Origin of the sequence: Leifsonia sp. LS1, assembly GCF_020521355.1 — a bacterium.
Lineage (GTDB): Bacteria > Actinomycetota > Actinomycetes > Actinomycetales > Microbacteriaceae > Leifsonia.
In genome coordinates, this window is record NZ_BPER01000013.1 from 1 (window position 1) to 90128 (window position 90128).

A 90128-nucleotide genomic window follows, 5' to 3' on the forward strand; every position below is an offset into this window, starting at 1 on the left:
GTCGCATTCTGCCGGAATGCCGCGCGCATTCCGGCAGAATGCGACCCCTGTGCGCGGAAGGGCGCGGGACGGGTCAGCGCGCGACCGCGAGGCCGAGCCAGGCGGCGAGCTCGGCGACGGCGGCGTCGACGGCGTCGCGTGCGCTTGGGGAGAGCGGCTCGTCCTCGTGCACGGCGGCGACACGGAACACGCCCGCCTTACGGTCGGCCGTCGCATCCAGCTTGCCGACCAGGCGGTCCTCGTACAGGAGCGGCAGCGCGAAGTACCCCCAGCGGCGCTGCGCCGCGGGCTTGTACATCTCGAGCAGGTACTCGAACCCGAAGACCTCCTGGCTGCGCACGCGATCGTGCACCAGGCGGTCGAACGGGGAGAGCAGGGCCACACGCCCGCCGAAGTCGGCGGCGGCGGCAGCATCCCGCATCTCCGGATCCACGCGCCAGGCGAGCGCGCTGCCCTCCACCTCGGCGGCCTCACCCGCCTCGCCCACGAGTGCCGCCCGGGCGATGCCGAGGGCGCCGAGGCGGCGTGCGTCGCGCAGCGGCGCGGCCTCCGCCTCGGGGACGACCTCGATGCCGGCGGGGTAGACCCGGTCGGCGACATCCCAGGTGCGCTGCCGGCCCACGCGCCCGGCCACCGCGACCTCCCCGCGGCCCTGCAGCAGTTCGAGCATCCGCGTGACGTTCTGATTGTGCGTCCATCCGCTCGACTGCCACGGGACCGCCGCGGTATCGGGGATGTCCTTCGACAGCGTCGGACCCCGATCGCGCAGGCGCGCGAGCACGTCGCGGCGGAAGGCATCGTTGGCAGCGAGCCACGCCGCCCAGGCCGGCACCGCGTCCGGCCAGCGCGACATGCGGTCGAGGTGGAGGCCGAGGTCGGAGACAGGGCGGATCATCGCGAACGGCGGCTGCTTCGGATCGTCCATCGCCTTGACCTCGTAAAGCAGCCGGTCACGCTCGAGCGCCTCCGACACCTCGCCCGGCGCGAACGCCGGTCCCAGCCGGGTGAACGCGATCAGCTCCGCGCTCGGGGCGACGGCCGCGGTCGGGTCGAGCTGCAGGAACGTCAGGTGCTCGACGAGCGGCACGAGCCCCGTCGGCCGTGTCGCGTCGAGGCGCTGCGCCCGCACGGCGATGCGACGCGCCTCCTCGCGGGTCAGGATCATGGCGCCACGCCTCCCACGATCTGCTCGGCGAGGAGGTCGCCGACGAGCGGCCCCATCGTGAGGCCGCCCGCGCCGAAGCCCGCGTTCACGAACACACCGGGGTGCCCGTCGAGCGCGCCGACCGACGGCAGGTCGCCCTCGGGCAGCGGGCGCAGACCGACCCGGGTCTCGATCACCGTGGCGTCGGCGAGGCCGGGGGCGACGGCAAGGGCGTCCGCGAGCACCTGCTGTTGCCCGGCAGCGGTGATGCGGGCGTCGAACCCCGACCCCGTCTCGCGGGTGGCGCCGACCACGACGCGCGAGTCGTCGAAGGCGACCAGGTAGTGCGGTGCGACGGGATGCACGGAGGGCCAGTCGCGGGTCTCCACGCCGTCGACCCGCAGGTGTGTGATCTGGCCACGCTGGGGCTCCACCGGGACCCGGGCGCCGAGGCGATCGAGCACCCGGTTCGTCCACGCGCCCGCGGCGACCACCACGGCGTCGGCGTGGAGCTCGTTCTGCTCGATACGGGGAACGCCGTCCGCCCCCAGGTGGACCGTTCCGTCGAGGTGCGTGGCGCCGTGCGCGCGGGCGCCGGCGAGCAGCCCCGTTCGCAGCGACCGGCCGTCCACCCGCGCAGCACCGGAGATGTGGAGGGCGTGGAAACCGTCGCCGAGCGGCGGGAAGAGCGCTCGGGCGGCCGTCTCGTCGATGCGCCGGACCTGCCCGATGGTGCGGGCCTCCCCGGCGCGGGCCGCCACGCGCGCCTCCGCCGCGTCCACGACCTCCGGGTCACGGTTGACGATGAGCGCGCCCGACCGACGGAAGCCGATGTCGTCGACTCCGGTCTCGGCCAGACGCTCGATCAGCTCGGGATAGTAGTCGGCGCCCGCGGCGTAGAGCTCGTAGAAGTCGCCGGACGCGGTCGACGTCCAGGGCTGGATGATCCCCGCCCCGGCATCGGTGGCGCGCCCCGCGAGGCCGGCGTCGGCGATCGTGACCGCGACGCCGCGCCGGGCGAGCGCGAAGGCGGTCGCCGCACCGGCGACGCCGCTGCCGATCACGACGACGGTGGAGCGCGCGGCCGGGCTCATCGGGCGGCGGCCTCCGCGATCGCCGACCCGAGATCCGCCGGCCGGGTGAACATCGGCCAGTGCCCGGTCGGCAGCTCGACCACGTCGTAGCGGTCGAGGGCGCCGAGCTCGCGGCAGAAGTCCTCGCCGGAGGCGACCCAGCGGCGCAGGTCGGCCTCCGGGAACTCGCAGGCGATGACCGTCGCCGGCACCGCGCGACGCCGGGCGTCGTCGCGCAGCTCGATCGCACCGGTGACGACATCGCCGGGCTCGGGCACCGCGTCGCGGCGGAAGGCGGCGCGAAGCTCGTCGTCGAGCCCGACCAGGTCCTCGTCCTCGAAGTCGTCCCACGCGGGCAGGGCCACCTCGCCGTCCACCGGCTCCAGGCCGCTCGGGATGACGCCTCCCGGCGGCAGCGGAGCGGAGTCGACGAAGACGATCCGCGCCACCCGGTCGGGCCGGGCGTCGAGCGCGGCGTTCGCCAGCGGCCCGCCGCCGGAGTGCCCGACCAGCACGACATCGCGCGCGCCGGGGTCGCCCGCGGCGTCGACGGCCGCCGTGATCGCGGCGACGTGCTCGACCACGCCGATACCCGCCCGGGGAGCGCTCACGGCCTCCAGCCCGGGCAGGGTCAGGGGATGCGTGTGGTGACCCGCCGCTTCGATGGTGGGCGTCACCTGCTCCCACGCGCGCGCGTTCAGCCAGAAACCGGGGACGAGGACGATCTCCATGCCCCGACGGTACCCCGCCCCGGCGACATGCGCGCCGGTCGATCCGACCAGTGGAGGCGGCGGGTCAGCCCGACGGCAGCGCCTGGGTGATGAACTGCAGCAGGGGCCGGGCGACCTCGGGGTTCGTGAAACCCGACGATTGCACGCTGATCCAGACACCGGTGGCGGTGAAGAGGTCCTCCTGGCCGGTCATCTCGTCGAAGGTCGCCGTGACGTCCGGCCCGAAGCCGGTGACCGGAGACCCGGTCGCCGTGCGCGCCTTCTGCAGCGCGGCCGAGCTCGCCGCGTCGGGCTTCGACAGCCCGACCGAGATCGGGCCCGTGGGCGACGTGAGCCCGCACGCGACCCCGTCGATTCGTGCGGCGAGGGCGGCCGACGAGCCCTCCGGAGCGGTGAAGGAGGCCTTGAGCGCGTAGCCCGGGAGCGCCGCGGCGACGTCGCCGCCGGCGAAGACGTCCGTGCACGTCACCCCGACCGCCGTGCCCGCGTACGTGGGCGTCGGAGTGGGGGAGGCCACGGGCGGAGTCGAGCCCGCGGGGGTCGAGCCGCCGGCGCTTCCGGCCGAGCAGCCCGCGAGGGCGAACACGGTCGCGAGAGCGGCCGAGAGGAGCAGAGGTGCGGTGCGGCGGGCCGGATGCGGCATGAGTCTCCCGTCGGTGAGCGTCAGTGGATGGGGGCGGCGCGCGGCCGCCTCCAGTCTAAAATCGCCCATCCACGCTCCCGCAACCCCGCCCCGACCGCCGCCTACGCCTCGGACGATTCGGAGATCCCCCGGCAAGGAGGCGGAACCTCCGGAGCTCCGGCGAACTGAGCGGCGAGTCGGTCCGGATCTCCGGAGAGCCGGCGTCGGCCCGAATCGCGCGCGTCAGCGGCGGTCGTTGGTGCCGTAGAGCGCAGCGGCGATGAGCACGGGCTGGAACCACAGGCGGATCAGGCGCTTGCGGTCGGTGTCGAGCCCGAACGCGCTGCGACGGTGCTGCCACTGCGAAACGTTGCCGGGGAACACCGCCGCGAAGAAGGCGGCCGCCGCCCAGCCGACGGTGCTGCGGCTGGCGAGCCCCTTCCGCTGCGGGGTGAGGGCCAGCGCGGTCCCGAGGGCGATCTCGACGACACCCGATGCGAGCACCGTCGTGTCCTCGTCGAGAGGCACGAAGTCGGGCACCTGCGCCCGGAAGTCCTCGCGGGCGAACGTGAGATGGCTCACGCCGGCGAAGACGAGTCCTGCGCCGAGGAGGAGGCGGACGGCGGTGCGAGCGGGGCTGCGTCGTGTCATGGCTCCGATGCAACGCCTTCGCGGCGTTCTCTGCAAGCGGACACGATCGCCTCCCGCGGCCCGGGAATATCCCTCCGCCCGTATCGTTGAACTTGAGTGCACACCACTCAACTTTAGAAACTGGAGATCACGTGCCCGAGAACTTCACTCCCGAGAGCGGCGGAGCCGGCTCGTTCGACGAGTTCCTGGCCCGCTACCTCGCGGGCGAGCGTGCGCGCGCCGCGCGCTCGATCGACATCAGCCGGTTCCTGAGCCGGCGGACGCAGGAGATCCTCGCCGAGGCGGGCCGCTTCGCCCTGGAGCACGGCCACCGCGAGCTGGACGCCCTGCACATCCTGCGCGTCATGGCGGGCGAGGAGCCCGCTGCCGACGCGATGCGCGGCATCGGGGTCGACCCGGCGCGCGTCGTGCTCGCGGCCGAGCAGCGCCTCCCCGCCTCGGGCGAGACGGTGGATGCGGACGCCGCCTCCATCACGCCGTCCGCGCAGCGCGCCCTCTTCCACGCCTACCAGGTCGCCCGCGCCTCCGGCTCGACCTACATCGACCCGGAGCACCTCTTCTTCGCGCTGGTCATCGGTCAGGACGCCCCTGCGGGGCAGGTCCTGCAGGCCGCAGGCGTGACCGCGGACGCTCTCACCAACGCCATGCGCCAGACCGCGACGGTCGGCGCGGGCGCCATGGGCGAGCCCGAGACGGCGGACGACGAGTCCGACACCCCGATGCTCGACCGCTTCGGCACCGACCTGACCGAGCTCGCCCGCGAGGGACGGCTCGATCCGGTCGTCGGCCGCCTGGACGAGATCGAGCAGACCGTCGAGATCCTCTCCCGCCGTACCAAGAACAACCCCGTGCTGGTCGGCGAGGCCGGCGTGGGAAAGACGGCGATCGTGGAGGGTCTGGCCCGTGCGATCGTCGCCGGTGACGTTCCGGAGCAGTTGCGCGACAAGAAGGTCGTCACGCTCGACCTGGCCGGGATGGTCGCGGGTACCCGGTACCGCGGCGACTTCGAGGAGCGGCTCACCGCGCTCATGGACGAGATCAGCGCCGGATCGGACGAGCTGATCGTGTTCATCGACGAGCTGCACACCGTGGTCGGCGCCGGAGGGTCCGGCGAGTCCGGCGGGATGGACGCGGGCAACATCCTGAAGCCCCGCCTCGCCCGCGGCGACCTGCACCTGGTCGGTGCGACGACGCTCAAGGAGTACCGCCGGATCGAGAAGGACCCGGCGCTCGAGCGCCGCTTCCAGCCCGTGACGGTCGGCGAGCCGAGCGTCGGGGACGCCGTGCTCATCCTGCAGGGCCTCCGCGGCGCCTACGAGGAGCACCACGGCGTGAGCTACACGGACGACGCCCTGCGCGCCGCCGTCGAGCTCTCCGACCGGTACGTCACCGACCGCTTTCTGCCCGACAAGGCCATCGACCTGATCGACCAGGCCGGGGCGCGGCTGCGCCTGTCGCTCGGCAAGCGGGTGGACACCTCCGAGCTGATGCAGCGGCTGGCGACCCTGGAGTCCGAGAAGAACTCGGCGGTCGCGGCCGAGCACTACGAGGAGGCGTCGCGCCTGCGTGACGAGATCGAGGCGGTGCAGCGCTCGCTCGACGAGCTGGCCAGCGCGCCGCGGCCCGACGCGGTCGTGGACGAGCCCGAGATCGCGGCCATCGTCTCCCGCGCGACCGGCATCCCGGTCTCCCGCATCGGCGAGGCCGACCGCGAGCGCCTGGCCCGGCTGGAGGCGGAGCTGCACGAGCGCGTCATCGGCCAGGACGACGCGGTCACCGCGGTCGCCAAGGCCGTGCGGCGCAACCGCACCGGGCTCGGAGACGAGCGCCGCCCCGTCGGCAGCTTCCTCTTCCTCGGTCCGACCGGTGTCGGCAAGACCGAGCTGGCGAAGTCGCTCGCGGCGTCCCTGTTCGGGGACGAGAAGGCGATGCTGCGATTCGACATGAGCGAGTTCGGCGAGCGCCACACGGTCGCCCGACTGGTCGGCGCCCCTCCCGGATACGTCGGCTACGACGAGGCCGGTCAGCTCACCGAGCGCGTGCGCCGCAACCCGTACTCGGTGGTGCTGTTCGACGAGATCGAGAAGGCCCACCCCGACGTCTTCAACCTGCTGCTGCAGGTGCTGGACGACGGTCGCCTCACCGACGGGCAGGGCCGAACGGTCGACTTCCGCAACACGGTCGTCATCATGACCTCCAACCTCGGCTCGGAGTTCCTCGCCTCCCGCAGCGGAGCCCTCGGCTTCGTCGCGCCGGGCGCGGACGGCTTCTCGTCCGAGAAGGACCTGCGCGATCGCGTCATGGGCAAGCTGCGCGAGGCCATGCGTCCCGAGTTCCTCAACCGCATCGACGAGATCGTGCTGTTCCGCAAGCTCGACACCGAGCAGCTGACCAGCATCGTGCGCCTGCTCCTGACGGCCACGGCCTCCCGCCTGGCCGCCCGGGGCATCGGGTTCGAGGCGACGGAGGCCGCGGTCGCGTGGATCGCCGACGCCGGCTACGAGCCCGAGTACGGCGCCCGCCCGCTGCGCCGGGTCATCCAGCGCGAGGTGGACGATCGCGTCGCCGACCTGATGGTGACCGGCGAGGTCGCCGAGGGTGGCACGGTCGTGGTGGACGCGGGGGACGGCGAGCTGCGCGTCAGCGCGCAGGCCGTCTTCGCCACCGCCGCCTGATCCCGCCTCCAGCGGTCTCGACACGCCGCGTCCGCATCCGCGGGCGCGGCGTGTTCCGTCTCTCGCACGACCCGTGGGGTCGTTTCCTGTACATCCCCGAATCTGCGCTCACCTCCCGCTGACCGATTCCCCAGTCCGGTTTGGAAGCGTGGACGGGTGTCCACTCACGATTCGAACCGTCCGCCGCTGATCGACCGCATCCTGGCGCCGGTCCGGCGGCTGGAGCCGCGCATGCCGCAGACGCGGGGGCGCGCGATCTGGCAGTTCATCGGCCTGACGCTGGTCGCCGCGGTGCTCAGCTCGCTGTTCGTTCTTCCGGGTTTCCTGGGAACGGGCGTCGCGGCCGCCGCCGGCATCTCCGACTTCAACGCGCTGCCCGCGAACCTGCAGATCCAGCAGTTCGCGCAGAACTCGACCGTCTACGCGAAGCAGGGCGGTCAGGATGTGCCGATCGCCACGTTCTACGCACAGAACCGGCAGGACGTGACCTGGGACGCGGTGTCGCAGAACGTCAAGGACGCCGTCGTCGCGGCCGAGGATCCGCGGTTCTACTCCGAGGGCGCGGTGGATGTGCTCGGCACGGTCCGCGGTGCGCTCGCGACCGTCGTCGGCGGGGACGTGCAGGGCGGGTCGTCGATCACCCAGCAGTACGTGAAGAACGTCGAGGTCGAGAAGTGCGAGGCGCTGACGGACGCGAAGAAGGTGCAGGCCTGCTACGACGACGCGGCGGGCCAGACCCTCCAGCGCAAGGTGCAGGAGATGCGCTACGCGGTGGGGCTGGAGAAGAAGTACAGCAAGAAGGACATCCTGATGGGATACCTGAACGTCGTCGGCTTCGGCGGCCAGGTGTACGGCATCGAGGCGGCAGCGCACTACTACTTCAACGTGGACGCGAACGCCCTGTCACTCGCGCAGGCCGCGACCCTGGTCGCGATCGTGAACAACCCGGCCAACCTCCGCATCGACGAGCCGGACAGCAAGACGAATGGTGCGGCGAACGGGTACGCGCTCACCAAGGCGCGCCGCGACTACGTGCTCGACCGCATGTACGTGAACCACAAGATCACCGCGGCCGACCGCGACGCGGCCAAGAAGACGCCGGTGCAGCCGACCGTCACTCCGACGACCTCGGGATGCGCCGCGGCCCAGCAGTACAACGCCGCGTTCTTCTGCGACTACGTGCGCGACGTCATCCTCAACGACCCCGCTTACGGCAAGACCGCCGACGACCGCTGGGCGACCCTCAACCGCGGTGGCCTCAAGATCTATACGACGCTCAACCTCGACCTGCAGGCGGTCGCTCAGCAGTCGCTGAGTACCTACATCCCAGCGACCAAGGCGGGTATCGACCTGGGCGCGTCGAACGTGTCCGTGGAGCTCGGCACGGGACGCATCGTCACCATGGTGCAGAATCGCGCCTTCAACAACACGGATCAACCGGTGGACGGCACGACCGCGGTGAACTACAACACCGACGAGGCGTACGGCGGGTCGTCCGGGTTCCAGACCGGATCGACGTTCAAAGCGTTCGACCTGGCTGCCTGGCTGGAGGCCGGGCACAGCCTGTACGAGTACATCAACGCGTCGCAGCACACCTTCCCGATGTCGGACTTCACGAGCACGTGCGGCGACATCTCCGGTCCGTCGTGGCAGGTGTCGAACGACGAGGGGTCGGCGAGCCGGCTGTCCGTGATGGCGGCGACGGCGGAGTCCGTGAACACCGCCTTCGCTCAGATGGCGACGAAGACCGATCTCTGCTCCATCCTGAACGCGGCGAAATCACTCGGCATCCATACGGCCGCCACGGGGGGCACGCTGAATTCGTACCCGTCGATGATCCTCGGCACGAACGAGGTCGCGCCGCTCACGATGGCGACCGCGTATGCGGGCATCGCCGATGGTGGGACCGTGTGCACCCCGGTCGCGATCGACAAGGTGATCAACGCCGACGGGAGCGCCCACGCCGTTAGTCCCACCACCTGCACGCAGGGACTCGACAAGGACATCGCGGCCGGCGTCACCTACGCGCTCGAAGGCGTGATGACCGACGGCACCGCGACGAGCGCCAACCCGTGGGACGGCACCCCGATCATGGGCAAGACCGGCACCACCGACGACTCGCTGCAGAACTGGCTGATCACCTCCACGACCAAGGTCGCGCAGGCCACGTGGGTCGGCAACGTGTCGGGCTCCACGCCGCTGCGCAGCCTCAGCTTCGACGGCATCGGCGGCGGCAACGTCAAGTTCTCCATCGTGAAGCCCATCCAGAAGGCGCTGGACCAGCTCTACGGCGGCGACGATTTCACGAAGCCGACGAACAGCTCCCTCTACGGCAGCAAGGTCACGGTGCCGGACGTCACGGGCAAGACCCCCGACCAGGCGCAGAAGCTGCTGGAGGCGCTCGGTCTCGACGTCACTGTCGACCAGACCCCCGTCGACAGCACTCAGACCGCCGGCACCGTCGCGAGCACCGACCCGCCGGCCGGCTCGGCGATCGAGGGCGGCGGGAGCGTGACGATCCAGCTGAGCAGTGGGCAGGCGGCGCCGAGCGCGACACCGACCCCGGGAGGCGGCTCGACCGGCAAGCCGACCTCGACACCGGGGACGGGCGCTGGGAACGCCGGCGGGAACGGGATCGGCGGCGGGAACGGGAACGGCGGCCTGACCGGAGGGGGCGGCGCCGGCGGCTGACGCCGGCCGCGGGCGGTGTGCTGCGCGCGAGCTCGGGCACCGGTCACGCGTCGCCGAACGCGGCCGCCAGCAGGGCTCCGCGCAGGGCGTTCGACCGCTCGGCGAATCCCCGCTGGCGACGCACGTACTCCGCCTTGCCCTCGGGGGTCTCGATCGCGACCGGGTCCGCGCCCCACGGCCGCATGTCGTAGGGGGAGGCCTGCATGTCGAGCAGGCGGATGTCCCGCGCCAGCTCGAACGCGTCGAGCAGCAGCTCGCCGGGCACGAGCGGACCGAGCTTCATCGCCCATTTGTAGACGTCCATCCCGGCGTGCAGGCAGCCCGGCTGCTCCAGCTCGGATTGCGTCTCGCGTGTCGGGGCGAAGCGGTTGCGCGGCACGGCGTCCGGGGTGAAGAACCGGAATGCGTCGATGTGCGTGCAGCGCAGCTCGTGCGACTCGACGACCGCGTCGGTGCCGTCACGGCCGAGCCGCAGGGGCACCGCGTGGCGGCGCTCGTCCTGCCGGTAGACCATCGCCCACTCGTGCAGCCCGAAGCAGCCGAACTGCCCGGGACGCGCGGCCGTGGTACGGAGGATGCGCTCCACGGAGCGCATCAGCGTGCCCTTGTCTGCGGCGAACGCTGCGTGGTCGACCGTGACCGCGCCCGCCGCCGTGCCCGCCGTGTACCAGCGCCAGGCTGCCCGCGGATCGTCCGCCGCGCCCGCCAGTTCCACCCCGGCGCCGGGATGCCAGCGGCGCAGCACGCGCGGCGCGTAGGAGTAGTAGGTGAAGAGGAAGTCCTCGACCGGATGCTTCTCGCCCCGGGCCGCCCGCTCGCGGTGTCCGGCCGTGAGCGCGTCGGCGCGTGCGGCGTGGGCCGTCTCGCGGGCGCGCCAGTCGGCGGGATCGAGCAGGGTGGTCACCTCTCGAGGATAGGTCAGCCCAGAGACTCGAGCGGATTCGCGGCGAGCTTCGCGCGCACGCCGCCCTCCACCAGCCGATGCGCCTGCGTGTCCGGCTTTCGCGCGGCCTGGTCGGTCACGCCCGCGCCGAACTCCGCGGCCAGCTCGAGTCGCGGGTACGCGGTGAGCACGGTGCGCAGGACGTCGCGCGGCAGCACATCCGCTCGGGCCCCGGAGATGTCGAGCCCGGTGGCGACCTCCAGCAGGTAGCCCTCCTGGTCGAACGCCGGGTCGACTGCGGGCCAGTTGTGCCGCACGATCACCTCGTGCGCGCGAACCCGACGCGACGGCTCCCATCCCGCACCCGCCGTGAGCGCCACCGCGACGTGACCCCCGGCATCCTCGTAGGAGAGGGCCACGTTGTCGAACGCCGGGACGATCCCGATGTCGTGCAGCAGCGCCGAGACGTACAGCAGCTCGTGGTCGATCCCGTCACGGCCCTCGTGCTGAGCGAACGCCTCGGCCCACAGCCACGACCGGATGACGTGGTTGAGCAGCGACGGCGAGTGGTACGCCGTGGCCAGTTCGAGCGCCGCCCGCGCGGCCGGGGTGTCCGGCGCGGAGGGCAGGACGGTGCGGGTGGCGGTGGTGGTGCGGGTGTTGGTGGTGGCGGAGGGTGCTGTGGCGTCGGTGCGGTCGGGTCGGTCGGTGCGCGGCATACTCCCATCCTCAGCCACCGCCGCGCCTCGCCGCCGCCCACATCCCGCCGCGCACCCACCAATTCCCGCCAACCCCCGCGCCCATGTGCCTCCTCGCTGGCGCCGAGGCGCCGAAAAGTACGCCGTGTGCCCGGTCACACGGAGATTTTTCGCCGTCTCGGCAGCTGGGCGTGCATGAGCGGGCGCGGGCGCGTGGTCGACCGAGCTCGCGAGGCGGCGCAAAGTACGGTCTGTGCCCGGTCACACGCGTATTTTTGGCCGCCTCGGCGGGCGGGGTGTGGATGAGTCGCCGCGCGGGTCAGTCGCGGGTGGGGTCGAGGACGGTGATGCCGACGGGCGGGGCGGTGGCCGCCTCGGGGAGGAGGCGGGCGGCCTCGGCGAGGCCGACGCGGGCGCCGACGAGGGCGCGCGGGGAGACGGCGCCGGAGGCGACGAGGTCGAGCATGCCCGCGTAGTCCGCGGCGGCCATGCCGTGGCTGCCGAGCACGTCCAGCTCCCAGCCGATCACGCGGTCGAGCGGGAGCACCGGTCCGCCGCCGGCCAGCAGGCCGATCTGCACGTGGCGGCCGCGTCTCCGCAGTGAGCGCACGGCGGCGCCGGCCGTGGCGGGGGAGCCGACGGCGTCCACGGAGACGTGCGCGCCGCCTCCCGTCAGCGCGGCGATGGCGTCGGGAGTCCCGTCCCCGGCTTCCAGCGTGTGCTCGGCGCCGAACGCCCGTGCCAGCTCGAGAGCGGCCGGCGCACGGTCGACGGCGATGGGTCGCGCACCGAGCGCGGCGGCGATCATCACGGCGCTGAGGCCGACGCCGCCCGCGCCGTACACCGCGACCCACTCGCCCGGCCGGATGCGGGCCCGCGCGGTGATCGCGCGGTACGCGGTCGCGAACCGGCAACCCAGGCTCGCGGCGGCCGCATCGTCGATGTCGTCAGGCACGGCGACGAGGTTGAGGTCGGCGGCCCGCACCGCGACCAGCTCGGCGTGCGAGCCCCAGTGCGTGAACCCGGGCTGGGTCTGGTCCGGGCAGACCTGCGCCTGTCCGCTCCGGCACCACTCGCAGCGCCCGCAGCCGTTGACGAACGGCGCCGTGACCCGGTCGCCCGCCCGCCACCGCTCCACGCCGTCGCCCACGGCCTCCACCACACCGACGAACTCGTGCCCGGGCACGTGCGGAAGGCGGACGGTGTCGTCGTGCCCCGCCCAGGCGTGCCAGTCGCTGCGGCAGAGCCCGGAGGCGGCGACGCGGACGATCGCACCGCCGTCGGGGGCGACGGGGTCCGGGAGGTCGGCGACGGCGATCGGCGCGGCGAACGACTCGTACAGCAGGGCTCTCATGGTGCTCCCGGGGTCAGCGCCGCACGGCGCGGCAGGCGAGGTGGACGGCGAGGCGGGTCTCCGGGTCGCCGAGGTCGAGCCCCAGCAGCTCCTGGGCGCGCGCGACGCGGGTGGAGACGGTGTTGCGGTGCAGGCCGAGGGCGTCAGCGGTCGCCGCGATGCCGGACTCGTGATCGAGGTAGGCGGTGAGCGTCTCCACGAGCTCCGGGCCGCGAGCGATCAGCGGTGCCAGGAGGGACTCGGCGGCGGGGACGAAGGTGTCGCTCTCCGTCCACGACAGCAGCAGCTGCTCGAGTCCGAGGGCGTCGATGCGGACGAAGTGGCCGGTCGCGGAGCGGTCGGCCGCGATGCGGGCGGCGTCGGCGGCCCCGTCGATGGTCGCCACCAGCCCGGCGGAGCCGCTCTCGAGCGTGCCGACACCGGTCGCGACGTTGAAGGCGCGGCGCGCGGCCGTGTGCAGCGTGTGCAGGGCGCGCACGTTCTCCTCGACGCGGCTCGGCGACGGGGGCGCGGTGAAGCTGAGCCAGCCGGTCACGCCGCGCCCGCTGGTCGCGGCGTGGGAGTCGACCGGCAGGGCGGTCAGCTCGCGCGAGACGAAGCGCAGCAGCTGGAGGGTGTCGACCCGGGTGCGCCCGATCAGCCGGAAGCCCAGGTGGTAGCCGGTGGTGCGCCACCCGCGCTCCAGCATGCGCTGCTCCAGCTCCGCGTCCCGGTTGTCGCGCGTCTCCAGGAAGTCGCGCAGGAGGCCGGAGGCGACGGCGGCGTCGTTGACGTCCGCCACCTCGTCGATGAGGATGCGGGCGGCGACGGCGGGCATGGCCACTTCGGCGGCGACAGCGAGCGCGATGAGCTGCTGCTGCCCGAGTCCACGACCGAAGACTGCGAGCCGCAGCCCGGCGCGGCTCGGGCTGTCGACCCGCACGGACGCCGCCGACCCCTCGGGCAGCGCGACCGTGTCGATCCACGGCCCGAAGTCGATCGCGGCGTGCACGGCGGACGGGAGGCTCTCCCCGGCCTCCAGGAGCACACCTTCGGTGTCGATCAGGGCCACGCCGTGGCCGACGCTGGCGGAGAGGTGCCGCAGCAGATCGGCGAGGTTGACGGCGTGGTACTCGATGGACTGCGCCACGCGGCGCACATAGCCGAGGGTGAGGGCGTCGCGCCCCTCCAGCAGCTCCCAGCCCGCGCGCGCGAGCGTCATCGGCTCTGCGGTGTCGAGCAGCGCGAGGCCGAGGCGCTCGGAGAGCGCCCGCGTTCCGGAGCCGAACGCCTCCGCTCCCGGGAGCGCCAGCCCGTTGTAGCCGCGGTCGCGCACCCGGCGCACGAGGGCGTCCTGCTGCCACGGGGTGGCCGGCGGCGGGACGGTCAGCACGGCCAGCGCGCCGCGCCCTTCCGCGGGCAGGTCGGCTTCGGTGGACGCCATCTCCAGCTCCCGCCAGACGACGGCCGGGTCGGCGCCCGCGATCGGGCGCAGGCCGCCGTTCGCGGGGTGGGCGAGGAGCGCGGCGAGGTCGAGCTGCTCGGTCATGCGGCGCCCTCCAAGCCGGCGAGGCCGAATGCGGCGGGGGTCACCCGGCTTCGCCGCTCGGGTGAGCGCGTCCACCACTCGGGCGCGGGGAGGGCGATCACCGTCACGTGCCGTGCGAGGGTCACACCGTCCACCTGCAGGACGTCGCGGGAGAGGGAGTCGAGCGCCACGATGATCTCGGGGCTGGCCGCGGTGGTCTCGCCGTCCCGCACCACCGCGAGCAGTTCGGAGCGTGCCACGAGGCGCAGGAGGGAGCCGTCGTCCGCGTCGAGCTGGATGGCGCTGACGTAGGGGTCGTCGGGCAGCGGGACGATCGCGCTGACGCGGCCGGAGCCGAGCAGCCGGCCCTCGATGTCCGCCGCGAGCCGGGCGGGGGAGGCGGCGCGGTCGCCGCTGTTCTCTCCCAGCGCGAGCGCCCGGCCGAACGTGCCGAGGACGGCGTGCTCGGCGAGGTCGCCGACGGTGAAGCCCGCGACGAGCACGGCGCCGCCGCCTCCCGCCTGCACGATCGCGGAGCGCACCTGGCTCTCGACGTCCGCCGGCCGCTGCGTGTCGATCACGACGACGCCGCCTCCGGTGTCGCAGACGACGACCACGCCGGGCAGCGCGTCGACGAGCAGCGAGACCTGGTCGAGACGCGGGAGGGCGCGGCCCATCAGGTCGGCGTCGACGAGAGGGAGGCGGTCGGCCAGCAGCAGCGGCGTCAGGCCGTTCATGCCCGCGCCTTCGAGCGCGCAGACCGCGGCGGCGCGCACCCCGGTCCAGCGTTCGGCGGCCGTGACGAGCGGTCCGAAGACGTCGGATCCGGGGAGGCGCTCGGCGAGCAGGTAGGTGGAGCCGGCGAACGCGACCGCGACGCACGGGGTCGCCGGGTCGAGCTCATCGGTGGCGTGCGCGGTCGCGGGCCAGACCGGCGCACTCTGCACCATGAGCTCCAGCATCGTCGTGGCGCCGCCCCCTCCCGAGCCGAGCAACGAGAACCCTCTGGCCAGCGCGGGCAGGCGCTCCGGACCGAAGGTTCTCATGCCCTCCAGGGTAGGCGGTGCGGGCGCCCGTCTGCGCGGGCGCCCGCGGGTGACCGTGCGGCCGGATGCAGCGCTCAGACCAGCGCCGACGTCTCGACCGGGACGAACTCCTCGGTCAGCCCGAACGCCCGCGGCCCGAACGCCGCCAGGGCCTCCGGGGTGCGCATCATCTCGGGCGTCGAGATGCCGAGGACGCGCACGCGCTGCCCGTATCGCAGCCCCTCCGTCGTGATCGGCTCGCCCGACTCGATGTCGGTCACGCAGATCAGGTCGGGCACGATCGCGACGAGCTCGCCGTCGCGCAGCGCGATGAGGTTCTCGTTCTGGAAGCGGATCTCGAGCGTCTCCGTCGCACCCGCGTCGAGCGACGAGATGGTCGCGCGCCCCTTTGCGAACCCTTCGGTCGTGCGCCGCTCGACGTCCGTCACCTTGCCGGTGAACAGCTCCCGGACCTCCGAGTAGAGGGTCGCGGAGAGGGTGTGCGCGATCGCCTCGAACGGCGAGCGGTGCTGCTCCCGCGCCTCCCGGATCGCCCGGCCGAGGGCGAGCGCCATGGAGAGGGTGCGCGGCACGGCCGTCCGCTTCACGTCGGCGCCCGTCATCGCGTACTCGGCGATGTGCCCGACCCCGCCGAGGCGGATGGTCACCCCGCGGGCGAGCCACTCCATCTGCCGGTCGTCGTCTCCGGTGTCGATCACGACGGTCTCGCCGCGCTCGCCCGCGAGGGCCAGCGGGGAGCCGTGCACCCCGTAGACGGCGAACGTCTCCATCGAGAGCTCGGGGAATGCGCGGCCCATGCCGTCCGCGTCCACGACCGGCAGCCCGGTCTCGGCCGCGACGATCAGCGGGATCATCGAGTTGATGCCGCCGCACTCGATCGGCATGGTGGCGTCGGCCGTGCGCCCGAGGTGCTCCTCCAGGGTGCGCAGCGCGAGCGTCGGCTCGGTGCCCGCGGGGATCTTCTCGATCATCACGGTCGGTGCGCCCATCTGAGCGGTCGGGATGACGAAGAGGTCGTCTGCGAGCTCGTCCGGATCGAGGATGGTGATGCCGCGTTCGCCTTCCGGCTTCGCGCTCAGCACCCGCGCGACGAGCATCTGCCCGATGTAGGGGTCACCTCCGCCTCCCGTGCCCAGCAGCGTGGCGCCGCGGGCGAGGTCCGGGAGGTCCGCGGCGGTCAGCGTCCAGCTCATGCGGCCGCCCCTTCGAGGGCGCGTTCGGCGGTGCCGTCGAAGCGGTGCGACGGGAGGTCGTAGCCGAAGTAGCCGGGGCCGACCATGGCGAGCGCCTCGGCGCCGTGCCAGCGCGGGTCGCTGGGCGCGGCGACCACCCGCACCCGCTGCCCGTAGCGCAGACCCTCGGTCGTGATCGGCTCGCCGCTCTCGGCGTCGAGCACGATGATGAGGTCCGGCGTGGTCACGAAGACCTCGTTCGCGGACTGGGCGATCAGGTGCTCGTTCTGGAACGACAGGGTCAGGACGGCGTCGGAGGCCGTGCCGGTCGCGGCACCGTCGATGCGGGCGCGGCCGCGGGCGAACCCGGCGGTGGTGCCGCGCTCGACGTCGACCACCTTGCCGCCGAAGAACTCGCGGCCGCCGAGGAGGCCGACCGTCGCTGCGACCGGATCGGTCTTGGCGGCGCGGGCCTCCGCGATCCCCGTGCCGATCGCGATGCAGTGGTGCAGCGAGCCGGGGACCAGCGCCTCCCTGGCCACCGTGCCGGACATCGGGAAGCCCGAGATCATGATCGAGCAGCCCATCTCGACGCACGCGACGCGGGCGATGCGCTCGGTCCAGTGGTTGTCGACGGTCTGCAGGACCCCGACGTTCCCCTTCTCGTCGGCGAACGCGAGCGGCGAGGCGGTGACGCCGTACAGCGTGGGGAGGACCATCTGCAGCTCCGGGAACGCCCGGCCCATGCCGTCCGCGTCGATGAGCGGCAGCCCGAGCGCGGCGGCCGCGGCGACGGGGATGGTGGAGTTCACGCCGCCGACCTCGGCGCACGCGACGTGCGTGACCGGGCGGCCGAGGTACGTGCCGAGTGCAGCGACGGGCGCGATGACTTCGTCGAGACTGGGGAGCTTCTCGACCATGACGGTCGGGGCGCCCATCATCGCGACGGTGAGCACGAGCGCGTCGTCCGGCACCTCGTCGAGGCCGACGACCGTCACCGGCCCGTGCTCGGCGAGCGCCTGCTTCGCCAGCAGGGCGCCGATGTACGGGTCGCCGCCGCCTCCTGTTCCCAGCACCGCCGCACCGCGCGCCAGGTCGCCGATCGCATCGGCGGTCAGCGTCCAGCTCATACCCGCACCTCCATCGCCAGGTCGCCGACGGCCTTCACGCGGATGCGTGTGGCGTTCCCCGGCAGGTAGGGGATGGGGACCTCGTCGAAGTCCACGATCGCGACCGACGAGGGGGAGGCGCCGGCCGCGATCGCCTTGTCCACCGCCTCCGCCCGAACGGCGGCGATGGCCTCGTCGCGGCGGCCGGGCTCGACGGCGTACACCTTGTCGATCTCGCCCCCGACCTGTGCGATGGAGGCGCCGATCGCGTTCGCGACGGCGTAGTTCTCCGGTCGGTGCACGGCGCCGAAGATCGGCAGCTCGTCCGGCAGGAGGATGGAGCCGCCGCCGACGGCGACGACCGGGATGGGGTCGGGCGAGGTGCGCATACGGTCGACGGCCTCGGAGACGCGCTCGGCGATGCGGTCGAGCACGCGCTGCACGAAGGCGGGGTCGAGGTGGGCGACCTTCGACGGGTCGCCGACCTGAGCGCGGCCGGCGGCCACGGCGATGTCGGTGGCGGTGAGGGTCGAGCCGCCGAACACGAGCGCCTCCGTCGTCAGGCGATACCCGACCGACTCCGGCCCGACCTCGCCGGTCTCGGTGTCGACGAGGGAGCCGCCGCCGATGCCGATCGAGAGCACGTCCGGCATCCGGAAGTTCGTGCGCACGCCGGCGACCTTGACCTCGTTGGCCGTCTCGCGCGGGAACCCGTTGACGAGCAGGCCGATGTCGGCGGTGGTGCCGCCGATGTCGACGACCGCGCACGTCTCGAGTCCGCTGGTGAGGGCGGCTCCGCGCATGGAGTTCGTCGGGCCGGAGGCGAACGTGGCAACCGGGTAGAGGCGCACGTAGTCCTCGTCCATCAGCGTGCCGTCGTTCTGGCTGAGGAAGATGGGCGCGTCGATGCCCTGCGCCCGCACCGCGGAGGTCAGACCGTCGACGATCTCGCCCGCCAGCTCGCGTAGGGCCGCGTTGATGATCGTGGCGTTCTCGCGCTCGAGGAGGCCGATGCGGCCGATCTCGTGCGAGAGCGAGATGGCGACGTCGTCTCCCAGCTCGTCCGCCAGGATGGCGGCGGCCCGGGTCTCGACGTCGTGGTTGACCGGCGAGAACACGGACGAGATCGCGACCGACCGCACGCCGTGCGCGGCCATGTCGGCGGCGATCCCCTTCAGTTCGGCCACGTCGAGCGGCGAGATCGGGCGGCCGTCGAACTCGTAGCCGCCGTGCGCCAGGTAGCTGCGGGCGTCGATCGCCTCGAGCAGCGCCTCGGGCCAGTCGACCAGTGGCGGGAGCGCCCTGGTCGCCGGCAGTCCCAGCCGCAGTGCGGCGGTCGGAGCGAGCCGCTTGGCCTGCACGAGCGCGTTGATGAAGTGCGTCGTCCCGATCATCACCGCGTGGATCTGGGAGCCGTCGAACGGACGGGCCTCGCGCAGAGCCTCGATCGCATCGACGATGCCGGCGGTCACGTCCGGGCTGGTCGAGTTCTTGACGCCGGCGAGGGTGGTCCTGCCGTCCATGAGCACTGCGTCGGTGTTCGTTCCTCCGACGTCGATGCCGATATGCATGGTGTTTCGCTTTCTGCCGCGGTGACGGCGGGTGGGGCTGGTGGGACGGGACGTGCTGATCAGTTGGACGCGACGGCCTCCGAGCCCGGCGTGCTGCCGGTCGTGTCGCTGCTCGTGCCGTCCACCGCATCCGGGGCGTCCTGGATGGTGGTCGACCGGCCGACGCCGCGCACCCAGCCGAGCTTGCCGGCGACCGTGTAGAGGATGATCGAGAGGAAGAGCGACCAGAGCGCCGGGATGCCCCAGGTGACGTAGTAGCCGACGAGCGACGACACCAGCCAGACAACGAGGGTGGCGGGGACGATGCGCGGCGCGAACTCGGGCAGCCGGCCGGAGGAGCGGGTCGCGTCGAGGTCGCCGCGCCAGCGCCGCACGAAGAAGTACTCGGCGACCATGATGCCGGCGATCGGGGGGAACGCGACACCGAGGATCGTGAGGAAGCCGGTGAACTGCGACAGGATGCCGGCCGCCGCGAGCACCGAGCCGACGACACCGAGCACGATGGTCGTCGTGACGCGGTGGAGGTTCTTGGCGAACGCGGTGGAGATGAAGTTCACCAGGCCGAGGGTGGACGAGTAGAGGTTCCAGTCGTTGATCTTGAGCGTGCCCGTGATGACGATGATCAGGCCGATGAAGCCGATCGACGACGTGACGATCGCGACGATGTCACCGGTGGCGGCGGCGTGCGCGAGCAGCACGCCCGCCAGGCCGATCACGAACTCGCCGAGCGAGACGCCCACGACGGTCTGCTTGATCACGTCGGCCTTGCTGCGGTTGAACCGCGTCATGTCCGCCGTGATGATCGCGCCGACGATCAGGCCGCCGGCGACGATGCCTGTTCCCGCCCAGACCGACATCGTCGGGCCGGGCGCCGGGGAGGTGAGGAGGTCGCCGATCGAGTGCTTGCTGAGCTCGCTGATGACGGACCAGCCGACCAGGATGAGGAAGAGCGGCACGGTGATGTTCGCCAGCCACTGCATCCCGACGAAGCCGTAGGCCACGATCGCCGTCACGGCCAGGCCGAACAGCAGGCTCCAGACCCAGATCGGCATGACGCCGGGCATGAGCGCGTCGAGCGACTGCGCCGAGATCGCCGACTGGATGCCGAACCAGCCGATCAGGCTGATGCCGATCGCCAGGCCGACGAGGGCCGCGCCGATCTCGCCGAAGCCGGTCCACCGCGCGAGGAGCGCCGTGTTGAGGCCCTCCTTCTGACCGATGATGCCGACGATGCACATGATCACCTCGAGGATGATCGAGCCGAGGAGCAGCGCGAGCGCGGCCTCCCCGAACGTCATGCTGTAGCCCAGGGTGGCCCCGAGCAGGAACTGCGAAAGAGCCGAGACCTGACCGAATCGCTGGACCGCGATCCCGAACCACGGTTTGCGCGCGTCGGGGGTCACACGGGAGAGGGCGAAGTCGTCGGCAGGGGCGGTGCGTGCCATGAGGGGAGTCCTTCTGACGGGGACGGGTGTGGGGGTTGCGAAAACGGTAAACCCGTCACCGGCGCGGGGGAATGTGCGATGTGCACGAAGTTGCGTGAGTTCTGTGCGACATGCACATCTCAGCTGCTCGGCGAGTGATCCCGCCTGCCCAGTACCCGCACGACCGGCCGATCCGCGTCCGCCCAGCCCAGCGCGTCCAGTGCGTCGCGGGCGACCCAGCGCAGGAGGTCGTGGTCGGTGCTGGTCGTCGGCGCCGGCCCGCGCAGTGCGGCCTCGTAGCAGGCGAGGTCGATCGCGCGGGAGCCGACGACGGTGACGGTGCGGTCGAGCAGCGCGCCAACGCGGATGGGCACGCCCAGCTCCTCGCGGATCTCGCGCTCCAGCGCCGCCTCGGGCGTCTCGCCGGCCTCCACCTTGCCGCCTGGGAACTCCCAGCGGCCCGCGGCGTCCCTGCCGGGGGCGCGCCGGCAGGCGAGCACGAGCGGGCCGTCGGCGATCACGGCGGCGACGACGCGGAGCGGAGCGGGGGAGGTCATGTGCCCATCCTGCCCGCCCGGCGGCGTCAGCATCCAGAGCGGCGCCAGCATCCAGAGCGGCGCCCGCATCCAGAGCGGCGCTAGCATCCAGAACGGCGCTAGCATCCAGAACGGCGCTAGCATCCAGGTATGGCGGCTCCCGTCGGCGCTCGGCGTGCGCCCATCGTGTTCGGCTTCGTGCTGAGCCTGCTCGTCCAGCTCGCGATGATCGTCGTGGGCGTGTGGCTGGTGGTTCTGTCGGAGGACGACGACAGCACGCTGCTGCTGCTCGCCCTGTGGTGCGGCATCGGGACACTGTACGAGCTGGTCGTCCTGATCGTGCTGGGGCGGGCGGCGCGCCGGCCCGCGGTCGACGGCGACCGGCCTACCCGGATCGAGGTCGGCCCGGTCGCGCGGGTCGTGTCGATGACGGCCACGATCCTCGCCAGCCTGATCGGCTTCACCGCCGCGATCCAGGTGCTTGGCCTCCACAACGATCCGGAGGTCGGCTCGATCACCGACATCGTCGGCGTCTGGTCCATGCTGCTCGCCTGGGGGTTCCTGCACTGGGGCTTCTCGCAGATCTACTATCAGCGGTACTACTCCAGCGATGTGCCGATCCTGCGCTTCCCGGGGACCGACCATCCCCGGTTCGTCGAGTTCGTGTACTTCGCCTACACGCTCGGCACCTCTTTCGCCGCCTCCGACGTGGAGGTGCTGAGTACCCGCCTGCGCTGGACCGTGCTCTGGCATTCCGTGCTCAGCTTCTTCTTCAACGCCCTCATCATCGTGCTGGCGGTCAACACGATCATGTCGTTCAACACGTGACCCCGCGCGGGCGGTGACGGCTGGCAGGATGGTCGGGTGAGCGCATCCATCCCGTCCGTCCTGCTCGTGATCGACCTGCAGAAGGGGGTGCTGCCCGGCTGCTGGGATGCGGACGGCGTCGTCTCCCGCACCGCGGATCTGGTCGGCCGCGCCCGCGCCGCAGGCACGCCGGTCGTCTGGGTGCAGCACGAGGCGGACGACCTGCCCGCCGGCAGCGATGAGTGGGCCTTCGCCGACGGGCTCGACCCGGCCGACGGGGAGCCGGTCGTGCACAAGCGCTACCGAGACGCCTTCGCCGACACCGACCTCGACGAGGTGCTCGACGGACTCGACGCCGCGCGGCTGGTGGTCGCAGGCGCTCAGAGCGACTACTGCATCCGCACCACCACGCAGAGTGCGGCCGTGCGCGGCTACGACGTCACGCTCGTCGAGGACGCCCACACCACGACCGCCGCGGAGTGGGACGGCGTCGAGATCACCGGCGAGCAGATCATCGCCCACACGAACCGCTACTTCTCCGGACTCCGCTACCCCGACCAACTGTTCGCCGTGGAGCGCGCGGCCGAGGTTGAGTTCGGGTAGGGCCGCGGGCAGGGGGACGTTTCGAGGCGGAGCAGCACGTGTCCGAGTTCGGGGGGCGCGGCTTGCCTCGTCGGTTCGCGATCTTCAGCATGACCGGCTGTGAGTGAATCCGGAGATCTCTCCCGACACGCCGGTGGAACGGCGCAACTCCGGAGATCGGGCCCGCCCGGGGCAGGATCTCCGGAGTTGCGAAGCAGCGGGCTGGCGGAGCGGCTAGACCTGCGCGCCCAGCTTGAAGCCCTTCTCCTCGTCGCCCTGGCGGGTGTACGAGAAGCCGTCGGCGCCGATGGTGACCGCCATCTCGGAGTCGTCGGTGCGGGCGGTGAGGGGCTGCGGGTTGCCGTCCAGGTCGAGCACGAGGGAGGCCTCGGTGTACCAGGACGGGACCACGGGGTTGCCCCACCAGTCGCGACGCTGGTTGTCGTGGACGTCCCAGGTGACGACGGGGTTGTCGGGGTCACCGGTGTAGTAGTCCTGCGTGTAGATCTCGACCCGGTGGCCGTCCGGGTCGCGCAGGTAGAGGTAGAACGCATTGGAGACGCCGTGTCGGCCGGGACCGCGCTCGATCCGGTCCGAGAGGCGCAGCGCGCCGAGCTTGTCGCAGATGGCGATGATGTTGTGCTTCTCGTGCGTGGCGAACGCGACGTGGTGCATGCGGGGGCCGTCGCCGCCCGTCATCGCGGTGTCGTGCACGGTCGGCTTGCGGCGCATCCACGCGGCGTAGGTGGTGCCCTCGTCGTCCTGGATGTCCTCGGTCACGCGGAAGCCGAGGTCCTCCATGTAGGCGACCGCGCGAGGGACGTCCGGGGTGACCTGGTTGAAGTGGTCGAGCCGGACGAGCGCGCCGGGCGTGTAGAGGTCGTAGCGCCAGGCGAGGCGCTCGACGTGCTGCACGTCGTAGAAGAACTCGTAGGGGAAGCCGAGCGGGTCCTCCACGCGCACGCTGTCGCCGATGCCCTTCGTGAAGCCCTCCGCCCGACGCTCGATGCGGCAGCCGAGCTCGGTGTAGAAGGCGACCGCACGATCGAGGTCCTCGGGGGTGCGCACGCGGTACGAGAAGGCGGCGACCGCTGCGACGGGGCCCTTGCGCAGCACGAGGTTGTGATGGATGAACTCCTCGAAGCTGCGCAGGTAGACGGCGTTCTCGTCCTCCTCGGTCACGACCAGGTCGAGCACGTCGACGTAGAAGTCGCGGCTGGCCTGCAGGTCGGTGACGACCAGCTCCATGTAGGCGCAGCGCAGGATGTCCGGCGGGGCGGCCTGCGGGGTGGGGATGCGGTTCGCGGGAGCGGGGATGGGGCTGCTCATGGTGGTTCTTCCTCTTCGTCGAGTCGGGTGGCTGCTGCCGGCGGTGTCAGTGGGCGCCGAAACGCGGCGTGTGGACCTCGCCGAGCGTGATGTGCACGGCCTGCTGGTCGGTGTAGAAGTCGATCGAGCGGTAGCCGCCCTCGTGGCCGAGACCGGAGGCCTTCACGCCGCCGAACGGGGTGCGCAGGTCGCGGACGTTGTGCGAGTTGAGCCACACCATCCCCGCCTCGACGTTCTGCGAGAAGGTGTGCGCGCGCTCGAGGTCGTTGGTCCAGATGTAGGCGGCGAGGCCGTAGCGCACACCGTTCGCGAGCTCCAGCGCCTCCGCGTCGGAGTCGAAGGGCGTGATGGCGACGACCGGGCCGAAGATCTCCTCCTGGAAGATGCGGGCGTCGGGCGACACGTCGGCGAACACGGTCGGGGCGACATAGTTGCCGTGGTCGAGACCGTCGGGGCGGCCGCCGCCGGCGAGGAGCCGGCCCTCCTGCTTGCCGAGCTCGACATAGCTCATGACCTTGTCGTAGTGCTCGGGATGCACCAGCGCGCCGACCTCGGTCTTCGGGTCGTGCGGGTCGCCGACGACGATGTTCTTCGCGCGGGCGGCGTAGCGCTCGCAGAATTCGTCGTACACGGCGCGCTCGACCAGGATGCGCGAGCCGGCGGTGCAGCGCTCGCCGTTGAGCGAGAAGACGCCGAACAGGGTGGAATCGATCGCGGCGTCCAGATCGGCGTCCGCGAACACGACGGCGGGGGACTTGCCGCCGAGCTCCATCGACAGGCCCTTCAGGAACGGTGCCGCGTTGCCGAAGATCAGCTGGCCGGTGCGGCTCTCGCCCGTGAAGGAGATCAACGGGACGTCGGGGTGCTTGACGAGGGCGTCCCCGGCCTCTTCGCCGAGGCCGTTGACGAGGTTGAATACGCCGTCGGGGAGGCCGGCCTCGCGGAAGATCTGCGCCCACAGGCTCGCCGACAGCGGGGTGAACTCGGCCGGCTTCAGCACGACGGTGTTGCCGGTCGCGAGCGCGGGAGCCAGCTTCCAGCTCTCGAGCATGAAGGGCGTGTTCCAGGGCGTGATGAGCCCGGCGACGCCGATCGGCTTGCGGTTGACGTAATTGAGCTGGCTGCCGGGCACCTTGTACGCGTCGTCGCGCTGAGCCACGATCAGGTCGGCGAAGAAGCGGAAGTTCTCGGCCGCGCGCCGGGCCTGCCCGAGCGCCTGGGTGATCGGGAGGCCGGTGTCGAAGGTCTCCAGCTCGGCGAGCCGGGCGTCCTGCGCCTCCACGGCGTCCGCGATCCGGTTCAGCACCCGGGCGCGCTCGCGCGGTTTCATCCGCGGCCAGGGTCCGTCGACGAACGCGCGGCGCGCGGCGGCCACGGCGAGGTCGATATCCTCCTTCTGCCCGGCGGCGGCGGTGACGTAGGTCTCGTTCGAGACGGGGTCGAGCACGTCGAAGGTCGCCCCCGAGACGCTGTCGACGAACCGGCCGTCGATGAAGTGCTGGATCGTGTCGGGAAGGTTCTCGGGGACGTAGTGCTGCGCCATGCGCGTGCTCTCCTTCAAGTGGTGTGGTCAGTGGGTGTGCGTGTGCTCGCTCTGGTACGCCTGGAAGGCCTCCAGCGTCGCCAGCCGGTGGCGGCGCGCGGCGAGCTCGATCTCCAGCGGCTCGGCGCCGCTCTCGATCAGGGTCAGGATGTGCTCGTGCTCGTCCACCGACTCGCGGGCGCGGCCGGGCACGAAGCTGAACGTGGAGTCGCGCAGCACCGTCAACCGGTTCCAGCCGCGGTGCACGAGGTCGAGGATGTGCGGGTTGGGGCACTGCTCGAACAGCACGGAGTGGAACTGCTGGTTCAGCTGGGTGAAGCGGTGCGGGACGAAGCGGTCGAGGCTCGCGATCATCTCGGCGTTGACCTCCCGGGCCCGCCGGACGTGGTCGGCCGTCAGGAGGGGGGCGGAGAGCTGGGTGGCGGCGCCTTCGATGAGCGCGAGCGTCTGCATGGTGAAGGCGTACTCGGTGTCCTGCAGCAGCGCGACCTGGGCGCCGACGTTCTTCTCGAACGTGACGAGCCCCTCGGCCTCCAGCCGGCGGATCGCCTCGCGCACCGGCACGACGCTGATGGCGAGCTCGCTCGCGATCTGCCCGAGCACGAGCCGGTAGCCCGAGACGTACCGGCCGTCGTCGATCCGCTCGCGCAGGAACTCGTACGCGAGCTGCGACTTGCTGGGGGTCGCCGACGCGGTCGGCTTCAGCGCTGCGCCCGCCATGCGCGGTACCTCTCCGTCCACTCCGCGTTCATCGGGAAGAGGCCGTCCACCGGGTGCCCGGCCGCGACCTGCTCGGCGATGTACTCCTCTTCGCGCTCCTGCTCGACCGCGTCGGCCACGACCTCGGCGACGAGCGCGGGAGGGATGACGATGAGGCCGTCCGCGTCTCCGACGATCACGTCGCCGGGCTGCACGGACGCGCCGCCGCACGCGACGGTGACGTCGGCCTCCCACGGCACGTGCTTCCTGCCCAGCACGGCCGGGTGCGGACCGGCGTGATACGTCGGGATGTCGAGGGCGGCGACGACCGCGAGGTCGCGCACGCCGCCGTCGGTCACGATGCCGGCAGCGCCGTTGACCTGGGCGCGCAGGGCGAGCGCGTCGCCGACGGTTCCGCTGCCGCGCTCGCCACGGGCCTCGATCACGAGCACCTCCCCGGCGCCGACCGTGTCGAACGCGCGCTTCTGGGCGTTGTAGCCGCCGCCGTGGGAGGCGAAGAGGTCCTCGCGGTTCGGGATGTAACGGAGCGTCTTCGCCGTGCCGATCAGGCGCGCGTCCGGCCGGGTGGAGGCGAGCCCGTCGATCGAGACGTTGTTCAGGCCGCGCTTGCGCAGCTGGGAGCTGAGCGTCGCCGTGGCGACGCTCGCGAGGGCGGCGCGCAGCTCGTCGGTCAGCGCGAACGCGGGTGCAGGCGGTGTGCCCCACGCCTCCGCCCGCTGGTGGTCGTCGACGCGGGGCTTCGTGCCGAAGTCGCCGAACGGGATGCGGCCCTCGGTGATCCGGGTCACGAGGCGGCCGCTGCTGGGGGCTCCCGCGGACGTCGGCGCGTCCACCTCCACCTCCACGGTGTCGCCGGGCTCCGTCACCGACGACCCGGCCGGGGTGCCGGTGAGGATGACATCTCCCGGCTCGAGGGTCATGAGCTGCGACAGGTCGGCCACGAGCCGGCCGAACGGGAACAGCAGGTCGTCGGTCGCACCCTCCTGCACCAGTTCGCCGTTGAGCCAGGTGCGCACGCGCAGGGCGGCGGGGTCGACGGCGGAGGCGGGGATGACCTCCGGGCCGAGCGGGGTGAAGCCGTCGCCGCCCTTGGAGCGCACGTTCGACCCCTTGTCGGCCGCACGGAGGTCGTAGAGGCCGAAGTCGTTCGCGGCGGTGACGCCGGAGACCGCGGCCCAGCCGTCCTCGGGGGAGACCCGGCGGGCGGTCGTGCCGATGATCAGCGCGATCTCGCCCTCGAAGGCGAGCAGCTCGGTGCCGGCCGGGCGCTCGAGCTCACCGCCGGTCGCGGCGACGGACGAGGCCGGCTTGAAGAAGTACGACGGCTGGGCCGGGGTGCGCCCGCGCTGGGCGGCGCGCGACCGGTAGTTCAGGTGCACCGCGATGATCTTGCCGGGGCGGGCGAGCTGGCTCACGGGTGGTTCTCCTCGTCGTCGGGGATGGTGATGCGGTGGAGCGGGGAGCCGTCGAGACGACTGAGACCGTATTCGATATTGTATACGATCCGTGAACAGTGGACAAGGATCGTCCGTGCTCAGTACGAGGCGGGCGGGGCGGACCCGTCCGCATCGCCGACGAAGCGGGAGGCGAGGCCCTCGGACGCACGGGCGAGCAGGGTCACGTCGGAACCGACGAGCAGGTACGCGGCGCCGGCGGCGGCGTAGCGGTCGGCGGTGGCCGGGTCGAAGGCGTTGACGCCGACGGGAGTGCCGGCGGCGCGGCCGGCCTCGATGACGTGTTCGACGGCGTCGATGACGCGCGGGTGGTTCTGCTGGCCGAGCAGGCCCATCGAGGCGGCGAGGTCCGCCGGGCCGACGAGGAGGGCGTCCACGCCGTCCACCCCCGCGATCGCTCCCGCAGCCTCCAGAGCGTCGACGGTCTCGATCTGCACGGTCAGCGACACGAGGTCGTTCGCGCGGGCGAGGTAGTCCGGGATGCGGCTCCAGCGCGAGGAGCGCGCGAGTGCGCTGCCGACGCCGCGCACGCCGTGCGGGGGATACCGCACGGCGCGGACCATCGCCGTCGCCTCCTCCACGCTGTCGACCATGGGGACCAGGATGTTCTGCGCGCCCAGATCGAGCAGCTGCTTGAGCACGACGGGGTCTCCGATCGGCGCGCGGACCACCGGGACGGCGGGGTACGCGGCGATCGCCTGCAGCTGGGCGAGGATCGACTCCAGCCCGACGGGGGAGTGCTCGCCGTCGATCAGGACGATGTCGAGACCGCTGCCGGCGCAGATCTCGGCGACGAGCGGACTGCCGGCGCACGACCACATCCCGTAGAGGGTGCGGTCGGCTGCGCGGAGGCGGTCGCCGAAGGTCGGGGTCGGGTCTAGACGAATCGGCATGTCACGGCTCCCAGGGTTCCGTAGTCGGCGTGGACGGTGTCGCCGCGCTCGACCCACATCGGGCGGGTGAACGATCCGGCCAGGACGATGTCGCCGGCCTCCAGGCGCGAGCCGTGCTGGGCGAGCTTGTTCGCGAGCCACGCGACGCCGTTGGCCGGGTGGTCGAGCACGGCGGCGGCGATGCCGGACTCCTCGATGGTCTCGTTGCGGTAGAGCAGGGCGCCGACCCAGCGCAGGTCGACGGCGTCGACGGCGACGGGGCGGCCGCCGACGACCATGCCGCCCATCGCGGCGTTGTCCGAGATGGTGTCGACGATGGTGCGGCCCTGCATCTCGATACGAGACGAGAGGATCTCCAGTGCGGGGACCACGTACTTCGTCGCGTCGAGCACCTCGTAGAGGCTGACGTGCGGGCCTTCCAGTGGCTCGGCGAGCACGAACGCCAGCTCGACCTCGATGCGCACGTTCGAGTACTGGTCGAACGGGATGACCGATCCGGTCTCGTAGACCATGTCGGCGAAGATCGCGCCGTAGTCGGGCTCGGTGATGCCCGTGGCCTGCTGCATCACCTTCGAGGTGAGGCCGATCTTGCGGCCGACCAGGCGGCGGCCGGCGGCGAGGCCGCGCTCCACCCGCACCTTCTGCACGGCGTAGGAGTCCTCCACCGTCATCGCCGGATGCCGGGCGGTCAGGAGCGGGATGGTCGCCCGGTCCCGTTCGGCCGCCGCAAGCTCGTCGGCGATGGCCTGGATGGTCGTGGTGTCGAGCACCGCGGGGCTCCCTTCGACGTCGGAGGAGGGCCGTTCCGGCCCTGTGTGGATCGTATATCATCCCGTACACCTCGGCCACGGGTCGTGCGCGATCCGGCAACGCGGATGCGTGGATTTCCTGTTCCCGGCCGCGTCATGTCAGGCTTCTCCCATTGTTTTTCTCCACTAGTTGCCTTTCTTGTCAACAACTGTAGAATTACCGCCACGACACAGCGGAGTGTCAGCCGTACCCCGGTCGACGACCGTCTCCACTGTGCTGTTTCGAGTTCCACACCCGCCCTGCGAACCGAGAGAAGACAAGATGAAGAAGGCACTGATCGCGGTGGCCCTGGCCGCCGCGACCGCGTTGGCGCTGAGCGCCTGCGGCTCCGGGGGAAACGACACCAAATCCACCACCGGCGCCGCCGGCGGACCGCTCAACATCGGCAACTTCGCCGACGTCACCAGCTGGGACCCTGCGCTGGCCGACATCGGCTTCGACGGACCGTACCTCTCGGCCGTCTACGACCCGCTGATCGCCGTCGACGGCGACGGCAAGCCCGTCCCGGCCCTCGCCACAGCATGGAAGGTCTCGGACGACTACAAGAAGGTCACCCTCACGCTCCGCACGGGCGTGAAGTTCTCCGACGGCGAGGCGTTCGACGCCGCCGCCGCGGTGAAGAGCCTCGACTACCTCAAGCAGGGCGCACGCAGCGGCGAGGCCTACGAGAACGTCGACAAGTTCGTCGCCGTCGACGACAAGACGGTCGAGATCGACCTCACCCAGCGCGACGACATGCTGCTGTACTTCATGGGCATCGGCCGCAGCTACATGATGGCGCCCAAGGCGATCGCCGCCGGCACCCTCGCCAAGGAGCCCGTCGGCTCCGGGCCGTACACGCTCGCGTCGTCGAGCGTCGCCGGTTCCGAATACCACTTCACGAAGGTGAAGGACCACTGGGACGCCAAGCAGTTCCCGTTCGACCCGCTGGCGATCTACCCGATCCAGGATGCGACCGCACGCGACAACGCGATGCTCTCCGGCCAGATCAACGTCAACTACGCCGACGACACCGCACTGAAGCAGGCAGGCGAGAACGGCTGGAACGTCGCCGCCAAGGTGTCGGGCTGGGTGGGCCTGCAGTTCACCGACCGTGCCGGGGAGAAGTTCAAGCCGCTCGGTGACGTGAAGGTGCGCCAGGCGCTCAATTACGCGTTCGACGGCGCGAGCATCCTCAAGTCGGTCGGCAGCGGAGCGGGCAAGGTCTCGAACCAGGTGTTCCCGGTGGGGCTGCCCGGCAATGTGACCGACGTCGACGACATGTACAAGACGAGCATCAGCAAGGCGAAGTCCTTGCTTGCCGAGGCCGGGTACGCGAACGGCTTCGCGCTCCACATGCCCATGTCGCAGGTCTTCCAGGTCTGGCAACCGGTCGCCGACCAGGTCTTCAAGGAGCTCGGCATCACGGTCACCTGGGACGACATGCAGTACATGGACTACCAGAAGAACGCCCCGACCTACCCGATGTTCGTCGCCTTCCTGTCGATGGACTCCAACCCGGTCGCGACCGTCCAGCGCCAGATCAACCTGCCGCAGTGGTACAACCCGACCCCGCAGGTGGACAAGTTCCCCGACGTGGAGGCCGCGGTGCACAAGGTCCTCACCGCCGACCCGAGCGACCAGGAGACCCAGATCGAGGCGCTCAACAAGCTCGTCACCGAGAAGGCGTGGTTCTCCGTCTGGTACCAGGCGAACAACAGCTACGTCAGCACCTCGGGCATCGAGGTCACCCCGGTCGTCGGGATGATGTTCCCCACCCTGCGGCAGATCGCCGTCAAGGGATAGCGGGAGGGGCGGGCCGCGCCGACCGGGGGGCCGCCCCCCCCCCCGGGGCCCGCCCCTGACCGTCCCCCACCCTCCACCACCGGCATCGACAGGAACCCCCTCCCATGATCAGATTCACGGTCAAGAGGCTCGTCTCGGGCGTGATCCTCCTGGTCGCCGTCTCCGTCGGCACCTTCTTCCTCGCGCATCTCGCGATCGGCGACCCCACCGCCGGGCTGCTCGGCAGCGCCGCGACGCCGGCCCAGCAAGCCGCACTCGCCGCGAAGATCGGCACGGACCGCCCGCTGCTCGTGCAGTTCTGGGACTGGGCGAGCCACGCCGCCGTCGGCGACTTCGGCACATCGTGGCGCAACTTCCAGCCGGTGGGGGCGCAGATCGCTCTCAAGCTGCCCGTCACCCTCTCCGTGGTCACGGCGGCCACCCTCCTCTCCGCCCTCTTCGGGGCGCTCTTCGGCATCCTCGCCGGATTGCGGCCCGGGAGCGTGCTCGACAAGGTCGTGAAGGCCGCCTCGGTGGTGCTGTTCGCGCTGCCGGGCTTCTGGGTGAGCCTCGTGCTCGTGATCTGGTTCGCGGTCAATCTCAAGTGGTTCCCCGCCGTCGGCTACGTGCAGCCCGCCGTGAGCGTCGAGGGCTGGCTGCGCTCGATCACGCTGCCGGCCATCGCGCTCTCGCTCGGGGCGATCGTCATGATCGCCGAGCAGCTGCGCAACGGCATCATCTCGGCCAACAGCCAGGACTACGTGCGTACCCTCCGTAGCCGCGGGCTCTCGCAGCCGCGCGTGGTCGTGCACCTCGTGCGCAACGCGGCGCCGGCGTCCCTCACCGTGCTCGCCCTGATGTTCGTCGGCCTGCTCGGCGGCGCCATCGTGGTGGAGCAGATCTTCTCCCTGCCGGGGATCGGCGCCCTCACCTCGGGCTCCTCCCAGAACGGCGACATCCCCATCCTGCTCGGCATCACCGTCGTCACGGTCGTCTTCGTGGTGATCGTCAACTTCCTCCTCGACGTGGTGCTCGGCTGGATCAACCCGAAGGCGCGAGTGCAATGACGGCCACCGACGTGATCATCGACCCGCGGGACTCCGCGAAGGCCGTGGCCACCCCGCGGCGGGGCTCCACCTTCATCCGGTTCCTCAGGCGTCCGGCCGGTGCCGTCTCGTTCGGCGTGCTGGCACTCATCGTGCTCGCGGCGGCGTTCGCGCCGCTGCTGGCGCCGCACGACCCGAACTTCGTCGACCTCGCCCTCACCAAGGCGCCGCCGAGCGCCGCGCACCCGCTCGGCGGCGACAGCGCGGGCCGCGATGTGCTCAGCCGCCTGATCTGGGGAACGCAGTCCACCCTCTGGGGCGCCTCCGTCACCATCGTCGTCGCCACACTCGTCGGTGTGCCCGCCGGTCTCGCCGCCGGCTACTACGGCCGTTTCTTCGACCGCGCGGCGACGTGGGTGAGCGACGCCCTCCAGGCCGTGCCGGGCATGATCATCCTGCTGATCGTTGCAGCGGGCACCCGCAACGACTTCACCGTGCTGATGGCGACCCTCGGCGTCTTCATGGCGCCGGGCTACTTCCGGCTCACCCGGTCCACGGTGCTGGCCGTGCGCAACGAGCCCTACGTGGATGCGGCCCGGGTCTCGGGACTCGGGAACGTGCGCATCATGGGCCGGCACATCGTCAAGGCGGTGTACGCCCCGGTCATCATCCAGACGGCGCTCACCGCCGGGCTCGCGATGGGCATGCAGGCCGGCCTGCAGTTCCTCGGCATCGGCGGGGCGAAGACGCCCGGCTGGGGCGCGATGATGAACGAAGGCTTCCGCACGATGCTGACCAGCCCGCTGCTGCTGCTCTGGCCGTCGCTGGCCCTCGGCATCTCGATCGCGGCGCTCGCCGTGCTCGGCTCCACGCTCGCGGACGTCGTCAGCGTCAAGACGCCCGTCGCGCGCCGCCGCCGCGCGCGCCGCCGAACGGCCTCCGAGCCCGCAGCGGTGACCACCTCGACCGGGGCGGTCGCGCACAAATCGGTCGACTCCGCCGTGCAGCTCACCAACCTCCATGTGTCGTACGCCGCGCCCGGCGGGGGCGAGGTGGAGGTGGTGCACGGCATCACCCTCGACGTCGCCCCCGGCGAAGTGCTCGGCATCGTCGGGGAGTCCGGCTCGGGCAAGTCGCAGACGGTGTTCAGCATCCTGGACCTGCTGCCCGCCGGCGGCGACTGCACGGCCGACGCCATCTGGATCGGCGGTCGCGATGTGACGCGGCTCGATCACCGCGAACGACAGCGGCTGCTCGGCCACGAGGTCGGGTACATCCCGCAGGAGCCGATGTCGAACCTCGACCCCTCGTTCACCATCGGCCACCAGCTCACCGAGCCGCTGCGCGCGGTGCACGGGCTCTCCCGCGCCGCGGCGAAAGCGCGCGCCCTCGAGATGCTGGAGAAGGTCGGCATCGTCGACCCGCCGCGGGTCATGAAGTCGTACCCGCACCAGCTCTCCGGGGGAATGGCCCAGCGGGTGCTGATCGCCGGGGCGATCGCGGGGAAGCCGTCGGTGCTGGTGGCCGACGAGCCGACGACGGCCCTCGACGTGACCGTGCAGGCGGAGGTGCTCGAGCTGCTGCGGGAGCTGCAGAGCGAGTACCGCATGGCCCTCGTGATCGTCACCCACAACTTCGGCGTCGTCGCCGACCTCTGCGACCGTGTCGTCGTCATGCGCGACGGCTCCATCGTCGAGATCGGGGACGTGGACCGCATCTTCGCCCACCCGACCAGCGACTACACCCGCGAGCTGATCGCGGCCTCCCTCGACGGGGCGGAGAGCCGTGCGCAGCTGGACGCCGCACACGCCTCCGCGACCGCGGACGACACCAGGAAGGCGGTGCCGGCATGACCGCCGCGACCACCGAGCGAGAGACCACCACGGGCCGCCCTCTGCTGCGCGTCGACGACCTCGTCGTCGACTACGGGCAGCGGCGCGGGAGCTTCCGCGCACTCACGGAGGTGTCGATCGAGGTCGGTGCGGGCGAGTGCGTCGGACTGGTGGGGGAGTCGGGCTCCGGCAAGTCGACGCTGGGCAAGGCCATCCTCGGACTCGTGCCGGTCACGAGCGGGACGATCGCTTTCGACGGCCAGGACATCACCCGGCTGTCGGGGGCGAAGCGGCGCGCATTGGCGTCGAGCATCCAGGTCGTCTTCCAGGATCCCTACGGATCGCTGAACCCCGCGATGACGATCGGCGACATCCTCGCCGAGCCGCTCGCGACCTCCGGAGCGGGCCGTCGGGAGGCGCGCGCGACGGTCGCCGAGATGCTTGACCGGGTGAAGCTGCCGTCCGGGGTCGTCGACCGGTACCCGAAGGAGTTCTCCGGCGGCCAGCGGCAGCGCATCGCGATCGCCCGCGCGCTCGTGCGCAAGCCGCGGCTCATCGTGTGCGACGAGCCGGTGAGCGCGCTCGACCTCACCACCCAGGCGACGATCATCGATCTGTTCATCGAGCTGCAGCGCGATACCGGGGTCTCGTACCTGTTCGTCTCGCACGACCTCGGCGTCGTGCGGCGCATCTGCCACCGCGTCGCCGTGATGTACCACGGCGAGATCGTGGAGACCGGCGACGGCGAGCAGATCACGCGGGACCCGCAGCACCCGTACTCGCGCCGCCTGCTCACGGCGTCGCCGATCGCGGACCCGGTGCGGCAGGCCGAGCGGCGCGCAGCGTGGCTGAAGCTGCGCGAGCGGGCGGCCTGACCGTCTCCCGGAGCGGGGCCTGCGCGCCACTCGACTCGAAGGACCCCCGCGCGCTGCCCCGGCCGGCAGCGCTCCGCTGATCGTGGTGCGCGTGCGGCGGGGTCGGCCGGCGGATGACGCTGCAACGCAGGACGAGGCGCGCACGCCCGACTGAGCCTCGCGGATCCCGCCCGTCACGCCCGCGCGAGCAGTGGACGTGCCGCCGCGAGCGCGACGGTGGCGGCCACGGCGGCGGCGATCCCGATGGTCAGCGCCATCGTGAGCGCCGTCGTGCCGCCGAGGGCGGCGAGCGGCCCGACGATCGGGCCGACCGTGAATGTCACCGTGCCGAGCACCGCGGCCGCCGTGCCCGCGCGCATCCCGTGGCCGCCGAGAGCCAGAGCGGTGCCGTTGGGGCCTCCGACGCCCGAGGCGAAGAGGAAGCACGCCAGCGAGGCCAGCACTCCGGCGACACCCCAGTCGAGGAAGACGGCGAGCAGGAGCACCGCGGCGGCGGTGACGGTCGCGAGCTCCCCGATCAGGTACAGGCGTGCGGGGCCGAGGCGGCGCACGAGCACGCGGCTGAGCTGGGCGCCGATCAGGTTCGCGAGCGCGTTCGCCGCGAAGAAGAGGCTGAACTTCTGCGGGGAGAGGCCGAATCCGTCCTGCAGCACGAAGCTCGACATCGACAGGTAGCCGAAGAACGCGGCGCCCCCGGCGGCCGCCGCGACGACGATGACGAGGAAGAGCCCGTCGCGGCTGAGCGCGCGGAAGTCCGCGGCGGTCCGTCGGAGGCCGCCGCCGTGCCGCAGCGCGGGCGGGAGGGTCTCGCGCAGGCCCGTGAGCGCCAGCACGAGCAGCGCGGCGCCCACACCCGCGAGCACGCCGAAGATTCCGCGCCAGTCGAGCACGAGGGCGAGCGCGCCACCGGCCACCGGCGCCACGATGGGAGCGGACGCACTGACGAGCGCGAGCAGGGAGAGCATCCTGGACAGCTCGGCACCGCTGTACATGTCGCGTGCCACGGCCATCGTGATGACCAGACCGGCCGACCCGGCGAGCCCCTGCAGCAGACGGGCGGCCAGAAGCACCTCGATGGTCGGCGCGAGCGCACAGGCCAGCGACAGCACCGCGAAGAGCGCGACCCCGACGAGCAGTGGGCGACGCCTCCCGTAGCGGTCGGAGAGCGGGCCGGCGACGAGCTGCCCGACGCCCAGCCCGACCATGCAGACCGCCATCGTCGCCTGGGCGAGAGCGGCGCTCGTTCCCAGCGTCCCGGCTAGCTGCGGCAGCTGCGGGAGGTACAGGTCCATCGAGAGCGGGCCGAACGCCTCGAGCACGCCGAGCAGCAGGATGCTGCGGCGCACGCTCATCACCGGGACGGGCGCACCGGCGAGGGGAACCGCCGCGCCCGTCGGCCCCGCCGGCCCGGTCACCGCAGCCGCAGCACGCGACGCACCCAGCTGTCGCGCGCCTCGACGGCCGCCCGGGACACGATCGCGTCCGGCGAGAACCCCGAGAACCCGTGGTACGCGCCCGACCAGACGTGCAGCTCAGCCGCGCCCCCCGTCGCCCAGATGCGTGTGGCGTAGTCGACCGCCTCGTCGCGGAACACCTCCGCCGCCCCGACCTCGATGTACGCGGGCGGCAGGTCGGAGAGGTCGGTCGCGCGCGCCGGAGCGGCGTACGGCGACACGCGGTCGGTGAACCGGTCCTCGCCGAGGATGGCGTCCCACGCCGTGTCGTTGTTGTTCCGGTCCCACGCGCCGATGCCGTCGTACTGGCGGCTGGACGGGGTGCTGTTGCGGTCGTCCAGCATCGGGCAGTTGAGCAGCTGGCCGGCCAGGCGCGGGCCGCCGCGGTCGCGGGCCAGCAGCGCGACCGCCGCCGAGAGGCCGCCGCCCGCGCTGGCGCCCGAGACGAGCAGCCGCTCCGGGTCCACGCCCAGTTCGGCGGCGCGCTGGGCCATCCAGACCAGCGCCGCGTAGCAGTCCTCGCCCGCGGCGGTGCCGGGGTGCTCGGGCGACAGGCGGTACTCCACCGCCACGCCGACGACGCCGTGCCGCACGGCGAGGTCGATCAGCTCGCCGGTGCCGAAGAACCGGGTGCCGAGCACCTGCCCGCCCCCGTGGATGCCGAGCACGCCGGGAGCCCCGGGCACGGCATCCACTGGCCGGACGATGGTGATGGCGACATCCGGGGCGCCGGGCGGACCGGGGATCAGGCGGTCCTCCCACTCCACCGGAACACCCGCGACCTGCTGCTCGATCGGCGGGATGATCGTGGCGAAGTGCGCCCGGTTGGCCAGGATGGTCTCCGGGCGCAGCGGGATGCGCTCCACCAGGTCGAGGAAGGCCACCAGGCCCGGCTCGAGCTCTGGGTCGTAGGGGACGGGGCGGGAGGCGGGAACGATCGTCGACGCATCCGCCGTCCCGACGGCCGATGGGTCGCTCATCGGATGCCAAGCACCCGGCGCAGCCACGAGTGGCGTGCGTCGAGGGCCGCCCGGGTCAGCTCGCTCTGCGGGGCGTACATGTCGAAGCCGTGGAAGCCTCCTGACCACACGTGCAGCTCCGCCGCGCCGCCGGTCGCCCAGATGCGGGAGGCGTACGCGACGTCCTCGTCCCGGAACGGCTCGGCGGCGCCCACCTCGATGTAGGCGTGGGGGAGGCCGGCGAGGTCGGTCGCGCGGGAGGGGGCCGCGTAGGCGGGGGCCTCGGTACTGAAGGCGAGCTGCTCGCCGAGCACACACTCCCACGCCAGCAGGTTCGTCTCGCGGGTCCACGTTCCGATGCCGGCGTACTGCAGACTCGACACCGTCGTGTTGGTGTTGTCGATCATCGGGCACAGCAGCAGCTGCCCGGCGAGGGCGGGGCCGCCGCGGTCGCGCGCGAGCAGCGAGACGGCGGCGGCGAACCCGCCCCCGGCGCTGCCGCCCATCACGACGATGCGGTCCGGGTCTCCTCCGAGCTCGCGCGCGTGCTCGGCCAGCCACACGAGCCCGGCGTAGCAGTCTTCGACGCCGGCCGGGTACGGGTCCTCCGGCGCCAGCCGGTACTCGACGTTGACGGCGATCACGCCGAGCTCGTCGACGAGCTGGACGAGCCTCCCCGTCTCCCAGCTGCGGTGGCCGACGATCATGCCGCCGCCGTGGATGCTGTAGAGCACGGGGAGCGCCGGCTTCGCGGCGTCGTGGCCGCGCGGGGTCAGGACGGTGATCTCGAGGTCGGGCGCACCGGCCGGACCGGGGATGATGCGGTCGTGCGCGTCGATCGGGAGGGCGCCGATGACCGCCTCGGCGCTGGGGAACGCGGTCGCCGCACCGGCGCGCGTGCCGGGGATGGACTCCCGGGTGAGCGCGGGCTGCGGGTCGGCGGCCATCGCGTCGAGCACGGGGGCGATGTCGGGGTCGAACGGGACGGGGATCATCGGTGGCTCCTCGAAGGGGTCGGAGGGACGGGTGGCGGTGCGGGGAGGTGAAGGCGGAGGGGCGGCGCGGCCCGGCGCTCAGGGGCCTTCCGGGTCGACCGCGTCGCGATCGGCCCAGAACGGCGCGACGCGGGCACGGATGGTCTCCGCGCTCAGCCGGTCGACGAGCGCGACCGCCTCGAGGTTCGAGCGCACCTGCTCCAGCCGGCTGGCGCCGAAGAGCGTGGTGGCGGTGGCGGGATGCGTGAGCGTGAACGCGACGGCGAGCCGGGCGGGAGTGGTCCCGAGCTCCTCCGCGAGCGCAATGAACGCCGGGAGGTCGGCGACGATCCGCTCGCGGACGGCGCCGGGATCGCGCCCGACCTCGCGCCCGGGAGAGGCGTTGCCCGCGAGGATGCCGCCCTCCATCACATCGGAGGCCTGCATCGAGAGCCCCTGCTCCCAGAGCCGGGCGAAGGGCGCGCCGTCGGGGATCGAACGCCGCGCGACACTGTACTTCAGCTGCGCGAGGGCAGGGCCGGGCACGCCCTCCTCCGCGGCGATGTCGAGAAGCGCCTGGATGTTCGACGCCGACCAGTTGTTGACGCCCCAGGCGCGGATCAGCCCCGCCTCCGCCAGCCCGGCGAGGTCGAGGACGAGGTCGCGCAGCTCCAGGTCGTCCCGACGCAGGTCGCCCAGCACCACGAGGTCGGCGTAGTCGCTGCCGACGCGGAACAGCGCGTGCTCCAGCTGCGGGCGGAAGCCTCCCTCGCCGTAGCCCTCGAGCCAGAGCTTCTCCGAGAGCAGGTAGCTCTCCCGCGGGATGCCCGCGGCGCGGACGATCGCCGAGAACAGCACGTCGGTGAAGACCGGAGGCTGCATGCCGCGGAAGCCGTACACGCCGACGTCGAAGAGGTTCACGCCGTGCTCGACGGCGAAGGCGACCATCTCGACTGCGTCGGCGAAGTCCATCCGGTCGTAGGTGTGCCACGAGCCGAGCGAGAGCACGCTCGCCTCGAGTCCGGAGCGGCCGATGGGGCGGGAGGGGATGCGAGTGGTCATGCTGCTGCTCCTTCTGCGCTCAGCCGAGTCGCGGGTCGATGACGGCCTTGATCTCGCCGAGGGCGGCCATGGCCTCGATGCGCGCGGAGGCCTCGGCGAGGCCGACCGGGGCGCTGAACAGCTCGTCCCACGGCAGGCGGTCGGCGAACGCACGGAAGAAGTCGATCGCGCGGGCGTAGTCGGCGATGTCGCCGTTGAGGGAGCCGACGACGGTGAGCTCCTTGCCCATGATCGCGCTGAGGGCGACCGGATCGCCGACCGGCCCGGTCGAGCCCACGACCACGAACGTGCCGCGCGCGGCCGCCATCGCGACGGCCTCCGGGCCGACGCTGCGGGCGCCCGCGAAGTCGAGCACGAGGTCGGCCCCGACGCCGTCGGTGAGGGCGAGGACGCGGTCGATGGTGGCGTGCGACCCGCCCGCGATGTCGACGACCTCGTCCGCGCCGAACCGGCGGGCGGCGGCCAGCCGGTCGGCCGGGGCGCCGACGGTGATGACCTGGCCGGCGCCGGACAGGTGGGCGACGGCCGTGGCGAAGATGCCCAGCGCCCCCGAGCCCTGCACGACGACGCGGGAGCCGGGCCGCACCCCGCCGGCGCGGGCGAACGCGCGCAGCACGGTCTTCGCCGCGCATCCCGCCATGGACGCCCAGGTGTCCTTCACCTCGGCGGGCAGGAGGAGTTTGGCCGCCCCCGGGACGACGTACGCGTGGTCGGCCAGGCCGGCGGTCGCGAACGGCGGCACGTCGGAGCGCTGCAGGAAGCCGTAGCCGCGGCGCGAGCAGTGCACGGGCTCGCGCAGCACGGTGCAGCCGAAGCACTCGCCGCACGTGGACTCCGACCAGCCGATGCGGTCGCCCACGGCGATCGGGCGGCCGAGCGCGTCCTGGGTGCCGTCGCCGACCGCGACGACCTCGCCGACCATCTCGTGGCCGAGGACGAGCGGGAGCATCCCGGGGAAGGTCATCGCTCCCGACCAGATCTCGATGTCGGTGCCGCAGAGGGTCGCGCAGGAGATGCGGACGAGGGCGGCGCCCGGCTCGATCGCCTCGGGAAGCGGGAGCTCCTGCAGCTCCAGGGGCGCGCCGTGGGCGGCGAGAACGGCCGCCCGGGTGGCGCGGGGGACGGCCGGTGCCGCTGTGGGGGTGACCGTTGGTGGGATCGTCATCGATTGCTCCGGATCTCGACGCGCGGATGTCGTCGGCGTGGGTTATTCTACATACGTTGACCAAAATGGGAAGAGGGCTCCCGCCCCTCCCGCCGTCTCGAGGAGGAGCCGTGCAGCCAGCAGCCACCCCCGACCGCAGCGCGGACCTCGTCCTGCGCGGCGGCGTCGTCCACACGCTCGACGACGCGGGCAGCACGGCGCAGGCCGTCGCCGTCCGCCGCGGCCGCGTGCTCCGCGTGGGCACCGACGCCGAGATCGAGGAGACGATCGTGCGCGGCACCCGCGTCGTCGACCTGGACGGGCGCGCGGTCCTCCCCGGCATCAACGACTCGCACCTGCACGCGACGTGGTTGGGGGCGCTCTGGCCGCGGACGGTCTTCGGGGCACCGGACGGCGGAGAGGCCGTGGCCGGCGCGGACGGCGCTCACGGCGCTGACGGCGCGGGCGACCCGCACGACACGACCGGCGCCGCACCGCTCCTCACGACGCGCGCCGAGCGCCGCGCGGCCATCCTCCGCGCGGGCGAGCTGATCGCCTCCCTCGGCATCACGAGCTACACCGAGCCGGGCCTCGGTCCGGGGGAGGACGACGGCGCGACCGGCTGCTTCGGCCAGGACGTCTTCGAGGCGTACGCCGAGCTGGAGGCCGAGCGCGCCCTCACCGCCCGCGTCACCGTCCTCGGCCTGTTCGGGGTGCTGGACGGCCCCAGCTCCTTGCTCGACGTGCTCGGCGGCCTCCCGTCGCTGCGCCGAGAGACCGCCCGCCCGAGCCGGTTGCGTGTCGCGGGGGTGAAGATCTTCGCCGACGGCATCCCGCCGATGCATCAGGCGTGGACGCACCGGCGCTACCCGGACAGCACGCAGGGGCGCCTGCTCGTCGAGGGCGCTGATCCCGACGAGCGCGCGGCCGCGCTGCGCCGCATGATCCGGGAGGCCAACCGGCTCGGCCTGCAGGTCGGTGTCCACGCGACCGGCGACCGCGCCATCGACACCGTCGTCGAGGCCGTGGAGGAGGCACTCGCCCAGACCCGCACGGACCTCGGCCACTACATCATCCACGGCGACCTCGTCACCCCCGACGCCCTCGCACGCATGGCCCGGCTCGGGATGGGGCTCAACGTGCAGGCGGGCATCGCCGCGCACACGGCGTCCTGGGTCGCCGACGTGCTCGGCGACGAGGTCGCAGCATCGGCGTGGCCGATCGGGGCGGCGTGGGAGGCCGGCGTCCCCGTCTCGCTCAGCTCGGACGCGCCCATCCTCGCCCCCGACTGGCGGCAGGGGATCGCCGACGCGGACGCGTGGATCGGGGCCCCCGCCGCCGGTGGGGAGCGGGACCGGATGCTGGCGCTGCTGCGCGCGTACACGACCGTGCCCGCGCAACAGGACGGCGCCTCCGCGTGGAAGGGCACGCTGGAGCCGCGCAAGGCCGCCGACATGTGCGTGCTGGAGGCCGACCCGCTCGACGTGGCCCCGGCCGAGCTGCCGCGCGTCGCCGTCGACCTGACGGTCGTCGACGGCGAGGTCGTCTTCGAGCGGGTGGCCGCTCCGGCGAGTTAGGCGGGGGCGCGGCCGCCGGTCGGACGGGTCCGGCGGAGGACGCGGCCGTCGCCCTTCCGGGCCGCGCCGCCTCCGCCTCAGACCAGAAGCTGACCGCCGTCGACCGCGAGGCTCACCCCCGTGATGTGCGCGGCGTCCGCACCGGCAAGGAAGACCACGGCAGGCGCGATGTCGTCGACCTCCGCGAGGCGGGCGAGCGGGATGCGGGAGGCCCAGGCGGCGCGCTCCGGCGATCCCTCGGGCATCCCGGCCCGCAGCATCGGCGTGAGCACCGGTCCCGGCGCGACGGCGTTGACGCGGATCCCGTCGCCGGCCAGCTCGATCGCGGCCCAGCGGGTCAGCGAGTCCACCGCTGCTTTGCTCGACTCGTACGCGCCCATCCCGGGCGTGGGCTGGCGGCCGCCGATGGAGGAGATGTTGACGATCGCGCCGCGCGTGCCCGCCGCCGCCATGTGCCGCGCGACGGCCTGGGTGACCGTGAAGGTGCCCAGGATGTTCACCCGCACGATCAGTTCGTAGTCCGCGACGGCGAGCTCGGTGAGCCGGCCGTGCACCGAGAGCACGCCGGCGTTGTTGACGAGCACGTCGATGCGGCCGTGGTCGGCTGCGATCTGCTCGACCATCGCGGCGACCGCTGCGGCGTCGGTGATGTCGACGGCGACCGCCTCCACGCCCAGCTCGTCGGCGGCGGCCGCGACCGTGTCCGCGTCCACGTCGGCCAGCACGACGCGGTCGCCGAGTGCGGTGAAGGCGTGGGCGATGCCGCGGCCGATGCCTCCCGCGCCGCCGGTGACGACGACCGTGCGGGAGGCGGCGTCGGGGCGGGCGGCGTCGGAGGGGGATGCGGACGGGGATGCGGTCATGGGCGGGCCTCTCTGCTCGGCGGGCCGCTCCGGTGCGACCCGTGGTTATATTATACGAACGTAGAAAAACCCGTCCGCTCCGCGACGATCCCATCCGCCCGACGCAAGGAGGCCTCGTGCCCGAGACCGGAACCATCCCGACCCGCCCGCTCGGCCCGGCCGGCCCCGACGTGCCCGTCTTCGCGCTCGGGTCCTGGAACACCTGGGACCGCATGGAGCCCGACGACGCCGTCGCGCTGATCCGTCGCGCGCACGAGGTCGGCGCCGCTTTTTTCGACGTCGCGCACTACGACATGGGACCCCACGCCGAGAACGCCCGCACCGACCTCCTCTTCGGCGAGGCCGTGCGTGCGGCGGGACTCGCCCGCGAGGACTACCTGCTCTGCGGCAAGCTCTGGCTGTGGGAGTACCCGCGCACCTCCTTCGCCGACCAGCTGGTGACCTCTCTCGACCGCGTCGGCGTCGACCGCGCCGACCTCGTGGTCGTCGGCGACTACCTCGGCGAGGTGGATGTGCGGCGCATCGTGCGCGACGTCGCCGCCGAGATCGCGAAGGGACGCTTCGACTCCTGGGGCGTCAACAACTGGGCGTACCGCGACGTGCGGCTCGCGCTCGAGTTCGCCGAGGCCGAGAGCCTCACCCCGCCCACCTTCGCGCAGCTCAAGTACGGGCTCGTACGGCGGTCGATGGCGGAGGGCGACTTTTACGGTGCGCTGTTCCGGGAGGGGCGTCTCGCGCTGCAGGCCTCCGACGTCTTCGAGGGCGGCATCCTCGCCGGGAAGCTCGCCCCCGCGCGCAAGATAGGCGCCGACGTGGGCGGCATCCGCGAGCGCATCGTCGCCGCCTACCCCGAGATCCGGCGCATCGCCGCCTCCCTCGACGCGACGCCCACCCAACTCGGGCTCGCGTTCGCCCTCGCGCACCCCGCGACCGCGAACGTGCTCTTCGGCGTCAGCAGCCGGGAGCAGTTCGAGGACAACCTCGGCGCCCTCGCCCTCCTCGACCGCGTCGGCGCCGACGCCCTGCGCGCCGCCACCGCCCACCTCTGGCTCGACCAGGCCGTCAACCCCGACGGCACCTGGGCCCCCTGACGCCCTCCCGCCCGCGCCCCCTCCTGCCCTTTCCCGCGATTCGTCACGAATGTCGCGTTCGGCGCGGCGTTTCGCGCGATTCGTCACGAACGTCGCGCCGAGGGTGGGTGACGATTTGGTCCAAAAGCCGCGTTGGGGGCGCGCTTTCCCGCGATTTGGCCCAAAACGCGGCACGGTGGTGAGGCGGTGGGAGCGGTGGCGGCCTCAGGCGAGGTGGGCGAGGGCGGCGGCGCGGAAGGCGGGCGAGTGCAGGGCGGCGAGGTGGTCGCCGGGGACGGTCGCGTAGCGGGCGCCGGGCACGGTGGCGGCGAGGCCCTCGAGGCCGGTCGTCAGCTGGTCGGCGTCGCCGGCGACGAACAGGGTCGGGACGTCGGGGCGGGAGGCGCCCAGAGCGCCCGGGGCGAACGGCTGGGATCCCAGGCCGGCGATGAGGGCGAGGAGCGCGTCGACGTCGCAGCCGGGAGCGGACACCATGCCGGCCATCATCCCGACGAACGGGTCTGCGGGCGACTCCCCGTGGACGGCGCGGGCCACCGCCACGACGTCGACTGCGGCGAAGGGCTCGAAGGGACTCAGGCCGCCGAGCACCAGCCGGCGCACGCGTCCGGTGGCGGCGGGCAGCTCCCACGCCAGGCGTGCGCCGAGCGAGTAGCCGACCACATCCACCTCGTCGGCTCCGAGGGCGGCGGAGAGCGCCCGGACGACCGCGTCGGTCGATGCGTCGGCGCCGGCGACCGCGGGGGAGTCGCCGTGGCCCGGGAGGTCGACGAGCACGCCCGTGCGGCCCGCGGCGGCAAGGGTGTCGCCCCAATCGCCGAAGTCCTCGGCGGCGGAGGACGCGAAGCCGTGCAACAGCACGACCGGCGGCAGCGAGGAGTGGGGCGTGCCGATGCGACGAACGGCGAGCGTGGGAACGGACTGGGGAGCGGGCATCGTCGACCTCCGGAGGAATTGTTTTTCTATGATAGTAGAAAATAAACGTCTCCATCGGTAGAGTCATGCCGACCCGGCGCATCAGCGCCACAGACGCGGCCGCAGCGACGCGCGCCGCACCGACAGAGAGAGCGTGAAAGTGACAACGACCCGTCCCGTGACGCCCGAGGCCATCGTCGACATCGCGATCGGCTTCATGGGCGCGAAGCAACTCTTCGCCGCCAGTCGGGTGGGCCTCTTCGCCGCCCTCGCCGACGGTCCGCTCGACGCCGAGGCCCTCGCCGCGGCGACGGGAGTCCCCACCCGCCAGGCGCGCATCCTCGCCGACAGCATGGCCGCGCAGGGCCTCCTGACCCGGGAGGACGGCCGGTACGGTCTCGAGCCGGACGCCGCCGCGTTCCTGACCGGAGACCGCGCGGAGCTGGACCTGGCGCCGTTCCTGGCGTTCCTCGGCACCACCAGCTACACGCAGTGGCTCGGCTACGACGCGACCGTCGACACCGACGCTCCCGGCGTGCTCGAGCTCGATGACTCCGGCTGGGGCGACTTCCTGGCCGGGGTGATGCGCTACAACGAGCTGCACGCGGCGATGCTGGGGCAGAGCTTCGACTTCACCCCCTACCGGTCGGTGCTCGACCTGGGTGGCCTCAGCCCGGCGTTCGCGATCGCGGGCCTTGCGGCCAACCCCGACCTCCGGGTGCGGTTCGTCTTCGACCCGGCGTCGGTCGACGGCGTGCGCCAGGCGGTCGAGGAGGCCGGGTACGGAGACCGCACGACGGTGGAGGGCGCCGACACCGCGACCGCCCAGCCCGGCGGCGAGCACGACCTCGTGCTGGTCAACCATGTGATCCACCGCTTCGACGACGCGCAGAACCGCGCGATCTTCGCCAACGCCCGCGCGGCGGCGGCCGACGGGGCGACGCTGGTGGTGCTGGACTTCTTCCTCGACGACGACCCGCAGCAGCGCAAGATCGACGCGCTGCACGCGGGCGAGTACTACAACATCGACGGCACCGTCGTATACCCCGAGGCGACCGTGCGCGCCTGGCTGAGCGCGGCCGGCTGGCGCGCCGAGCGCACCGTCGCGCTGCCCGGCAGCCCGCGCATCCTCATCGCGACCGCCGTCTGAGAGCGGCGGCGGGAGGCCCGGCGCGACCTCCCGCCGCCCGGCCGGCGCCGACGCGGGTGGAGCCGACCCGGGGCGGCCCCGCTCGGCTACCGTGGGGGCATGCCCGCTCCCGCGAACGTCGCCACCGGTGTGCACCTGGTCCGCGTGCCCATGCCGGCCGGCGGCCTGCCGTATTCGCTGGCGTACCTGCTCGAGGACGCGGAGGGCGGCGTCCACGTGATCGACCCCGGATCGCCGTCTCCGGAGACCCTGCCGCTGCTGGCGAATGCGCTCGGCGCGCTCGGCCATGCGCTGGCCGACGTCCGCACCATCCTCGTCACGCACCTGCACGCCGATCACGCCGGAGCAGCCGGCGCCCTCCGAGCGGCCACGGGTGCGCGCATCCTGATGCACGAGCGGGAACGGGACGCGCTGGCCGCCGACGTCGCGGCGAGCGTGGGCGGCGCCGGTGTCCGCCGCCGCGACGCGGAGACCGTCGACGGCTGGGGCGTGCCGCCCGAGCGCCGTCCCGAACTCCTCGCCCTGCCCTCGCTACCTATCGCCGGCGTGGCCGCTCCGGACGCGACGCTCGCGGACGGCGAACTGCTCGCGCTCCCCGGTCTCCGCCTCCGCGCCTTCTGGACCCCGGGACACACCGGCGGCCACCTGTGCTTCGACGACGAGGAGCGCGGCCTCCTCTTCACCGGCGACCACGTGCTCCCGACCGTCAACTCCGGTCTTGGCCTGGGCGGTGCGGAGTTCGACCCGATCGGCGACTATCTCCGCTCGCTGCTCCGGGTCGCCGCGCTCGACCGTCGGGCGCTCCCGGGTCACGAGGAACCGTTCGACCGGCTGGCGGAGCGCTGCGCCGAGCTCGCCGAGCACCATCTGCGGCGGGCGCGGGAGGCCCGGGATGCGCTCCGGTCGCGACCGGACGCGACGGTCTGGCAGGTCGCCGAGGGGATGACGTGGACCGGCGGCTGGGCCGCCCTCGCCGGGTTCGCCCTGAGGTCCGCGCTCGCCCAGACCGCGATGCACCGCGCGTTCGTGCGGTCGGGTGCGCCTATCGCGTGGTGAGCCGCGCGAAGAACGCCTCGATCTGCGCCTCCAGCAGTTCCGGCGTCGACAGGTCGGGCGCGATCAGGCTCATGATGTTGGCGCCCGCGTTGATGAGGACGATCTCGTCCACCAGCTGGTCGTCGGGCGTCGCGGTGACGATGTCGCCGTCGGCGCGCCCCTGCGCGATGTAGGAGGCGAGCCCGGCGCGCCAGGAGACGAGGTGGTCGCGGTAAGCCTGGTGCAGCTCCTCGTTCGACAGGGCGCGCTCCCAGAAGCTGAGCAGCACCCGACCCGCCGTGATCGACTCCGGCGTGGTCGGCGCCGACGCGGAGACGATCGCGCGCAGCGCCTCCAGTCCAGTCTTGTCGCCGACCGCCTGGTCGACCCCGCCGCTCATCATGCCGAGGGCGCGCTCGTAGGTGCCCTGGATGATCTCGTCCTTGCCCGGGAAGTAGTGCTTGAGCGCCCCGTTCGCGAAGCCCGCCTCGCTGGCGATCTCGCGCATCGTGGCCGCCTCGAGGCCGCCCTTGACGATCAGCCCCCAGGTGACGTCGATGATGTCGGAACGTCGCTGATCGTGGTCGATCACCTTGGGCATGGTCCTCCACTCGTCCGACGGCACGGCGCTGTTAGTCCACAAGTGTAGGGGAAAGCGGTCACTCCCGACGGTGCACGGCGCGCCCGGCGAAGTACGTGGCCCGCGGGCGCAGGTGCACGAGCTTCTCCACCGGCAGCGCGAACGGGTTGTCGTCGAACACCGCGAAGTCGGCCGAGAGGCCCGGAGCGAGCGAGCCCGTCGTGTCGTCGAGCCCCATCGCGCGGGCGCCGTTGACGGTGAACACCTCGATCGCCTCCGCGAGCGTGATCGCCTGCTCGGGGCCGAGCGTCCCCGGTCGACGCCCGGAGGGATCGGCCCGCGTCACCAGGCCCTGGATGCCCTCCCACGGGTTCGGCGTCTCGCTCACCGGCCAGTCCGACCCGCCCGCCACCAGCGCGCCGGCGTCGATCAGCGAGCGATTCGGCTGGAGGCCCGCGACCTCCTCCGCCGGGCGGACGGTGCCCAGGGCGTCGGCGATCACCCCGGGGAACCACAGGAAAGGCGAGATGTCGGCGACGACGCCGAGCTGCGCGAACCGCGGCAGGTCCTCCGCCGCGATGAACTGCCCGTGCGCGATCTGGTAGATCGGCCGGGTGTGCCCCTCGGCGCGGATCGTCTCCACCGCGTCCAGCACCATCCGCACCGAGGCGTCGCCGGTGCAGTGAATCTTGGCGGAGACGCCCTGGGCGGCCGTGCGCCGCAGCCAGTCGAGCAGTTCCTCCGCGGGCATGGTGGTGCCGCCGTGGAAGTCGTCGCCGTACTCGGCCGACGGCAGATAGGGGTCCAGGAAGGCGCCGGAGTGCGCGGGAGGCGTGCCGTCGAGGAAGATCTTCACGAAGTCCGGCCGGTGGTGCGTGGTCGTCAGCTCGTCGCGGTGCGCCAGCAGGGCGTCACCGAGTTCGGCGTAGCCGAAGATCTGATCGTTGACCGTCATCGACGAGACGACCCAGGCGTCGAGTCCGCCGTCCGCATCCAGGGCGGCCAGGGCCCGCATCTGCGGCAAAGAGATGGCCGCGTCCTGGAACGCCGTGATGCCGTAGCTGTGCAGGATCTCGATCCCGCGGGCGGACGCGGCGCGGTCCTGCTCGGCCGTGAGGGCGACCGCGGGGGCGGCGACGGCCTCCACCAGCAGGCCGGCCGCCTCCAGCAGCACGCCCGTCGGCTCGCCCGTCGCAGGATCGCGCAGGATGTGCCCCGCCTCGGGATCGGGCGTCCGCGCGTCGATCCCAGCCAGCGTCAGTGCACGAGAGCTGGCCCAGCGGTTGTGGTGGCTGTCGTCCGTCAGGAGCACCGGTCGGCCGCCCGCGGCGTCGTCGAGCGCGCGTCGTGCGGCGGGGCGGCTCAGCTCGTCGAGGAGCCCCGTGCCCCAGTTGCTGCCGACGATCCATTCGTCGGGACCGCGGGTCGCCGCGTACCGGCGCACCGCGTCCACGATGTCGTCGAGGGAGGCCGTGTTGGGGAACGCGAGCTCGTACAGCTCCGCCCGCCCGGCGTGCGCGTGGTGGTTGTGCACGTCGATCAAGCCCGGCATCGCGAAGCCGCCCGCGAGGTCCATCGTCCGCGTCTCCGGACCGCGCCAGCGCTCGAGGTCGGCCGCGGAGCCGACGGCGAGGATGCGGCCGTCGCGCACCGCGAACGCCTCCGCACGCGAACGCTCCGGGTCGACGGGGTAGACGGTCCCGCCGGTGACGAGGAGGTCGGCGGCGAACGGCTCCACGGCGTTCACGCGGCGGCCGGGTCGTACGCGTCCGGGTGCACGGTGTTGCTCAGGAGCCGGCCGTACGCACCGAAGGTGAAGTGCGTCGGGACCGTGCCCGACTCGTCCAGACCGAAGAGCACCCCGTGCGACCGCAGGGCGCGCTGATCCCGATGGTCGGCGATCGTGACGGACGCGCACGGGATGACCTTCTCGCGCCAGGCGAAGATCAGGATGCCGGGCCGCACCTCCCAGACGGAGCACTCGTCCGTGTCGGCGAGTCCGCGCTCGGGACCGGCGAGGCACTGCCAGGTGTACCACTGCGGGCTCAGGTAGACGTGCTCGTAGGCGTGGTCGGCGCTGTAGACCCACAGCGTGCGGCGGCCGATCAGGGAGGAGGTGGGAGCCGGGGCCGTACCGCTGGTCGCGAGCTCCTCGATGACGGAGGGCACGAACAGCTGCTTGACGGCCGTGCCGCCCGCCAGGTCGCCGCCGATGGCCTGCACGACCGACAGCGCGCGCCCGGCCGTCAGGTCGACGACGAGCGTGACCGCCTCGTCGGGCTCGTACTCGTGGTGGAACTGCACGAAGTACAGCCCGTCATCGACGAGGAAGGCCTCGTAGTCGTCGGCGCTGGAGCTCTCCGGGATGGGGTCGCCGGCTCCCGGGCGGTAGTCCCACTCGACGCGGTCCTCGCCGAACCGGTGCGCGATGCGCGTGCCGCGCTCGTCGACCAGGGTCAGGGTGCGGCCCGCGAGGTCGGTCGTGTGGGGCGCCTTGTTCGCGTCGAAGCCGGGGGCGAGGCCGTCGAGCGGCAGCCAGGCGGCGGTGTCGGTGGGGTCGTCGATGGGCATGGCGTGTCCTTCCGTGTCCCGCCCAGTATCGGCAGCGGCGCGCGACGCGGGATAGGGAGTGCGGGAGGTTGTGCGGCTGCGGCCAACGGACGTTCCGGCGTCGTCAAGCCCGTGTGGTCGGAGCGGCCCGTGTGGTCGGAGCGGCCCGTGTGGTCGGGGCGGCCCGGTCGTCAGCGCAGCTCGGCGGCGATGGTGCGCGCCGACTCCTGCAGGCGGGCGCCGATCGCGGCGGCGTCCCGCCCGTTCGCGAGGAACACCACCGCCACGGCCGCGGGCGGCCGGTCGGGCAGCGGGAGCGGCACCGCCACCGACGCCAGCCCGGGGATCACCTCGTCGTGGCTGGTCGCGTAGCCGCGCTCGCGCGCCTGGGCGGCCTCCTCGCGCGGATGCTCGTCGGGCAGCGCCCGCCACTGCGCGCCCGTGAGGACCGACTGGATGGCGATGCCCGGCGCTCCGGAGGCGAGCGGGTGCCGGGTTCCGGGCCGCTGCACCACGGTCGCGTGCGCGTGCGACGGCTCGACGCTCACCAGCGTGACGACCTCGTGCCGGTCGAGCAGGGCGACGAAGGCCGTCATCGACAGCTCGTTGGCGATGGCGCTGAGCTGGGGGAGGGCCGCCGACTGGAGGTCGCGCGACACGGCCCGGGCGAGGGTCGCCATCCGCGGCCCCAGCTGCACCGCCCCGGCGGCATCCCGGACGACCAGCCCGTGATCCTCGAGCGTGCGCAGGATGCGGTACGCGATCGACCGGTGCACCCCGAGCGCGGCGGACAGCTGCGCGATCGTCAACGGCTCCTCCGCCTCGGAGAGGATCTCGAGGACCCGGATGCCGCGCGACAGGGTCTGCGAGTGCGGTGCGCCGCCGCTGCCGTCCGATCCGACCATGCTGCCCATTCTGGCTCATGGCGCGCGTCGGCCGGCGCCGCTACAGGAGCGTCTCGACCCCGAGCCGCACCGTGTCGCCGACCGAGACTCCCTCCGCCTGCCGCACCGCGCCCTTGATCGCGACGATGTATGCGCCGTCCGCGCTCTCCGGGAACACGGAGGTCGACCAGCGCGATCCGCCGAGGGTCACCATCACCTTGACCGAACCGAACCCGGCCGGCGGATGCGGCTGGAGGCGGATCTCTTCCGAGACGTCGTCGGGAAGCCGCGCGAACACCCACAGGTCGCGTCGCGCCTCCCACCGGAACAGCTCGGTCTCGAACTCGTAGCGCACGCCTGCCATGCCGCCCAGCCTGCCACGGACCACCGACGGCGTCGCCCGGCCCAGAACACCCCTCCCGCGGCGCACACGCCGACCGATAGGGTGACCGTCATCGAGACCGCTCTCCGTGCTCAGAGGAGTCCCCATGGCCGCCACACGCCCCGGTTCGGTGACCTTCGTCGCCGTCCTGACCTACATCAACGGCATCCTGAACATCATCGGCGGCGTGATCCTCCTCTTCACGCGGGAGTCCGCGCCCGGCGCGGACACCGAGGGCGGGCTCGCGGGCATCACGACGTCGGCGATCGTCTCCATCGTTCTCGGGATCGTCATCCTCATCGTCGCGCGCGGCCTCCTGGGCGGGAGCAAGGTCTCGCGCGCGCTCGTCACCCTCGTCATGATCCTCAACCTGGTCAACGGCGTCCTGCTGCTCTTCACCCTGCAGTTCTTCAGCGGGGTCCTGGAGATCCTCTGGGTGGTCATCGTCCTGTCGCTGCTCTTCACGCGCCGCGCCAATGCGTTCTTCAACGCCGGCTCCTCCGCCTGACTCCCCGACGCGGCGCCTTTTCGACGGCGCCGGCCCCGCGGCCTCCTCCCGGATCGGCGAGAATGGACGCGGGCGCCGCCGCCGCGTCGTCCGCGGGCGCTCACGCACGATCGAGAGAGGACGGCTGGAGAGACGATGCGCTGGTCGAACTGGTTCCGCCGGAGCGCGCCGAAGACGGTGCGCACCCGGCCGTTCGACGAGGACGCCCTCGCAGCCCCGCCTGCGCCGACGCTGGAGCAGTCGGTGGAAGAAGGCATGCTCCTCGCGGAATACGCGACGCGTATGGCCGTGAAGAACCACATCGTGGTGGACACGATCCAATACGGCAACGACTTCGATCCCGCGCGCCACACGGAGGAGGCGGCGGGCATCCTGCGCGAGCTGGCGTCCGAGCAGAACGAGGCGGCGGGACGCATCGACGAGGAGCTCCAGGCCGCCACCGGACTCCGCGGCGACGCCACGCACCCGCACGACTACCGCGCGGTCGACATCGACAACCTCACGCTCCGGAAATCGGCCGCGTTGACCCTCGCGCAGCAGCTGCGCGACAAGGCCGACTCGGAGGAGCAGCTGCTGGCTCTCGTCGAACGGGGACGTCAGGACGCGTGGGACGACGTCGGCACTGCGATCGAGGCCGGTCTCGACGCCCTCTCCGGCAAGGAGGCGCTGCGCGACGACTACGAGCGGGAGAAGCCGGCGCGGCTCAAACTGCTCATCTGGCGCGATCTCGCGAAGCTCCAGGAGGAACGCACCGGGTACTGAGGGGCTGACCCGCCCGCGGCGAGGCTCAGCTCCGCAGCGACACCGGAGGGACCAGCGTCCCGGCCTCGGTGCGCACCCAGCGGTCGCCGGTCGCGCGTTTCTCGGCCCGCGTCGTGTACCGGTAGCGGTGCAGCGTCGCGCGCACCGCTCGAGGAGGCCGGCCCTCGAACGGGTCGCGGCGCAGCAGGCGCAGCGTCGGTGCGTCCGCCTCCAGCAGCCGCAGCAGGAACACGTCGAACCAGGGGGAATCCCGCGAGCCCAGCGCCAGGAACCACATCAGCCAGTCCAGCCGCAGGTGGTAGGGCGCGAACTGGCGAGGCAGGCGTCGCACATCACCGGGTTTGCCCCGGAAGGCGTACTCGCGCCAGCCGGCGGCGGGATCGTACGGGTCGTCCGCTGTCCCCTCCACGGTCACTTCGTATCGCTCACGCGTCACGCTGCCGAACGCCCCGTACGCGTTCACGAGGTGCCAGCGGTTGAAGCTGGCGTTCATGAGCTGGCGCCGGCGGAACAGATTCCGCAGGGGAGGCCAGCTCAGATACACCAGGCCGGCCGTCACGAGCAGCGCGACGATCGCGTAGCCGAGCGGGAGGGAGTCCGCCCCGATCCCGCCGAGCCGGGCGCCCCCGTCCGCCCAGCCGAGAGCCCACGACCACACCGGATCGCTGACGGCCGCGAACGCGAGCACGATCGTGATGACATTGAGCCACGCGAAGTTGCCGGTCGCGACGAGCCACAGTTGCGTGAGGATCACGACGCCGGCCGCCGCGCTCGCCACGGGCTGAGGGAGGAAGAGCAGCCACGGGATGATCAGCTGGGCGACATGGTTGCCGAGCACCTCGGCCCGGTGGAACCACCTCGGCAGCAGGTGCGCCGTCCGGCTCAGCGGATTCGGCATCGGCTGCGTCTCGTGGTGGTAGTACAGCGCGGTCAGGTCGCGCCACACCCGATCGCCGCGCATCTTGATCATGCCGGCGCCGAACTCCAGCCGGAAGACGGTCCAGCGCACCAGGATCACGAGCGTGATCGGCGGGGCCGTGTCCCACGCCCCGAGGAACGCGACCGTGAACCCGGCCTCGCAGAGGAGGCTCTCCCACCCGAACCCGTAGAAGGTCTGACCGATGTTGACGATCGAGAGGTACAGGAACCAGATGACCAGGAAGAGCGGGACGAAGACCCAGGAGGATGCGAGCTGCGGCACGCCGACCACGACGAGAGCGGAGAGTGCGGCCCCTGTCCACCCCATGGCGCGGAGCAGCCGGTCGCTGTAGATCGGCCGGTCGTGGCGTCGCAGCCGGAAGAGCGTCGGCTGGGCCCGCCCGGGGGCGGAACGGAGGAACCGTGCGGCGGGCAAGAGACCGTGATCGCCCAGCAGCGCCGGGAACTGGTTCACCGCCGAGACGAACGCGACGACGTAGATGAGTGCGACGCCGCGCTGCAGGATCTCACGGGCGATGGTGTATTCGTCGCCGGCGAGCCAGCCCAGGATGTCCACTCAGCACCTCCCTGCGTGCGCGCTCTGGCCGCTCTTCCGTCTCCTTCGTACCCTCGAAACAGGGCGCGCAGCAGACGGTGCGCATATCGAATCACGAACAATCGGGGGGGGGGGGCTCATGCTGCAGGTATCCATGGTCGGACGCGCTTTCGCGGAGATCGACGCGACGCTGATCACCATCGACGAAGGGGCGATCCTGTGCTGGGCGGAGACGCCGGGCCCGGCAGGCGCGGAGCGTGCGGGCGCGCCTGTGGCCCGCTATCCGGTGGAGCAGGTGCTGAGCATCCGCGTGTCGGCGTCGACTCGCGCCGCCGGGCCCCGGGGGCGCGATGGCGCGCGGGCGTCGTCCCGCTCCGATCCGGAGCATCCCAACGCGTTCCGCCGCTGGACCGCGGAGCAGGAGGACGAGGCGGTGGCGGCCTTCCACCGTGGCGACAGCTTCGACGAGATCGCACGCGCGGTGGGGCGCCGGGTCGGCGGCGTGCGGGCGCGGCTGATCGCGCTCGGCGTCATCGAGGCCGGGCCGACCGACCGGCTGCGGTTCCCCGGTGCGCCCGCGGTCGCCGCAGCGGGCGCGTCGTCCCCGCGGGCGCTGCTGCGGGTGATCGACCTTCCGCGCTCGGAGGGTCGTTCGGGCTAGCCGCCGCTCACGCCGCGCGCTCGGCCTCCAGGCTGATCGCGCGGTGGTCGGACGCGCCCGCGGGGAGCACGTCGACGCGCTCGATGTCGAATCCGGTGGAGGTCACGAAGTCGAAGTAGCCGGTGAAGAACTTGTAGCGCAGATAGGTCGGCTCGGTGCTGCGCTTCAGCGTGTAGCCGCTCGTGGTCAGACTGCGCTCGAGCCCGTTGATGAACCAGGGGTAGTTGAAGTCGCCCACCATGATCGCCGGGGTGCCGGGAGCGATGGAGCGCATGCCCTCGTGGGCCGCGGCGATCTGCTTGCGGCGCAGCGAGTTCGACGCGGTCAGCGGGGCCGCGTGGAAGGAGCCGACCAGCACGCTGTCGCCGCTGTCGCGGTCGCGCAGATGCACGGCGAGGAGCCGCTCGTGCGCGGGGGCGAGCACGCGATCGTGCAGTGACTTGTTCACCGCGAAGACCTGGGTGTGCAGCACCTCGTAGCGGTCGTCGCGAACGTACATCGCGAGGCCGAGGCGGTTGGCGCGGGTCGCGTCGGCGAGACCCAGATGGTGCAGGCGCTCCGGCAGCACATCGGTGTCGGCCTCCTGCAGACACAGGGCGTCGACGTCGTGGGTCAGCGCGATGTCGGCGAGCTCGTGCCCGGCCGCGTGCTTGCGAAGGTTGTAACTGACGATCCTCAGGGGGATGCACCTCATCTCGTGCTCGGGCCGCGCGGGGGCGCGGTCGGACGCGCTTGTCATTCTGGCCCAGTTCGGGACGGACGCCGGGGGACGGGCCGCATCCCACATGGAATTCACACCCTGGTCATCGGGAGTTCGGGCGGTACGGTGGAGCCATGGCAGGCGACGCGGTTGTCCTCACCGTCCCGGGTCCGAGCGGCGACCGGGAGGTCCGCATCTCGAGTCCTGGCCGGGTGCTCTGGCCCGAGCCGGGCATCACCAAGCTCGATCTCGCGAACTACCTGATCACCGTAGGAGAGGCGTTCGTGCGCGCCAATGGCGATCGGCCGGTCTCGCTCCAGCGGTTCCCCGAGGGTATCGACGGCGAGCAGTTCTTCTCCAAGAACCCGCCCCGCGGGGCACCGGACTACGTGCGCTCGGTGATGGTCGTCTACCCGAGCGCGCGGACGCACCCGCAGCTGGTGATCGACGAGCCTGCCGCCGCTGTGTGGGCGGCCCAGATGAACACGGTCGTCTTCCACCCGTGGCCCTCGCGGGCGGAGGACTCCGACAACCCCGACCAGCTCCGCATCGACCTGGACCCGCAGCCGGGCACGGAGTTCGGCGACGCCGTTCCCGCGGCGATCGAGCTGCGCGCGGTGCTGAGGGAGGCCGGCCTCGACGCCTTCGTGAAGACCTCCGGCAACCGCGGCCTCCACGTGTTCGCGCCGATCCGGCCCGAACATGAGTTCCTGGACGTCCGCCACGCGGTGATCGCCGCTGCCCGCGAGCTCGAGCGCCGCATGCCCGATGCTGTGACGACGGCGTGGTGGAAGGAGGAGCGCGGGGAGAAGGTCTTCGTGGACTTCAACCAGGCGAACCGCGACCGCACCATGGCCGGGGCGTACAGCCCGCGCGCCCTCGCGCACGCCCCGGTCTCCACACCCGTGACCTGGGAGGAGCTGCCCGGCGTCGATCCGAGCGACTTCACCGTCCTGACCATCCCCGACCGCCTCGCGACGATCGGCGACCCCTGGGAGCACTTCGGCGACGAGCCCGGCGGCATCGTCACGCTGCTGGAGTGGTGGCAGCGCGACCTCGACGCGGGGCTCGGCGAACTGCCATTCCCGCCGGACTACCCGAAGATGCCCGGGGAGCCGCCGCGTGTGCAGCCCAGCCGGGCGAAGAAGGGCTAGCGGCCGCGGCGCGTTCGCGGTCGCGGAGCCGTAGCGCGCGTGACCCGGCCTGTCAGCGCAGGACGCCGCCGAGGTCGTACGCGACGGGGCGGTCGAGCTGTTCGAACGTGCAGGATCGTGCCTCGCGGTCCGGCCGCCACCGCTCGAACTGGGCGGTGTGGCGGAACCGCATGCCCTCCATCTGGTCGTAGCGGACCTCCAGCACCCGCTCGGGGCGCAGGCGGACGAACGAGACGTCTTTGCCGGAGGAGAACCGGCTGCGGTCCGTCTCCCCGGTGATGGCGGCGCCGGTGTCGTCGCGCTCGACCAGAGGCTCCAGCTCGTCGATGAGCGCCAGGCGTTTGGCGTCGCTGAACGCCGAGACGCCGCCGATGTTGCGGAGGGCGCCGTCCGCGTCGTAGAGGCCGAGCAGGATCGACCCGACGCCGCGTCCACTCGCGTGGATGCGGTAGCCGAGCGCGACGACGTCCGCCGTGCGATGGTGCTTGATCTTGAGCATGGTCCGCTTGTTGGGGGTGTAGGAGCCGGTGAGCGGCTTCGCGACCACGCCGTCGAGGCCTGCGCCCTCGAACTCGACCAGCCAGCGCCGGGCGAGGTCGACGTCGGTCGTCGTGCGGGTCGTTGCGATCGGTGACGGGACGCCGGAGGTGAACGCGTCCAGCGCCGCGCGCCGCTCGGCGAAGGGGCGGTCGAGGTACGACTCGTCCCCGAGGGCGAGGAGGTCGAAGGCGACGAAGGTCGCGGGAGTCTCCTCCGCGAGCAGGGCCACCCTGCTCGCGGCCGGGTGGATGCGCTGCGAGAGCGCCTCCCAGTCCAGCCGCTGCTTCCCCGGCTCGCCCGTGGGCACGACGATCTCACCGTCGAGGACGCACGGCCCGGGGAGGAGCCGGCGGAACGCCTCCACCAGCTCGGGGAAGTAGCGCGTGAGCATCTTGGAGCCGCGACTTCCGATCGCGACCGCGCCGACGCCGCCGTCCTCCCCGGGTTCGGCGTAGACGATCGCGCGGAACCCGTCCCATTTGGGTTCGTAGGTGAGCCCGCCGTCGACCGCGTCGGGCTCAGGGATCGTCGGCACGGCCTTGGCGAGCATCGGTGCGACGGGGGACTCCGGCGTGGGGCGCATGCGTCGATCATCCCGCGGGTGGGAGCGCAGGGGAAGGCCGTTCGCGGCGCACTCAGCGCGGACGCTCGCTGTGCGTCGGCTCAGAGCTTCCGGCTGGGTCTGCGGGTTAGGTAAGCCTGCCCTATACTCGAATCGAGATGCACCGACCCGACCATTCCTCCCACACCGCCGAGACGGCGCACCACGACGACCGCGTCCAGTTCGTCGTCGTGGGCGACGAGACCTCGCTGACCGAGGTGGAGGCCGAGCTCTCGCTCCTGCCGCTCTGCGCGCGCGGGCGGGTCTTCGTGGAGGTCGAGGATGCGGATCAGATCGTGCCGCTCGCGGCTCCCATCCGCATGACGGTCACCTGGTTGACGCGGGCCACCCGCTCGGGTCGACCGGGGACCGGGGAGCGGTGCGCTCGCGGCGAGGCCGCGACCCGCGCCGTCCGTGCGTGGGCGACGGAGATGCTCTGCGACGGCCCGGGTGAGACGCGTGCGGTCGTCACCGGCGGCTTCTCCCTCGTGACGGATGTGCGCGAGCTGCTGGTGGACGAGGTCGGGATGGACGGCGCCTCCGTCGTCACGCCGGCACGTCAACACCGACGAGCTGCTGCGTGACCGCCCAGAGGTCCCGACCGAGCTGCGCGTCCTTCGCCTGCGCCCGCACCGTGCCGTTGGCGGTGAACCGGTCGAAGTAGGTCCCGCTCGGGGCGAGCACGGGGGCCTCCGCGGCGAGCCGCACCAGTGGCGCGGCCCCGTCGGCGACCGGGATGCCGTACGTGCCGCGCGTGACGAGCGCACCGAAGCGGATGAGCGGTGAGGTCCGGCCGAAGTTGGTCGCGATCGTCCCCGGATGGAACGAGTACGCCGTGACGCCCGTTCCGGTCAGCTGCTCGGCGAGCTCCACCGTGAACAGAATGGTCGCGAGCTTGGCGGTGCCGTAGGCGGCCCAGCCTCCACGCCAGGGGCGCTCCTCCCAGTCCAGGTCGTCGAGGCGCAGCCGCCCGAACCGGTTGGCCAGACTCGCGGTGTTGATCACGCGCACGTCTCGCCCGGTCGCGGCGGTGGCCTCCAGCCGCGGACGGAGCAGGTGGGTGAGCAGGAAGGGCGCCAGAAGGTTGTTCTGGATCGTGCGCTCGTGCCCGTCGACCGTCAGCTCGCGGGTGTGGTTGAGGCCGCCCGCGTTGTTCGCGAGCACGTCGATCGTCTCGTAGCGGTCGAGCAGCGCCGCGGCGAGGCCGCGCACATCGTCGAGCCGCTCGAAGTCGGCGAGGAACGGCGTCGCTCCGATCCGCTCCGCGACCGCCCGGGTGCGCTCGGGGTTGCGTCCGACGACAGCGACCTCGTTGCCGAGGGCCGTGAGCTGCTCGGCGGCGACGGCGCCGATCCCCGAACTCGCCCCGGTCAGCACGATCGTCCGCGGACGCCCGTTCCGGGGGGTGCGATCCGCTGTGCTCTGCGCCGCGCCCTCCGTTGTGCCGTCCGCTGCGCCCTCCGCTGCGTCGGCTGTCTCGTCCGTGCCGCTCACCGGTACCCGCCCTTCTCGAGGCCCGCCTCGATCTCGAATCTGTTGCGCAGGGGGTCGCGCCCCGACAGCAGGTAGAGCAGCGGGAACGCCATCCCATAGCGCTGCCACTGCCGCTTGTGCACGGCCTCGTGCTCCAGGATGTCATCGCTCACGTTCTGATCCGTGAGGTAGCACTGGCCGACGCAGGAGCCGCCCCGGCCGAAGGTCTGCGTCGGCATGCCGCGGAACACGAACAGGCCCGCGCGTCGTTCGATGCGCCCCGTGCTCCAGAGGAAGCCCCAGGTGAGCCCGACCGCCGTCGCGTAGAGGTAGCCGAGCCGGCTGACGGGGGAGTCGAACAGCAGCCGGCCGAGCAGGCTCCGGTCGATCGCGTCGGCGAGCCGGTCGCGTGCCCTCACGAGGCGGGCCGGCCGTAGGTCTCGAGCAGTCGCAGCCAGACCTCGCTGATGGTCGGGTAGGACGGGACGGCGTGCCAGAGGCGGGCCAGCGGCACCTCGCCCACGATCGCCACGGTCGCCGAGTGGAGGAGCTCGCCGACGTCTCGTCCGACGAACGTCACGCCCAGCACGACCTGGCGGTCCTCGTCGACGATCATGCGCGCCTGGCCCTCATAGTTGTCGGCGACGACGGAGGCGCCGGCGACGGAGCCGATCGCGTAGTCGACGACCCGGACACGGTATCCGGCCTTCTCGGCCGCCGCCGCCGTCAGGCCGACGGACGCCACCTCCGGGTCGGTGAAGGTCACCTGCGGCACAGCCTGGTGGTCCGCGGTCGCCACGAAGGCGCCCCACGGCTCGAGCGGGACGGGCTTGCCATGCGCCCGCGCCGCGATCGCGTCGCCGGCCGCGCGGGCCTGGTACTTGCCCTGGTGCGTCAGCAGCGCCCGATGGTTGACGTCGCCGACGCCGTAGAGCCAACCGCCTTCGACGGCCGGTTCGCCGCTCTCGTCGACGACGCGCATGCTGTCGTCCACGCGAAGCCAGTCGCCGTCCTTCAGCCCGAACTGCTCGAGCCCGATGCCCGATGTGCGCGGGAGCCGCCCCGTCGCCACGAGGAACTCGTCGGTCTCGATCGTGCTGCCGTCGTCCAGTTCGATCCGGAAGCGGTCGCCCGCGATGCGCTCGACCGCGGTGGGGGAGACGTCGAGGTGCACCGTCGCCCCGAGGTCGCGCAACGACCTCGCGACGGCCTCGCCGGCGAACGGCTCGTCATTGGCGAGCAGCGCCCCGCGCGAGATCAGGTGCACCTCGGTCCCGAAGCCCGCGTAGGCGGTCGCCATCTCGACGCCGACCACGCCGCCGCCGAGGATCGCGAGGGACACCGGAACGCGCTGCACGCTGGTGGCGTCCCGGCTGGTCCACGGCTCGCTCGCGCGCAGCCCCGGGACATCAGGCAGGAGCGCGGCCGAGCCGGTGCTGACCGCGACCGCGTGCGTCGCCGTGAGGACGGTGACCGTGCCGTCTTCGGCCGTGACCGTGACCTCCTTGGGCCCGGTGATCACGCCCCACCCGCGAACGAGGTCGATGCCGGCGCCCTCCAGCCACGAGACCTGGCTGTCGTCCTTCCAGTCGTGGGTCATGTCGTCGCGCCGCTTGAGCACGGCGGCCACGTCGAGCGGGCCGGTGATCGCCTCGCGTGCGCCGCCGACCGCGGCCGCCTCGCGCAGGAGCGCCCCGCTGCGCAGCAGCGTTTTCGACGGCATGCACGCCCAGTATGAGCACTCGCCGCCGACGAGCTCGGACTCGACGATCACGGTGCGCAACCCGCCCTGCGCGGCCCGATCGGCGACGTTCTCGCCGATCGCGCCGGCTCCGATCACGATGACGTCGTACTCGGTGGTGGTCATGGTGTCTCCTTGTCGAGCGGTTCGTGTCGTGCGTGTCGGTGTCTTGTGTGTCGGTGTCGTGCGGGTCGGTCGTCGTGGCGGCGAGGGACGCCTCAGCGCCCCACGAAACGCGCTTCGGAGCGCGTCAGGAAAGCCTCCATGCCGATGCGGGCGTCCTCACTGCCGACGAGGCGAACGAGCGTCGGCTGCAGCTCCGCCTCGGCGGCGGCGTCCCCGGCGCGCACGGCGCGCTTGGCGTTGGCGAGCGCGGCCTGCACGGCGAGCGGCGCCTGCGCGGCGATCCGCTCCGCGATGGCGAGCGCGCGATCGAACTGCTCACCGTCGTCGACGACCTCCTGCACGAGCCCCAACCGATGGGCCTCCGCCGCGTCGAAGGTGTCGCCCGTGAGGATGTACCGCATGGCGTTGCCCCACCCGACGGCGCGCGGGAAGCGCAGGGTCGCGCCGCCGAACGGCAGTATCCCGCGCGTGACCTCGATCTGCCCGAAGGTCGTCGACCGAGCGGCCACCGCGACATCGGAGGCCAGCATGAGCTCGATGCCGAGGGTGAGGCAGGTGCCCTGCACCGCGATCACGACCGGCTTGGTGAGAGAGACCCCCGAGACCTGCCACGGATCGATCCCGCCCTCGCGGACGAACGACAGTCCGTCGCCGCCGATGCGCGGCCCGAGGTCCGCCAGGTCGAGCCCGGCGGTGAAGTGATCGCCGACGGCGTGGACCAGGCCCACACGCAGTTCCGGGTCGCGCTCCAGCTCCCCGTACGCGTCGGCCAGGGCGGAGAGCAGCTCGAAGTCGGCGGCGTTGCGCTTCTCGGGACGGTTGAAGCCGATGAGGAGCACGTGCCCGCGCCTCTCGGTCACGATCTTGGGTTCGGTCATGTCTCCCAAGCTACCCGTCCCCTCACGGGCCGTCGGGGGACGACGCGGGATCGGTGGAGAGGTGACGCGGACGGGCTCCTGTGGAGGACGGAGCGCCGGTGCCGAGCGGTCCCGTCAACGCGCCGAGGACCCGCAGGATCACCGGGAGATCGCGGCCCGCCGCGTCCGGCGACTCCGGCGCGAACTCGGTCAGCCCCGCGCCCACGAGCTCGAACGTGCCGCGCAGCGCACGGATGGCGTCGCACAGCGCGGTCGGCGTCACCCCGAACGGCTCGGGATAGCCGATTCCGTCGATGTCGGCCGGGTCGAGCACGTCCAGATCGACGTGGATGTAGACGGCGCTCGCACCGGTGGCCTCCACGGCCCGCACGACGGAGTCCGGATCCTCCAGCTCGCCCGGCGCGACCACGCGGATCCCCGCGGCGTCGACGAACGCGGACTCGCCGTCGTCGAGCGAGCGAGTGCCCGCCAGCACGAGGTGGGAGGAGGCGAGCCGGGCGTCCCCCGTCGAGGCCAGTCCGGCCGGCCCGTCGCCGAGGAGCGCCCGGACCACCATCCCGTGGAAGGCGCCGGACGGCGAGGAGGTCACATTGTTCAGGTCGCCGTGGGCGTCGAACCACACGAGCGCCACCTCACCGGCGGGCCGTGACGCGACAGCGTGCTGCACGCTCGCCAGGTCGGCGGCGCAGTCGCCGCCGACCGTCACGACCGGACCCTCGAGCAGCGCGAGCTCGGCCGCCGCCAGCTCGCGCACGAGCGTCAGCGAGGAGAAGCGGTGCACGCCGGTGCCGAGGGCGTCGCCCGCGGCGGAGGGCACGGGGACGACGTGCGTCGCCCCGGCGGGCAGATCGCCGCGGATGGCGTCCGCCCCGTCGATCAGCCGCATCGCGCGCGACGACCCCGAGCCCTGCCACTGCGGCACGACCAGGAAGGATGCTGCGCTCACCGGGCGGTCACTGCCCCGGGGTGTAGGGGGCGGAGGAGGCCGGGTCGGCCGTCACCGCGGGCTGCGCCGCGCCGGAGCCGCCGGACTTCAGGGCAGCGAGCCGGGCCTCCACCTCGGTGAGCTCGCCGAGGTCGTCGAGCTGGTTGAACTGGGCGTCGAGGCTGGAGGCGGCGAGCTCCTGGGCTCCGCGCACCTTCGCCTCCTCGCGCCGGATCTTCTCCTCGAACCGCGAGACCTCGCTGGTGGGGTCGAGGATGTCGACGCTCTTCACCGCGTCGAGCACCTGCGACTGCGCCTGCGCGCTCTTCGCCCGTGCGATCAGCTCGGCACGCTTGCTCTTCAGCTGCTCCAGCTTCTGCTTCATGCCGTTGAGGCCCGACTTGAGCTTGTCCACGATCTCGGTCTGCGACGCGATCTGCGGCTCGGCGGCCTTCGCCTCGTTCTCGGACGAGATCTGGCGCTGCAGGGCCACCTTGGCCAGGTTGTCGAACTTGTCGGCGTTCACCGTGTCTCCGGACGAACGGTAGGAGTCGGCCTGCTTGCTCGCCGCCAGGGCCTTCGTGCCCCACTCCTGGGCGGCCTCCACGTCTTCGCGGTGGTCGTCCTCGAGCAGACGCAGGTTGCCGATCGTCTCGGCGATCGCGCTCTCGGCGTCGGCGATGCTGTTGGTGAAGTCGCGGACCATCTGGTCCAGCATCTTCTCCGGGTCCTCCGCCTGGTCGAGGAGGGAGTTGATGTTCGCCTTCAGGAGTTGGGAGATGCGCCCGAAGATGGACTGCTTTGCCATGTGCTGTTCCTTTCCTCTGCCTCTGCTGAGGCGGTCGGTCTGTGTGCCTGTCCGAGTGGTCGTGGATGCGAGGGGGCCTAGAAGCGGCCGCCTCCGCGCCGGGTGCGCGTACCCCCGCCGCCGAAACTGCCGGGGCTGAAACCGCCGCCTCCGCTGCGCCCGCCACCGCTGCGCCCTCCGCCGGAGCCGCCGCCCCAGCCGCCCAGCCCTCCGTTCAGCACCGAGTTGATGAGGATGCCGCCGAGGATGGCGCCCATCGCGCCGTTGCCGCCACCGCCTGATCCGGAGCCGCCGCCGAAGAGATCTCCGAGGCCGCCCTGCTGAGGCTGGAACCCGCCGACGTCGCGCTGCGCGAGCTGCGTGGCCTCGTCGGCGAGCTGCGCCGCGCGCTGGGCCTCCCCGAGTGCGGTGACGGGGTCGGTCGGCGCGGTCTGCTCCGCCTGCACGACGAGGCGGCCGGCTTCGGCGAGTCGCGTCCGCGCCTCGGGGCCGACCGCTCCGCGGCGCGCGGTGATGAAGTCCTCGCAGGCCGAGACCCGCGCCTTGGCCGTCAGCAGCGTCTGCTGCAACGACGACTGGGCGCGCTGGGTCTGTGCGCGCGCGTCGCGGACTCCCTGCAGCACGCCGTCGATCGAGCGGTTCGCCGCTTCCAGTCGCTGCGCGATCTCGAGCGGGTTGATGGGACCGGCGGCGAGTTTCGCGCGCACATCGGCGACGGTCTGCTCCGTGCCGGCGATCACCCCCGCGATCGTGCCGCCCGGGTCCCCCGCGGCTGCGAGGGCACGCGCCTCGGCGAGGTCGCTGTCGAGTTCCGGGAGCACGGTGTCGATCGACTGCTGTGTCGCCTTCAGGTCGGCTGCGACCCGGTCCACCGCGTCGAGGAGGAGCTTCGCCTGGTCGACCGACTCCTCCGCCGCGCGCACCCCGATGGCCGCGGCACTGGTGTCGCCGGCATCCGCCTTCTGCGTCGCGGCGGCGAGGGCGGTCGTCACGAACGCGAGCCGCTGCGTCGCCTGGTCGACGTTGTCCTGCACTGTCGCGAGGGATGCGTCCGTATAGCGCTGTGCGAGCGCCGCCGCCGTGGTGCGCGTCTGCTCGACGCGGGCGGAGACCTGCTGGGCGGCGGCGGACACCTCCGCCGACGCCTCCGGAATGCGCTTCTCGAGCGACCGCAGCTCGTCGAACGCGTCCGCCTGGGCATCGAGTGCCTGGTTCGCGGCGGCGCAGAGCTCGACGATGCGGATGTTCCACTGCCGGCGCTGCTCGTCGGTGTCCGGCTCCGCGTCGTCCAGCTTCTGCTTGAGCGTGAACGCCTCGCGCAGCTGTCCCTTCGCCTGGTCGAGCGCGGCCTGGAACGGAACGACCGGGTCGGCGCCGTACTGCGCCGTCGCGAAGCCGAGCTCCTCCTCGCTGGTGCGGATGGCGTCGTCCGTCTGCACGAGGGCGGACCCCGCACGCCGCTGCAGCTCCTCGATCGGGATGGTCTCCAGCTCGCTCTGCGGCCGTCCGGGGGCTCCGCCGACGGCGGACCCCGCCTTCTTCGTACGCCGAGACCGCACGACCAGGAAGATGACGAGACCGACCACCACGACGGCGATCAGGAAGAACCAGAAGAAGCCGGAGCCGCCGCCGCCGACCGCGTCGGCCAGTCCGTTCGCAGCGGCGATGCCCGCCCCCGACCAGTCGCCCGCCCGGAGCCGGGGCTCCACGTCGTTCTGCTCGATGCTGTCGAGCTGGTCGGCACTGACCGGACCCTCGTCATCGCCGGACAGATAGTAGGCGCGCCCGTCCGTCGCCACCGCGAGCAGGTAGTCGTTCGGGCCGAGGTTGTTCTGCGCCGCCGTCTCGTTGGCCCAGTCGGCGGCGTCCGTCGGGTTGGTGAAGCGCGGGACGTAGACGACGAAGAGGTCGATCTTGTGGTCGTCCGCGAGCTTCGCCGCCGCGGCGGAGACGGCGTCCGCCTCGCTGTCGGAGAGCACCCCCGCGACATCGTCGACGTGGCTGGAGCCGAGGTCGACCGGATCCTCCGCGGAGGCCGGGGCCGCGATCGCGAGCGGCCCGGCGATCAGCGCGCCGGCCAGCAGAACCCCGGTCAGAACACGTCGCAAGAGCATCCACCCACTCTCCAGTAACACTTGGGCCGAGTCTATTGGGGTGGTGCGACGGTGTCACTGTTTCGGCCTGTTACGCGGGCGGATGCGCGCGGCCTCCGGCCCGGCCCAGAATAGTCGGACGCATCCGGCGAGGCGAGAGGAGGGGCCCGTGTCCGCATCCGGCGCTCGCACGCTCGCCGTCGTCGAGGCCACCCGCTTCCGCGGCCACGACCCGGAGTACCACGCGTACGTGCAGCTCCTCGTCGGCAACGTCATCGCCGAGGCACGGGACCAGGGCTGGGCCGTCACGCGTCTCGCCGCGGACGAGGGCGAGGAGGCGCTCCTGCAGCGCACGGACGGGTCGGACGCGCTCGTCGTGGTCGGGGGAGAGGACATCGATCCCGCCTACTACGGGGCTGCCGGCGGATACGCGCACGAGAGTCGTCACCTCGCCGTCGCCGACGCCGCGCAGCTCGCACTCGCGCGCCGCGCCGTCGAGCGCCGCACGCCGCTGCTCGGCATCTGCCGCGGCCTCCAGATCGTCAATGTCGCCCTCGGCGGCACGCTCGTGCAGGACCTGGGCGAGCACTCCCCGCATGTCAACCGCGGGGTCCCCATCCCCGAGGTGCTGACCACCCACCCGGTGCTCCTGGAGCCGGGCTCGCGCGTCTCCGAGCTGCTCGGTTCGGGAATCGTGGACGTGCGCAGCGCACACCACCAGGCCGTCGCCGCGCTCGGCGCGGGCCTCGTCGTCACCGGCCGCGCGCCGGACGGACACGTGGAGGCGGTCGAGCACGTCGACGCCCCGGTGCTCGCCGTGCAATGGCATCCGGAGGACGTCGCCGCGCCCGCCGGTCAGCTCACCGCCCTGCTCGGCGCGCTGCGCAGCGGGGTCGCCGTCGCCGCCTGAGGCGCACCGGGCAGGCCGTTCACCGTCAGTCCTCCGCGCCCCTAGCGGACCAGCGCGGCCCGCCGCTCGGCCAGTCCCGAACGCGCGTGCGCGAGGGCGTCCGGACCGGCGCCGGCCGCCTCCAAGGCCAGGAGTGCGGCGCCGAGGATCGGGGCGGCGGTGACGAGCTCGATGCGGGCGAGCGGTGCCCGCTCGGCCAGTCCGCTCGCGATGCCGTCGAGGAGGCGGGCGTCCCGCGAGCCGACGATGCCGCCGCCGAGCACGACCGGGACGGGTCGGCCGAGCAGCTCCAGCCGCCGCAGGGTGGTCGCGGCCAACGCCACGATCTCCTCCGCCTGGCGATCGACCAGCCCCACGGCCACGGCGTCCCCGTCCTCCGCGCACGCGAACACGGACGGCGCGATGCGGGCCAGATCGGCGTTCGGGATGCGCGCGAAGTGCAGCGCCTCGATCACGGCCTGCACATCGTCGAGCCCGTACACCGCGGGGATCGCGGCCGACAGCGCGGTCGCCGAGCCGCGGCCGTCGACGGCACGTGCGGCGTGCCAGAGCGCCTGCTCGCCGAGATGCCAGCCTCCGCCCCAATCGCCGGAGATCATCCCGAGCGAGGGGTAGCGCACCACCGCGCCGTCGGCGCGCACGCCCACGCAGTTGATTCCGGTGCCGCAGACGACGGCGACGGCGTCGGGTTCGCTGGTGCCGGCGCGCAGGAGGGCGAAGAGGTCGTTGTCGACGACGGCGTCGGCCCAGGCGTAGCCGGCGATCCCGGATCGGAACGCCTCCACTTCCGCGGGCAGGTCGAGGCCGGAGAGGTAGATGCCGGCGGCGGCGATCGGCCGGGGGCCGGTCTCGGCCAGCAGACGCTCGATCAGGTCGTCGACGATCCGTGCGGAGGCGTCCATCCCGATCAGGTGCGGGCTGGAGGTGCCGGCACGCGCGGCGGCCGCGACCGTCCCGTCCAGCTCAACGGCGATGGCGTCGGTCTTGGAGCCGCCGCCGTCGACCGCGATGGCGATCGGCGCGACTCCCTCTGCCCGGCCCCCGGTCAGCGTGCCCACGCGAGGTGCTCCCGGTTGCCGGCGATCAGCAGATCGGTGAGCTTCTCGGCGCGGTCGTACTGCCCGACGAGGGGATGCGCGAGCATCGCGCGAACGACCCGGTCGCGTCCGCCGTGCACCGCCGCCTCCAGGGCGAGGCGCTCGTATCCCGCGACGTGCGCGATCAGCCCGCGCACGTCGTCCGGTAGCGGCTCGATCGGGAGGGCCTGGAGCCCGGCCGCCTCGACCGTGGCCGGGACCTCGATCACGTGGTCGTCGGGCAGGAACGGCAGCGAGCCGTCGTTGCGCAGGTTCACGACCTGCACGTCGCCGCGGTCGCTCGTGAGCGACGCGATGAGGTCGACCGCCGCCTCCGAGTAGAACGCGCCGCCGCGCTGCGCCAGCTGCTCCGGCTTGGAGTCCTGCGCCGGGTCCGCGTACAGCTCGAGGAGTTCGCGCTCGACCCGCTGCACGGCCTCCGCACGGGTGGGGGCGTCGAGCTGCTCGCGGAGCACCTCGTCGTGCGCGTAGTAGTAGCGCAGGTAGTAGCTGGGGACGCTGCCCAGCAGCGAGATCAGCGACGACGGTAGCTCGATCTCCTCCGCCAGCTCGGCGAGATGCGCCCCGAGCAGGGCGGGAAGCGCGTCGCGCGTCCCACCGGCGTCGGCGATGGTGACCGAACGCTCCCACGTGAGGTGGTTGAGGCCCACGTGACCGAGCTGCACCTGCGTGTGGTCGACGCCGAGCAGGTTCGCGAAGCGTCGCTGGAAACCGATCGCCACGTTGCAGAGCCCCACTGCGCGATGACCCTCCTGGAGCAGGGCGCGGGTCACGATGCCGACCGGATTGGTGAAGTCGACGATCCACGCGTCGGGCTTGGCGTGACGACGCACGACCTCCGCGACGCTCAGCACGACCGGCACCGTGCGCAGGGCCTTCGCGAACCCGCCCGGGCCGGTGGTCTCCTGCCCGATGCACCCGCACTCGTGCGGGAACGTCTCGTCGCCGTGCCGTGCGGCCTGCCCGCCGACCCGCAACTGGATGAGCACCGCGTCCGCGTCCGCGACACCGGCGACGAGGTCGGAGGTCGGGACGATGCGCCCGGTGTGCCCGGCCGCGCGGAACATCCGCTCGCTCATGCCCCCGACGAGGCGCAGGCGTTCGGGGTCGGTGTCGACCAGCCACAGCTCCTCGATCGGGAGCACGTCGCGCATCCGTGCGAACCCGTCGATCAGTTCGGGTGTGTAGGTGGATCCGCCGCCCACGACTGCCAGTTTCAACGCGTTATCCCTTCACGCCGGTCAGAGTGATGCCCTCCACGAACACGCGTTGGGCGAAGAAGAAGACGATCACGACGGGGATCGTGACGAGCATGGTCATCGCCATCGTCAGCCCCCAGTCGGTGCCGTGGACCCCGCGGAACGACGCCAGTCCGTAGGCGACGGGCCAGGAGGCGGGGTTCTCGGAGGTGTAGAGCAGCGGCCCGTAGTAGTCGTTCCAGGAGTGGAAGAACATGAAGATCGCGGTCGCCGCGATCCCGGGCTTCGCCATCGGCAGCACGACCCGCCACAGCACGCCGAACTCCCCGTTGCCGTCGATGCGTGCCGCATCCGCATACTCGCTGGGGATGGTCAGGAAGAACTGCCGCAGCAGGAAGATCGAGAACGCGTCGCCGAGCAGGTTGGGCAGGATGAGCGGCCAGAGCGTGCCAGTGAGGCCGAGCTGCGACCACATCACGTAGACGGGGATGGCCGTCACCTGCGGCGGGAGCAGCATCGCGACGATGATCGCGGTGAAGAGCACGCTCGACCCGCGGAACTTGATCTTCGCGAGGGCGTAGGCGGCCGGGACGCTGGAGACGAGCATGAACACGGTGGCGAGGATCGAGTACAGCGCCGAGTTGCCGAACCACTGCGCCAGCGGCACGGTCGTGAACACCTTCGCGTAGTTCTCCCACGCGAAGGGTTGCGGCCAGAGCGACGCGGTCAGGGTCTGCTGGCTCGACATGAGCGAGGTGAGCAGCACGAACACCACCGGCGCGATGAAGAGCACGGCCAGCACGACGAGCACGGCGTGCTCGGCGATCCAGCCCAGGACGCGGCGGGTGCGTAGCGAGCGCGGAGTGGGGATGCGGCCCCGCGCCGGGGAGGGGCGGCGAGCGGCCGGCGGCGCCAGCGGCGGGGTGGAGGAGGTGGCGGTGGTCATTGCGCGCCTTCCGGTGTGAACGCCTTGAATCGGCGCAGGATCAGGATGAGCAGCACGGCGGCCACGACGAACAGCAGCACGGCCAGGGCCGAGGCGTAGCCGAGCTGATACGTGCCGAACCCGCGCACGTAGAGCCACTGTGTATAGGTGAGCAGGGAGCCGTCGGGGTAGCCGAGGTTGTTGCTGATGCCCTCGCCGACCACCGCCTTCCCCGAGGCGACCGAGGAGGCGACGGCCGCCTCCGTGAAGTACTGGATGGCCGCGATCACCCCGGTCACCGCTGCGAACATGAGCACGGGGGAGATGCTCGGCATGGTGATGTACCGCACCTTCTGCATCCCGTTCGCGCCGTCGAGCGACGCCGCCTCGTACTGGTCTTTCGGAACGTCGAGCAGGGCCGCGAGGAAGATGATCATGACGTCGCCCATCACCCAGATCCCGAGCAGCACCAGGGAGGGCTTTGACCAGGCGGGGTCGTTGAACCAGAGCGGCCCCTTGATCCCGAACCAGGCGAGCACCTGGTTGACGGGACCGGTGCCCGGGTTGAAGAGGAAGACGAACGCCACCACGCTCGCCACCGGCGGCACCAGCGCGGGCAGGTAGAACACCGTGCGCCAGAACCCGGAGGCGCGCTTGGCGCGGGCGAGCAGACCGGCGATCAGCAGGGCGAACACCGTCTTCACCGGCACCCAGATGACCACGAACCACAGCGTGTTCAGGGTGGCCTTCCACACATTCGGATCCTGGGTGAACAGGTACTCGTAGTTGCGCAGGCCGATCCACTGCGGTGCCGACACCAGGTCGTACCGGGTGAAGGAGTAGTAGACGGACGCGATCAGCGGGTAGACGAAGAAGATCGCGAGACCCAGGAGGGTCGGCGCCAGGAACGCGAGCACGACCAGGTTGCGGCGCCGGCGTGAGCGGGAGGGCCGTGCGGGGCGGGCGGCGACCCGCCCCGCACGTTCGATGGCTGACGTCATCTCACGGACCGGTGGTCAGCGCGAGCGCGTCGTCGATCTGCTTGTCGACATCCTTCAGGCCCGCCTGGAGGTCGCCGCCCTGGCTCTGGTACTTGTTCCAGAAGTCTTGGAACGAGTTCTGGTAGCCGGCGCCGAGCGGGCTGGCGGGCGTGGTCTGCACATTCTTGTCGGAGGAGATGTCGAGGAACGTCTTGAACTGGTCGGAGACCTCGAGCTTCGGCGACGCGAGCGCGTCCTTGGTGGTGGGGACGTTCTTCAGCCCGTTCGCGAGCTTGACGACGGCGTCGGTGTCGGTCGTGAGGTATTTCAGGAGCGCCCACGCCAGCTCCGGCTGCTTCGAGCCCTTCGAGATGCCGATGATGTTGCCCGTGATGTAGCCGCCGCCGTACAGGTCGGTGTGGTCGTCGGCGGTCGGGAACGGTGCGGTGCCGTAGTTCAGGCCCTTCGCCTGGTCGGCGATGAACGCGGTGCGGTACTCGCCGTCCATGTTCATGGCCACCTGGCCCGTCTGGAACGCGTTGTCGGCGGAGAACTCCTGGCCGAGCCCCGAGGTGAACGCGTTGAGCTTGTCCCACCCGATCTTCGCGACGAAGGCCTTCTGCCATTCGATCAGCTCGGCCCAGCCCGGGCTGGAGGAGATGGCGCTGGTGCCGTCGTCCTTGAGCCACTTCGCGCCCGCGGCGGGACCGTAGTGCGCGGCGGAGTTCTCGTACCATCCCATCGTCGGATTGAAGCCGAGGGTCTTGATGGACCCGTCGGCGTTGAACGTGGTGAGCTTCTCGGCCATGCTCTCGAGCTCGGAGAGGGTCTTCGGCGGTTCGGTGTAGCCGGCGGCCTGCAGCAGATCCTTGTTGTAGTAGAGCCCGTAGACGTCGGCGAGCATCGGCATCGCGCAGCGCGTCCCCTTGAACTCGGTGTACGACTTCACGGTGTCGGAGAACTGGCTCATGTCGACGCCGTCGCGCTCGATCACCTTGTTGAGGCTGCGGAACGCGCCGTTGGAGCAGAAGTTGCCGACGATGTCGGTGGAGTAGGAGAGCCCGACGTCGACCTTGCTGCCCGTGGCGATGGCCTTCTGCAGCTTCTCGTCGTCCTGGCCCGAGTGGACCTCGACCTTGATCGTGGGGTTCTTCTTCTCGAAGTCGTCGACGACCGACTGAATCACGTCGGCCTCCCGGTCGGAGAAGAAGTGCCAGAACGACACGGTGCCCGACAGGTCCTTCGGGGTGGTGTCGGAGAAGGCGGTGCCGCTGGAGCCGCCGGAGCAGCCGGCGAGGGTGAGCGCTGCGGCCGCGGCGATGCCGACGGCGGCGACGAGATGACGGTGTTTCACGGGAGGTTTCCTCACTGATTCCGGTCGTGATGCAGGTGGACGGATGTCGTGCGTGTGGTGTGTGCGGTGTGTGCGGTGTGACTGTCGTACGGGAGGAGCGGTGCCCTAGACCGTGATCCGGGACACTTCGGCGAAGAGCGCGTCGCGCAATTCGCCGAGCAGGTGCTCCCGCGCCCCGCGGAGAACGGGGTGGGCAGGGACGTCGGTGGCGACGATGGTGGGGGAGCCCCACTGCTCGCGCAGCAGGGCGGCGACGCGCTCGGCGAGGCGGGCGCCGCCGGCACGGCCGGTCGAGCCGCCGAGCACCACGCGCTCGGGGTCGAGCAGGGCGAGCACGGGCACGACCCCGACCGCGACGCGCGTGGCCAGCTGGTCGAGGAGCGCGTCCACGGCGTCGGAGTCGCCGACGGAGGAGTCCTCGGTCTGTCCGGCGTCGGAGGAGCCGAAGCCGGGGAGCCCGTGCGCGGCGGCGAGCCGCGCGACGGCCGGGCCGCCGACGAGGTCCTGGAGGTCGTGCGCGTCCGGGTCGAGCTCTGCGGCCTCTCGCGTGATCGGCAGGTATCCGATCTCGCCCGCTCCGCCCGACGCTCCCCGGTGCACGACGCCGCCCTGGTCGACGGCGAGGCCGAGGCCGTCGCCCATCCAGAGCAGCGCGAAGCCGCCCGCGTCGCGTCCCGCACCATCGGCTCGCTCGGCGATCGCGGCGAGGTTGGCGTCGTTGTCGATGTGCACCGTGTAGCCGAGGGCGTCTTCGAGGCGGCGCCGGATGCCCTGCTTCGGCCAGCCGGGGAGCGTCTCGATGTAGGTGAGCTCGTCGGTGCGCGGGTCGAGCGCGCCTTGCACGCCGATGCATACGGCACGCACGCGGTCCGGCGCGACACCGGCGGCGGCGCACGCGGTGTCGACGGCGATCCGCACGTCCTCCTCCGGAGAGCGGCGGGCCAGCGGTGTGACGGCGATCGGGTGCTCGGTGCCGGAGGCGTCCGTTACGGACGAGCGGAGCGCCACCGCATCGATGTCGATCGCCACTCCGAGCATCCGATCGGTGCGCACCGCGTAGCTGGCCGCGTTCGGCCCGCGCCCGCCCGACACCTCGCCGACGACGTGGATGATCCCGGCCGTCTCCAGCCGCGACACCATCTGTGCCGCGGTCGGCTTCGACAGCCCCGAGAGCTCGCCGATGCGGCTGCGGGTGAGGACGCCGTGCTCGAGCAGCAGCGAGAGCGCCGTGCGGTCGTTCGTCTCGCGCAACCATGCAGGCGTGCCGCGGACCGGTCGTTCGGCCATCCTCATCCCTTCGTCGGAACGATCATCTGCCGTGAATGTATCAGGAAAGTTTCTTAATAGTAAACCCTCTGTTTCGTTGCCCGGCACTGCCCGCATGTGGACCAAAAGTCGTCCAGCAGCCAGCGATTCACCACATTCGGTCCAGATGTCGCGGGCGTGAGAAGTGGTGAACCGCCGGAGGGGTGGGCCTCGTGGCATCGGAGGAAGGGAACACCACCATGAGAATGAGAATCGTCGCATCCCTCGCCGCCGCCGCGGTGGTCATGATCGCGCTCGCCGGATGTTCGGCCGGGAGCGGCAGCAGCGGCAGCAGCAGTCCTTCGACGAGCACGGGAGGCTCGTCAGCGTCGTCCGGCTCGGCCTCCGCGACCGTGCTCACGACGGGCGACACATCACTGGGCACGGTCGTCGTCGATGGCGCCGGCCTCACCGTCTATGTCTTCGACAAAGACACGCAGAACTCCGGGAAGAGCTCGTGCTCCGGCGCCTGCGCCGCGCAGTGGCCTGCCGTGGAGGCGGGCGCAGCGACGCCCGCGGTGACCGGCGTGAGCGGAACGGTCGGCACGATCACCGGCGTCGACGGCAAGCGCCAGGTCACCCTCGACGGCTGGCCGCTCTACACCTTCGCTGGCGATTCGTCCGCCGGCGACGTGACCGGCCAAGGGGTCGGGGGCATCTGGTGGGCCGTCACGCCCGGCGGGTCGAAGATCGGCGCGGCCGCGAGCTCAGGAGGCGCGTCGTCGGGAGGCACGGGCTCCGGCTACTCGAAATAAGGGTCTCGCGGGCGCGGGTCACCCGAATGCGCGCGCGTGGTCGACCAGGCGGTCGAAGGCGGCGTCCAGATCCGGGTCGACCCGCTGGCGAGCGGCGTCGGCGAGATACCACTCGACGATCTCGCCCGCCCCGCGCGCGAACGGCGTGCGCTGCTGGAACGCCGGGACGAGCGCGCGCACCTTGCTGTTGTCGAACTGCATGGAGTGGGCCTTGTCGCCCAGCAGCCCCGGGCCGAGCTCGGGCACCGCGGCGGCGATGGACTCGCTCGCGACGTGCACGAGCTCGGCCTCGACGCCGAGGGCCTCCGCGAGGTCGCCGTAGATGCGGTCCCAAGTCGGGGCCTCGTCGCCCGTGATGTGGAACGTGTCGCCCACCGCCTCCGGCAGTCCGAGGAGGCCGGTGAACGCCACGGCGAAGTCGGTGTTGTGCGTGATGGTCCAGCGGCTCGTCCCGTCGCCGTGCACGACGACAGGCGCTCCCCGGCGCATCCGCTCCAGATCGGTCCAGTGGCCGAGCGTGGGGATCATCGTGCGGTCGTAGGTGTGCGACGGACGCACGATGGTCACAGGGAACGCGCGCTCCCGGTAGGCCTCGACCAGGAGGTCCTCGCACGCGATCTTGTCCCGCGAGTACTGCCAGAACGGGTTGCGCAGCGGCGTCGACTCGGTGACGGGGAGACGTGACGGCGGGGTCTGGTAGGCCGACGCCGAACTGATGAAGACGAACTGGCCGACGCGTCCCTCGAACAGGTCGAAGTCGGTGCGGATGTGCTCCGGCGTGAACGCGAGGAACTCGGCGGCGACGTCGAAGCTGCGCTCGCCGAGCACGGCATGGACGCTTTCCGGGTCCCGGATGTCGGCGTGCAGCACCTCGACTCCGTCCGGCATCGGGCGCGATCCGCTCGATCCGCGGTTCACGACGGTGACCTCGTGCCCCGCCTCCAGAGCCTCCGCCACACACGCGGAGCTGATGACCCCCGTGCCGCCGATGAAGAGCGTCCGTGTCGCTGCCATGCTTGTCTCCCGCTTCCTCGCCGCTGTGTCCGTGAGGACACCGTGTCCCTGAGGGCGCAGTGTCCCGGGGGCCACCGTGTCCCCGAGGCCGCCGTGCCGTGGACGCGCCGCATCCCGACGACTCGGACCCCCGGAGGTCTCAGCGTAGCGCGGCCCGGGCGTACACTCCACGGCACCCCGTCCCCGACCCGAAGGAGGCTCCGCCGCCGTGTCCGCCCTCCGAACCTGGCCCGGACTCGCGGTCGCGTGCGTCGTGGCCGTCGTGCTCGCCGTCGTCGTCACCGCGATCGTCGGCGCCGTGCTGCGCGTCGTCGGCCGCCGTCGCGCGTGGCCCGATCTGCTCGTCCGCAACGCCCGCGTACCCTTCCGGCTCTTCCTGCTCGTGGTGGTGCTGTGGATCGCGGTGGCGATCGCCCTCCCGCCGGAGGTCCCGGCCGGCGTGCAGCAAGGCCTGCACCACATCTTGCTGATCCTCGCGATCGTGACCGGCGTCTGGTTCGCGGCGGCGCTGGTGGTGTTCGTGGAGGATCTCGGCCTCGCCCGCTACCGGCTCGACATCCCGGACAACCGGTACGCCCGCAAGGTGCGGACACAGGTGCTCATCCTGCGGAGGCTGACCGTCGTCGCCGCCGTCGTCGTCGGCATCGGCGCCGTGCTGCTCACGTTCCCGGCGCTGCAGGCCGCGGGCGCCAGCATCCTCGCCTCCGCCGGCGTGATCGGCATCATCGCCGGTGTCGCCGCCCAGTCGAGCCTCGCCAACTTGTTCGCCGGGATCCAGCTCGCGTTCAGCGACGCGATCCGGCTCGACGACGTGGTCGTCGTCGAGCAGCAGTGGGGCACGATCGAGGAGATCACGCTCACCTACGTCGTGGTCCACGTGTGGGACGACCGGCGGCTCGTGCTGCCCTCGACCTATTTCACGACGAAGCCGTTCGAGAACTGGACGCGGCAGCACAGCGAGCTGCTCGGATCCGTGGAGTTCGACCTCGACTGGCGGGTCTCTCCGGGCGGGATGCGCGGTGAGCTCAACCGCATCCTGGCGACGACCGATCTCTGGGACGGTCGCACCGGCGTGCTGCAGGTCACCGACGCGGTCGCCGGTTGGGTGCGTGTGCGGATCCTCGTGACGGCGAAGGACGCACCCACTCTCTTCGACCTGCGCTGTCTGGTGCGCGAGCGGCTGGTCGACTGGATGCAGCGGTACTCGCCCGCCGCGCTGCCGCGGTCGCGCGTCGAGTTGGTGCAGCCTCCCGAGCCGACGACACCGCCGGCCCGGGCGCAGGCGCAGACCCAGGACGACGCGCGCCTGTTCGGCGGCTCGCCCGAGAAAGACCAGCGCGGCGCCCAGTTCACCGAGTCCATCCCGATCCAGGGGGACGACGAGGGAGCAGGCCCGGCCGCGGGGTGAGCTGGGGGGAGCAGCCCCGCGGCCGGCGTCGCTCAGCCGACGGATTCCGCGGCGGCGACGATCACCCCGGCGACGACATCCGGCGCTGCGAGCATGGAGACGTGTCCGGCAGGGGTCTCCACGATCGTGGAGCCGGCGCGTCGGGCCATGCGGCGCTGGGCCGTGGGAGGGGTGATGCGGTCTTCGGTGCCGACGACAGCGGGGAGTACGGGCACAGCGGTTCCTTCCGAGGAGCCGTTCCGGGACGAGACGGATGCGATCGTGCGGGAGAGGGCGGGTGGAACAGCCACAGAGTAGGGGAGCGCCCGCGTCGCGGCTAGCCCCCGTGCTCACAGGGAAGTCTCAGCATCCGCGGGACCAACCCGGGTCGCTGCGCTGTTCTCCTCAGTGCGGGTCGCAGCCGGCGGTACCGCATCGAGGAGGAATCGTGACACAGGAGACAGGCGCACAGCGCTACGGCAGGAGTCAGGACGCGATCCGCCGCCTGACCAAGCGCCAGTACGCGGTGACGCAGGAGTCGGCCACCGAGCCGGCGTTCCGCAACGAGTTCTGGGACAACCACGAGGAGGGCATCTACGTCGACGTCGTGTCGGGCGAGCCGCTCTTCTCATCCACCGACAAGTACGACAGCGGCTCCGGCTGGCCGAGCTTCACGCGGCCGATCGAGTCCGCCGAGATCGTCGAGAACACCGACCGCACCTACGGGATGCTGCGCACCGAGGTGCGCTCCGGCCGGGCTGACAGCCACCTGGGCCATCTGTTCGACGACGGTCCCGTCGCCGATGGCGGGATGCGGTACTGCATCAACTCCGCCGCGCTCCGTTTCGTCCCGCTCGCCGAGCTGGAGGAGCAGGGCTACGGGGTCTACCGCCGCCTGTTCGAGAAGTAAGAGACGCAGAGAGACGTAAGGAGTACGAACGAATGACTGAGAAGGCCATCCTTGCCGGAGGCTGCTTCTGGGGCATGCAGGATCTCATCCGCAAGCGCCCCGGGGTCGTGGACACACGCGTCGGCTACACCGGCGGCGACGTCGCGAACGCCACCTACCGCAACCACGGGACCCATGCCGAGGCGATCGAGATCGAGTACGACCCCGAGAAGACCTCCTACCGGGAGCTGCTGGAGTTCTTCTTCCAGATCCACGATCCGTCGACCAAGAACCGCCAGGGCAACGACGTCGGCACCAGCTATCGCTCGGCGATCTACTACACCGACGATGAGCAGCGCCGCGTCGCGGAGGACACCATCGCGGATGTCGACGCCTCCGGTCTCTGGCCCGGGAAGGTCGTGACCGAGGTGGAGGCCGCCGGCCCGTTCTGGGAGGCGGAGCCCGAGCACCAGGACTACCTGGAGCGCATCCCGTGGGGCTACACCTGCCACTTCGCGCGCCCGGGCTGGGTGCTGCCGAAGCGATCGGAGTCGCTGGCCGGCTGACCCGCCGCATCCACAGCCCCGCCGTCGAGAAGGCGATAAGTACGCCCGTGACCGGGCACAACCCGTACTTTTCGCCCACTCGGTGGCGGGGCGGTCAGACCCGCTCCAGCAGGACGGCGACCTCCAGGTGCCCGGTCTGGGGGAACATGTCGAGAACGCGGCCGGTCCGGATGCGGTACGACGGCATCCGGGCCAGGTCGGTCGCGAGGCTCTTCGGGTTGCAGCTCGAGTAGACGACGTGCGGGATCCCCGACCCCTCCAGCCAGCCGGAGAGCTCGGAGCCGATCCCACGGCGCGGCGGGTTCACGATCACCAGCTCCGGCGTGGTCTTCGCCCGGATCGCGAACGCCGTCGCGTCCTGCGCGTGGAACGCCAGCTGGGGGAGGCCCGCCGCCGCGGCGGTTGCACGGGCGCTCTTGACCGCTTCTGCGCTGGTCTCGACGCCGACCACCCGGCGCCGGGGCGCTGCGCAGTGGAGGGCGAAGCCGCCGACCCCGCAGTAGAGGTCCCACACGCTCGCGGGCGACACTTCGTCGACCCACGCGCTCACCTGTCCGTAGAGCTGTTCGGCCACGGCCGTGTTGGTCTGGAAGAAGCTCTGCGGCCGCAGCCGCAGGCCGACTCCGCCGACCCGCATCACCAGCGACGACTCCGGCGTCAGCACGATCTCCCGGTCGCCCTCGACGACCGCCTTGTGCTCCGGCTGGATGTTCGCCGACACCACGCGGGCGTTCGGCAGCGTGCCGAGCAGCCACCCGAGCTCGCGCCGGATCCGCGCCACGGCGGACTCGTCCCGCAGCACGAACCGGATCATCAGCTCGTCGTCGGGCGAGAGCGTCACGAGGACGAACTTCAGCTCTCCGCGCCGCGCGGGCACGTCGTAGGGCGCGAGCCGTGCCCGCGTCACGAATTCCGCGAGCACGGGCAGCGCCGCCCGTATGCCGGGCGCGCAGATCCCGCACTCGCTCAGGTCGACCCCGCGCCCCCGCTCGTCGAGGATTCCGATGGTCGGCCGCTTGAGCGTGCCACCCACCACCATCTTCGCCTTGTTGCGGTAGCCGGCCTCCGCGCTCGCGACCGGAGGCAGCCACATCGCATCCCCGAAGGGCGCCAGCAGCTCGCGCGCCGAACGGTCCTTCCCCGCCAGCTGCTCGCCGTACGGCACACCCATCAGCGTGCACGACCGGCACACGCCGGCATCGAAGTAGGAGCAGTCCATGACCGGTCAATGGTACGCGGTCGTGCACACGACGAAGGCCTCACTCCCGTGGGAGAGAGGCCTTCGTGTGCTGTTCGGTGCCCCCAGTAGGATTTGAACCTACGGCCTTCTGCTCCGGAGGCAGACGCTCTATCCCCTGAGCTATGGGGGCCAGGAGTGCCCGTCCAGGCTAGCATCACTTTTCCGTGCTGCTCGCACGGCGCGGGCCTCGCCGGGGTCAGGCGGCGGGGAGGTTGGCGAGCACGTTCTCCATGAGCGGTGCGGCGTCGCCCGGCTCGAAGAAGGCAGTGGACTCGGCGACGATCCACTGAGTGCCGCGGAAGATCTGCACCTGGCCCGCGTCGCCCGTCTTGAAGTAGCCCTCGATGGGCGGCGCGCCGTAGGTGGGGACGGGCTGGGCGTCGGTGATCGCGGCGTTCTTGAGGGCATCGAGCTGGCTCGCGGGAGGCTGGGCGACGGCGATCTGGATGACGTCGCCACTGGTCTGGTTGAGCCAGGAGCAGGCGACACCCTGCCAGTCGGCGATCTTCTTCTCGAGGCTGCCGTCCTTCGGGGAGTAGCCGGGGTTCGCTCCGAAGTTGGGGTTGTACGCGTACAGCTGATCCGGGGTGACGAGCTGGTCGCAGGTGAGGGTGACCGGCGTGGGGGGCTCGGTCGGCGTCGAGGTGGGGGTGGTCTCCGTCGGCTTCGTCGTGGACGCGCCTCCCGCGGTGGCCGTGGGCGACGACGACGGCGACGCCGAGGGCGTGCAGCCGGCGAGGGCGAGCGCTCCGGCCAGGACGCCGGCGACGAGGAGGGAGCGGGCGGGGCGGGGGGAGAACGGCATGGTGGCGATCGTCTTCCGAGTCGGCGGGCGAGTGCTGTCGACCCTATCAAGGAGTGCACGGGCGCTCCGGCCCGGAGGCGTGCGCGCGCGGCTTTCGTTAGGCAATCGATGCCGTCGCCATCCCGGTAGAATCGATGCTCATGACTCCCGCTGACCTCTCCGCCGCCCTGCTCGACATCGTGACCGCGGTCGTCGACCGGCGCCGAGCGGAGGGCGCGGAGCTCGGCGAGCTATCCCTGACGCTCGCCGACGTGCCCCTGGAGCGGCCGAAGAACCGCGAGCACGGGGACTGGTCGTCGAACGTCGCCATGCGGCTCGCCAAGAAGGTGGGCGCCAACCCGCGCGAGCTCGCGACCGAGATCGCCGCGGCCGCCGCGGCCATCGACGGCGTCGCGTCGGCCGAGGTCGCCGGCCCGGGCTTCATCAACTTCCGCCTCGACGCCGCCGCCGCCGGGCAGCTCGCCCAGACCATCCTGGACGCGGGGGCCGACTACGGGCGCACCGACGTCTACCACGGCCTGAAGGTCAACCTCGAGTTCGTCTCGGCCAACCCGACCGGCCCCATACACATGGGCGGCGCGCGATGGGCGGCCGTGGGCGACAGCCTCGCCCGCATCCTGCAGGCCGCGGGCGCCGACGTCACGCGGGAGTACTACTTCAACGACCACGGTTCGCAGATCGACCGGTTCGCGCGCAGCCTGCTCGCTGCCTATCTGGGCGAGGCGACCCCGGAGGACGGCTACGGCGGCGCCTACATCGGCGAGATCGCCGCGCGGGTCGTCGCGGACTACGACGGCGACCTGTCCGCCCTGCCGCGCGAGGAGCAGCAGGAGGTGTTCCGCTCGCGGGGCACGCAGCTGATGTTCCAGGAGATCAAGGACCGGCTGCACGCGTTCGGGGTCGACTTCGACGTGTTCTTCCACGAGGACTCGCTGCACGAGTCCGGCGCCGTCGAGCGCGCCATCCAGCGCCTCTCCGACCTGGGCCACATCTTCGAGGCCGACGGCGCCGTCTGGCTGCGCACCACGACGTTCGGCGACGACCGCGACCGCGTGATCATCCGCTCGAACGGCGAACCCGCCTACATCTCGGGCGACCTCGGCTACTACCTGAACAAGCGCGAGCGCGGGTTCGAGCAGAACATCATCATGTTGGGCGCGGACCACCACGGCTACATCGGCCGCTTGATGGCGATGACCGAGGCCTTCGGCGACGTCCCGAACGTCAACCACCAGATCCTCATCGGCCAGATGGTGAACCTGGTGAAGGACGGCGAGCCGATGAAGATGTCGAAGCGCGCCGGCACCATCGTCACGCTCGACGACCTCGTCGACGCGGTCGGGGTGGACGCCGCCCGCTACTCCCTGGTGCGCTCGTCGACGGACTCCCCGCTCGACATCGACCTCGACCTGCTCAGCAAGCGCAGCAATGAGAACCCCGTCTACTACGTGCAGTACGCCCACGCCCGCACACGATCGGTCGCGGCGAACGCCGAGAAGGCGGGAGTCGACCGCAGCGCTTTCAAGCCGGAGCTGCTGACCCACGAGACCGAGAGCGCGCTGCTCGGCGCGCTGCAGGAGTTCCCGCGCGTGGTCGCCCAGGCCGCCGAGCTGCGCGAGCCGCATCGCGTCGCCCGCTACATCGAGGAGGTCGCGGGCCTGTACCACGCGTGGTACGCGGTGCGCGACGGTTCGACGCGCGTGCTGCCGTTCGGCGAGGAGCCCGTGACCGACGCGCACCGCACCCGGCTGTGGCTCAACGACGCGGCCGGGCAGGTCATCCGCAACGGACTCGGCCTCGTGGGGGTGTCCGCTCCGGAGCGGATGTGAGCCCGATGAGCGAGCAGCCCACCGAGACCCTTCCCGACCCGGCGGCGACCCCCGCCGGGACATCACCGCGTGCCCGGCGGCCGCGCTGGACGCGCGTGCTGCTGTGGACGCTGATCCCGCTCGCCCTGCTGGCGGTGCTCCTCGTCGTCGCCGACGTCGCAGTGCGCGCCTACGCGGAGCAGCGGGTGTCGTCGGAGATCGAGGAGAAGCTGCCGTCGAACATCGCGGGCGACGTGCAGGTGCACATCGGCGGCGTCTCGGTGATCCAGCAGTACCTCTCCGGCTCGTTCGAGCGAGTGGAGCTCGACGCCCCGAAGCTGACCGTCGACGGCACCCCGATCAGCGCCTCGGTGGTCGCGACCGGGGTGCCCGCCGACTTCAGCAGGCCGATCGCGGACGCGACCGGCACCCTCAGCATCTCGCAGGCGTCGCTGAACAAGCTCGTGACCATCCCGGGCGCGACCGGCGACATCACGCTCGGCGACGGCGTCATCGGCTACCGGGGCAGCATCGACCTGCTCGGCCTCCCCGTCGGCTACTCCGTCACGGCCACGCCCACGGCGCACGGCGACACCGTGCTCCTGCAACCGGGCACGGCCTCGCTGGACACGGGATCCGGTTCGAACGTCAACCTGACGCGCCTCCTCCAAGCCCTCACGGACCGCGGCCCCTTCCCGGTGTGCGCGGCGCAATACCTCCCGAAGGGCGTGAACGTCTCCGACATTGCGGTGACCACGGGCCACGCCACGGTCACCCTCACGGCCAGTGGTTTCGTGCTCGACGAGGCCTTCCTGCGGAGCAAGGGCAGCTGCTCGTAACACGTCCTGCGCCGCCGCACGGCATCGGTAGACTCTTTCGTACTTCTCCACCGGCTTCAGGGGCCAATCCGGGTCCGCTCGCCTGAGAGACCCCCCCACTCGTCGTTCCCGTGAGGTTGTCCCTATGGCCCCGAATCCCCTTGCACCCCCGTGGCTCCGCGTCCCGCACGACGCCAACGCCCTCGTCCCCGGCCTCTGGTCGCGCACCGTCGAACGCGACGGCGGTGAGCTGAGCGTCGGCGGGGTCGCCGTCACCGACCTCGCCGCCCGCTTCGGCACGCCCCTCTACGTGGTGGATGAGCGGGAGGCGCGTGAGCGCGCCGCGGAGGTGCGCGACGCGCTGCAGACCGCGTTCGCGGGGATCGGCTCGGCGGCGAAGGTCTATTACGCGGGCAAGGCCTTCCTCTCGATCGAGGTCGCGCGCTGGATGTCCGACGCCGGCCTCAACATCGACGTGTGCTCCGGCGGAGAGCTCGCGGTCGCCCTCGCTGCCGGCGTCGACCCGGCGCGGCTCGGCTTCCACGGCAACAACAAGTCGGCGACCGAGATCGACCGTGCCGTCGCGGCCGGCCTCGGCGCGATCATCATCGACAGCCTCCAGGAGATCGACCGCGTCGCCGAGGCCGCCGCCCGCCACGGCCGCGTCCAGAGCGTGCGGCTCCGCGTCAACAGCGGCGTGCACGCCCACACGCACGCCTTCCTCGCCACCGCGCACGAGGACCAGAAGTTCGGGATCGCCCTCGGCGATGCCGCGCAGGCGGTCGCCCGCATCCGCGCCCATGAAGGACTCCGCTTCCTGGGCCTGCACTGCCACATCGGCTCGCAGATCTTCGGCGCGGACGGCTTCGCGGAGTCGGCCGCACGCCTGCTCGCCGTCCACCGGGAGCTCCTGGCCGACGGCGACGTCCCCGAGCTGAACCTCGGCGGCGGATTCGGCATCGCCTACACCGCGGCGGACGACCCGGCGCCCATCGCGGAGCTGGCCAGGCGCATCGCCGAGACCGTCGCCGCCGGATGCGCCGAGCTCGAGATCCCGACCCCCGTCGTGGCGTTCGAGCCGGGGCGCTCGATCATCGGCACGGCCGGGCTGACCCTCTACACGGTCGGGACCACCAAGGATGTGCTGGTCGCGGCCGAGGATGACGGCGAGACCGCGGTCCGCCGCTACGTGAGCGTCGACGGCGGGATGAGCGACAACGCCCGGCCCGCCCTCTACGGTGCCGACTACTCGGCCCGTATCGCGAGCCGCGTGTCGCCGGCCGCACCGGAGCTCGTGCGCGTCGCCGGCAAGCACTGCGAGAGCGGCGACATCGTCGTGGACGCGGAGTACCTCCCCGGCGACGTGCGACCGGGCGATCTGCTCGCCGTGCCCGCGACCGGCGCCTACTGCTGGTCCTTGGCGAGCAACTACAACTATCTGGGCCGTCCGCCCGTGATCGCGGTGCGCGACGGCGAGGCCCGCGTGATCGTGCGCGGCGAGACCGAGGCGGACCTGCTGGCGCGCGACGCCGCATACGAGGGTTCCGTCGGCGAAGGAGTGAACCGATGATCGAGTACCGCAACCTCCGTGTGGCCCTGCTCGGGGCCGGCTCCGTCGGCTCGCAGGTGGCGCGTCTGCTGCTGGAGCAGGGGGACGAGTTCGCCTCCCGGGTCGGCGCCAAGCTGGAGCTCGTGGGCATCGCCGTCCGAAACCTCGACGCCCCGCGCGACGTCGACCTGCCGCCTGAGCTCTTCACGACGGACGCGAGCTCGCTCATCCTGGGCGCCGACATCGTCGTGGAGCTGATGGGCGGCATCGAGCCGGCCCGCGGATACGTCCTGGAGGCGCTGAACTCCGGGGCCGACGTCATCACGGCGAACAAGGCTCTCCTGGCCACCCACGGCCCCGAACTGTTCGAGGCGGCCGAGCAGGTCGGCGCGCAGCTCTACTACGAGGCGGCCGTCGCCGGTGCGATCCCGATCATCCGACCGCTGCGCGACAGCCTCGCCGGCGACCGGGTCAACCGCATCCTCGGCATCGTCAACGGCACCACGAACTTCATCCTCGATCGGATGGACGTCAACGGCGAGAGCCTGCAGGACGCCCTCGCGACCGCCACCGAACGCGGGTACGCCGAAGCCGACCCGACCGCCGACATCGGCGGCTACGACGCCGCGCAGAAGGCGGCCATCCTCGCGAGCCTCGCCTTCCACACCACCGTGCCGCTCGACCGCGTCTACCGAGAGGGCATCACCGGTGTCACCACCGCGCAGGTCGATGCCGCGCGCGAGGCGGGTGCCGTCATCAAGCTCCTCGCGATCTGCGAGCGCCTGACCGATCCTGAGACGGGGGAGGAGGGCGTCTCCGCCCGCGTCTACCCGGCTCTGATCGACCGGCACCACCCGCTCGCGGCCGTGCACGGCGCGCACAACGCGGTCTTCGTGCAGGCGGGCGCGGCGGGCGACCTCATGTTCTACGGCGCGGGCGCAGGTGGAGTCGAGACGGCCTCCGCCGTGCTGGGCGACGTGGTCTCCGCCGCGCGTCGGCACGTGGTGGGCGGCCCGGGCGTCGCGGAGTCGACGCACGCCGACCTCCCGGTCCTCGACATCGGCCGTGTCGTCACGCGCTATCAGATCACCCTCGACGTCACCGATCAGCCGGGAGTGCTCGCCGCGGTCGCGCGCATCCTGAGCGACGGAGGCGTGAGCGTCGAGACGATGCAGCAGTCGGTGCCGAGCGCGACCGGCGCGATCGTCATCGCGGGTCGTCTTCCGTCCGCTGAGGGGGCGCCGATTCACGGCGCGGGCGCACCCACCGCTACCCTGGTCATCGGCACGCACGAAGCCGAGGAGGCCGCGCTCGCGGCCACCGTGGAGGCGCTCGCGGCGAGCGACGTCGTGACCGCCATCTCTTCCGTTCTCCGAGTCGAAGGATCGTAATGCCCGAGAAGTCGTACAGCCGTCAGTGGCGTGGTGTCCTCCGCGAGTACGCGGACCGCCTGAACATCTCCGAGGCCACGCCGATCGTGACCCTCGGCGAGGGCGGCACCCCGCTCATCCCGGCCGCGGCACTCTCGGCCCGCACCGGCGCGGACGTCTACGTCAAGTTCGAGGGCATGAACCCGACCGGCTCCTTCAAGGACCGCGGCATGACGATGGCGATCTCGAAGGCCGTCGAGCATGGCGCGAAGGCCGTCATCTGCGCCTCGACCGGCAACACCTCCGCCTCGGCCGCCGCCTATGCGACGCACGCCGGCATCCAGGCGGTCGTCCTGGTTCCCGAGGGCAAGATCGCGATGGGCAAGCTCGGCCAGGCCATCGCCCACAACGCGCAGCTGCTGCAGGTGCAGGGCAACTTCGACGACTGCCTCGACATCGCCCGCGATCTGGCGACCAACTATCCGGTCCACCTCGTCAACTCGGTGAACCCCGACCGCATCGAAGGCCAGAAGACGGCCGCGTTCGAGGTCGTCGAGGTGCTGGGCGACGCCCCCGACTTCCACATCGTCCCGGTCGGCAACGCCGGCAACTACACCGCATACCACCGCGGATACACCGAGGAGCTGCAGCGCGGCGAGGCCACGAAGCTCCCGCGCATGTTCGGCTTCCAGGCCGCAGGGAGCGCCCCGATCGTGCTCGGCCACCCGGTCAAGGAGCCCGACACGATCGCCACGGCGATCCGCATCGGCAACCCGGCCTCCTGGGAGCTCGCGCTCAACGCCCGCGACGACAGCGACGGCTACTTCGGCGCCATCGACGACGCGAAGATCCTGGAGGCTCACCGCATCCTCTCCTCGGAGGTCGGCATCTTCGTCGAGCCGGCGTCCGCCATCAGCGTCGCAGGCCTGCTCGAGCGCGCGGAGGCGGGGGCCATCCCAGCCGGCGCCACGGTCGTCCTGACCGTCACCGGCCACGGCCTGAAGGATCCGCAGTGGGCCCTGCGCACGGCCGACGGCTCGGACGTGCAGCCCACGGTCGTGCCGGTCGACACCGCCGCCATCGCGGACGTGCTCGGACTCGTCGCCAGCGGAGCGACCGCGTGACCTTCACCGCCGACGCCCTGCGCGGCCGGTCCGTCACCGTCAAGGTGCCCGCCACCAGCGCCAACCTCGGTCCCGGCTTCGACACCCTCGGCCTCGCGCTCGCGCTGTACGACGAGCTGCGGGTCTCGGTCCGCGACGAGCCGGGAGCGACCGTCGAGGTCATCGGCGTCGGCGCGGGCGAGGTCCCGACCGACGCGACCAATCTGGTCGTCCGGGCGATCGCGCACACGTTCGCGTCGGTCGGCCACCCGCTGCCCGGCCTCGACCTCGTGGCGCGCAACACCATCCCGCACGGCCGGGGGATGGGCTCCTCCGGTGCCGCGATCGTCTCCGGGATCATGGCTGCGAAGGGTCTGCTGGAGGGCGTGGTCGAGTTCGACGCGCAGAGCCTCCTCGCGCTGGCCAACGACATGGAGGGACACCCCGACAATGTCGCACCCGCGCTGTTCGGCGGTCTGACCATCGCGTGGGTGACGCCGGAGGGTCCCCAGTTCAAGAAGCTGATCGTGCATCGCGGCGTCTCGCCGCTCGTGCTGGTGCCCTCGCACGTCATGTCGACGGCCCTCGCACGCAGCCTCCAGCCGGAGTCCGTGCCCCACGAGGACGCCGTCTTCAACGTCTCCCGCTCCGCCCTGCTCGTCGCGGCCCTCATCCAGAGCCCCGAACTGCTGCACGCCGCCACCGAGGACAAACTCCACCAGAGCTACCGCGCCTCGGCCATGCCCGAGACCAACCGTCTCATCACGCTGCTGCGTGAGCGTGGCTTCGCGGCCGTCGTCTCGGGCGCCGGCCCCTCGATCCTCGTGCTCTGCAGCGACCCGAGCCAGCGGCTCGCCGCCGCCGAGCTCGTCGCGAGCGAGGCGGAGACCGACTGGCAGCCGCTGATGCTGGCGGTCGACTTCAAGGGGGCGACGGTCTCGGCCGTCGCGACGGAGAGCGCGGACACTCCGGCGGCCTAGCGTCAAAAACGCCGGGCCCGAGGTGGTAAACTGTGCGTGCACCCGTGAAGAAACCGCGTCACGAGCGAATTCAGCTTCCGGGTGATCTCAAAGCAATCATGCCGTCATTCCTGCCTGCGTGCCCGGATGTCCGGGGCGCACCGTAGCGCGGATCAGAACGCGAATCGGTCAGGGCAGTTCATGTGACGAGTGCTCCACAGCGACGCGCAGAGAGCGCGTCGGGGGAAAGGAATCCTCTTCAGTGACTGATGTCGAACTCCACGCCGGGGGCGTGGACACCAGCGACCTGACCGCGCTCAAGGTGGCGGAGCTCCAGGCTCTCGCCTCGCAGCTCGGCCTCCAGGGCGCAAGCAAGCTCCGCAAGGGCGAGCTCGTCGAGGCGATCGCGGCCGCCCGTGCCGCCGCCCAGCCGGAGGCGGCGGTGCAGGCCGCCGCTCCGGTCGAGGCGATCGAGCAGCCCGCCGACCACGCGACCGCCGCCTCCCAGGTCCTCATCGAGCCGCTCATCGCCGAGCCGGCCGCCGCCGAGCCGGCCGCCGCCGAGCAGGTCGCCGCCGAGCAGGTCGCCGCCGAGCAGGCCGAGCCCGCCGCCGGGACCACGGTCCCGGATGCGGCTCCCGCGGCCCAGCCGGCCGCCGAGCCGCGCCGCCGTGGCTCCCGTCGTGCCTCCAGCCCCGATGGCACGAGCCTCACCGCCACCGGCCACGTCAACTCCGGCGAGACCGGTGTCGAGTCCCTCATCCCGGACGTCGATGCCCTCCTCGACTCCGCTCTCGCCTCGCGCGAGCAGGCGCAGCGCGACGGCCAGACCGGCGGCCGTCGCCGCCGTGGCCGCGGCCAGAACGGCAACGGCGCCCCGCAGGAGCAGGGCGGCGAGCAGCAGGCCGACCAGCCGCGCGAGGCCGAGCAGGCCGCCGCCAACGGCGAGCAGGGCGACGCGCAGGCGCCGGCCGAGGGCGAGCAGCAGTCCCGCTCCAGCCGCCGCAACCGCAACCGCAACAAGAACAACGGCCAGGCGCAGAACGGCGCGGGCAACGGCGCTCAGGGCGATCGTCCGGGCCAGCAGAAGGACCTCCAGGGCGGCGACGAGCAGAAGCAGTCGCAGCAGCAGGGCCAGCAGAACCGCGGCGGCCAGCAGCAGGACGCCGAGGGCGACCGCTCCGGCCGGTACCGCGACCGCAACCGCAAGCGCCGCGGCGGTGCGGGCGACGAGTTCGAGCCCGAGCTGTCCGACGACGACGTGCTGCTGCCCGTGGCGGGAATCCTCGACGTGCTGGACAACTACGCGTTCGTCCGCACCACGGGCTACCTCCCGGGCGCGAGCGATGTCTACGTCTCCCTCGGCCAGGTCAAGAAGTACAACCTGCGCAAGGGCGACGCGGTCGTCGGCGCCATCCGCCAGCCGCGCGAGGGCGAGAACAACAGCCGCCAGAAGTACAACGCGCTGGTCAAGGTCGACTCCATCAACGGGCAGACGGTCGAGGAGGCCGCGACCCGCGTCGAGTTCGGCAAGCTCACCCCGCTGTACCCGCAGGAGCGTCTGCGTCTCGAGACCGAGCCGACCAAGGTGACCCAGCGGATCATCGACCTGGTCGCCCCGATCGGCAAGGGCCAGCGCGGCCTCATCGTCGCCCCGCCGAAGGCCGGCAAGACGATCGTGATGCAGCAGATCGCCAACGCGATCACCACGAACAACCCCGAGGTGCACCTCATGGTCGTCCTGGTAGACGAGCGTCCCGAAGAGGTCACCGACATGCAGCGCACGGTCAAGGGCGAGGTCATCGCCTCGACCTTCGACCGCCCCGCCGAGGACCACACCACCGTCGCCGAGCTCGCCATCGAGCGGGCCAAGCGCCTGGTGGAGCTGGGCCACGACGTCGTCGTGCTGCTCGACTCCATCACCCGCCTCGGACGCGCGTACAACCTGACCGCTCCGGCGTCGGGCCGCATCCTCTCGGGCGGCGTCGACGCCTCCGCGCTGTACCCGCCGAAGCGCTTCTTCGGCGCCGCGCGCAACATCGAGCACGGCGGCTCGCTGACCATCCTCGCTTCGGCACTCGTCGAGACGGGCTCCAAGATGGACGAGGTGATCTTCGAGGAGTTCAAGGGCACCGGCAACATGGAGCTCCGCCTGTCGCGCAGCCTCGCCGACAAGCGCATCTTCCCGGCCGTCGACGTCAACGCCTCCGGCACCCGCCGGGAGGAGATGCTGATGGGCCAGGACGAGGTCAAGATCACCTGGAAGCTGCGCCGCGCCCTCGCCGGGCTCGACCAGCAGCAGGCCCTCGAGATCGTCCTCGGCCGTCTCAAGGAGACGTCGAGCAACGTCGAGTTCCTGATGCAGGTGCAGAAGTCGATGCCGCAGCCGGCTAATGGCCACGGCAACGCCCACTCGCACGGTCACGAGAACGACCACCGCTAGCTGAGGGAAGTGCCCGTCCGTCGCGCCCGTGCGCGCCGGGCGGGCACTT

The 90128-nt window shown here is 71.8% G+C and carries 82 protein-coding genes and 1 tRNA gene; 29 read left to right on the plus strand and 54 right to left on the minus strand.

Annotated features, from left to right (window positions below):
* Window positions 1–73: 73 nt before the first annotated feature.
* From LLS1_RS17770 to LLS1_RS17790, 5 genes are all read right to left on the minus strand, one after another.
* The gene (locus LLS1_RS17770) at window positions 74–1165 is read right to left on the minus strand and encodes a DNA glycosylase AlkZ-like family protein (protein ID WP_226657638.1); all 1092 of its coding nucleotides are present in this window, start codon (window positions 1163–1165) and stop codon (window positions 74–76) included.
* Entirely contained in the window at window positions 1162–2238 is a 1077-nt protein-coding gene (locus LLS1_RS17775; RefSeq protein ID WP_226657640.1) for an FAD-binding oxidoreductase, read from the minus strand. The genes LLS1_RS17770 and LLS1_RS17775 overlap by 4 nt, the downstream gene beginning before the upstream one ends.
* On the minus strand, window positions 2235–2948 hold the full coding sequence (locus LLS1_RS17780; protein WP_226657641.1) for an alpha/beta fold hydrolase: 714 nt from the start codon (window positions 2946–2948) through the stop codon (window positions 2235–2237). Before LLS1_RS17780 ends, LLS1_RS17775 begins: the two co-directional genes overlap by 4 nt.
* A gap of 64 nt (window positions 2949–3012) precedes the next feature.
* The gene (locus tag LLS1_RS17785; protein ID WP_226657643.1) at window positions 3013–3660 is read right to left on the minus strand and encodes a hypothetical protein; all 648 of its coding nucleotides are present in this window, start codon (window positions 3658–3660) and stop codon (window positions 3013–3015) included.
* A gap of 153 nt (window positions 3661–3813) precedes the next feature.
* Entirely contained in the window at window positions 3814–4221 is a 408-nt protein-coding gene (locus LLS1_RS17790; RefSeq protein ID WP_226657645.1) for a hypothetical protein, read from the minus strand.
* A gap of 131 nt (window positions 4222–4352) precedes the next feature.
* Here LLS1_RS17790 and LLS1_RS17795 point away from each other — a divergent pair, with 131 nt between their 5' ends.
* Both LLS1_RS17795 and LLS1_RS17800 read left to right on the plus strand, forming a co-directional pair.
* Window positions 4353–6896: an ATP-dependent Clp protease ATP-binding subunit gene (locus tag LLS1_RS17795; protein WP_308443828.1), complete on the plus strand. Its 2544-nt coding sequence runs from the start codon at window positions 4353–4355 to the stop codon at window positions 6894–6896.
* A 156-nt stretch (window positions 6897–7052) separates the two neighbouring features.
* Entirely contained in the window at window positions 7053–9587 is a 2535-nt protein-coding gene (locus tag LLS1_RS17800; protein ID WP_226657646.1) for a transglycosylase domain-containing protein, read from the plus strand.
* A gap of 43 nt (window positions 9588–9630) precedes the next feature.
* Here LLS1_RS17800 and LLS1_RS17805 read toward each other — a convergent pair whose 3' ends face one another.
* The 10 genes from LLS1_RS17805 to LLS1_RS17850 all read right to left on the minus strand — a co-directional run bounded on the left by LLS1_RS17805 (window position 9631) and on the right by LLS1_RS17850 (window position 20908).
* The gene (locus tag LLS1_RS17805) at window positions 9631–10491 is read right to left on the minus strand and encodes a 3-methyladenine DNA glycosylase (protein WP_226657648.1); all 861 of its coding nucleotides are present in this window, start codon (window positions 10489–10491) and stop codon (window positions 9631–9633) included.
* A 14-nt stretch (window positions 10492–10505) separates the two neighbouring features.
* A complete protein-coding gene (locus tag LLS1_RS17810; protein WP_226657650.1) occupies window positions 10506–11189 on the minus strand; it encodes an HD domain-containing protein in 684 nt (227 codons plus the stop codon).
* Window positions 11190–11487: 298 nt separating this feature from the next.
* Window positions 11488–12522, minus strand: coding sequence for an alcohol dehydrogenase catalytic domain-containing protein (locus LLS1_RS17815; RefSeq protein WP_226657651.1), 1035 nt, complete (start codon window positions 12520–12522; stop codon window positions 11488–11490).
* 13 nt (window positions 12523–12535) lie between these two features.
* Window positions 12536–14050 carry a CdaR family transcriptional regulator gene (locus LLS1_RS17820; protein WP_226657653.1) on the minus strand — a complete coding sequence of 505 codons (1515 nt, stop codon included), beginning with the start codon at window positions 14048–14050 and terminating at the stop codon, window positions 12536–12538.
* Window positions 14047–15075 (minus strand): DUF917 family protein, encoded by a 1029-nt coding sequence (locus LLS1_RS17825; RefSeq protein ID WP_226657655.1) that lies wholly within the window; start codon window positions 15073–15075, stop codon window positions 14047–14049. Before LLS1_RS17825 ends, LLS1_RS17820 begins: the two co-directional genes overlap by 4 nt.
* Before the next feature lie 74 nt (window positions 15076–15149).
* Window positions 15150–16268, minus strand: coding sequence for a DUF917 domain-containing protein (locus LLS1_RS17830; RefSeq protein ID WP_226657657.1), 1119 nt, complete (start codon window positions 16266–16268; stop codon window positions 15150–15152).
* Entirely contained in the window at window positions 16265–17377 is a 1113-nt protein-coding gene (locus LLS1_RS17835; protein WP_226657659.1) for a DUF917 domain-containing protein, read from the minus strand. The genes LLS1_RS17830 and LLS1_RS17835 overlap by 4 nt, the downstream gene beginning before the upstream one ends.
* On the minus strand, window positions 17374–18927 hold the full coding sequence (locus LLS1_RS17840) for a hydantoinase/oxoprolinase N-terminal domain-containing protein (RefSeq protein WP_223360271.1): 1554 nt from the start codon (window positions 18925–18927) through the stop codon (window positions 17374–17376). Before LLS1_RS17840 ends, LLS1_RS17835 begins: the two co-directional genes overlap by 4 nt.
* Window positions 18928–18986: 59 nt before the next feature.
* Window positions 18987–20372, minus strand: a complete 1386-nt coding sequence (locus LLS1_RS17845) for a cytosine permease (RefSeq protein ID WP_226657661.1) — start codon at window positions 20370–20372, stop codon at window positions 18987–18989.
* A 119-nt stretch (window positions 20373–20491) separates the two neighbouring features.
* Window positions 20492–20908 (minus strand): (deoxy)nucleoside triphosphate pyrophosphohydrolase, encoded by a 417-nt coding sequence (locus LLS1_RS17850; RefSeq protein WP_226657663.1) that lies wholly within the window; start codon window positions 20906–20908, stop codon window positions 20492–20494.
* Window positions 20909–21037: 129 nt separating this feature from the next.
* Here LLS1_RS17850 and LLS1_RS17855 point away from each other — a divergent pair, with 129 nt between their 5' ends.
* Both LLS1_RS17855 and LLS1_RS17860 read left to right on the plus strand, forming a co-directional pair.
* Window positions 21038–21715, plus strand: a complete 678-nt coding sequence (locus LLS1_RS17855; protein ID WP_226657665.1) for a DUF1345 domain-containing protein — start codon at window positions 21038–21040, stop codon at window positions 21713–21715.
* A gap of 36 nt (window positions 21716–21751) precedes the next feature.
* Complete coding sequence (locus LLS1_RS17860; RefSeq protein ID WP_226657666.1) at window positions 21752–22297, plus strand: cysteine hydrolase family protein; 546 nt, start codon at window positions 21752–21754, stop codon at window positions 22295–22297.
* A 213-nt stretch (window positions 22298–22510) separates the two neighbouring features.
* On the opposite strand, the gene hpaD is transcribed toward LLS1_RS17860, so the two are convergent.
* The 6 genes from hpaD to hpaH all read right to left on the minus strand — a co-directional run bounded on the left by hpaD (window position 22511) and on the right by hpaH (window position 28985).
* On the minus strand, window positions 22511–23605 hold the full coding sequence (hpaD, locus tag LLS1_RS17865; protein WP_226657668.1) for a 3,4-dihydroxyphenylacetate 2,3-dioxygenase: 1095 nt from the start codon (window positions 23603–23605) through the stop codon (window positions 22511–22513).
* Between the two features lie 46 nt (window positions 23606–23651).
* On the minus strand, window positions 23652–25148 hold the full coding sequence (gene hpaE, locus LLS1_RS17870; RefSeq protein ID WP_226657670.1) for a 5-carboxymethyl-2-hydroxymuconate semialdehyde dehydrogenase: 1497 nt from the start codon (window positions 25146–25148) through the stop codon (window positions 23652–23654).
* Between the two features lie 27 nt (window positions 25149–25175).
* On the minus strand, window positions 25176–25868 hold the full coding sequence (locus LLS1_RS17875; protein ID WP_226657672.1) for a GntR family transcriptional regulator: 693 nt from the start codon (window positions 25866–25868) through the stop codon (window positions 25176–25178).
* Window positions 25850–27283 (minus strand): fumarylacetoacetate hydrolase family protein, encoded by a 1434-nt coding sequence (locus LLS1_RS17880; RefSeq protein ID WP_226657674.1) that lies wholly within the window; start codon window positions 27281–27283, stop codon window positions 25850–25852. The genes LLS1_RS17875 and LLS1_RS17880 overlap by 19 nt, the downstream gene beginning before the upstream one ends.
* Before the next feature lie 119 nt (window positions 27284–27402).
* On the minus strand, window positions 27403–28215 hold the full coding sequence (locus LLS1_RS17885) for an HpcH/HpaI aldolase/citrate lyase family protein (RefSeq protein WP_226657675.1): 813 nt from the start codon (window positions 28213–28215) through the stop codon (window positions 27403–27405).
* Complete coding sequence (hpaH, locus tag LLS1_RS17890; RefSeq protein WP_226657678.1) at window positions 28200–28985, minus strand: 2-oxo-hept-4-ene-1,7-dioate hydratase; 786 nt, start codon at window positions 28983–28985, stop codon at window positions 28200–28202. The genes LLS1_RS17885 and hpaH overlap by 16 nt, the downstream gene beginning before the upstream one ends.
* Before the next feature lie 301 nt (window positions 28986–29286).
* Here hpaH and LLS1_RS17895 point away from each other — a divergent pair, with 301 nt between their 5' ends.
* From LLS1_RS17895 to LLS1_RS17910, 4 genes are all read left to right on the plus strand, one after another.
* On the plus strand, window positions 29287–30810 hold the full coding sequence (locus LLS1_RS17895) for an ABC transporter substrate-binding protein (RefSeq protein WP_226657680.1): 1524 nt from the start codon (window positions 29287–29289) through the stop codon (window positions 30808–30810).
* A 104-nt stretch (window positions 30811–30914) separates the two neighbouring features.
* Window positions 30915–31856 (plus strand): ABC transporter permease, encoded by a 942-nt coding sequence (locus tag LLS1_RS17900; protein ID WP_226657682.1) that lies wholly within the window; start codon window positions 30915–30917, stop codon window positions 31854–31856.
* Window positions 31853–33688: a dipeptide/oligopeptide/nickel ABC transporter permease/ATP-binding protein gene (locus LLS1_RS17905; RefSeq protein WP_226657684.1), complete on the plus strand. Its 1836-nt coding sequence runs from the start codon at window positions 31853–31855 to the stop codon at window positions 33686–33688. Before LLS1_RS17900 ends, LLS1_RS17905 begins: the two co-directional genes overlap by 4 nt.
* A complete protein-coding gene (locus LLS1_RS17910; protein WP_226657686.1) occupies window positions 33685–34542 on the plus strand; it encodes an ATP-binding cassette domain-containing protein in 858 nt (285 codons plus the stop codon). The genes LLS1_RS17905 and LLS1_RS17910 overlap by 4 nt, the downstream gene beginning before the upstream one ends.
* Before the next feature lie 173 nt (window positions 34543–34715).
* Here the strand turns inward: LLS1_RS17910 and LLS1_RS17915 are convergent, their stop codons facing one another.
* From LLS1_RS17915 to LLS1_RS17935, 5 genes are all read right to left on the minus strand, one after another.
* The gene (locus LLS1_RS17915; RefSeq protein ID WP_226657688.1) at window positions 34716–35957 is read right to left on the minus strand and encodes a multidrug effflux MFS transporter; all 1242 of its coding nucleotides are present in this window, start codon (window positions 35955–35957) and stop codon (window positions 34716–34718) included.
* Window positions 35954–36976 (minus strand): alpha/beta hydrolase, encoded by a 1023-nt coding sequence (locus tag LLS1_RS17920; RefSeq protein ID WP_226657689.1) that lies wholly within the window; start codon window positions 36974–36976, stop codon window positions 35954–35956. Before LLS1_RS17920 ends, LLS1_RS17915 begins: the two co-directional genes overlap by 4 nt.
* Window positions 36973–37950, minus strand: coding sequence for an alpha/beta hydrolase (locus LLS1_RS17925; protein WP_226657691.1), 978 nt, complete (start codon window positions 37948–37950; stop codon window positions 36973–36975). The genes LLS1_RS17920 and LLS1_RS17925 overlap by 4 nt, the downstream gene beginning before the upstream one ends.
* Before the next feature lie 78 nt (window positions 37951–38028).
* Window positions 38029–38991: an aldo/keto reductase gene (locus tag LLS1_RS17930; RefSeq protein ID WP_226657693.1), complete on the minus strand. Its 963-nt coding sequence runs from the start codon at window positions 38989–38991 to the stop codon at window positions 38029–38031.
* Window positions 38992–39010: 19 nt separating this feature from the next.
* Entirely contained in the window at window positions 39011–40156 is a 1146-nt protein-coding gene (locus tag LLS1_RS17935) for a zinc-binding dehydrogenase (RefSeq protein WP_226657695.1), read from the minus strand.
* A gap of 110 nt (window positions 40157–40266) precedes the next feature.
* Between LLS1_RS17935 and LLS1_RS17940 the strand changes: the two genes are divergently transcribed.
* Complete coding sequence (locus tag LLS1_RS17940) at window positions 40267–41712, plus strand: amidohydrolase (protein WP_226657696.1); 1446 nt, start codon at window positions 40267–40269, stop codon at window positions 41710–41712.
* A gap of 77 nt (window positions 41713–41789) precedes the next feature.
* On the opposite strand, the gene LLS1_RS17945 is transcribed toward LLS1_RS17940, so the two are convergent.
* Window positions 41790–42575 (minus strand): SDR family NAD(P)-dependent oxidoreductase, encoded by a 786-nt coding sequence (locus tag LLS1_RS17945; protein WP_264186953.1) that lies wholly within the window; start codon window positions 42573–42575, stop codon window positions 41790–41792.
* Window positions 42576–42691: 116 nt separating this feature from the next.
* Between LLS1_RS17945 and LLS1_RS17950 the strand changes: the two genes are divergently transcribed.
* Window positions 42692–43666, plus strand: a complete 975-nt coding sequence (locus LLS1_RS17950) for an aldo/keto reductase (protein ID WP_226657698.1) — start codon at window positions 42692–42694, stop codon at window positions 43664–43666.
* Window positions 43667–43870: 204 nt separating this feature from the next.
* On the opposite strand, the gene LLS1_RS17955 is transcribed toward LLS1_RS17950, so the two are convergent.
* Complete coding sequence (locus tag LLS1_RS17955; RefSeq protein ID WP_226657699.1) at window positions 43871–44599, minus strand: alpha/beta fold hydrolase; 729 nt, start codon at window positions 44597–44599, stop codon at window positions 43871–43873.
* A gap of 139 nt (window positions 44600–44738) precedes the next feature.
* On the opposite strand from LLS1_RS17955, the gene LLS1_RS17960 reads away from it, so the two are divergent.
* Entirely contained in the window at window positions 44739–45728 is a 990-nt protein-coding gene (locus tag LLS1_RS17960) for a methyltransferase dimerization domain-containing protein (protein ID WP_226657701.1), read from the plus strand.
* 99 nt (window positions 45729–45827) lie between these two features.
* A complete protein-coding gene (locus tag LLS1_RS17965) occupies window positions 45828–46784 on the plus strand; it encodes an MBL fold metallo-hydrolase (protein WP_226657702.1) in 957 nt (318 codons plus the stop codon).
* Here LLS1_RS17965 and LLS1_RS17970 read toward each other — a convergent pair.
* From LLS1_RS17970 to LLS1_RS17990, 5 genes are all read right to left on the minus strand, one after another.
* On the minus strand, window positions 46771–47364 hold the full coding sequence (locus tag LLS1_RS17970; protein WP_226657704.1) for a TetR/AcrR family transcriptional regulator: 594 nt from the start codon (window positions 47362–47364) through the stop codon (window positions 46771–46773). The two genes, LLS1_RS17965 and LLS1_RS17970, sit on opposite strands and share 14 nt — an antisense overlap.
* A 58-nt stretch (window positions 47365–47422) precedes the next feature.
* Entirely contained in the window at window positions 47423–49090 is a 1668-nt protein-coding gene (locus tag LLS1_RS17975; RefSeq protein WP_226657706.1) for an amidohydrolase, read from the minus strand.
* Window positions 49087–49914, minus strand: coding sequence for a MoaF C-terminal domain-containing protein (locus tag LLS1_RS17980; RefSeq protein WP_226657708.1), 828 nt, complete (start codon window positions 49912–49914; stop codon window positions 49087–49089). Before LLS1_RS17980 ends, LLS1_RS17975 begins: the two co-directional genes overlap by 4 nt.
* A 170-nt stretch (window positions 49915–50084) precedes the next feature.
* The gene (locus tag LLS1_RS17985) at window positions 50085–50807 is read right to left on the minus strand and encodes an IclR family transcriptional regulator (protein ID WP_374758288.1); all 723 of its coding nucleotides are present in this window, start codon (window positions 50805–50807) and stop codon (window positions 50085–50087) included.
* A 31-nt stretch (window positions 50808–50838) separates the two neighbouring features.
* On the minus strand, window positions 50839–51141 hold the full coding sequence (locus tag LLS1_RS17990; protein ID WP_223360283.1) for a DUF1905 domain-containing protein: 303 nt from the start codon (window positions 51139–51141) through the stop codon (window positions 50839–50841).
* A gap of 124 nt (window positions 51142–51265) precedes the next feature.
* Here LLS1_RS17990 and LLS1_RS17995 point away from each other — a divergent pair, with 124 nt between their 5' ends.
* Window positions 51266–51667 carry a hypothetical protein gene (locus tag LLS1_RS17995; RefSeq protein ID WP_226657711.1) on the plus strand — a complete coding sequence of 134 codons (402 nt, stop codon included), beginning with the start codon at window positions 51266–51268 and terminating at the stop codon, window positions 51665–51667.
* Between the two features lie 135 nt (window positions 51668–51802).
* Window positions 51803–52429 (plus strand): hypothetical protein, encoded by a 627-nt coding sequence (locus LLS1_RS18000; protein WP_226657713.1) that lies wholly within the window; start codon window positions 51803–51805, stop codon window positions 52427–52429.
* Between the two features lie 25 nt (window positions 52430–52454).
* Here LLS1_RS18000 and LLS1_RS18005 read toward each other — a convergent pair whose 3' ends face one another.
* Window positions 52455–53924, minus strand: coding sequence for a lipase maturation factor family protein (locus tag LLS1_RS18005; protein ID WP_226657714.1), 1470 nt, complete (start codon window positions 53922–53924; stop codon window positions 52455–52457).
* Between the two features lie 118 nt (window positions 53925–54042).
* Here LLS1_RS18005 and LLS1_RS18010 point away from each other — a divergent pair, with 118 nt between their 5' ends.
* Entirely contained in the window at window positions 54043–54564 is a 522-nt protein-coding gene (locus LLS1_RS18010; RefSeq protein WP_226657716.1) for a hypothetical protein, read from the plus strand.
* A gap of 7 nt (window positions 54565–54571) precedes the next feature.
* On the opposite strand, the gene LLS1_RS18015 is transcribed toward LLS1_RS18010, so the two are convergent.
* A complete protein-coding gene (locus LLS1_RS18015; protein ID WP_226657717.1) occupies window positions 54572–55258 on the minus strand; it encodes an endonuclease/exonuclease/phosphatase family protein in 687 nt (228 codons plus the stop codon).
* A 140-nt stretch (window positions 55259–55398) separates the two neighbouring features.
* Here LLS1_RS18015 and ligD point away from each other — a divergent pair, with 140 nt between their 5' ends.
* A complete protein-coding gene (ligD, locus tag LLS1_RS18020; protein WP_226657719.1) occupies window positions 55399–56418 on the plus strand; it encodes a non-homologous end-joining DNA ligase in 1020 nt (339 codons plus the stop codon).
* A 52-nt stretch (window positions 56419–56470) separates the two neighbouring features.
* On the opposite strand, the gene LLS1_RS18025 is transcribed toward ligD, so the two are convergent.
* A complete protein-coding gene (locus LLS1_RS18025; protein WP_226657720.1) occupies window positions 56471–57541 on the minus strand; it encodes an ATP-dependent DNA ligase in 1071 nt (356 codons plus the stop codon).
* Between the two features lie 137 nt (window positions 57542–57678).
* Here LLS1_RS18025 and LLS1_RS18030 point away from each other — a divergent pair, with 137 nt between their 5' ends.
* Entirely contained in the window at window positions 57679–58143 is a 465-nt protein-coding gene (locus tag LLS1_RS18030; protein WP_226657722.1) for an SIP domain-containing protein, read from the plus strand.
* Here the strand turns inward: LLS1_RS18030 and LLS1_RS18035 are convergent.
* The 7 genes from LLS1_RS18035 to LLS1_RS19505 form a co-directional block, all read right to left on the minus strand.
* Complete coding sequence (locus tag LLS1_RS18035; RefSeq protein WP_226657724.1) at window positions 58106–59053, minus strand: SDR family NAD(P)-dependent oxidoreductase; 948 nt, start codon at window positions 59051–59053, stop codon at window positions 58106–58108. The genes LLS1_RS18030 and LLS1_RS18035 overlap by 38 nt on opposite strands.
* On the minus strand, window positions 59050–59451 hold the full coding sequence (locus LLS1_RS18040; protein ID WP_226657726.1) for a Fe-S oxidoreductase: 402 nt from the start codon (window positions 59449–59451) through the stop codon (window positions 59050–59052). The genes LLS1_RS18035 and LLS1_RS18040 overlap by 4 nt, the downstream gene beginning before the upstream one ends.
* Entirely contained in the window at window positions 59448–60899 is a 1452-nt protein-coding gene (locus tag LLS1_RS18045; RefSeq protein WP_226657728.1) for an NAD(P)/FAD-dependent oxidoreductase, read from the minus strand. The genes LLS1_RS18040 and LLS1_RS18045 overlap by 4 nt, the downstream gene beginning before the upstream one ends.
* 92 nt (window positions 60900–60991) lie before the next feature.
* A complete protein-coding gene (locus LLS1_RS18050; RefSeq protein ID WP_223360293.1) occupies window positions 60992–61777 on the minus strand; it encodes a crotonase/enoyl-CoA hydratase family protein in 786 nt (261 codons plus the stop codon).
* Window positions 61778–61799: 22 nt separating this feature from the next.
* Window positions 61800–62723: an arginase family protein gene (locus LLS1_RS18055; RefSeq protein ID WP_226657730.1), complete on the minus strand. Its 924-nt coding sequence runs from the start codon at window positions 62721–62723 to the stop codon at window positions 61800–61802.
* Between the two features lie 7 nt (window positions 62724–62730).
* On the minus strand, window positions 62731–63510 hold the full coding sequence (locus LLS1_RS18060; protein ID WP_223360295.1) for a PspA/IM30 family protein: 780 nt from the start codon (window positions 63508–63510) through the stop codon (window positions 62731–62733).
* 77 nt (window positions 63511–63587) lie between these two features.
* Window positions 63588–65624 carry a TPM domain-containing protein gene (locus tag LLS1_RS19505; protein ID WP_264186956.1) on the minus strand — a complete coding sequence of 679 codons (2037 nt, stop codon included), beginning with the start codon at window positions 65622–65624 and terminating at the stop codon, window positions 63588–63590.
* Window positions 65625–65772: 148 nt separating this feature from the next.
* Here LLS1_RS19505 and LLS1_RS18075 point away from each other — a divergent pair, with 148 nt between their 5' ends.
* Window positions 65773–66513 carry a gamma-glutamyl-gamma-aminobutyrate hydrolase family protein gene (locus LLS1_RS18075; protein ID WP_226657732.1) on the plus strand — a complete coding sequence of 247 codons (741 nt, stop codon included), beginning with the start codon at window positions 65773–65775 and terminating at the stop codon, window positions 66511–66513.
* A 41-nt stretch (window positions 66514–66554) separates the two neighbouring features.
* Here LLS1_RS18075 and LLS1_RS18080 read toward each other — a convergent pair whose 3' ends face one another.
* The 6 genes from LLS1_RS18080 to LLS1_RS18105 form a co-directional block, all read right to left on the minus strand.
* Entirely contained in the window at window positions 66555–67571 is a 1017-nt protein-coding gene (locus tag LLS1_RS18080) for an N-acetylglucosamine kinase (protein WP_226657734.1), read from the minus strand.
* Window positions 67559–68830: a 6-phospho-beta-glucosidase gene (locus tag LLS1_RS18085; protein ID WP_226657735.1), complete on the minus strand. Its 1272-nt coding sequence runs from the start codon at window positions 68828–68830 to the stop codon at window positions 67559–67561. Before LLS1_RS18085 ends, LLS1_RS18080 begins: the two co-directional genes overlap by 13 nt.
* Window positions 68831–68834: 4 nt before the next feature.
* Complete coding sequence (locus LLS1_RS18090; protein WP_226657737.1) at window positions 68835–69755, minus strand: carbohydrate ABC transporter permease; 921 nt, start codon at window positions 69753–69755, stop codon at window positions 68835–68837.
* A complete protein-coding gene (locus LLS1_RS18095; protein WP_226657739.1) occupies window positions 69752–70735 on the minus strand; it encodes a carbohydrate ABC transporter permease in 984 nt (327 codons plus the stop codon). Before LLS1_RS18095 ends, LLS1_RS18090 begins: the two co-directional genes overlap by 4 nt.
* Before the next feature lies 1 nt (window position 70736).
* Complete coding sequence (locus LLS1_RS18100) at window positions 70737–72068, minus strand: ABC transporter substrate-binding protein (RefSeq protein ID WP_226657741.1); 1332 nt, start codon at window positions 72066–72068, stop codon at window positions 70737–70739.
* A gap of 105 nt (window positions 72069–72173) precedes the next feature.
* On the minus strand, window positions 72174–73355 hold the full coding sequence (locus tag LLS1_RS18105) for an ROK family transcriptional regulator (RefSeq protein WP_226657744.1): 1182 nt from the start codon (window positions 73353–73355) through the stop codon (window positions 72174–72176).
* 218 nt (window positions 73356–73573) lie between these two features.
* Here LLS1_RS18105 and LLS1_RS18110 point away from each other — a divergent pair, with 218 nt between their 5' ends.
* The gene (locus LLS1_RS18110; protein ID WP_226657745.1) at window positions 73574–74128 is read left to right on the plus strand and encodes a hypothetical protein; all 555 of its coding nucleotides are present in this window, start codon (window positions 73574–73576) and stop codon (window positions 74126–74128) included.
* 18 nt (window positions 74129–74146) lie between these two features.
* On the opposite strand, the gene LLS1_RS18115 is transcribed toward LLS1_RS18110, so the two are convergent.
* Window positions 74147–75142, minus strand: coding sequence for an SDR family oxidoreductase (locus tag LLS1_RS18115; protein ID WP_226657747.1), 996 nt, complete (start codon window positions 75140–75142; stop codon window positions 74147–74149).
* Between the two features lie 208 nt (window positions 75143–75350).
* Between LLS1_RS18115 and LLS1_RS18120 the strand changes: the two genes are divergently transcribed.
* Window positions 75351–76550: a mechanosensitive ion channel family protein gene (locus LLS1_RS18120; RefSeq protein WP_223360305.1), complete on the plus strand. Its 1200-nt coding sequence runs from the start codon at window positions 75351–75353 to the stop codon at window positions 76548–76550.
* A 32-nt stretch (window positions 76551–76582) separates the two neighbouring features.
* Here LLS1_RS18120 and LLS1_RS18125 read toward each other — a convergent pair whose 3' ends face one another.
* Complete coding sequence (locus LLS1_RS18125) at window positions 76583–76840, minus strand: alpha/beta fold hydrolase (RefSeq protein WP_374758289.1); 258 nt, start codon at window positions 76838–76840, stop codon at window positions 76583–76585.
* 137 nt (window positions 76841–76977) lie between these two features.
* On the opposite strand from LLS1_RS18125, the gene msrB reads away from it, so the two are divergent.
* Both msrB and msrA read left to right on the plus strand, forming a co-directional pair.
* A complete protein-coding gene (gene msrB / locus LLS1_RS18130) occupies window positions 76978–77439 on the plus strand; it encodes a peptide-methionine (R)-S-oxide reductase MsrB (protein ID WP_223360307.1) in 462 nt (153 codons plus the stop codon).
* Between the two features lie 32 nt (window positions 77440–77471).
* The gene (gene msrA, locus LLS1_RS18135; RefSeq protein ID WP_223360308.1) at window positions 77472–77984 is read left to right on the plus strand and encodes a peptide-methionine (S)-S-oxide reductase MsrA; all 513 of its coding nucleotides are present in this window, start codon (window positions 77472–77474) and stop codon (window positions 77982–77984) included.
* Between the two features lie 94 nt (window positions 77985–78078).
* On the opposite strand, the gene rlmC is transcribed toward msrA, so the two are convergent.
* The 3 genes from rlmC to LLS1_RS18150 all read right to left on the minus strand — a co-directional run bounded on the left by rlmC (window position 78079) and on the right by LLS1_RS18150 (window position 80029).
* On the minus strand, window positions 78079–79203 hold the full coding sequence (gene rlmC / locus LLS1_RS18140) for a 23S rRNA (uracil(747)-C(5))-methyltransferase RlmC (RefSeq protein ID WP_226657751.1): 1125 nt from the start codon (window positions 79201–79203) through the stop codon (window positions 78079–78081).
* A gap of 78 nt (window positions 79204–79281) precedes the next feature.
* Window positions 79282–79354, minus strand: a tRNA-Arg gene (locus tag LLS1_RS18145).
* Window positions 79355–79420: 66 nt separating this feature from the next.
* Window positions 79421–80029, minus strand: a complete 609-nt coding sequence (locus tag LLS1_RS18150; RefSeq protein WP_226657753.1) for an iron ABC transporter ATP-binding protein — start codon at window positions 80027–80029, stop codon at window positions 79421–79423.
* 140 nt (window positions 80030–80169) lie between these two features.
* Here LLS1_RS18150 and argS point away from each other — a divergent pair, with 140 nt between their 5' ends.
* The 7 genes from argS (at window position 80170) to rho (ending at window position 90079) form a co-directional block, all read left to right on the plus strand.
* Entirely contained in the window at window positions 80170–81858 is a 1689-nt protein-coding gene (gene argS / locus LLS1_RS18155; protein WP_226657755.1) for an arginine--tRNA ligase, read from the plus strand.
* A gap of 5 nt (window positions 81859–81863) precedes the next feature.
* Window positions 81864–82676, plus strand: a complete 813-nt coding sequence (locus tag LLS1_RS18160; RefSeq protein WP_226657756.1) for a DUF2993 domain-containing protein — start codon at window positions 81864–81866, stop codon at window positions 82674–82676.
* A gap of 124 nt (window positions 82677–82800) precedes the next feature.
* On the plus strand, window positions 82801–84225 hold the full coding sequence (gene lysA, locus LLS1_RS18165; RefSeq protein WP_226657758.1) for a diaminopimelate decarboxylase: 1425 nt from the start codon (window positions 82801–82803) through the stop codon (window positions 84223–84225).
* Window positions 84222–85595, plus strand: coding sequence for a homoserine dehydrogenase (locus LLS1_RS18170; RefSeq protein WP_226657760.1), 1374 nt, complete (start codon window positions 84222–84224; stop codon window positions 85593–85595). The genes lysA and LLS1_RS18170 overlap by 4 nt, the downstream gene beginning before the upstream one ends.
* Complete coding sequence (thrC, locus tag LLS1_RS18175; protein WP_223360315.1) at window positions 85595–86698, plus strand: threonine synthase; 1104 nt, start codon at window positions 85595–85597, stop codon at window positions 86696–86698. The genes LLS1_RS18170 and thrC overlap by 1 nt, the downstream gene beginning before the upstream one ends.
* On the plus strand, window positions 86695–87657 hold the full coding sequence (gene thrB / locus LLS1_RS18180) for a homoserine kinase (protein WP_226657762.1): 963 nt from the start codon (window positions 86695–86697) through the stop codon (window positions 87655–87657). Before thrC ends, thrB begins: the two co-directional genes overlap by 4 nt.
* A 241-nt stretch (window positions 87658–87898) precedes the next feature.
* The gene (gene rho, locus LLS1_RS18185; protein WP_226657764.1) at window positions 87899–90079 is read left to right on the plus strand and encodes a transcription termination factor Rho; all 2181 of its coding nucleotides are present in this window, start codon (window positions 87899–87901) and stop codon (window positions 90077–90079) included.
* Window positions 90080–90128 lie beyond the last annotated feature (49 nt).

Bases quoted from the DNA above. Each gene is read 5' to 3' on its own strand.
- LLS1_RS17770 (WP_226657638.1), bottom strand. From the start codon at position 1,165: ATGATCCTGACCCGCGAGGAGGCGCGTCGCATCGCCGTGCGGGCGCAG.
- LLS1_RS17815 (WP_226657651.1), bottom strand. From the start codon at position 12,522: ATGAGAGCCCTGCTGTACGAGTCGTTCGCCGCGCCGATCGCCGTCGCC.
- LLS1_RS17900 (WP_226657682.1), top strand. From the start codon at position 30,915: ATGATCAGATTCACGGTCAAGAGGCTCGTCTCGGGCGTGATCCTCCTG.
- LLS1_RS17885 (WP_226657675.1), bottom strand. From the start codon at position 28,215: ATGCCGATTCGTCTAGACCCGACCCCGACCTTCGGCGACCGCCTCCGC.
- LLS1_RS17905 (WP_226657684.1), top strand. From the start codon at position 31,853: ATGACGGCCACCGACGTGATCATCGACCCGCGGGACTCCGCGAAGGCC.
- LLS1_RS18105 (WP_226657744.1), bottom strand. From the start codon at position 73,355: ATGGCCGAACGACCGGTCCGCGGCACGCCTGCATGGTTGCGCGAGACG.
- LLS1_RS18115 (WP_226657747.1), bottom strand. From the start codon at position 75,142: ATGGCAGCGACACGGACGCTCTTCATCGGCGGCACGGGGGTCATCAGC.
- LLS1_RS17790 (WP_226657645.1), bottom strand. From the start codon at position 4,221: ATGACACGACGCAGCCCCGCTCGCACCGCCGTCCGCCTCCTCCTCGGC.
- LLS1_RS18045 (WP_226657728.1), bottom strand. From the start codon at position 60,899: ATGACCACCACCGAGTACGACGTCATCGTGATCGGAGCCGGCGCGATC.
- LLS1_RS17820 (WP_226657653.1), bottom strand. From the start codon at position 14,050: ATGACCGAGCAGCTCGACCTCGCCGCGCTCCTCGCCCACCCCGCGAAC.
- LLS1_RS17850 (WP_226657663.1), bottom strand. From the start codon at position 20,908: ATGACCTCCCCCGCTCCGCTCCGCGTCGTCGCCGCCGTGATCGCCGAC.
- LLS1_RS17825 (WP_226657655.1), bottom strand. From the start codon at position 15,075: ATGAGAACCTTCGGTCCGGAGCGCCTGCCCGCGCTGGCCAGAGGGTTC.
- rlmC (WP_226657751.1), bottom strand. From the start codon at position 79,203: ATGGACTGCTCCTACTTCGATGCCGGCGTGTGCCGGTCGTGCACGCTG.
- LLS1_RS18030 (WP_226657722.1), top strand. From the start codon at position 57,679: ATGCACCGACCCGACCATTCCTCCCACACCGCCGAGACGGCGCACCAC.
- LLS1_RS17835 (WP_226657659.1), bottom strand. From the start codon at position 17,377: ATGAGCTGGACGCTGACCGCCGATGCGATCGGCGACCTGGCGCGCGGT.
- LLS1_RS18170 (WP_226657760.1), top strand. From the start codon at position 84,222: ATGATCGAGTACCGCAACCTCCGTGTGGCCCTGCTCGGGGCCGGCTCC.
- LLS1_RS17945 (WP_264186953.1), bottom strand. From the start codon at position 42,575: ATGACCGCATCCCCGTCCGCATCCCCCTCCGACGCCGCCCGCCCCGAC.
- LLS1_RS17895 (WP_226657680.1), top strand. From the start codon at position 29,287: ATGAAGAAGGCACTGATCGCGGTGGCCCTGGCCGCCGCGACCGCGTTG.
- LLS1_RS17840 (WP_223360271.1), bottom strand. From the start codon at position 18,927: ATGCATATCGGCATCGACGTCGGAGGAACGAACACCGACGCAGTGCTC.
- LLS1_RS17930 (WP_226657693.1), bottom strand. From the start codon at position 38,991: ATGACCACTCGCATCCCCTCCCGCCCCATCGGCCGCTCCGGACTCGAG.
- LLS1_RS18095 (WP_226657739.1), bottom strand. From the start codon at position 70,735: ATGACGTCAGCCATCGAACGTGCGGGGCGGGTCGCCGCCCGCCCCGCA.
- LLS1_RS17830 (WP_226657657.1), bottom strand. From the start codon at position 16,268: ATGAGCTGGACGCTGACCGCCGCGGACCTCCCGGACCTCGCCCGCGGC.
- LLS1_RS18160 (WP_226657756.1), top strand. From the start codon at position 81,864: ATGAGCGAGCAGCCCACCGAGACCCTTCCCGACCCGGCGGCGACCCCC.
- LLS1_RS17965 (WP_226657702.1), top strand. From the start codon at position 45,828: ATGCCCGCTCCCGCGAACGTCGCCACCGGTGTGCACCTGGTCCGCGTG.
- LLS1_RS17970 (WP_226657704.1), bottom strand. From the start codon at position 47,364: ATGCCCAAGGTGATCGACCACGATCAGCGACGTTCCGACATCATCGAC.
- LLS1_RS18015 (WP_226657717.1), bottom strand. From the start codon at position 55,258: ATGAGGTGCATCCCCCTGAGGATCGTCAGTTACAACCTTCGCAAGCAC.
- LLS1_RS18010 (WP_226657716.1), top strand. From the start codon at position 54,043: ATGCTGCAGGTATCCATGGTCGGACGCGCTTTCGCGGAGATCGACGCG.
- LLS1_RS17845 (WP_226657661.1), bottom strand. From the start codon at position 20,372: ATGGCACGCACCGCCCCTGCCGACGACTTCGCCCTCTCCCGTGTGACC.
- LLS1_RS17780 (WP_226657641.1), bottom strand. From the start codon at position 2,948: ATGGAGATCGTCCTCGTCCCCGGTTTCTGGCTGAACGCGCGCGCGTGG.
- LLS1_RS17785 (WP_226657643.1), bottom strand. From the start codon at position 3,660: ATGGGCGATTTTAGACTGGAGGCGGCCGCGCGCCGCCCCCATCCACTG.
- thrC (WP_223360315.1), top strand. From the start codon at position 85,595: ATGCCCGAGAAGTCGTACAGCCGTCAGTGGCGTGGTGTCCTCCGCGAG.
- hpaE (WP_226657670.1), bottom strand. From the start codon at position 25,148: ATGGCGCAGCACTACGTCCCCGAGAACCTTCCCGACACGATCCAGCAC.
- LLS1_RS18110 (WP_226657745.1), top strand. From the start codon at position 73,574: ATGAGAATGAGAATCGTCGCATCCCTCGCCGCCGCCGCGGTGGTCATG.
- LLS1_RS19505 (WP_264186956.1), bottom strand. From the start codon at position 65,624: ATGCTCTTGCGACGTGTTCTGACCGGGGTTCTGCTGGCCGGCGCGCTG.
- LLS1_RS18050 (WP_223360293.1), bottom strand. From the start codon at position 61,777: ATGACCGAACCCAAGATCGTGACCGAGAGGCGCGGGCACGTGCTCCTC.
- LLS1_RS17810 (WP_226657650.1), bottom strand. From the start codon at position 11,189: ATGCCGCGCACCGACCGACCCGACCGCACCGACGCCACAGCACCCTCC.
- LLS1_RS18060 (WP_223360295.1), bottom strand. From the start codon at position 63,510: ATGGCAAAGCAGTCCATCTTCGGGCGCATCTCCCAACTCCTGAAGGCG.
- LLS1_RS17925 (WP_226657691.1), bottom strand. From the start codon at position 37,950: ATGATCCCCGTCCCGTTCGACCCCGACATCGCCCCCGTGCTCGACGCG.
- lysA (WP_226657758.1), top strand. From the start codon at position 82,801: ATGGCCCCGAATCCCCTTGCACCCCCGTGGCTCCGCGTCCCGCACGAC.
- LLS1_RS18025 (WP_226657720.1), bottom strand. From the start codon at position 57,541: ATGCGCCCCACGCCGGAGTCCCCCGTCGCACCGATGCTCGCCAAGGCC.
- LLS1_RS18000 (WP_226657713.1), top strand. From the start codon at position 51,803: ATGCGCTGGTCGAACTGGTTCCGCCGGAGCGCGCCGAAGACGGTGCGC.
- LLS1_RS17985 (WP_374758288.1), bottom strand. From the start codon at position 50,807: ATGGGCAGCATGGTCGGATCGGACGGCAGCGGCGGCGCACCGCACTCG.
- LLS1_RS17995 (WP_226657711.1), top strand. From the start codon at position 51,266: ATGGCCGCCACACGCCCCGGTTCGGTGACCTTCGTCGCCGTCCTGACC.
- LLS1_RS17775 (WP_226657640.1), bottom strand. From the start codon at position 2,238: ATGAGCCCGGCCGCGCGCTCCACCGTCGTCGTGATCGGCAGCGGCGTC.
- ligD (WP_226657719.1), top strand. From the start codon at position 55,399: ATGGCAGGCGACGCGGTTGTCCTCACCGTCCCGGGTCCGAGCGGCGAC.
- LLS1_RS18150 (WP_226657753.1), bottom strand. From the start codon at position 80,029: ATGCCGTTCTCCCCCCGCCCCGCCCGCTCCCTCCTCGTCGCCGGCGTC.
- msrA (WP_223360308.1), top strand. From the start codon at position 77,472: ATGACTGAGAAGGCCATCCTTGCCGGAGGCTGCTTCTGGGGCATGCAG.
- LLS1_RS17980 (WP_226657708.1), bottom strand. From the start codon at position 49,914: ATGCCCATCGACGACCCCACCGACACCGCCGCCTGGCTGCCGCTCGAC.
- LLS1_RS17855 (WP_226657665.1), top strand. From the start codon at position 21,038: ATGGCGGCTCCCGTCGGCGCTCGGCGTGCGCCCATCGTGTTCGGCTTC.
- LLS1_RS17955 (WP_226657699.1), bottom strand. From the start codon at position 44,599: ATGCCCGCTCCCCAGTCCGTTCCCACGCTCGCCGTTCGTCGCATCGGC.
- LLS1_RS17935 (WP_226657695.1), bottom strand. From the start codon at position 40,156: ATGACGATCCCACCAACGGTCACCCCCACAGCGGCACCGGCCGTCCCC.
- hpaD (WP_226657668.1), bottom strand. From the start codon at position 23,605: ATGAGCAGCCCCATCCCCGCTCCCGCGAACCGCATCCCCACCCCGCAG.
- LLS1_RS17920 (WP_226657689.1), bottom strand. From the start codon at position 36,976: ATGAGCGACCCATCGGCCGTCGGGACGGCGGATGCGTCGACGATCGTT.
- argS (WP_226657755.1), top strand. From the start codon at position 80,170: ATGACTCCCGCTGACCTCTCCGCCGCCCTGCTCGACATCGTGACCGCG.
- LLS1_RS17875 (WP_226657672.1), bottom strand. From the start codon at position 25,868: ATGGCGGGCGCAGCGCTGAAGCCGACCGCGTCGGCGACCCCCAGCAAG.
- LLS1_RS17990 (WP_223360283.1), bottom strand. From the start codon at position 51,141: ATGGCAGGCGTGCGCTACGAGTTCGAGACCGAGCTGTTCCGGTGGGAG.
- LLS1_RS18090 (WP_226657737.1), bottom strand. From the start codon at position 69,755: ATGACCACCGCCACCTCCTCCACCCCGCCGCTGGCGCCGCCGGCCGCT.
- LLS1_RS17910 (WP_226657686.1), top strand. From the start codon at position 33,685: ATGACCGCCGCGACCACCGAGCGAGAGACCACCACGGGCCGCCCTCTG.